General features: G+C 71.6%; 111 protein-coding genes and 4 pseudogenes (1 of these 115 only partly in view). 68 read left to right on the top strand and 47 right to left on the bottom strand.

Features of this window, described 5'->3' with window-relative positions; genetic code table 11:
* The 5 genes in view from HCJ94_RS02290 to HCJ94_RS02270 are tightly spaced (at most 38 nt apart) and all read left to right on the top strand, a layout consistent with a single transcriptional unit that may run on beyond the window.
* Positions 1–483: the 3' portion of a lysophospholipid acyltransferase family protein gene (locus tag HCJ94_RS02290; RefSeq protein ID WP_167999273.1), read on the top strand. The gene continues 252 nt to the left of window position 1, outside the view; 483 of the gene's 735 nt are visible here — the last part of the coding sequence; its start codon lies beyond the left edge, outside the window; the stop codon is at positions 481–483.
* The gene (locus HCJ94_RS02285; protein WP_167999272.1) at positions 480–1,499 is read left to right on the top strand and encodes an NAD(P)H-dependent glycerol-3-phosphate dehydrogenase; all 1,020 of its coding nucleotides are present in this window, start codon (positions 480–482) and stop codon (positions 1,497–1,499) included. The genes HCJ94_RS02290 and HCJ94_RS02285 overlap by 4 nt, the downstream gene beginning before the upstream one ends.
* A 5-nt stretch (positions 1,500–1,504) precedes the next feature.
* Positions 1,505–2,620: a cystathionine gamma-lyase gene (locus HCJ94_RS02280; protein ID WP_167999271.1), complete on the top strand. Its 1,116-nt coding sequence runs from the start codon at positions 1,505–1,507 to the stop codon at positions 2,618–2,620.
* On the top strand, positions 2,617–3,501 hold the full coding sequence (locus HCJ94_RS02275; RefSeq protein WP_167999270.1) for a putative protein N(5)-glutamine methyltransferase: 885 nt from the start codon (positions 2,617–2,619) through the stop codon (positions 3,499–3,501). The genes HCJ94_RS02280 and HCJ94_RS02275 overlap by 4 nt, the downstream gene beginning before the upstream one ends.
* 38 nt (positions 3,502–3,539) lie before the next feature.
* Positions 3,540–4,592, top strand: coding sequence for an ROK family protein (locus HCJ94_RS02270; protein WP_167999269.1), 1,053 nt, complete (start codon positions 3,540–3,542; stop codon positions 4,590–4,592).
* A gap of 171 nt (positions 4,593–4,763) precedes the next feature.
* Here HCJ94_RS02270 and HCJ94_RS02265 read toward each other — a convergent pair whose 3' ends face one another.
* Together HCJ94_RS02265 and HCJ94_RS02260 are read right to left on the bottom strand one after the other, a co-directional pair.
* Positions 4,764–4,964: a DUF397 domain-containing protein gene (locus HCJ94_RS02265; RefSeq protein WP_167999268.1), complete on the bottom strand. Its 201-nt coding sequence runs from the start codon at positions 4,962–4,964 to the stop codon at positions 4,764–4,766.
* Positions 4,965–4,968: 4 nt separating this feature from the next.
* Positions 4,969–5,814 (bottom strand): helix-turn-helix domain-containing protein, encoded by an 846-nt coding sequence (locus tag HCJ94_RS02260; protein ID WP_167999267.1) that lies wholly within the window; start codon positions 5,812–5,814, stop codon positions 4,969–4,971.
* Between the two features lie 229 nt (positions 5,815–6,043).
* On the opposite strand from HCJ94_RS02260, the gene HCJ94_RS02255 reads away from it, so the two are divergent.
* Positions 6,044–6,307: a hypothetical protein gene (locus HCJ94_RS02255; RefSeq protein ID WP_167999266.1), complete on the top strand. Its 264-nt coding sequence runs from the start codon at positions 6,044–6,046 to the stop codon at positions 6,305–6,307.
* A gap of 52 nt (positions 6,308–6,359) precedes the next feature.
* On the opposite strand, the gene HCJ94_RS02250 is transcribed toward HCJ94_RS02255, so the two are convergent.
* Positions 6,360–7,625: an ATP-binding protein gene (locus HCJ94_RS02250; RefSeq protein ID WP_167999265.1), complete on the bottom strand. Its 1,266-nt coding sequence runs from the start codon at positions 7,623–7,625 to the stop codon at positions 6,360–6,362.
* Positions 7,626–7,812: 187 nt separating this feature from the next.
* Here HCJ94_RS02250 and HCJ94_RS02245 point away from each other — a divergent pair, with 187 nt between their 5' ends.
* Entirely contained in the window at positions 7,813–8,919 is a 1,107-nt protein-coding gene (locus tag HCJ94_RS02245; protein ID WP_167999264.1) for a D-alanine--D-alanine ligase family protein, read from the top strand.
* A 113-nt stretch (positions 8,920–9,032) separates the two neighbouring features.
* On the opposite strand, the gene HCJ94_RS02240 is transcribed toward HCJ94_RS02245, so the two are convergent.
* Positions 9,033–9,671 (bottom strand): DUF3515 family protein, encoded by a 639-nt coding sequence (locus HCJ94_RS02240; protein WP_373684179.1) that lies wholly within the window; start codon positions 9,669–9,671, stop codon positions 9,033–9,035.
* Positions 9,672–9,905, bottom strand: coding sequence for an Lrp/AsnC ligand binding domain-containing protein (locus HCJ94_RS02235; RefSeq protein ID WP_155333652.1), 234 nt, complete (start codon positions 9,903–9,905; stop codon positions 9,672–9,674).
* 97 nt (positions 9,906–10,002) lie between these two features.
* Here HCJ94_RS02235 and HCJ94_RS02230 point away from each other — a divergent pair, with 97 nt between their 5' ends.
* Both HCJ94_RS02230 and HCJ94_RS02225 read left to right on the top strand, forming a co-directional pair.
* Positions 10,003–10,956, top strand: coding sequence for a thiamine-phosphate kinase (locus HCJ94_RS02230; RefSeq protein WP_167999262.1), 954 nt, complete (start codon positions 10,003–10,005; stop codon positions 10,954–10,956).
* A gap of 28 nt (positions 10,957–10,984) precedes the next feature.
* Complete coding sequence (locus HCJ94_RS02225; RefSeq protein ID WP_167999261.1) at positions 10,985–11,452, top strand: GNAT family N-acetyltransferase; 468 nt, start codon at positions 10,985–10,987, stop codon at positions 11,450–11,452.
* A gap of 248 nt (positions 11,453–11,700) precedes the next feature.
* Here the strand turns inward: HCJ94_RS02225 and rpmB are convergent, their stop codons facing one another.
* Positions 11,701–11,892, bottom strand: coding sequence for a 50S ribosomal protein L28 (gene rpmB / locus HCJ94_RS02220; protein ID WP_088963534.1), 192 nt, complete (start codon positions 11,890–11,892; stop codon positions 11,701–11,703).
* A 176-nt stretch (positions 11,893–12,068) separates the two neighbouring features.
* Between rpmB and fakA the strand changes: the two genes are divergently transcribed.
* Both fakA and recG read left to right on the top strand, forming a co-directional pair.
* Positions 12,069–13,703, top strand: coding sequence for a DAK2 domain-containing protein (gene fakA, locus HCJ94_RS02215; RefSeq protein WP_167999260.1), 1,635 nt, complete (start codon positions 12,069–12,071; stop codon positions 13,701–13,703).
* Positions 13,700–15,904 carry an ATP-dependent DNA helicase RecG gene (gene recG, locus HCJ94_RS02210; RefSeq protein ID WP_167999259.1) on the top strand — a complete coding sequence of 735 codons (2,205 nt, stop codon included), beginning with the start codon at positions 13,700–13,702 and terminating at the stop codon, positions 15,902–15,904. Before fakA ends, recG begins: the two co-directional genes overlap by 4 nt.
* Before the next feature lie 154 nt (positions 15,905–16,058).
* Here the strand turns inward: recG and HCJ94_RS02205 are convergent, their stop codons facing one another.
* Positions 16,059–17,027: an LPXTG cell wall anchor domain-containing protein gene (locus HCJ94_RS02205; protein WP_167999258.1), complete on the bottom strand. Its 969-nt coding sequence runs from the start codon at positions 17,025–17,027 to the stop codon at positions 16,059–16,061.
* Between the two features lie 372 nt (positions 17,028–17,399).
* On the opposite strand from HCJ94_RS02205, the gene rsmD reads away from it, so the two are divergent.
* The 9 genes from rsmD to HCJ94_RS02160 all read left to right on the top strand — a co-directional run bounded on the left by rsmD (position 17,400) and on the right by HCJ94_RS02160 (position 25,286).
* A complete protein-coding gene (gene rsmD, locus HCJ94_RS02200; protein WP_167999257.1) occupies positions 17,400–17,963 on the top strand; it encodes a 16S rRNA (guanine(966)-N(2))-methyltransferase RsmD in 564 nt (187 codons plus the stop codon).
* A complete protein-coding gene (coaD, locus tag HCJ94_RS02195; RefSeq protein WP_167999256.1) occupies positions 17,960–18,451 on the top strand; it encodes a pantetheine-phosphate adenylyltransferase in 492 nt (163 codons plus the stop codon). The genes rsmD and coaD overlap by 4 nt, the downstream gene beginning before the upstream one ends.
* A gap of 253 nt (positions 18,452–18,704) precedes the next feature.
* A complete protein-coding gene (locus tag HCJ94_RS02190) occupies positions 18,705–19,202 on the top strand; it encodes an SPFH domain-containing protein (protein WP_130322613.1) in 498 nt (165 codons plus the stop codon).
* 148 nt (positions 19,203–19,350) lie between these two features.
* Positions 19,351–19,914 carry a YceD family protein gene (locus tag HCJ94_RS02185; protein ID WP_167999255.1) on the top strand — a complete coding sequence of 188 codons (564 nt, stop codon included), beginning with the start codon at positions 19,351–19,353 and terminating at the stop codon, positions 19,912–19,914.
* A 5-nt stretch (positions 19,915–19,919) separates the two neighbouring features.
* The gene (rpmF, locus tag HCJ94_RS02180) at positions 19,920–20,093 is read left to right on the top strand and encodes a 50S ribosomal protein L32 (RefSeq protein WP_167999254.1); all 174 of its coding nucleotides are present in this window, start codon (positions 19,920–19,922) and stop codon (positions 20,091–20,093) included.
* 114 nt (positions 20,094–20,207) lie between these two features.
* Positions 20,208–21,203 carry a phosphate acyltransferase PlsX gene (locus tag HCJ94_RS02175; protein WP_167999253.1) on the top strand — a complete coding sequence of 332 codons (996 nt, stop codon included), beginning with the start codon at positions 20,208–20,210 and terminating at the stop codon, positions 21,201–21,203.
* A complete protein-coding gene (rnc, locus tag HCJ94_RS02170) occupies positions 21,200–22,006 on the top strand; it encodes a ribonuclease III (RefSeq protein WP_167999252.1) in 807 nt (268 codons plus the stop codon). Before HCJ94_RS02175 ends, rnc begins: the two co-directional genes overlap by 4 nt.
* A complete protein-coding gene (mutM, locus tag HCJ94_RS02165) occupies positions 21,999–22,856 on the top strand; it encodes a bifunctional DNA-formamidopyrimidine glycosylase/DNA-(apurinic or apyrimidinic site) lyase (RefSeq protein WP_167999251.1) in 858 nt (285 codons plus the stop codon). Before rnc ends, mutM begins: the two co-directional genes overlap by 8 nt.
* A gap of 210 nt (positions 22,857–23,066) precedes the next feature.
* Positions 23,067–25,286 carry an MMPL family transporter gene (locus HCJ94_RS02160; protein WP_167999250.1) on the top strand — a complete coding sequence of 740 codons (2,220 nt, stop codon included), beginning with the start codon at positions 23,067–23,069 and terminating at the stop codon, positions 25,284–25,286.
* A gap of 52 nt (positions 25,287–25,338) precedes the next feature.
* On the opposite strand, the gene HCJ94_RS02155 is transcribed toward HCJ94_RS02160, so the two are convergent.
* Entirely contained in the window at positions 25,339–26,181 is an 843-nt protein-coding gene (locus HCJ94_RS02155; RefSeq protein WP_167999249.1) for an endo alpha-1,4 polygalactosaminidase, read from the bottom strand.
* Positions 26,182–26,334: 153 nt separating this feature from the next.
* Positions 26,335–27,696: a CAP domain-containing protein gene (locus HCJ94_RS02150; protein ID WP_167999248.1), complete on the bottom strand. Its 1,362-nt coding sequence runs from the start codon at positions 27,694–27,696 to the stop codon at positions 26,335–26,337.
* A 372-nt stretch (positions 27,697–28,068) separates the two neighbouring features.
* Here HCJ94_RS02150 and HCJ94_RS02145 point away from each other — a divergent pair, with 372 nt between their 5' ends.
* The 3 genes from HCJ94_RS02145 to HCJ94_RS02135 all read left to right on the top strand — a co-directional run bounded on the left by HCJ94_RS02145 (position 28,069) and on the right by HCJ94_RS02135 (position 32,803).
* Positions 28,069–28,263 (top strand): hypothetical protein, encoded by a 195-nt coding sequence (locus tag HCJ94_RS02145; protein WP_130322629.1) that lies wholly within the window; start codon positions 28,069–28,071, stop codon positions 28,261–28,263.
* Positions 28,264–28,586: 323 nt separating this feature from the next.
* Positions 28,587–32,183 (top strand): chromosome segregation protein SMC, encoded by a 3,597-nt coding sequence (gene smc, locus HCJ94_RS02140; protein ID WP_167999247.1) that lies wholly within the window; start codon positions 28,587–28,589, stop codon positions 32,181–32,183.
* Positions 32,180–32,803: an HAD family hydrolase gene (locus HCJ94_RS02135; RefSeq protein WP_167999246.1), complete on the top strand. Its 624-nt coding sequence runs from the start codon at positions 32,180–32,182 to the stop codon at positions 32,801–32,803. Before smc ends, HCJ94_RS02135 begins: the two co-directional genes overlap by 4 nt.
* Positions 32,804–32,860: 57 nt before the next feature.
* Here HCJ94_RS02135 and HCJ94_RS02130 read toward each other — a convergent pair whose 3' ends face one another.
* The 3 genes from HCJ94_RS02130 to HCJ94_RS02120 form a co-directional block, all read right to left on the bottom strand.
* Complete coding sequence (locus HCJ94_RS02130) at positions 32,861–33,391, bottom strand: DinB family protein (RefSeq protein WP_167999245.1); 531 nt, start codon at positions 33,389–33,391, stop codon at positions 32,861–32,863.
* A gap of 123 nt (positions 33,392–33,514) precedes the next feature.
* Positions 33,515–33,955: a MarR family winged helix-turn-helix transcriptional regulator gene (locus HCJ94_RS02125; RefSeq protein ID WP_167999244.1), complete on the bottom strand. Its 441-nt coding sequence runs from the start codon at positions 33,953–33,955 to the stop codon at positions 33,515–33,517.
* 25 nt (positions 33,956–33,980) lie between these two features.
* The gene (locus HCJ94_RS02120) at positions 33,981–35,693 is read right to left on the bottom strand and encodes an alkaline phosphatase D family protein (protein ID WP_167999243.1); all 1,713 of its coding nucleotides are present in this window, start codon (positions 35,691–35,693) and stop codon (positions 33,981–33,983) included.
* 150 nt (positions 35,694–35,843) lie between these two features.
* Here HCJ94_RS02120 and ftsY point away from each other — a divergent pair, with 150 nt between their 5' ends.
* The 12 genes from ftsY (at position 35,844) to HCJ94_RS02060 (ending at position 51,880) form a co-directional block, all read left to right on the top strand.
* The gene (ftsY, locus tag HCJ94_RS02115) at positions 35,844–37,022 is read left to right on the top strand and encodes a signal recognition particle-docking protein FtsY (protein ID WP_167999242.1); all 1,179 of its coding nucleotides are present in this window, start codon (positions 35,844–35,846) and stop codon (positions 37,020–37,022) included.
* 7 nt (positions 37,023–37,029) lie between these two features.
* A complete protein-coding gene (locus HCJ94_RS02110; RefSeq protein WP_309227110.1) occupies positions 37,030–37,893 on the top strand; it encodes an aminoglycoside phosphotransferase family protein in 864 nt (287 codons plus the stop codon).
* 287 nt (positions 37,894–38,180) lie between these two features.
* Positions 38,181–39,581 carry an ammonium transporter gene (locus HCJ94_RS02105; protein ID WP_167999240.1) on the top strand — a complete coding sequence of 467 codons (1,401 nt, stop codon included), beginning with the start codon at positions 38,181–38,183 and terminating at the stop codon, positions 39,579–39,581.
* Positions 39,582–39,606: 25 nt separating this feature from the next.
* Positions 39,607–39,945, top strand: coding sequence for a P-II family nitrogen regulator (locus HCJ94_RS02100; protein ID WP_205800545.1), 339 nt, complete (start codon positions 39,607–39,609; stop codon positions 39,943–39,945).
* Between the two features lie 13 nt (positions 39,946–39,958).
* Positions 39,959–42,271 carry a [protein-PII] uridylyltransferase gene (locus tag HCJ94_RS02095; protein WP_167999238.1) on the top strand — a complete coding sequence of 771 codons (2,313 nt, stop codon included), beginning with the start codon at positions 39,959–39,961 and terminating at the stop codon, positions 42,269–42,271.
* A gap of 799 nt (positions 42,272–43,070) precedes the next feature.
* Positions 43,071–44,030, top strand: coding sequence for a glycosyltransferase family 4 protein (locus HCJ94_RS02090; RefSeq protein WP_167999237.1), 960 nt, complete (start codon positions 43,071–43,073; stop codon positions 44,028–44,030).
* Positions 44,027–45,142 carry a glycosyltransferase family 4 protein gene (locus tag HCJ94_RS31030; RefSeq protein ID WP_167999236.1) on the top strand — a complete coding sequence of 372 codons (1,116 nt, stop codon included), beginning with the start codon at positions 44,027–44,029 and terminating at the stop codon, positions 45,140–45,142. The genes HCJ94_RS02090 and HCJ94_RS31030 overlap by 4 nt, the downstream gene beginning before the upstream one ends.
* Positions 45,120–46,292: a glycosyltransferase gene (locus HCJ94_RS02080; RefSeq protein ID WP_167999235.1), complete on the top strand. Its 1,173-nt coding sequence runs from the start codon at positions 45,120–45,122 to the stop codon at positions 46,290–46,292. The genes HCJ94_RS31030 and HCJ94_RS02080 overlap by 23 nt, the downstream gene beginning before the upstream one ends.
* Positions 46,283–47,779 carry an MOP flippase family protein gene (locus HCJ94_RS02075; protein ID WP_167999234.1) on the top strand — a complete coding sequence of 499 codons (1,497 nt, stop codon included), beginning with the start codon at positions 46,283–46,285 and terminating at the stop codon, positions 47,777–47,779. The genes HCJ94_RS02080 and HCJ94_RS02075 overlap by 10 nt, the downstream gene beginning before the upstream one ends.
* A 391-nt stretch (positions 47,780–48,170) precedes the next feature.
* Positions 48,171–48,980, top strand: coding sequence for a glycosyltransferase family 4 protein (locus HCJ94_RS02070; protein ID WP_167999233.1), 810 nt, complete (start codon positions 48,171–48,173; stop codon positions 48,978–48,980).
* A 76-nt stretch (positions 48,981–49,056) separates the two neighbouring features.
* Entirely contained in the window at positions 49,057–50,457 is a 1,401-nt protein-coding gene (locus tag HCJ94_RS02065) for an O-antigen ligase family protein (RefSeq protein WP_167999232.1), read from the top strand.
* A 55-nt stretch (positions 50,458–50,512) separates the two neighbouring features.
* Positions 50,513–51,880, top strand: a complete 1,368-nt coding sequence (locus HCJ94_RS02060) for a tyrosine-protein kinase domain-containing protein (RefSeq protein ID WP_167999231.1) — start codon at positions 50,513–50,515, stop codon at positions 51,878–51,880.
* A gap of 115 nt (positions 51,881–51,995) precedes the next feature.
* On the opposite strand, the gene HCJ94_RS02055 is transcribed toward HCJ94_RS02060, so the two are convergent.
* Positions 51,996–52,562 carry an arsenate reductase/protein-tyrosine-phosphatase family protein gene (locus tag HCJ94_RS02055; RefSeq protein WP_255480867.1) on the bottom strand — a complete coding sequence of 189 codons (567 nt, stop codon included), beginning with the start codon at positions 52,560–52,562 and terminating at the stop codon, positions 51,996–51,998.
* 419 nt (positions 52,563–52,981) lie between these two features.
* Between HCJ94_RS02055 and HCJ94_RS02050 the strand changes: the two genes are divergently transcribed.
* Both HCJ94_RS02050 and ffh read left to right on the top strand, forming a co-directional pair.
* Positions 52,982–54,409 carry a sugar transferase gene (locus tag HCJ94_RS02050; RefSeq protein ID WP_309227109.1) on the top strand — a complete coding sequence of 476 codons (1,428 nt, stop codon included), beginning with the start codon at positions 52,982–52,984 and terminating at the stop codon, positions 54,407–54,409.
* Positions 54,410–54,575: 166 nt separating this feature from the next.
* The gene (ffh, locus tag HCJ94_RS02045; protein WP_167999229.1) at positions 54,576–56,126 is read left to right on the top strand and encodes a signal recognition particle protein; all 1,551 of its coding nucleotides are present in this window, start codon (positions 54,576–54,578) and stop codon (positions 56,124–56,126) included.
* An 89-nt stretch (positions 56,127–56,215) separates the two neighbouring features.
* Here the strand turns inward: ffh and HCJ94_RS02040 are convergent, their stop codons facing one another.
* Complete coding sequence (locus HCJ94_RS02040; RefSeq protein ID WP_167999180.1) at positions 56,216–56,404, bottom strand: hypothetical protein; 189 nt, start codon at positions 56,402–56,404, stop codon at positions 56,216–56,218.
* Between the two features lie 127 nt (positions 56,405–56,531).
* Here HCJ94_RS02040 and HCJ94_RS02035 point away from each other — a divergent pair, with 127 nt between their 5' ends.
* From HCJ94_RS02035 to HCJ94_RS02020, 4 genes are all read left to right on the top strand, one after another.
* Entirely contained in the window at positions 56,532–56,795 is a 264-nt protein-coding gene (locus HCJ94_RS02035; protein WP_167999446.1) for a hypothetical protein, read from the top strand.
* A 65-nt stretch (positions 56,796–56,860) separates the two neighbouring features.
* Entirely contained in the window at positions 56,861–57,397 is a 537-nt protein-coding gene (locus tag HCJ94_RS02030; RefSeq protein WP_309227108.1) for a Uma2 family endonuclease, read from the top strand.
* A gap of 59 nt (positions 57,398–57,456) precedes the next feature.
* Positions 57,457–58,674 (top strand): RNA-guided endonuclease InsQ/TnpB family protein, encoded by a 1,218-nt coding sequence (locus HCJ94_RS02025; protein ID WP_167999228.1) that lies wholly within the window; start codon positions 57,457–57,459, stop codon positions 58,672–58,674.
* Positions 58,675–58,741: 67 nt separating this feature from the next.
* Positions 58,742–59,821: an amidohydrolase family protein gene (locus HCJ94_RS02020; protein WP_167999227.1), complete on the top strand. Its 1,080-nt coding sequence runs from the start codon at positions 58,742–58,744 to the stop codon at positions 59,819–59,821.
* Between the two features lie 20 nt (positions 59,822–59,841).
* Here the strand turns inward: HCJ94_RS02020 and HCJ94_RS02015 are convergent, their stop codons facing one another.
* On the bottom strand, positions 59,842–60,438 hold the full coding sequence (locus HCJ94_RS02015; protein ID WP_167999226.1) for a TetR/AcrR family transcriptional regulator: 597 nt from the start codon (positions 60,436–60,438) through the stop codon (positions 59,842–59,844).
* A 235-nt stretch (positions 60,439–60,673) separates the two neighbouring features.
* Here HCJ94_RS02015 and proS point away from each other — a divergent pair, with 235 nt between their 5' ends.
* The 12 genes and pseudogenes from proS (at position 60,674) to HCJ94_RS01955 (ending at position 68,991) form a co-directional block, all read left to right on the top strand.
* Entirely contained in the window at positions 60,674–62,080 is a 1,407-nt protein-coding gene (proS, locus tag HCJ94_RS02010) for a proline--tRNA ligase (RefSeq protein WP_167999225.1), read from the top strand.
* Between the two features lie 49 nt (positions 62,081–62,129).
* Positions 62,130–62,750 (top strand): ribonuclease FAU-1 family protein, encoded by a 621-nt coding sequence (locus HCJ94_RS02005; protein ID WP_167999444.1) that lies wholly within the window; start codon positions 62,130–62,132, stop codon positions 62,748–62,750.
* Positions 62,751–62,997: 247 nt separating this feature from the next.
* The gene (gene rpsP / locus HCJ94_RS02000; RefSeq protein WP_167999224.1) at positions 62,998–63,459 is read left to right on the top strand and encodes a 30S ribosomal protein S16; all 462 of its coding nucleotides are present in this window, start codon (positions 62,998–63,000) and stop codon (positions 63,457–63,459) included.
* Positions 63,434–63,694, top strand: coding sequence for an RNA-binding protein (locus HCJ94_RS01995; protein WP_309227107.1), 261 nt, complete (start codon positions 63,434–63,436; stop codon positions 63,692–63,694). The genes rpsP and HCJ94_RS01995 overlap by 26 nt, the downstream gene beginning before the upstream one ends.
* Before the next feature lie 2 nt (positions 63,695–63,696).
* Positions 63,697–64,249: pseudogene (gene rimM, locus HCJ94_RS01990) on the top strand (ribosome maturation factor RimM).
* 73 nt (positions 64,250–64,322) lie between these two features.
* Positions 64,323–65,096 (top strand): tRNA (guanosine(37)-N1)-methyltransferase TrmD, encoded by a 774-nt coding sequence (trmD, locus tag HCJ94_RS01985; protein ID WP_167999223.1) that lies wholly within the window; start codon positions 64,323–64,325, stop codon positions 65,094–65,096.
* Between the two features lie 143 nt (positions 65,097–65,239).
* Positions 65,240–65,596 (top strand): 50S ribosomal protein L19, encoded by a 357-nt coding sequence (rplS, locus tag HCJ94_RS01980; RefSeq protein ID WP_167999222.1) that lies wholly within the window; start codon positions 65,240–65,242, stop codon positions 65,594–65,596.
* A 184-nt stretch (positions 65,597–65,780) separates the two neighbouring features.
* Positions 65,781–66,649 (top strand): annotated as a pseudogene (gene lepB / locus HCJ94_RS01975) (signal peptidase I).
* Positions 66,650–66,658: 9 nt separating this feature from the next.
* Positions 66,659–67,294 (top strand): signal peptidase I, encoded by a 636-nt coding sequence (gene lepB, locus HCJ94_RS01970; RefSeq protein WP_167999220.1) that lies wholly within the window; start codon positions 66,659–66,661, stop codon positions 67,292–67,294.
* A gap of 58 nt (positions 67,295–67,352) precedes the next feature.
* A complete protein-coding gene (locus HCJ94_RS01965; RefSeq protein WP_167999443.1) occupies positions 67,353–67,865 on the top strand; it encodes an NUDIX hydrolase in 513 nt (170 codons plus the stop codon).
* Positions 67,859–68,671 (top strand): ribonuclease HII, encoded by an 813-nt coding sequence (locus HCJ94_RS01960; RefSeq protein WP_167999219.1) that lies wholly within the window; start codon positions 67,859–67,861, stop codon positions 68,669–68,671. The genes HCJ94_RS01965 and HCJ94_RS01960 overlap by 7 nt, the downstream gene beginning before the upstream one ends.
* Entirely contained in the window at positions 68,668–68,991 is a 324-nt protein-coding gene (locus tag HCJ94_RS01955) for a DUF2469 domain-containing protein (RefSeq protein WP_007075222.1), read from the top strand. Before HCJ94_RS01960 ends, HCJ94_RS01955 begins: the two co-directional genes overlap by 4 nt.
* 64 nt (positions 68,992–69,055) lie before the next feature.
* Here the strand turns inward: HCJ94_RS01955 and HCJ94_RS30700 are convergent, their stop codons facing one another.
* Together HCJ94_RS30700 and HCJ94_RS01945 are read right to left on the bottom strand one after the other, a co-directional pair.
* Complete coding sequence (locus HCJ94_RS30700) at positions 69,056–69,178, bottom strand: hypothetical protein (RefSeq protein WP_255480865.1); 123 nt, start codon at positions 69,176–69,178, stop codon at positions 69,056–69,058.
* A gap of 202 nt (positions 69,179–69,380) precedes the next feature.
* On the bottom strand, positions 69,381–70,010 hold the full coding sequence (locus tag HCJ94_RS01945; RefSeq protein ID WP_167999218.1) for a methyltransferase domain-containing protein: 630 nt from the start codon (positions 70,008–70,010) through the stop codon (positions 69,381–69,383).
* 375 nt (positions 70,011–70,385) lie between these two features.
* On the opposite strand from HCJ94_RS01945, the gene HCJ94_RS01940 reads away from it, so the two are divergent.
* The gene (locus HCJ94_RS01940) at positions 70,386–70,952 is read left to right on the top strand and encodes a murein hydrolase activator EnvC family protein (protein ID WP_167999217.1); all 567 of its coding nucleotides are present in this window, start codon (positions 70,386–70,388) and stop codon (positions 70,950–70,952) included.
* Positions 70,953–70,989: 37 nt separating this feature from the next.
* On the opposite strand, the gene HCJ94_RS01935 is transcribed toward HCJ94_RS01940, so the two are convergent.
* Both HCJ94_RS01935 and HCJ94_RS01930 read right to left on the bottom strand, forming a co-directional pair.
* Positions 70,990–72,171 carry an aminotransferase class V-fold PLP-dependent enzyme gene (locus HCJ94_RS01935; RefSeq protein ID WP_167999216.1) on the bottom strand — a complete coding sequence of 394 codons (1,182 nt, stop codon included), beginning with the start codon at positions 72,169–72,171 and terminating at the stop codon, positions 70,990–70,992.
* Between the two features lie 62 nt (positions 72,172–72,233).
* Positions 72,234–73,145 (bottom strand): tyrosine recombinase XerC, encoded by a 912-nt coding sequence (locus tag HCJ94_RS01930; RefSeq protein WP_167999442.1) that lies wholly within the window; start codon positions 73,143–73,145, stop codon positions 72,234–72,236.
* Between the two features lie 246 nt (positions 73,146–73,391).
* Between HCJ94_RS01930 and HCJ94_RS01925 the strand changes: the two genes are divergently transcribed.
* A complete protein-coding gene (locus tag HCJ94_RS01925) occupies positions 73,392–73,727 on the top strand; it encodes a hypothetical protein (protein ID WP_167999215.1) in 336 nt (111 codons plus the stop codon).
* A gap of 12 nt (positions 73,728–73,739) precedes the next feature.
* Here the strand turns inward: HCJ94_RS01925 and HCJ94_RS01920 are convergent, their stop codons facing one another.
* Together HCJ94_RS01920 and HCJ94_RS01915 are read right to left on the bottom strand one after the other, a co-directional pair.
* Entirely contained in the window at positions 73,740–74,999 is a 1,260-nt protein-coding gene (locus HCJ94_RS01920; RefSeq protein WP_167999214.1) for a DNA-processing protein DprA, read from the bottom strand.
* 120 nt (positions 75,000–75,119) lie between these two features.
* Positions 75,120–75,998, bottom strand: coding sequence for an ATP-binding protein (locus HCJ94_RS01915; RefSeq protein ID WP_255480863.1), 879 nt, complete (start codon positions 75,996–75,998; stop codon positions 75,120–75,122).
* A gap of 6 nt (positions 75,999–76,004) precedes the next feature.
* On the opposite strand from HCJ94_RS01915, the gene HCJ94_RS01910 reads away from it, so the two are divergent.
* Complete coding sequence (locus HCJ94_RS01910; RefSeq protein WP_167999213.1) at positions 76,005–77,597, top strand: recombinase family protein; 1,593 nt, start codon at positions 76,005–76,007, stop codon at positions 77,595–77,597.
* 61 nt (positions 77,598–77,658) lie between these two features.
* Here the strand turns inward: HCJ94_RS01910 and HCJ94_RS01905 are convergent, their stop codons facing one another.
* Positions 77,659–77,847, bottom strand: a complete 189-nt coding sequence (locus HCJ94_RS01905) for a hypothetical protein (RefSeq protein WP_167999212.1) — start codon at positions 77,845–77,847, stop codon at positions 77,659–77,661.
* 580 nt (positions 77,848–78,427) lie between these two features.
* Positions 78,428–80,344, bottom strand: coding sequence for an Hsp70 family protein (locus HCJ94_RS01900; RefSeq protein ID WP_167999211.1), 1,917 nt, complete (start codon positions 80,342–80,344; stop codon positions 78,428–78,430).
* Between the two features lie 163 nt (positions 80,345–80,507).
* Here HCJ94_RS01900 and HCJ94_RS01895 point away from each other — a divergent pair, with 163 nt between their 5' ends.
* The gene (locus HCJ94_RS01895; RefSeq protein WP_167999210.1) at positions 80,508–83,273 is read left to right on the top strand and encodes an AfsR/SARP family transcriptional regulator; all 2,766 of its coding nucleotides are present in this window, start codon (positions 80,508–80,510) and stop codon (positions 83,271–83,273) included.
* 149 nt (positions 83,274–83,422) lie between these two features.
* Here HCJ94_RS01895 and HCJ94_RS01890 read toward each other — a convergent pair.
* The 13 genes and pseudogenes from HCJ94_RS01890 to HCJ94_RS01830 all read right to left on the bottom strand — a co-directional run bounded on the left by HCJ94_RS01890 (position 83,423) and on the right by HCJ94_RS01830 (position 92,857).
* Positions 83,423–83,952: pseudogene (locus HCJ94_RS01890) on the bottom strand (GNAT family N-acetyltransferase).
* Between the two features lie 512 nt (positions 83,953–84,464).
* Positions 84,465–84,812, bottom strand: a pseudogene (locus HCJ94_RS01885) (ADP-ribosylation/crystallin J1); the annotation flags it as partial.
* A 183-nt stretch (positions 84,813–84,995) separates the two neighbouring features.
* The gene (locus HCJ94_RS01880) at positions 84,996–86,012 is read right to left on the bottom strand and encodes a C40 family peptidase (RefSeq protein WP_167999209.1); all 1,017 of its coding nucleotides are present in this window, start codon (positions 86,010–86,012) and stop codon (positions 84,996–84,998) included.
* A gap of 65 nt (positions 86,013–86,077) precedes the next feature.
* A complete protein-coding gene (locus HCJ94_RS01875; protein ID WP_167999208.1) occupies positions 86,078–86,257 on the bottom strand; it encodes a hypothetical protein in 180 nt (59 codons plus the stop codon).
* Positions 86,258–86,493: 236 nt separating this feature from the next.
* Entirely contained in the window at positions 86,494–86,823 is a 330-nt protein-coding gene (locus HCJ94_RS01870; RefSeq protein ID WP_167999207.1) for a hypothetical protein, read from the bottom strand.
* A gap of 92 nt (positions 86,824–86,915) precedes the next feature.
* Positions 86,916–87,323: a hypothetical protein gene (locus HCJ94_RS01865; protein WP_167999206.1), complete on the bottom strand. Its 408-nt coding sequence runs from the start codon at positions 87,321–87,323 to the stop codon at positions 86,916–86,918.
* A 41-nt stretch (positions 87,324–87,364) separates the two neighbouring features.
* Positions 87,365–87,688 (bottom strand): hypothetical protein, encoded by a 324-nt coding sequence (locus HCJ94_RS01860; protein WP_240943809.1) that lies wholly within the window; start codon positions 87,686–87,688, stop codon positions 87,365–87,367.
* A 199-nt stretch (positions 87,689–87,887) separates the two neighbouring features.
* Positions 87,888–88,877 (bottom strand): DUF932 domain-containing protein, encoded by a 990-nt coding sequence (locus HCJ94_RS01855; protein ID WP_167999205.1) that lies wholly within the window; start codon positions 88,875–88,877, stop codon positions 87,888–87,890.
* Between the two features lie 72 nt (positions 88,878–88,949).
* Positions 88,950–89,210, bottom strand: a complete 261-nt coding sequence (locus HCJ94_RS01850) for a hypothetical protein (protein WP_167999204.1) — start codon at positions 89,208–89,210, stop codon at positions 88,950–88,952.
* Positions 89,211–89,284: 74 nt separating this feature from the next.
* Complete coding sequence (locus HCJ94_RS01845; protein WP_167999203.1) at positions 89,285–90,577, bottom strand: MarR family transcriptional regulator; 1,293 nt, start codon at positions 90,575–90,577, stop codon at positions 89,285–89,287.
* 157 nt (positions 90,578–90,734) lie between these two features.
* Entirely contained in the window at positions 90,735–91,328 is a 594-nt protein-coding gene (locus HCJ94_RS01840; RefSeq protein WP_167999202.1) for a hypothetical protein, read from the bottom strand.
* An 11-nt stretch (positions 91,329–91,339) separates the two neighbouring features.
* Entirely contained in the window at positions 91,340–92,068 is a 729-nt protein-coding gene (locus HCJ94_RS01835) for a hypothetical protein (RefSeq protein ID WP_167999201.1), read from the bottom strand.
* Positions 92,069–92,167: 99 nt separating this feature from the next.
* The gene (locus HCJ94_RS01830) at positions 92,168–92,857 is read right to left on the bottom strand and encodes a hypothetical protein (protein ID WP_167999200.1); all 690 of its coding nucleotides are present in this window, start codon (positions 92,855–92,857) and stop codon (positions 92,168–92,170) included.
* Between the two features lie 678 nt (positions 92,858–93,535).
* Here HCJ94_RS01830 and HCJ94_RS01825 point away from each other — a divergent pair.
* Entirely contained in the window at positions 93,536–94,057 is a 522-nt protein-coding gene (locus HCJ94_RS01825) for a toll/interleukin-1 receptor domain-containing protein (RefSeq protein WP_309227106.1), read from the top strand.
* 123 nt (positions 94,058–94,180) lie between these two features.
* Here the strand turns inward: HCJ94_RS01825 and HCJ94_RS30695 are convergent, their stop codons facing one another.
* The 9 genes from HCJ94_RS30695 to HCJ94_RS01785 all read right to left on the bottom strand — a co-directional run bounded on the left by HCJ94_RS30695 (position 94,181) and on the right by HCJ94_RS01785 (position 103,945).
* On the bottom strand, positions 94,181–94,309 hold the full coding sequence (locus HCJ94_RS30695) for a hypothetical protein (RefSeq protein WP_255480861.1): 129 nt from the start codon (positions 94,307–94,309) through the stop codon (positions 94,181–94,183).
* A 136-nt stretch (positions 94,310–94,445) separates the two neighbouring features.
* Positions 94,446–95,279: a hypothetical protein gene (locus tag HCJ94_RS01820; protein ID WP_167999198.1), complete on the bottom strand. Its 834-nt coding sequence runs from the start codon at positions 95,277–95,279 to the stop codon at positions 94,446–94,448.
* Between the two features lie 129 nt (positions 95,280–95,408).
* Positions 95,409–96,263: a replication-relaxation family protein gene (locus HCJ94_RS01815; protein ID WP_167999197.1), complete on the bottom strand. Its 855-nt coding sequence runs from the start codon at positions 96,261–96,263 to the stop codon at positions 95,409–95,411.
* Between the two features lie 218 nt (positions 96,264–96,481).
* On the bottom strand, positions 96,482–98,947 hold the full coding sequence (locus HCJ94_RS01810) for a type IV secretory system conjugative DNA transfer family protein (protein WP_167999196.1): 2,466 nt from the start codon (positions 98,945–98,947) through the stop codon (positions 96,482–96,484).
* Complete coding sequence (locus HCJ94_RS01805) at positions 98,944–100,695, bottom strand: VirB4 family type IV secretion system protein (protein WP_240943808.1); 1,752 nt, start codon at positions 100,693–100,695, stop codon at positions 98,944–98,946. The genes HCJ94_RS01810 and HCJ94_RS01805 overlap by 4 nt, the downstream gene beginning before the upstream one ends.
* Entirely contained in the window at positions 100,692–101,582 is an 891-nt protein-coding gene (locus HCJ94_RS01800; protein WP_167999195.1) for a PrgI family protein, read from the bottom strand. Before HCJ94_RS01800 ends, HCJ94_RS01805 begins: the two co-directional genes overlap by 4 nt.
* Positions 101,579–102,496 (bottom strand): conjugal transfer protein TrbL family protein, encoded by a 918-nt coding sequence (locus HCJ94_RS01795; protein WP_167999194.1) that lies wholly within the window; start codon positions 102,494–102,496, stop codon positions 101,579–101,581. The genes HCJ94_RS01800 and HCJ94_RS01795 overlap by 4 nt, the downstream gene beginning before the upstream one ends.
* A 10-nt stretch (positions 102,497–102,506) precedes the next feature.
* The gene (locus HCJ94_RS01790; protein ID WP_167999193.1) at positions 102,507–102,797 is read right to left on the bottom strand and encodes a pilin; all 291 of its coding nucleotides are present in this window, start codon (positions 102,795–102,797) and stop codon (positions 102,507–102,509) included.
* Positions 102,798–103,168: 371 nt separating this feature from the next.
* Positions 103,169–103,945 (bottom strand): hypothetical protein, encoded by a 777-nt coding sequence (locus HCJ94_RS01785; RefSeq protein WP_167999192.1) that lies wholly within the window; start codon positions 103,943–103,945, stop codon positions 103,169–103,171.
* Positions 103,946–104,211: 266 nt separating this feature from the next.
* Between HCJ94_RS01785 and HCJ94_RS01780 the strand changes: the two genes are divergently transcribed.
* From HCJ94_RS01780 to cutA, 10 genes are all read left to right on the top strand, one after another.
* Entirely contained in the window at positions 104,212–104,781 is a 570-nt protein-coding gene (locus tag HCJ94_RS01780; RefSeq protein WP_205800516.1) for a hypothetical protein, read from the top strand.
* Positions 104,774–105,619: a TRM11 family SAM-dependent methyltransferase gene (locus tag HCJ94_RS01775; RefSeq protein ID WP_167999191.1), complete on the top strand. Its 846-nt coding sequence runs from the start codon at positions 104,774–104,776 to the stop codon at positions 105,617–105,619. The genes HCJ94_RS01780 and HCJ94_RS01775 overlap by 8 nt, the downstream gene beginning before the upstream one ends.
* Positions 105,620–106,248: 629 nt before the next feature.
* The gene (locus HCJ94_RS01770) at positions 106,249–106,743 is read left to right on the top strand and encodes a hypothetical protein (protein ID WP_167999190.1); all 495 of its coding nucleotides are present in this window, start codon (positions 106,249–106,251) and stop codon (positions 106,741–106,743) included.
* A gap of 161 nt (positions 106,744–106,904) precedes the next feature.
* A complete protein-coding gene (locus tag HCJ94_RS01765) occupies positions 106,905–107,531 on the top strand; it encodes an RNA polymerase sigma factor (protein ID WP_167999189.1) in 627 nt (208 codons plus the stop codon).
* A complete protein-coding gene (locus tag HCJ94_RS01760) occupies positions 107,528–108,121 on the top strand; it encodes a hypothetical protein (protein ID WP_167999188.1) in 594 nt (197 codons plus the stop codon). The genes HCJ94_RS01765 and HCJ94_RS01760 overlap by 4 nt, the downstream gene beginning before the upstream one ends.
* An 18-nt stretch (positions 108,122–108,139) precedes the next feature.
* Positions 108,140–108,559, top strand: coding sequence for a hypothetical protein (locus HCJ94_RS01755; RefSeq protein WP_167999187.1), 420 nt, complete (start codon positions 108,140–108,142; stop codon positions 108,557–108,559).
* Positions 108,552–109,163 (top strand): hypothetical protein, encoded by a 612-nt coding sequence (locus tag HCJ94_RS01750; protein WP_167999186.1) that lies wholly within the window; start codon positions 108,552–108,554, stop codon positions 109,161–109,163. The genes HCJ94_RS01755 and HCJ94_RS01750 overlap by 8 nt, the downstream gene beginning before the upstream one ends.
* Positions 109,164–109,314: 151 nt before the next feature.
* Complete coding sequence (locus tag HCJ94_RS01745) at positions 109,315–110,016, top strand: GGDEF domain-containing protein (RefSeq protein WP_309227105.1); 702 nt, start codon at positions 109,315–109,317, stop codon at positions 110,014–110,016.
* Positions 110,013–111,308: a hypothetical protein gene (locus HCJ94_RS01740; RefSeq protein WP_167999184.1), complete on the top strand. Its 1,296-nt coding sequence runs from the start codon at positions 110,013–110,015 to the stop codon at positions 111,306–111,308. Before HCJ94_RS01745 ends, HCJ94_RS01740 begins: the two co-directional genes overlap by 4 nt.
* A gap of 189 nt (positions 111,309–111,497) precedes the next feature.
* On the top strand, positions 111,498–111,830 hold the full coding sequence (gene cutA / locus HCJ94_RS01735; protein ID WP_167999183.1) for a divalent-cation tolerance protein CutA: 333 nt from the start codon (positions 111,498–111,500) through the stop codon (positions 111,828–111,830).
* Here the strand turns inward: cutA and HCJ94_RS29495 are convergent.
* The gene (locus tag HCJ94_RS29495; RefSeq protein WP_240943830.1) at positions 111,827–113,254 is read right to left on the bottom strand and encodes an NsdA family TPR-like regulatory protein; all 1,428 of its coding nucleotides are present in this window, start codon (positions 113,252–113,254) and stop codon (positions 111,827–111,829) included. The two genes, cutA and HCJ94_RS29495, sit on opposite strands and share 4 nt — an antisense overlap.
* A 284-nt stretch (positions 113,255–113,538) precedes the next feature.
* Positions 113,539–113,736 carry a DUF397 domain-containing protein gene (locus HCJ94_RS01725; protein ID WP_167999182.1) on the bottom strand — a complete coding sequence of 66 codons (198 nt, stop codon included), beginning with the start codon at positions 113,734–113,736 and terminating at the stop codon, positions 113,539–113,541.
* Positions 113,737–113,868 lie beyond the last annotated feature (132 nt).

The following is a 113,868-nucleotide window of genomic DNA, read 5'->3' as shown; positions in this document are numbered from 1 at the left end:
CTGCACCGCTGCAAGCAAATCCCGGTCGAGCGCGGCACGGTCGACGCGGTGAAGTCGCTCGACGCCCTGGTCGCCGCCCTGCGCGAGGAGGGCAGCGTGGTGATCTACCCGGAGGGCACCACCACCCGCGAGCCGAACCTGTGGCCGATGAAGGGCAAGACCGGCGCGGCCCGGCTCGCCCTGGCCACCGGCGCGCCGGTCATCCCGCTGGCGATGTGGGGCCCGGAGCGTATCTTCGACCCGCGGACCAGCCGCCTGAACCCCCGCCCGCGCATCCCGGTGACCGTGGTGGCCGGACCCCCGGTCGACCTCAGCCGGTGGACCGGCGCCACCCCGACGAAGGCCGTACTCGAGGAGATGACGGACGCCATCATGCTGCGGCTGCGTGACCTGCTCGCCGAGATCCGGGACGAGACCCCACCCGCGCTGTGGGAACGCCCCGCCCGTCAAGGCCGCGCCGAGCGCCCGGGGGCCGCCGCGTGAGCGAGCGTGTCGAGCGAACCAGCGGGCACGTCGCGGTGCTGGGGGCCGGCTCGTGGGGGACGGCCTTCGCCAAGATCCTCGCCGACGCCGGCCGGGACGTCACCATCTGGGCCCGGCGGCAGCCGGTCGCGGACGTGATCCGCGCCGAGCGGCGCAACCCCGAGTACCTGCCGGGACTCGTGCTGCCCGACCGGGTCACCGCGACCGGCGACGCCCTGGAGGCGATCAAGGGTGCGGAGCTGGTCGTGCTCGCGGTGCCGTCGCAGACACTGCGCGGCAACCTCGCCGAGTGGGCGTCGCACCTGCACCCCGACGCCACGCTGGTGTCCCTGATGAAGGGCATCGAGCTGGGCACCACCAAGCGGATGAGCGAGGTCATCGTGGAGACCGCCGGGGTCGCGGCGGACCGGGTGGTGGTCGTCTCCGGTCCCAACCTGGCCCCCGAGATCGCCGCCGAGCAGCCGGCCGCCACCGTGGTCGCCTGCACCGACGTCGACCGGGCCACGCTGGTGCAGCGGGCCATCACCACGCCGTACTTCCGCCCGTACACCAACGACGACGTGATCGGCTGTGAGCTGGGCGGCGCGGTCAAGAACGTGATCGCCCTCGCGTACGGGATCGCCACCGCGATGGGCTTCGGCCACAACACCCGGGCCATGCTCGTGACCCGGGGACTGGCCGAGACCGCCCGGCTGGGCGTCGCGCTCGGCGCCGACCCGCTCACCTTCGCCGGCCTGGCCGGGATGGGCGACCTGGTCGCCTCCTGCTCGTCCCCGTCGGCCCGCAACCGCACCTTCGGCGAGCACCTCGGCCGGGGCGCGACCCTGGAAGAGGCGCGGATCGCCACCCGGCAGACCGCCGAGGGCGTCAAGAGCGCACTGGCCATCCGCGACCTGGCCCGGGCGCACGGTGTGGAGATGCCGATCACCGAGCAGGTCGAGCTGGTCTGCCACGAGGGGGTCGACCCCCGGCGGGCCGTCGAGGCGCTGATGAGCCGCACGACGAAACCGGAGTGAGGGGCATGGCGGACGACCACGACGGCACCCGCTGCGTCCACGCCGGGCTGCCGGAACCCGTGCCCGGAGAGCCGTTCCTGCCCGGGCCGGTGTTCGCCGCGCCGTACCACCTGGACCCCTGGGCGGGGCCGGCGACGGCGCCGAACGGCTACGGCCGGCCGGACAATCCCACCCGGCGGCACCTGGAGGCGGCGATCGGGGAGCTGGAGGGCGGCCAGTGCCGGGTCTTCGCCACCGGCCAGGCGGCGATCACCGGGCTGCTGCTGACCGTGCTGCGGCCCGGGGACACCGTGGTGCTCCCGACCGACGGCTACTTCCCGGTGCGGTCGTTCGCCACGGACACCCTGGCCGGCATCGGCGTACGGGTTCTCTTCGCCCCGACGGCCGGGCCGTACCCGGACCTCGACGGCGTACGCCTGGTGCTCGTGGAGACCCCGGCCAACCCCGGCCTGGACGTCGTCGACGTGCCCGCGCTGGCGGCCCGGGCGCACGCCGCCGGCGCCCTGGTCGCGGTGGACAACACCACCGCGACCCCGCTCGGGCAGTGCCCCCTGGACCTCGGCGCGGACCTGGTGGTGGCCTCCGGCACCAAGGCCCTCACCGGGCACTCGGACCTGCTGCTGGGGTACGTCGCGACCCGGTCGGCCGACCTGCTGGAGGCCGTGACGGGGTGGCGGACGATCACCGGGGCGGTCCCCGGGCCGTTCGACGCCTGGCTGGCGCACCGGTCGCTGGCCACCCTCGACCTGCGCCTGGCGCGGCAGACCGCGAACGCCGAGGCCCTCGCCCGGCTGCTGGTGGCCCGCCCGGACGTGACCGGCCTGCGCTGGCCGGGCCTGCCGGACGATCCGGCGTACGCGGTGGCGTCTGTCCAGATGCGACGGATGCCGGGGGTGCTCTCGTTCGACCTGGGCGACGCCGAGCGGGTCGCGCGGTTCCTCGACGCGGCCCGGCTGGTCGCGGCGGCCACCTCGTTCGGTGGCCTGCACACCACCGCCGACCGTCGGGCGCAGTGGGGCGACGACACCGCGCCCGGATTCGTCCGCCTCTCGTGCGGGGTGGAGGACACCGTCGACCTGGTCGCCGACGTGACCGCCGCGCTGGACACGGCGGGTCGATGACCGGGGCGGGCGACCGGGACGCCCTGGAGCCCGTACCGACGGCACCGCCCGGCCGCGCCGGGACACCCGACCAGGCCCTGGTCGAGCGGCTGCGCGCCGCCGGCTGCGTCTACGCCGAGGACGAGGCGGAGCTGCTGGTCGCCGCCGCGGGCACCCCCGACGCGCTGGCCGAGCTGGTCGCGCGCCGGGTCGCCGGGGAGCCGCTGGAGCACCTGCTCGGCTGGGTGGACTTCGGCGGTGTCCGGGTCGGCGTCGACCCCGGCGTCTTCGTGCCGCGTGCCCGCAGCCTGCTGCTGGTGTCGGCCGCGGTCGCGCTGACCGGCCCGGCACCGGCCGTGGTGGAGCTGTGCTGCGGCTCCGGTGCGTTGAGCGTGCTCCTCGCCGGGCGGCTCGCGCCCCGCTTCCACGCCGCGGTGGACGTCGACCCGGTGGCGGTGGCGTGCGCCCGGCGCAACCTGGCCGGGCGGGGCGTACCGGTGTACGCCGGCGACCTGTTCGACCCGCTGCCGGCGGAGTGGCGTGGCCGGCTGGACCTCGTCGTGGCGAACGCCCCGTACGTGCCGACGGAGGCGGTGGCGCTGATGCCGCCCGAGGCCCGGTTGCACGAGGCGCGGGTGGCGCTCGACGGCGGCCCGGACGGGCTCACGGTGCTGCGCCGCGTCGTGGCCGGCGCCGCGGAGTGGTTGGCGCCCGGCGGGCACCTGGTCGTCGAGGCCGGTGCGAGCCAGGTGGCGGTCCTGGAGGCGTTGCTCGGCGAGGTCGGGCTGGTACCGACGGTGGTCCGGGACGACGACCTCGGTGGCACGGCCGTCACCGGCACCCGCCCACCCGGACGGAGGTCCGGCTCCTCGGGCGTGGCGGGCCGCCGGGACGGGAACTAGCCTCACGTCAGATCACGACGGCGGGAGGGCGGAGTTTCGTGGGCAGCGCAGGGGTGCCGGTGGTCGTCGGCCTGGACAACGGCGGCACCAGCAACAACGCCACGGTTCTCACCGTGGACGGGCGGTTCCTCGTCGACGGGCTGATGGAGACCCCGAGCGAGGTGCAGGCCGGCCCGGAGGCGGCGATCGAGGCCCTCGCCCGGGCCTTCGACGGGGCGCTGGCCGCGACCGGCGTGCCCCGGGAGCTCGTCCGCGCCGTGGGACTGGACACGCCGGGGCCGGCCAGCGCGACCGGGGTCATCTCCTCCCGCGGCTCCACGAACTTCTCCCAGCCGGCCTGGCGGGGCTACGACGTGCGGGGCGCGCTGGAACGGCGGCTGGGCCTGCCGGTGGCGTACCTCAACGACGGCAACGCCGCCGCCCTGTACGCGCACCACACGTACTTCGGCGCCGACGCGATGCGCCGCTCGTCGGTCTCGGCCATCGTCGGCACCGGGCTGGGCGGTGGTGTGGTCGAGGGCGGCCGGGTGATCGCCGGGGCGGCCGGCATGGCGGGCGAGCTGGGGCACGTACACCTGCCGCTGGACGGGCTCCTCGGGCCCGGCCAGGCGCAGCCCACCTGCGCCTGCGGCTTCACCGGGGACGCGGAGAGCGTCGCTTCCCTGACCGGGATCGCGCGCAACCTGCTGCCGTACTGGCTGACCCGCTTTCCGGGGCACCCGCTGGCCGCCGAGCCGCCCGAGCGGGCCGCGAAGCTGGTTCGCGGGCTCGGCGAGCGGGGCGACCCGCTGGCCCGGGAGATCTTCACGCAGCAGGCGATGGCGATCGGCCGGCTCTTCACCCTCGCCGCCAACTTCACCGACCCCGACGCGTACTTCGTCGGGGGTGGCGTGGTGGAGGCGGCGCCGGAGTTCCGGGACTGGTTCCTGGCGACCGTACGGGAGCACACCGTGCTGCGGGAGGAACAGGCCGCCGTGGCCACCTTCGCCCTGGTGCCCGACCGGGACATGGCCGGTGCCCGCGGGGTGGCCATCGCGGCGCTGGAGGCGCTGCGGGCCGAGCCCGCGCCGCAGCCGCTGGTCGGCGGCTAGCCGGCGCCCAGCCGGGCCGGGACATCACCGCGCGGCCGGGCCGCACCTCGACGCCAGGCCCTGGCCGGGGCCTGGCGACGCGAGGTCCCGGCCGGACCGGGACGTCGACGCAGGCTCCTGGCCCGGCGACGCGGGCGGCGGAGGGACCGTCGCCGCCCGCGTCGGCGGGGGTCAGCGGCGGGGCGGTGCCGCGGCGAAGCTCTCCCAGGCCCGCGGGGCGAAGAGGAGCACCGGCCCACCCGGGTCCTTGGAGTCGCGGACGCCCACCACGCGGGGCAGCGTCGCGATCTCGACACACGCCCCCTCGTCGCCGCTGTGGCTGCTCTTGCGCCACCCGGCCCGGGCCAGCTCCGCGCTTGTCGTCGGGGTCATCGTCCTACCGTCCCTTCATGAGTTGCCGGAGCTGGTCGCGGCTGGCTGCCGGGCTCAGGGCCACGCTCCGCAGGTGCTCCATGATCTTGGTGCAGGTACGCAGGTCGCCCGGCCGGTCCAGCACCATCTGCCCGGCGACGGTCTCCACCGAGGCGATGATCGGGTCCTCCGGGTCGGCGAACTCCAGGATGTGCAGCGAGCCGCGGGTGCCCCGGTGGTAGCCGGCGGACAGCGGGATGACCTGGACCGTGACGTTGGGCAGCTCGCCCATCTTCAGCAGGTGCTGAAGCTGCGCCTCCATGACCGTGCGCTCGCCCACCGGCCGCAGCAGCGCGCCCTCGTCGATGATCGCGTCGAAGATCGGCGGGTTGTCGGCGACGAGCCGCTGCTGCCGGTCGAGCCGGAGCTGCACCCGCTGCTCGACCTGCTCGTCCCCGAGGGTGTGCGGGCCGCCCCGCATCACCCCGCGGATGTAGTCGGCGGTCTGGAGCAGGCCGGGCACCACCGAGGGTTCGAAGTTGGCGATGCCGGTGGCCTCGGCCTCCAGGGCGATGAAGTCGATGGTGCGCCGGTCCAGCAGGTACGAGTACGACACCCACCAGCCGGGCTTGCGCGCGTCCTTGGCGAGCTGCACGGCCGCGGCCACCTCGTCCGGCGCCACTCCGTAGAGCGTGAGAAGCGCGCGAACGGTGGCCGGGCTGACCAGCGTCTGCGCGTTCTCATAGCGGGACAGGGTGCTGCGGGTGCTGTTGATCTCGTCCGCCGCGGCCTCCAGGGTGAGCCCGGCAGCCTCCCGGTGCGTACGCAGGGCGATGCCCAGCCGGCGGGCGCGGGCGGTCTTGGGAGCCATGTATCGATCCTCGCACATCTCCGGGAAGCTGTACATGAGAGAACGCGGGTGAGAGTTGCATTCATGGCCGTCGTGATGCCACTCTGTCATCAAGTCCTCACCGGCGGTTGTCGTGGCGACGGCGGCGGTGAGTGACCGGAGGGGATGGGGCGCGCGGCGATCGGGTTTCTCCCCCGTACCCGATCGCCGCGTGCCACGCCCGGTGGCCCGCCAGCCGAAGGGACTCGACGTGCGTACTGCCCAGCAGCCCCGACCCGAGCGCGCCAACGGCGCGGCGCTGACCCGGTTCCTGGTCGTGCTCACCGACGTGCGTCCCGACGACGGCTACCGCGACGAGCGCAACAGCCCGGAGCGGCGGCGTCAGGTGGTGAGCGCGAGCAGCCGCGAGGCGGCCGACCGGATCGCGGGGGCCTTCATGGCGCTGGGCATGGTGCGGGCGGGCCGGCAGCGGGTCAAGGTGATCGCCATCGGCCGGCGGCACGCCCGCGGATAGACGGCGGCCCGGCGGGTTGCCGGAACCCGCCGGGCCGTCCCCACGGCGCCGCTCAGAGCATCTTGCGCTTCTTCAGGTACGCGACCAGGTCGTCGTAGACGCCACCCTCGTTCGCGAACATCGCCACGTTGCGGGCGGTCGCCATCCACGGCCGCGTCGACGGCCGGACCTCCTTGAGCGCCCGGTCCAGGTCGCGCTGCTCGATCATCCGCACCTCACCGGTCCGCACCGAGTCGGCCATCGCGAACTCGGCGGCCGTCTCGCAGAGGTGGGCGAGGTCGGCGCCGGAGAAGTCCTCCGTTGCGCCGACCACCTTGCGCAGGTCGATGCCGGCGATCGGGCGCTCCCGCAGGTGGTACTCCAGGATGGACCGCCGGGCCTCGGCGTCCGGCGGGAGCACCAGCACCACCCGGTCCAGCCGCCCGGGACGGCGCAGCGCCGGGTCCACGTCCCACGGCGTGTTGGTGGCGGCCAGCACGAAGACGCCCTCGTTGCTGCCCTCCATGCCGTCCAGCTCGGCCAGGAGCTGGTTGCCCAGCGTCCGCATGGAGCTGGAGCTGACCTGGGAGCGCTTGTGGCCGAGCGCGTCGACCTCGTCGAGGAAGAGCACGCAGGGGGCGTTGCGGCGGGCCGCCTCGAACAGCTCGTGCAGGTTGCGTTCCGAGTTGCCCATCCACATGTCGAGCACGTCCACGATGGACAGCGAGATGAACTTGGCGCCCATCTCACCGGCGACCGCCCGGGCGAGGAACGTCTTCCCGCAGCCGGGCGGCCCGTAGAGCATCAGGCCGCCGCGCAGGCTCTTGCCGTACATCCTGCGCAGCTGCGGGTTGCGCAGCGGGCCGAGGAAGGCCAGCTCCAGCCGCTCCTTGACCGCCGTCATGCCACCGACGTCGGCCAGCCGGATCCCGGAGACCTCCACGTCGTAGATCCGGTCGGCGTCCCCGGCCACCGGCTCCGGCTCGTCGCCCGCACGGGCGAAGCGCGGCGGCACCACGTCCGCCAGCTCCTGCTCGTAGGCCGCGAGCGGGTCCGCCGTCGCGCCGGCCGCGTCCCCGGCCCGCTGCGCCGGCGGCTGCGGGGCCGCCGGGGTCGGTGCCGGCGACGGGGGTACGGAGCCCGTGAGCGCCCGCTGCATGAGGGCCTGTGCCTCGTCGCTGCCCGGGTCGCGGGCCAGCGCCTGGCCGATCTGGGCGATCGCCTCACCGCTCCGGCCGGCGTCCAGCAGCAGCGTGGCGAGGTGCAGGCGGAGCGGCAGGTCCTCCGGGCGGGCGTCCAGGGCCGCCGAGAGCGAGTCGATGAGGGCGTCGGAGCTCATAGGACGAGCAGCGTAACGGGCGGACGCCGGCTCCGGTGGTCCCGCAGGTCCGATTACGCACCGTGTATCGCCGATCGACCGGTTGCTGACCCTGCCGACCTCTGCCCGGGTATCGGCCGCCGGCACTCGCCACGCACAGTAAGGTCAACCGGGTGAGCGCGAGTCGCGTACGAAGAGGTGAGGGCCGATGACCACCCCAGGCAGGACCCGCGTGGCGATCGTCTTCGGCGGCCGCAGTCCCGAGCACGGCATCTCCTGCGTCAGCGCGGGCAGCGTGCTCGCGGCGCTCGACCCCGACGAGTACGAGGTCGTGCCGGTGGGCATCACCCGTGCCGGCCAGTGGGTCCTGACCAGCGGCGACCCGGGCCAGCTCGCGATCAACGCCCGGCGGCTGCCGGAGATCACCGCGGAGTCCGGCACCGACATCGTGCTGCGCGCCGACCCGACCGGCAACGGGCTGATGGTGCTCGACCCGGCCGAGGGCCCCCGGGCGCTCGCCGACGTGGACGTGGTCTTCCCGGTGCTGCACGGCGCGTACGGCGAGGACGGAACCATCCAGGGGATGCTGGAGATGGCCGGCATCCCGTACGTCGGGGCGAACGTGTTCGCCTCCGCCGCCGCGATGGACAAGGAGTTCACCAAGAAGCTCTGCGCCGCCGAGGGCATCCCGGTCGGCCCGTACGTGGTGCTCCGCAGTGGCATGACGCTGAGCGAGGAGGACAAGCGGCACCTCGGCCTGCCTGTCTTCGTCAAGCCCTCGCGGGCCGGCTCGTCCTTCGGCATCACGAAGGTCAGCGACTGGGCGGAGCTGGACGACGCGGTCGCCACCGCCCGCCAGATCGACCCCAAGGTGCTCGTCGAGGGGGCGATCGTCGGCCGGGAGATCGAGTGCGGCGTGCTGGAGGGCGAGGCCGGTGGCGTACCGGAGGCGTCCGTGCTCGCCGAGGTCCGGGTGGTCGGCGACTACGACTTCTACGACTTCGAGGCGAAGTACGTCGACGCGGACGTCGCCTGCGAGTACGACATCCCGGCCGGCCTGCCGGAGCGGGTGACCCGCCAGATCCAGGAGTACGCGGTCCGCGCGTTCACCGCGATCGACTGTGCCGGCCTGGCCCGGGTGGACTTCTTCGTCACCCCGGAGCTCGACGTCTACCTCAACGAGATCAACACGATGCCCGGCTTCACGCCGTCGTCGATGTTCCCGCGCATGTGGGCGGCCTCCGGGCTGGAGTACCCGAAGCTCGTCAACCGCCTCATCCGCTCCGCCCTCCACCGCGGCGTCGGCCTGCACTGAGGCCGACCCGGGATCCGCGCACCTGCAGCGAAAGAGTGGCCCCCGCGACGCGGGAGCCACTCTTTCCGTGAATCTGCGCCCTTCGAGGGCGGGCGGCGCGACGAACGCGCGAGTCAGCCCTGGCAGCCCGTCGGGGCGGGGCCGGCCGACGGCACCGAGGCGACGATCGTGTCGGAGATGGGGGAGAGCCACTGCAGCGGCTGCTCGTACGCCCGCGGCACCCGGACCGTCACCGCGGTCTCCCGGTCCAGCGTGGTCAGCACGGTGGCGTCGCTCTCCTGCCGCCCGTGCCAGCAGACCTTGTTGACCAGCCAGACGTCGTCGGTGGCGCCCACGGTCGGCTCGGCGCCGCCGCAGGCGACGGTGAGCGCCGGGTCGCCGTACGCGGCGTTCTGCTCGGCGCCCGCGGTGACCGGACGCTGCGACAGGTCCTGGATGGTCGGCGGAAGCTGGGAGAGCAGAGCGCGGCAGACCGTGGCGGGCCGCTCGGCCAGGGGCGGGGCGGCCATCTCGACCGGCGCGGTGGACTGCGCCCGGGGTGCCGTCGCCGACGGGGTGGGCTCAGCCGCCGGCTCGTCCGGCGCGAGCTGGGCGAACGCCAGCGCGCCCACCAGCACGGTCACCGGGAGCGCGATCGCCGTCGCGATCAGGGCGGCGCCGCGGGTGGACCGGTCGCGGCCCGGAGTCGCGGCGGGCTCGCTCGTCTCGTCGCGGGTGGCGTCGGTCACGGAGGAGTCGGTCATCTTGTCCACTTACAGGCGCACCACCGAACACGTGAGGGTGCGGGTGATGCCGGGTACCATCTGCACCTTGCTGACGATGAGTTTGCCGAGCTCGTCGACGGTGTTCGCCTCGGTGAGGACCACCACGTCGTAGGGCCCGGTGACGGCGTCCACGCGTACCACGCCGGGGATGTCCGCGATCTCACCGGCCACGTCACGCGCCCGGCCGACCTCTGTCTGGATGAGGATGTATGCCTGAACCACGACTAGACCTCCGTCCGTCGCCGCTGCGTGAGCGGCCCGAAGGGAGAAAGTACCTTACGGACCAGGTCTGATCCCGATCGGTGGTCAAGGAGAAGCGGTGAGCGAGCACGGCACGAGCGTCGTGGGGGTGGGGGAGTTCGGTCTGATCGACCGGGTGACCGCCCGGTTGTCGTACGGATCGACGGTTCTGCTCGGTCCCGGGGACGACGCGGCGGTGGTGGCCGCCTCGGACGCCCGCGTCGTCGCCTCGACAGACGTGCTGGTGGAGGGGCGGCACTTCCGGCGGGACTGGTCCGGCGCGCGTGACATCGGCCACCGGGCGGCGGCGGCGAACCTGGCCGACGTGGCGGCCATGGGCGCGCGGCCCACCGCCCTGCTGGTCGCCCTCTGCATGCCGGCGGACCTCGCGATCGCGTGGGCGGAGGAACTGGCCGACGGGCTGGCCGCCGAGGCGGCCACGGTGGGCGCCAGCGTGGTGGGCGGCGACATGTCGTCGAGTCCGACTTTGACCATCGCGGTGACCGCGCTCGGCGATCTCGGCGGCCGGGCGCCGGTGACGCGGGCGGGGGCCCGGCCCGGGGACGTGGTGGCCCTCGCCGGCCGCACCGGGTACGCGGCGGCCGGGCTCACCGTGCTGTCCCGGGGCTTCCGGACCCCCCGGCTGCTGGTCGAGGCGTACCGGCGGCCGGAGGTGCCGTACGCGGCCGGTCCGCAGGCGGCCGACGCCGGGGCGACCGCCATGATCGACGTGTCGGACGGGCTGCTGGCCGACCTGGGGCACGTCGCCCGGGCGAGCGGGGTGGCCATGGACGTGCGCCGGGACGCGTTCGAGGTGCCCCGGCAGATGCGGGACGCCGCCCAGGCGCTCGGCGTCGACCCGTACACCTGGCTGCTGGCCGGTGGCGAGGACCACGCGCTGGCCGCGACCTTTCCCCCGGCGGTGCCGCTGCCCGAGGGCTGGCGGCCGGTCGGCGAGGTCACACCCGGCTCCGGCGTGACGGTGGACGGCCGGCCGTGGGAGGGCGCCGCCGGCTGGGACCACTTCCGGTAAGGGCTCACGCCGGTCGTACCCTTTACGTGTGCAGAACCTGGAGATCCACGTCGCCCGCTTCGACGCGCCCGAGTCGCAGGCGCTGATCCGGGCGGCCCTCGCCGACCTCGGCCAGCGGTACGGCGGCAGCGGCGACGACACCCCGGTGGACGCGGCCGAGTTCGAGCCGCCGGCCGGTACGTTCCTCATCGCCTTGCTCGACGGCCGACCGGTCGCCTGCGGCGGCTGGCGCAGCCACGGTGAGGACGGCGACATCGCCGAGCTGAAGCGGATGTACGTGGCCCCCGAGGCGCGGGGCCGGGGCGTGGCCCGGGCGGTGCTGGCGGCGGTGGAGCGGTCGGCGCGTGAGCAGGGCCGCAAGCGGGTCGTGCTGGAGTGCGGCGACCGGCAGCCCGAGGCGATCGCCCTCTACTCCTCGTCCGGCTACGAGCGCATCCCCAACTTCGGCTTCTACAAGGACGCCCCGGGCTGCATCTCCTTCGGCCGAACCCTCTGACCCTCCCCGCCCCGCGCCCCCCTCTCCCGCGATCTTGCACTTTGTGCCCCGGCGAAGCGGGTCGAAAGCCGCATATGGAGGGCCGAAAGTGCAAGATCGCGGGGGAGAGCGGGGGAGAGCGGGGAGAGCGGGGGAGAGCGGGGGAGAGCGGGGGAGAGCGGGGGAGAGCGGGGGATCCGGGCCGCGGACACGGCAAAGCCGGCGGGCCCCCCGAGGGGGCCCGCCGGCGATGACGAGCTGTTACCGCGTCAGGCGCGGGTGACCTTGCCGGCCTTGATGCAGGAGGTGCAGACCTGCATCTTCTTGGTGTTGCCACCACCGGCCGGGGTACGCACCGACTGGATGTTCGGGTTCCAGCGGCGGTTGGTCCGCCGGTGCGAGTGGGACACGTTGTGGCCGAAGCCCGGTCCCTTGCCACAGACGTCGCACACGCTAGCCACGGGATACTCCTGGGATTGATACGTTCATGAGGTCGCCGCCAGGCGCTGCCCGGGCAACCTGGCCAGGTTACCCGATACACCGGCCCGGCGACCAATCGCCCCCGGTGCGGCCGGACACGCCGGGCCTCGCCCGGCGACCCCGGCACGTGTCGGTGCGCGCCAGTAGGCTACTCGCCGTGCTGGACACCCTCGACGCCGCCGCGGTCCGCCGCTGGTGCGCGGGCGGGCTGGCCGCGCTGAAGCGGCACCAGGGCGAGATCGACGATCTCAACGTCTACCCGGTGCCCGACGGCGACACCGGCACCAACCTGGTGCTCACCCTCACCTCCGCGCAGCAGGCGCTGGCGATGGATCTGGACACGCTGCCCGGCGACGGGCCCACCCCGCACGGGCACGCGCTGCGGCTGATGGCCCGGGGCGCCCTGCTCGGCGCCCGGGGCAACTCCGGGGTGATCCTGTCGCAGATCCTGCGCGGCTTCGCCGACGCGGTGGCCGCCGCTCCCGCGGTGCGCGGTCGCGAGCTGGCCGCGGCGCTGGGTGACGCCGCCACCGCCGCGTACGCCGCCGTCGCCACCCCGGTGGAGGGGACGCTGCTCACGGTCGTGGCCGCCGCCGCCGTGGCGGCCGAGCGCGCGGACAGCGACGACCTGCCCACGGTGGCCCGCGCCGCGGCGGGCGAGGCGAGCCGCGCGCTGAGCCGTACCCCCGAGCAGCTTCCCGCGCTGGCCCGCGCCGGCGTGGTCGACGCCGGCGGCCGGGGCCTCTGCCTGCTGCTCGACGCCCTGGTCGAGGTCGTCACCGGCGAGCGCCCGGAACACCCGGTGTCCGCGCCGCGCCCGGTGGGCCCGCCGGCCACCAGCGTCCGCGAGGCCGGCTCCGAGGCGTACGCGTACGAGGTGCAGTACCTGCTCGACGCCGAGCCGGCGGCGGTGACCCGGCTGCGGGAGGAGCTGGCCGGCCTGGGCGACTCGCTGGTGGTGGTGGGCGATGGCGCCGCGTCCGCCGGCACGTGGAACGTGCACGTCCACGTCAACGACGTCGGCGCGGCGATCGAGGCGGGGGTCGTCGCCGGCCGCCCGCATCGGATCACCGTGACCCGCTTCGCCGACCAGGTCGCGCCGGCCCCGGCCGGCCCAGCGGACGAGGCGCCGACGGTCCCCGACGGCCGGGCCGCCGTGGTGGTGGCCGCCGGCGCCGGCATCGCGAAGCTGTTCGCCGGCGAGGGGGCGACCGTGGTGCCCGGCAACCCGTCCACCGGCGAACTGCTCGACGCGATCCGCGCGACCGGCGCCGCGTGGGTGGTGGTGCTGCCCAACGACCCGAACACGCAGGCGGTGGCGAGCAACGCGGCGAAGGAGGCGCACCGGCTCGGCGTGAAGGTCAGCGTGGTGCCGACCCGGTCGCCGGTGCAGGCCCTGGCCGCCCTCGCCGTCCGCGACCCCGGCCGGCGCTTCGAGGACGACGTCATCGCGATGGCCGAGGCCGCCGGCGCCTGCCGGTACGCGGAGGTCTGCCACGCCAGCCGGGAGGCGCTGACCGTCGCCGGCCCCTGCCGTCCGGGCGACGTGCTCGCCCTCGTCGACGGGGAGGTGCACCTCATCGGGTCGGACCTGCTGGCCACCTGCACCGCCGTGGTCGACCGGATGCTCGGTGGCGGCGGCGAGCTGGTCACGCTGCTGTCCGGGGCCGACGCCCCGGCCGGCCTGACCGACGCGGTGCGCGACCACGTCACCCGGGCCTGGCCGTTCGTCGAGGTGCACGCGTACCCGGGTGGCCAGCCGCACTACCCGCTCCTGGTGGGGGTCGAATGACGTCGGAGCAGGCCACGGGCGACACCCCGCTCAAGAAGCTGGTCGGTGAGAAGACGGCGAAGGCCCTCGCCAGCCACCTCGACCTGCACACTGCGGGGGACCTGCTGTACCACGTCCCCCGGCGGTACGACGAGCGCGGCGAGCACACCGACATCCGCTCGCTCGATGTCGGCGAGCAGGTCACCGTGCTCGCCCAGGTGCAGCGCACCGCCGTCCGACCGATGCGGCAGCGCCGGGGCAACCTGCTGGAGGTGACGGTCGGCGACGGCTCCGGCGGCACGCTCACCCTGACGTTCTTCGGCAACCAGGCCTGGCGCGAGCGGGACCTGCGCCCCGGCCGGTGGGGGCTGTTCGCCGGCAAGGTCACCGAGTTCCGGGGCAAGCGGCAGCTCAACGGCCCGGAGTACGTGCTGCTCGGCTCCGGCGGCGAGGGTGAGGCGGCGGCGAGCGAGGAGGTCGAGGAGTTCGCGGGCGCGCTGATCCCGGTCTACCCGGCCGCCGCGGCCGTGCCGACGTGGGTGATCGCCCGCTGCGTCCGGGTCGTGCTGGACACGGTCACCCCGCCGGACGACCCGCTGCCGGCCACCGTGCGGGCCACCCGCAACCTGGTCGGCCTCGACACCGCCCTGCGGGAGATCCACCGCCCGTCCAGCAAGGAGGCGCTCTACCGGGCCCGGCGTCGGCTCAAGTGGGACGAGGCGTTCGCGGTGCAGCTCACCCTGGTGCAGCGCAAGCACCGGGCCGCCGCCCGGCCGGCCCGACCCCGCCCCGCGGCACCCGGCGGTCTGCTCGACGCGTTCGACGCCCGCCTGCCGTACGAGCTGACCCGTGGGCAGCGCGACGTCGGCGCCGAGATCGCCACGGACCTGGCCACCGCCCACCCGATGCATCGGCTGCTCCAGGGCGAGGTCGGCTCCGGCAAGACGGTGGTCGCGCTGCGCGCGATGCTCCAGGTGGTCGACGCGGGCGGGCAGGCCGCCCTGCTCGCCCCGACCGAGGTGCTCGCCGCCCAGCACCACCGGGGCATCCTCGACCTGCTGGGGCCCCTTGGCCGGGCCGGTGAGCTGGACGCGGCCGACCACGCCACCCGCGTGGAGCTGGTCACCGGGTCGCTCGGCGCGGCGGCCCGCCGCCGGGCCCTCGGGGAGGTGCGCAGCGGCGCCGCCGGCATCGTTCTGGGCACGCACGCACTGCTGTACGAGGGTGTCGACTTCGCCGACCTCGGCCTGGTGGTGGTGGACGAGCAGCACCGCTTCGGCGTCGAGCAGCGGGACGCGCTGCGGGCCAAGGCCGAGCAGCCGCCGCACGTGCTGGTGATGACGGCCACGCCGATCCCGCGCACGGTCGCCATGACCGTCTACGGCGACCTGGAGGTGTCCACTCTCTCCCAGCTGCCCCGGGGCCGTTCGCCGATCGCGTCGCACGTCGTACCGGCGGCGGACAAGCCGGCCTTCCTGGACCGGGCCTGGCGCCGGCTGCGCGAGGAGGTGGCGGCCGGCCACCAGGCGTACGTGGTGTGCCCGCGGATCGGTGAGGGTCCGGTCTCGGATGAGGAGGCACCGCCGCCGGAGGACGACACCGGCCGGCGGCCTCCGCTCGCGGTGACCGAGGTGGCGCCGCTGCTCGCCGAGGGGCCCCTGCACGGGCTGCGCATCGGCGTGCTGCACGGCCGGCTGCCCGCCGACGAGAAGGACGCGGTGATGCGTTCCTTCGCCGGCGGCGACCTCGACGTGCTGGTGGCCACCACCGTCGTCGAGGTCGGTGTGGACGTACCCAACGCCACCGTGATGATCGTGCTGGACGCCGACCGGTTCGGCGTGTCCCAGCTGCACCAGTTGCGGGGTCGGGTCGGCCGGGGTGCCGCGCCGGGCCTCTGCCTGCTGGTCACCGAGGCGACCGAGGGCAGCCCCGCCCGCGAGCGGCTGGACGCCGTGGCGTCCACGACGGACGGTTTCAAGCTCGCCGAACTCGACCTGGAGCAGCGCCGGGAGGGCGACGTGCTCGGCGCGACCCAGTCCGGCCGCCGCTCGCACCTGCGGCTGCTGTCGCTGCTGCGCGACGCGGACCTGATCCGCGACGCCCGCGCGGAGGCGATCGCCCTGGTCGAAGAGGATCCGGACCTGAGCCGTCACCCGGCGCTGGCCGCCTCGGTGGCCGCCCTGGTCGACGCCGACCGCGCCGAGTACCTGGAAAAGGGCTGAGGCGGACGGCCGTCCCGCCCGGCCTCGAACCGCATCAGGCCCCCGGCCCCTCGCCGGTACCGGCGGTGACGGCCCGTTCGTGCGGCTGCCGGGAAACGCGGAGGGCGCGCCGACCAGGTGGTCGGCGCGCCCTCGTCGCTCAGGGTCGCTCGGCTCAGGCGGTGAACCGGAGCTTCCGGCGGCGGGCCATCACGAACAGGCCGGCGCCGACGGCCAGCAGGGCGGCGGCGCCACCCGCGATCGCCGCGGTGTTGTCGCCGGTCTTCGGCAGACCGCCGCCCTCGCCGCCGCACTCCTCGGGCTGGGCCCACTTCACGGCGTCGGCCGGGTCGGCCTCCTCACCCTCCAGGCTCGGGGTCACGGTGAGACCCGCGTACGCCTTGAAGATGACCTCGGTCTTCTTGCCCGGGACGAGCTCCAGCTTCTTGGTCTCCCCCTTCTCGGTGGTGAGCACCAGGGTGGCGGTGACGCCGTCCGCCGGGTTGTCGGCGGTGATCACCAGCTCGTCGCAGGTGTAGACGATCTCGAAGACCGGGGCGTTCGGCTCCTCCGGCACGAGCGGGCCGCCCGGCTCCTCCGGCTGCGTCGGGGTGGGCGCCGGGGTGGTCGGGGCCGGCGTGGTCGGGGCCGGGGTGGTGACGGTGGGGGTCGGGGCGGGGGTGGTCACGTCGGGCGACGGGGTGGGGGTCTGGGCCGGCGGCTCCGCCGTGCAGGTCTCGTCCACCGTCGCGGTGCCGAACGCCGTGTTGGTGACCGTACGCTCGCCGCGCTTCCACTCGGCGGTGATCTTCAGCTTGAGTTCGGCGCCCTTGGCGGTGTACTGCACGCCGACGACCTTTCCGTCGCCGGACTTCGGCAGCTCGCGGCCCACCGGGACGCCCACGACGTACGTGTCGGACGGGGTCCACACCTCGGTGATGGTGCCCGCGAGGTCGTCCTCGCTGTTCACGACCGTCCACTGGACGCGGTAGACGCCGTCCTCGGAGGTCTCGCAGGCGGTGCCGGTCACGGTGGTGTGGTGGGCGCTGGCGGGGGTGGCGAGGAAGGCGACGCCGGTGAGGCCGAGCAGCGCGCCGGCGGCGACGGCCGTGGCACGCCGGAGCGCGGGGTGGAGACGGTTCACGTCTGCTCCTGATGAGGGGGTACGGACGAGGAGCCGGGCGGGGCGGGAGGCAGCGGCGGTGTGTGGTCGCCGGCTCATCGACGCTCGCTCCGGCACGGTGTGCGTCCGTTGCGGTCGGACGCAGACGGTGACTGTACTGATCGGTCATGAATCGTGGGGGTCCGGATGAGGTCGTCCGGGTGATGTTGTAGATCCGTGATCATTGATGGACTTTCGGTCATGGCACGGTGACCCTCCGGTGTGGAACGCCGATGCGGCGCACGATCACCCGATGGCGCGGTAGTCCGACCGGACGGGCCGATCGGATTCCGGGCGGGGGCGGCCTCGGCCGGAAGCGGGGTGACGTAGCGTCATCCCCATGAGGAGCAGGCGGTGACCCGGATCGTGGCCGGGACCCTGGGCGGGCGGCGGATCGCCGCGCCGCCCGGCGCCGGCACCCGGCCGACGTCCGACCGCGTCCGCGAGGCGCTGTTCAGCGCGGTGCAGGCGGAGGTCGACCTCGACGGCGCCCGCTTCGCCGACCTGTACGCCGGGTCCGGGGCGGTCGGGCTGGAGGCGTTGTCCCGGGGGGCGGAGCACGTGCTGCTGGTCGAGTCCGACCCGCGCGCCGCCCGGGTGATCCGGGAGAACGTGGCCACCCTGCGGGCCGGGTCGGCCGTCCGGCTGGTCACCGGCAAGGTCGGGACCGTGCTCGCCGCCGGCCCGGACGGCGACCCGTACGACGTGGTCTTCGCCGACCCGCCGTACTCGGTGCCCGACGAGGAGGTGTCCGCGATGCTCCGCGCACTCGTCGATCACGGGTGGCTCGCCCCGGCCGCGCTGGTGGTCGTGGAGCGGTCGAGCCGCACCGGCGCGGTCGACTGGGTGCAGGGCGTCACCGCGGAGCGCAGTCGCCGCTACGGCGAGACGACCCTTTGGTACGGTCGCCGATCATGAGACGTGCGGTGTGTCCCGGCTCGTTCGATCCGGTCACCAACGGTCACCTCGACATCATCGGCCGGGCGAGCCGGCTGTTCGACGAGGTGATCGTCGGCGTGCTGGTCAACCAGTCGAAGACCGGCCTGTTCACCGTCGAGGAGCGCATCGACATGCTCCGCGAGGTGACCAAGTCGTACGACAACGTGCGGGTGGAGTCCTTCCGCGGTCTGCTGGTGGACTTCTGCCGCGCGCAGCAGGCGAGCGTGCTGATCAAGGGCCTGCGGGCGGTCAGCGACTTCGACTACGAGTTGCAGATGGCCCAGATGAACATCGGCCTGGCCGGCGTCGAGACGCTCTTCATGCCGACCAATCCGCTCTACTCCTTCCTCTCCTCCAGCCTCGTCAAGGACGTGGCGAAGTGGGGCGGCGACATCTCCGCCCACGTCCCCGACGTGGTCCGCGAAGCCCTGGAAACCCGCCTGAACCCCCCGACCGACCGCACCTGACCCGGGAAGCCGACCCCCCGGGTCCCCGCGATCTTGCAGTTACTGCCCCCCTTTCGCCCGGATTCGCGGCTTTCGTCCGGGCAGTAAGTGCAAGATCGGCGTGGGGAGAGGCGGAGGCCCGGGTGGGGCGACGCGCCGGGGTGGGGTGGATCGTGTGGACGTGGGCGGCACGCCTCATCATGTGTGGAGCGCCGAATCCGGGCCCAGCCCGCATCATTGAGATCGGCCGACGAACGACAGGAGTGAGGTGCCGGTGGACCCGCTCGATCGCATCGACGAACTGATCGCCATGGTGGAGCAGGCCCGCTCCGTCCCGATGTCACGCAACAACTGCATGGTCGACCGGGGCGAGATGATCGCCGCCCTCGACGAACTGCGCGCCGAGCTCCCCGCTGACCTGCGCCGGGCCGCCGCGCTGCTCGAGGAGCGCGACAAGATCATGGAGGCCGGCAAGCGCGAGGCCGACCGGATCATCAGCGAGGGTGAGGCGGAACACGCCCGGCTCGTGTCGGTGAACGAGATCACCGTGTCCGCCGAGCACGAGGGTGCCCGGATCATCGCGGAGGCGCGGGCCGAGGCCCAGCGGCTGCGCGAGGAGGTCGACGACTACGTCGACACCGCGCTCGCCAACTTCGAGCAGTTCCTCACCCGGGCCCTCGCCTCGATCGAGCGCGGCCGGGACAAGATGCACGCCCTGCGGGAGATCGGCACGTTCGCCGGGGACGAGGCCGAGCGCCCGCTACCCTTCTAGTGCCTGGTCGCGGTCCCGGCTCGACCGAGGACTTCGACCCAGGCCCCAGGGCCGACACCTCACCTGGGGGACGCCGCCCCCGATTCGACGCTATGGCGATCGCCCAGGTAACCTCGTTTGTCGGCCTCTCACCGGCCGGAGTCTGACTATGCCCAAACACACGCCTTCACCACTCGACCCCAGGTCGCCGCTGGTCCTCGACACGAGGGAGCTGCCGCGCCGACCTGGTGCGTTGCGTACGGTCAAGCGGGTGGTACCGGCACCGGCGGACCTCGGCGTGGAGTTGATCGGCGTGCCGGGGGGCGCGGATCTCGACCTCGACCTGAGGTTGGAGTCGGTGTCCGAGGGGGTGCTCGTCTCCGGGACCGTCAGCGGTCCCATCAAGGGCGAGTGCAGCCGCTGCCTGCGCGAGATCGACGACACCGTGGCCGTCCCGATCCAGGAGCTGTACGCGTACGAGAACAGCACCACGGACATGACGGCCGACGAGGACGAGGTGGGCCGGATGCAGGGCGATCTGATCGACCTGGAGCCGGCACTGCGGGACGCGGTGGTGCTCACGCTGCCGACCAACCCGCTCTGCCGGGAGGACTGCCCGGGCCTGTGCCCCGACTGCGGGGTGGCCTGGGACGAGCTGCCGGCCGATCACAGCCACCAGCAGGTCGACCCGCGTTGGGCGGCCCTGTCGCAACTGACCCGTAAAGAGGAGTAAGAACCGTGGCCGTCCCCAAGCGCAAGATGTCGCGCAGCAACACCCGGGCCCGTCGGGCGCAGTGGAAGACCGCGGCGGTCGCGACCGTGGCCTGCCCGCAGTGCAGGTCCCCGAAGCTGCCGCACGCCGCCTGCTCCGTCTGCGGCACCTACAACGGCCGCCAGGTCCTCGAGGTCTGACCTGGACGCCGAGTGACGCCCCCGACCCCGGGTCGGGCGGCGCGCGCACCCTGGCGAACGCCCGGTGCCCCGGTTCCCTCCGACGCCGGCCGGCCCACTCCGGCCGGCGTTCCGATGGAGCCGGGCACCGCGCGGATCGCCGTTGACCTCCTCGGCGGGGACGACGCTCCCGCCGTCGTGGTTGACGGCGCTCTGCGGGCCATGCGCGCCGATCCCGACCTGCATCTGCTGCTCGTCGGCCCGACCGAGGCCGCTGGCGAGCTGATCGGTGCCCTCGACCCGGAGCAGCGCGCCCGGGTCGCCGTCCGCCCGGTCGACGCCTCTGTCGGCATGGGCGACCATCCCGTCGCGGCCCGCGCCGACAGCACCGTCCGCGCCGCCGTGCACGCGGTCCGCGAGGGATCAGCGGACGCGCTGGTCTCCGCCGGCTCGACCGGTGCCACCGTCACCGCCGTCGCGCTCGGGCTCGGCCGCTGGCCGGACGTCCGTCGCCCGGCGCTGGTCGCCACGCTCCCCGCCGTCGACGGCCCGGTGGTCCTGCTGGACGTCGGCGGCTCGCTGGAACCCCGTCCGGCCACCCTCGCCCGCCACGCCGCTCTCGGTGTCGCCTACGCCGCCGTGACGCACGGCGTCGCGGCTCCCCGCGTCGGCCTGCTCTCCGTGGGCACCGAGGCCGGCAAGGGCGACCGTGCCCGCCGCCTCGCCGATTCCGCGCTCGCCGCCACCGCGCTGCCGTCCGGCGGTCGCTACGTGGGCCTCGTGGAGGGGTACGACGTCTCGCTCGGCACGCGCGCCGATGTGGTGGTCACCGACGGGTTCACCGGTAACGTGCTGCTCAAGGCGATCGAGGGCGCGTACGCGATGGCCGGTGGCCCCCCGGCCAGCGGTGGCGCCCCCCGGGCGGCCGCCCTGCTCGGCGTCGCCGGCACCGTGGTGGTGTGCCACGGCGCCGCCCGCGGCGACGATCTCGCCTCCGGCATCGCGCTGGCCGCGCACCTGTGGCGGCGCCGCGCCGCCGACCAGGTCCGCGCGCTGCTGAACGGCGCCGACGCGGGGGACCGCGCGGACCACACCGACCGTACGACCGACACCGAGGTACGCACATCATGAGCAACGACAAGCGCCGGCGACCGCCCGTCGGCCACCTGGAGGCGGCGTTCGGCGTGGCGCTGGACCCGGAGCTGCTGGAGCGTGCGCTGACCCACCGCTCGTACGCGTACGAGAACGGCGGCCTGCCCACCAACGAGCGCCTGGAGTTCCTCGGCGACTCGGTGCTCGGCGTGGTGATCACCACCGCGCTGTTCCACAACCACCCCGACCTGCCCGAGGGGCAGCTGGCCAAGCTGCGGGCCAGCGTGGTCAACATGCGGGCCCTCGCCGACGTGGCACGCGGGCTGGGCCCGGCGGGCCTCGGCGCGTACCTGCTGCTGGGCAAGGGGGAGGAGACGACCGGCGGCCGGGACAAGGCGAGCATCCTCGCCGACACCCTGGAGGCGCTGCTCGGCGCGATCTACCTCCAGTACGGGCTGGACACCGCGGCCATCGTCATCCACCGCCTCTTCGACCCGCTGATGGCCGAGTCGGCCGGGCGCGGTGCGGCGCTGGACTGGAAGACCAGCCTCCAGGAGTTGACCGCCGCGCAGGGTCTGGGGGTCCCGGAGTACCGCATCGAGGGCACCGGGCCGGACCACCTGAAGACCTTCACCGCCTGGGTGGTGGTCGCCGGCACCCGCTACGGGGGAGCCGAGGGGCGGAGCAAGAAGGAGGCCGAGCAGCGGGCCGCCGAGTCGGCCTGGCGGACGCTGACCGCGCAGGCGGAGCACGAGCAGGCCGGCGCCGCCGAGGGTGGGGCGGGAACCGCGGGGGAGGAAACCGTCGACGCCGGCGTCGCCGGTGAGGCCGGCCGTGCCTGAGCTGCCCGAGGTCGAGACCGTCCGGCAGGGGCTGGCCCAGTGGGTCATCGGGCGGCGGATCGCCGCCGTGGAGGTGCTCCACCCCCGGGCGGTACGCCGGCACACGGCCGGCGGCGGCCACTTCGCCGACGTGCTCGCCGACCGGACGATCCTGGACGTGCGGCGACGGGGCAAGTACCTGTGGCTCCCGCTGGACAGCGGCGACGCGGTGATCGGGCACCTGGGCATGTCCGGGCAGCTGCTCCTGCAACCGGCCGAGGCGCCCGACGAGACGCACCTGCGGGTCCGGTTCCGCTTCGCCGACACCGGCCCCGAGCTGCGCTTCGTCGACCAGCGGACGTTCGGCGGGCTGTCGGTCAGCGAGGGCGGCGCCGAGCTTCCGGCCGAGATCGCCCACATCGCCCGCGACCCGATGGACGCGGAGTTCTCCGACGCGGCCTTCGTCGCCGCCCTGCGCCGCCGCCGCACCGAGGTCAAGCGGGCGCTGCTGGACCAGACGCTGCTCTCCGGCGTGGGCAACATCTACGCCGACGAGGCGCTGTGGCGGGCGAAGCTGCACGGCGCCCGGCCCACCGACGCCCTGACCGGCCCGGCCGCGCTGCGCCTGCTCGGGCACGTCCGGGACGTGCTCGCCGAGGCCATCAAGGAGGGCGGGACGAGTTTCGACGCCCTGTACGTCAACGTCGACGGCGAGAGCGGCTACTTCGACCGTTCCCTGAACGTCTACGGGCGGGAGGGGCAGCCGTGCCGGCGGTGCGGTGCGCCGATCCGTCGCGAGTCGTTCATGAACCGGTCGTCGTTCAGTTGCCCGCGCTGTCAGCCGCGCCCCCGGGGAGCCGTCCGGGTCTGACCCTGAGACCTCTCGGGGCCGCCCCGGCGTGCCGTGCCCGGCCCGTCCGGGATGGATCAGGGGAACCGCCGGCCGGGCCTGCCCGGCGGCTCGCCCGTGCCGCTGCGACGGTTCCGGGACGGACCGGGGCGGTTCCCCGATGTCTCCGCCTCGTCACATCCCTAGCGTCGACATGGTTGACAGGGGTTTGACGTGACAGGGGGATCCGGCATGGGGGCGAGACCGGTGACGGTGCGGTTGGCACGGTGGAGTGCCGAACATCCGTGGCGGGCGATCGCGCTGTGGGTGGTGTTCGTGGCGGTGTGCTTCGTCGGCGGGAACGCGGCGGGCCTCAACGAGGCGAAGGACTCCGACCAGGCGGTCGGCGAGTCGGGCCGGGCGGTCGTCATCGTCGAGTCCGGGGACTTCGACGAGCCGGCCACCGAGAACGTCCTGATCACGCCGCGCGGCGGCACCTTGGACATGACGGCGGCCAAGGCGGCGGCCGACGACGCGGCGAGCCGGTTGCGGGCGGTGCAGGGGGTCGCCTCGGTCGGTGAGCCGGTTCCGGCCCGGGACGGCTCGGCGCTGCTGCTGCCGATCACCATGTCCGGCGACCCGGAGACCGCCGCCGACCGGGTGCAGCCGCTGCGCGACGCCACCGCCGGTGTGCAGGACGCGCACCCGGGGCTGCGGGTCGAGCAGGTCGGGGGACCGTCGATCAACAAGGCGCTGGACGACACCCTCGGCGAGGACTTCAAGCGGGCGGAACTGCTCAGCCTGCCGGTCACGCTGGCCATCCTGATCGTCGCGTTCGGGGCGCTGATCGCCGCCGGCGTGCCGGTGCTGCTGGCCCTGTCCTCGGTGGCCGCCGCGCTGGGTCTCTCCACCCTCGCGTCGCACCTGGTGCCGGCCACCGACACGACGGCGAGCGTCATCCTGCTGATCGGCATGGCGGTCGGCGTGGACTACTCGCTGTTCTACGTGCGCCGGGATCGCGAGGAGCGGGCGAAGGGCAGTTCGGGGCTGGACGCCGTGGAGATCGCCGCGGAGACCTCCGGGCACGCGGTGGTGGTGTCCGGCTTCGCCGTGATCATCTCGATGGCCGGGCTGCTGCTGGTCAACGACGCGGTCTTCTCGTCCCTCGCGGTCGGCTCGATCCTGGTGGTCGCGGTCGCGGTGATCGGTTCGCTGACCGTGCTGCCGGCGCTGCTGGCCAAGCTGGGTCGCTGGGTGGACCGGCCCCGGGTGCCGCTGCTGTGGCGGCTGACCGCGCCGCGGACCGGACGGCACGGCGCGCCCGCGAAGCCGCGGTTCTGGCCGGCGGTGCTGAAGCCGGCGCTGCGGGCGCCGGTGGCGACGCTGGTCGTCTCCGTCGGGCTGCTGCTCGCCCTCGCCGCGCCCGCGCTCGGCATGAAGCTGCAGTTCCCCGGCATGGAGGACCTGCCCCGCAGCACGCCGGCGATGCAGGCGTACGACCGGCTCACCGCGGCCTTCCCGAGCAACGGCACCAGCCACACGGTGGCGGTCCGGGCGTCGGCTTCCGAGGCCGGGCGGGTGACGGCGGCGCTGACCGACCTGGCCGCGCGCGCGTCCGCCGACCCGCTCTTCGCGCCGACCGAGGCGGACGGCCCGAAGATCCGCGTGTCGGCCGACGGGCGGGTGTCCGTGCTGCGGATCGCGACCCCGTTCGCCAACCGGGACGAGCGGTCGGCCCAGTCGCTGGAGAAGCTCCGCGAGGATCTGGCGCCGGCCGCACTCGGCGGGCTCCCCGGCGTCGAGTACGCCGTCGGCGGCGACGTCGCCGGCAGCGAGGACTACGAGCGGCACATCCGGCAGAAGCTGCCGCTCGTCATCGGCTTCGTGCTGGCGCTCACCTTCCTCGTGATGGTCTGGACGTTCCGCTCGGTGGTGATCGCGCTCAGCTCGATCCTGCTCAACCTGCTCTCCGCCGGCGCCGCGTACGGGTTGCTGGTGGTGGTCTTCCAGGGCACGTGGGCCGAGGACCTGCTCGGTTTCACCTCGATGGGCGCGATCGTCACCTGGCTGCCGCTGTTCCTCTTCGTGGTCCTCTTCGGGCTGTCGATGGACTACCACGTCTTCGTGGTCAGCCGGATCCGCGAGGGCATCCGGGCCGGCATGTCGAACCGGGAGGCCGTGGCGCACGGCATCACCTCCTCGGCCGGCGTGGTGAGCAGCGCGGCGATCGTGATGGTCGGGGTCTTCTCGATCTTCGCCACGCTCAGCACGATCGACTTCAAGCAGCTCGGCATCGGTCTGGCGGCGGCGATCCTGCTGGACGCCACGATCATCCGCGCGGTGGTGCTGCCGGCGCTGATGACCATGCTCGGCGACCGGAACTGGTGGGCACCCCGGTTCATGCGGGCCCGGTCCGTTCCGGCCCCGACCGACCCGCCGGCGCCCGCGCCGGAGCTGGTCGGCGCACACTGACCGTAGGAACCGTCCGGGGCCGGGCCGCCGCACGCGGCCCGGCCCCGACGCGTCAGGGGGCCGGGCAGGGCTGACGCCAGGCGTCGAGTGCCCGCTGCTTGCGGATGGAGGTGAACCCGTAGCCCACCGTCGTGACGCAGAAGTCCTCGGTGGAGCCGGCGTACTCGACGTGGAAGACCGGCTTGCCGGCCTCCACGAACGGCAGCAGCTTGCCGCACACCCCCAGCCGGACACATTCCTCGTTGACCGCGAAGTCGAAGTCCGGCGCCAGCGCCGCCACCTGCGGCACGGCGTTGACCAGGCCGGGGGACAGGTCGAGCGAGCGGGCCAGGTCGGCCAGCCGGCGGTTGAAGTGCAGCTGGTCGTCGAAGCCGAGCGGGAAGCCGGAGCGGTGCGCGTACGCGTCCGCGTCGGCGATCGCGACCGCCCCGAAGCCCTTGCCCCGGCAGAGCCGGAACCGGTCGGACAGCACCGGCCGCAAGGCGTCCCACTCCCGGACGTCCAGCCAGCGGCTCTGCGGCCGACGCCCGGGCGCGCCCTGCACGGTCGCCGGGAACCGGGTCGCGTCCGGATCGGTGGGCCGGACCGAGCCGACGTGCACCTGGCAGACCAGCCGCCGGTCGCGGGCGCGCAGCTCCTGGGTCTGCGCCGTGGTCGTGGCGACCGGGTCGAGCAGGAAGACGTCCGCGGGCACCGCCGGGTCGAGCACCCCGCTGAGCTGCCACTGCCACTGCCACCGGCGAGCCGCGTCCGACGGCCAGGTGGTCGCCGCGTCCGGTCGGGCCACCTCCACGCGGCACGCGTACACCGGGGTCAGGAGCAGCAACGCGACCGTTGCCGGCAGCGCCCGGCGCAGGCCGCGCCCGACGGCGCGCGTCGGCGGCCGGATCCGCATCGGCAGCTCCGCAGGTCGCGGGCGGCCGGTCGCCGCCCGGGCGGGTGCGCCACCGCGGCGCACCTCACCCGGTCAAACGAGGACGGCCCGACGACGACTCGCGTCCGGTACGCGTCGACGTCCCGGCGTCGCGCCGGGACGTCGACATCCGGCTCAGCGCGGGGCGGCGAAGACCTGCGTCCAGTACGGGCCGTTGCTGCTCGCGATGCCGACGCCGATCTCGGTGAAGGCGCAGTTCAGGATGTTCGCCCGGTGGCCGGGGCTGTTCATCCAGGCGTCCATCACGGCGGCCGGCGTCTTCTGGTTCCAGGCGACGTTCTCGCCGTACGTGCGCCACTCGTAGCCGACCCGGTCGATCCGGTCACCCGGGTCGCTGCCGTCGCTGCCGGTGTGCGACATGTTCTGGTGGTCGGCCTGGTCCTGGCTGTGCCGCTGGGCGGCGGTCATGAGCTTGTCGTCGATGCTCAACGCGCCGCAGCCCGCCTTCGCGCGCTCGGCGTTGGCCAGGTTCACGACCTCGCGGGCCTGGGCGCTGACTCCGCTGCCGGTGGAGCTGCTCGGGGCCGTGCTGCGCTCGGGGCTCCGGCGCGACGGCGCGGTGGTCCGCGACGGCGCGGGCGTCGGCTTGCGGCTCGCCGTGACCGAGGGGGAGGGCTTCGCGGTCGTCGGCGACGCGCTCGGGCTGCCGGTCGGGGCGAGGGCGTCGGCCGGCGTCTCGCCGGTCCCGGGCAGGGCCGGGGCCGCCGCGACGGTGTCGTCCGCCACCGAGGCGGGGCTGGCGTCGTCCCCGCCCGAGAACGCGACGGCACCGGCGCCCAGGCTGACCACCAGCGTGGCCGCCGCGGCGGCGCCGCCGATCAGCAGCGGACGCCGCAGGCGCCGTCGCCCGCCGTCGGCCGGGGACTCGTCGGCTCCGACCGCCGGCAGCGTGCCGGTCGCCTGCTCACCGGCGTACGGCCCGGAGGGCGTGGCCGACCAGCCGCCGGTCGGCTCCTCGTGCTGCCATCCACCGGTGGCCTCGGCGCCGTGCCACCCCGCGGTGACACCGTGCTGCTGCCAACCCGCGGCGGTCTCCTCGCGCTGCCAGGCCGGGGCGGTCTCCTCCTGCTGCCAGCCCGCGGCCGGCTCGTCGTGCCGCCAGCCGCTCGACGCCTCGTCGCGCTGCCAGGTCGTGGTGGGCTCGCCCTGCCACGTCGCGGGGTCGTCCTGCCGCCAGCCGCCCGTGGGCTCCTCGCGCTGCCAGGTCGGGGCGGGGTCCCAGCGCTGCGCGGGCTCGTCCCGGTACGTGGCGTCGGCCGGCTGCCAGGGCTGTGCGTCGTGGCGGGCGGGCTCGGGCTGCCAGCGCGCGGTCGGCTGCTCGCGCTGCCACTCGTCCGCCGGCCGGTTCGGGTCGTCGCCGAACAGGTAGGCCGAGCGTGGCTCGGGCCGCTCGGTCAGCCAGGCCGGTTCGTCGTCCGCCGGCTCGGGTCGCCGGGCGGCGCCGTCTGGGTCGATCGGGTCGTTCCAGCCGTACACGCCTCTAGCCTCCACGGGTCGGTTGCGGGCCGGGGTGACGCTACGTGTCGGCCGCGACCTGCGGCAACGTGGCTAAGAAAGAGTTAAGGGGAACCGGGACGGCGAGGTAGGGACTTCCGGAGATCCGGGGCGTACAGTAAAGGTGTCCGGACAGAGCGTGTCCGCGCCGTATGGCAGCCCCCCGACAAGTGGACAGGTCGACGTAGAGATGATCTACGGCCTGCGGGAACTTGACGAAGGAGGGGGTTTCGGCTCAATATATAGGTGTCGCCAGTCGCGCCCGCTCATGCCCAGAATCGCCTGGGTTGACAGCCGCGTACGAATGGGCGCGCGTTGGCCGGCCATTCCGGCAGCGCATATCAAGGAGTCAGCATGGCGAAGGCCCTGTACGGCCACGTAGGTGCGGCGCCCGACCGGCGCCTGCTCGACGAGGTCACCCGACTGCGTGCCACGGTTCAGGCACTGGAGTTCGAGATCACGCGGCTGCGTGCCGAGAACGATCGGCTCGCGGCGGCTGCGGCTGAGGCGGACGACCTGCTCCGTATCGCCGAGCCCGCGCTGACCTGATCCACCGGGTACGCAAAAACTGAATCGCACCACGCGAAAAGGCGCGCCGACACGAATGTGCCGGCGCGCAGCTCTGTGCGCACCATTTTCGTCCGCCCGGTCGAAGCGGTGACTGCGGACGCCGGCCCCCGTTCCCGGCCGCAACCACGCGCGTACGGCGGAAATCGTCGGTTGCGCATCCGAAACGTGAACGGGCACGGCCGGCCGGCGCGGCTCCAGGCGGGTCGAGTGCGGGATGGTCACCGCTGGCGGGTTAGTCTGCGGGTTCACCAGGTCCGCGCAGCCGGCGACGGTACGGCGGCCACCGGACGAGGATCGAGAAGGTGCATCTCAAGAGCCTGACGGTGAAGGGCTTCAAATCCTTCGCCTCCGCGACGACGCTGAAGCTGGAACCGGGCATCACCTGCGTGGTGGGTCCGAACGGTTCCGGCAAGTCCAACGTCGTCGACGCCATCGCCTGGGTCCTCGGTGAGCAGGGCGCGAAGGCGCTGCGCGGCGGCAAGATGGAGGACGTCATCTTCGCCGGCACCGCCGGCCGGGCGCCGCTCGGCCGCGCCGAGGTGACCCTCACGATCGACAACACCGACGGCGCGCTCCCGATCGAGTACACCGAGGTGTCGATCACCCGCCGGATGTTCCGCTCCGGCGAGAGCGAGTACGAGATCAACGGCGACTCCTGCCGGCTGCTCGACATCCAGGAACTGCTGAGCGACTCCGGCATCGGCCGGGAGATGCACATCATCGTCGGGCAGGGCCGCCTCGACGGCATGCTGCACGCCAAGCCGGAGGACCGGCGCGCGTTCATCGAGGAGGCCGCGGGCGTCCTCAAGCACCGCAAGCGCAAGGAGAAGGCGCTGCGGAAGCTCGACGCGATGCAGACCAACCTGAACCGGCTCACCGACCTCACCGCCGAGCTGCGCCGCCAGCTCAAGCCGCTGGGCCGGCAGGCGGAGGTGGCCCGCCGCGCCGCGGTGATCCAGGCCAACCTGCGGGACGCCCGTCTCCGGTTGCTCGCCGACGACCTCGCCACACTGCGCGCGACCCTCGACAAGGAGATCGCCGACGAGACCGCGCTGCGCGAGCGGCGCGAGCAGGTCGAGGCCGAGCACACCGAGGTGCAGGCCCGCCTCGGTGAGCTGGAGGCCGCCCTCGCCGAGGACGCGCCGCTGCTCGCCGCCGCCCAGGACACCTGGTACAAGCTGTCCGCCCTCCAGGAGCGGTTCCGCTCGATCGAGCAGCTCGCCCGCGAGCGGCTGCGCCACCTCAGCGCCACGCCGGACGACGAGCGGCCCGGCCGCGACCCGGACCAGCTGGAGGCGGAGGCGGAGCGCGTCCGCGAGCAGGAGGAGGAGCTGCGCGCCGCGCTCACCGACGACCAGATCCGGCTGGCCGAGGCGGTGGAGCACCGCCAGGAGCTGGAGCGCCAGTTGGCCGCCGCCGAGCGGGAGCTGGTCGCGGCGGCCAAGGCCATCGCCGACCGGCGGGAAGGGCTGGCCCGGTTGACCGGGCAGGTGAACTCCGCCCGGGCGCGCACCGCCACCGCCGGGGAGGAGATCGGACGCCTGGCCGCCGCGCACGCCGACGCCCTCGCGCGGTCCGAGCGGGCGCAGGCCGAGCTGGACGCCGTCGCCGAACAGTCCACCGAGGCGGACCGGGACAACGCCGACCTGGACGCCCGGCACGCGGAGGCGGTCGCCGTCCAGGAGAAGGCGCAGGCGACGGTCCGGTCCCTGAGCGACGCCGAGCGGGCGGCCGAGAAGGACGCCGCCACCTGGAAGGCGCGTGAGGAGGCACTGGCCCTCGGCCTGCGCCGCAAGGACGGCGCCGGGGCGCTGCTGGCCCGCGCGGACGAGGTGCCGGGGTTGCTCGGCAGCCTCGCCGGGCTGCTCACCGTCGCGCCCGGCAACGAGGCCGCGCTCGCCGCCGCGCTGGGCGGTCTCGCCGACGCGGTCGCGGTCAGCGGGGTCGACGAGGCCGTCGAGGCGATGCGCATGCTGAAGATCGCCGACGCGGGCCGGGCGGGCCTGCTGGTCGGCAGCCCCGCCGGGCCCGGGATGGCCGGTTCCGCCGACACGCTGCGTCCCAAGCTGCCGGACGGGGCCCGTTGGGCACCCGACCTGGTGGAGTGCGCGGCCGAGATCCGGCCCGCCGTGCACCGGGCCCTGCGCGACGTCGTCCTCGTCGACGACCTCGCCGCCGCCGCGGAGGTCGTCGCCGGCAACCCGGAGCTGCGGGCGGTCACGCCGGAGGGTGACGTGCTCGGGGCGTACGCGGCGGCCGGCGGGTCGGCCAAGGCGCCCAGCTACATCGAGGTGCAGGCCGCCGTCGAGGAGGCCCGGACCAACCGCGCCTCCGCCGAGCGCACCGCCGCCGAGCTGCGGGAGCAGCTGGTCGAGGCGCGCGCCGAGGTGGCGGCCGCCAAGGAGGCGGTGCAGCACGCCGCCGCCGCGAAGCGGGAGGCGGAGAGCCACCGCAACGCGGCCGCCCGCCGGCTCGCCGAGCTGGGCGCCGCCGCACGGTCGGCCAAGGGCGAGACCGAGCGCCTCGGCGAGTCCCGGGCCCGCGCCGAGGCGGCGCGCGAACGGGACCTCGCCGCCCTCGCCGAGCTGGAGGAGCGGCTGCGGCTGGCCGAGGCCACGCCGATCGACGCCGAACCGTCGACCGAGGAGCGTGACCAGCTCGCCGCCATGGTGCCCCGGGCCCGGCAGAACGAGATGGAGGTGCGCCTCGCGGTGCGTACCGCCGAGGAGCGGGTCTCCTCGATCGCCGGCCGGGCCGACTCGCTGCGCCGGCAGGCGACGGCCGAGCGCGCCGCGCGGGAGCGCGCGGCGGCGCGGCGGGCGGCGCGAACCCGCGGCGCCGCGATCGCGCGGGCCGTCGCCGGCGGGGCCCGCGAAGCGCTGACCCGGCTCACCACCTCGATCGCGCAGGCCGAGGAGCACCGCGACGCCGTGGCGCGCGAACGCGCCGCGCGGGAGGCCGAGCTGTCCGAGGTACGCGGGGCCGCGAAGCGCCTCGGCGCCGAACTGGAACGGCTCACCAGCCAGGTGCACCGGGACGAGGTGGCCCGTGCCGAGCAGCGGCTGCGGATCGAGCAGTTGGAGGCGAAGGCCGCCGAGGACTTCGGGCTCGACGTGGCGACGCTGGTCGCCGAGTACGGCCCGAACCAGCCGGTCCCGCCGACCGACGCCGACGTGGCGGCGGCGGAACGCGACGGCGTGCCGGTGCCCGAGCCGGTCCCGTACGAGCGGGCGGTGCAGGAGAAGCGCGCCGCCAAGGCGGAACGGGAGCTAGCCCTGCTCGGCAAGGTGAACCCGCTGGCGCTGGAGGAGTTCGCGGCGCTGGAGGAGCGGTACAAGTTCCTCTCCGAGCAGCTGGAGGACCTGAAGGCCACGCGGCGCGACCTGCTCACCGTGGTGAAGGACGTGGACGACCGGATCCTGGAGGTCTTCGCGAGCGCCTTCGCCGACACCGCCCGGGAGTTCGAGCAGGTCTTCAGCGTGCTGTTCCCCGGCGGCGAGGGGCGGCTCGTGCTCACCGACCCGGACGACCTGCTCACCACCGGCGTCGAGGTGGAGGCCCGGCCGCCCGGCAAGAAGATCAAGCGGTTGTCGCTGCTCTCCGGCGGTGAGCGGTCGCTGACGGCCGTGGCGATGCTCGTGGCGATCTTCCGCGCGCGGCCCAGCCCGTTCTACATCATGGACGAGGTGGAGGCGGCGCTCGACGACGTGAACCTGGGCCGACTGATCACGCTGCTGGCGCAGCTGCGGGAGAAGAGCCAGCTGATCGTCATCACGCACCAGAAGCGGACGATGGAGGTCGCCGACGCCCTCTACGGCGTGACCATGCGCAACGGGGTCACCCAGGTGATCAGCCAGCGGCTCAACCGGGCCGACGACGGGCAGGAGAACAACGAGTGAGTCGGGAACGCGCCACGGCGCTCCTGGTGGACTTCGACGGCGTACTGCGCCGCTGGGACCCGGCGGTGGTCGCCGGCGTCGAGCGGGAGTACGGGCTCACCGAGGGTGTGCTCGGGGAGATCGCCATGTCGTGGGGTCTGCTCCAGCCGGTGCTGACCGGCAAGGTCAGCCACGCCGACTGGATGGCCAGCGTGGCCGACGCGCTGACGCCGTCGGTCGGTGCGGAGCGGGCGCGGGCGGCGGTCGACGAGTGGCAGCGCTACCGGGGCGAGGTCGACCCCGACGTGCTGGCGTTCATCCGCGAGGTGCGGGCCGACGGGATCCGGGTCGGGTTGGGCACCAACGCCACCGACGTGCTCGACGCCGACCTCGCCGCGCTCGGGCTCACCGGCGAGCTGGACGTGGTGGTCAACTCCTCGGTCGTCGGCGTGCACAAGCCCGCGAAGGAGTACTTCCAGGTGGCCTGCGAGGCCCTGGAGACCCCGCCGTCCCGGGTGCTGTTCGTCGACGACGAGGACCGGGCGGTCGCCGGTGCCCGGGTGGCCGGGTTGTCGGCGCACCGCTGGAGCGGCCCCGGCGACCTGCGCTACCTGCGCGCCGCCCTGGCACCGGCGGAGTGACCTGTTCGAGATCCTGGACGGTCCCGAAGCCGTCCAGGATCTCGCCGGATCGGTGAATCAGTCGCCGGTCGCGCCGTCGACGCGTTCGCGGATCAGGTCGGCGTGGCCGTTGTGCCGCGCGTACTCCTCGATCATGTGGACGTAGATCCAGCGCAGGTTCATCCGGTGCTCGCTGCCGTCGCGGCGGCGCAGGGTGAACTCCTCGTCGAGGTCGTGGCCGGCGGCCGCCGCGTCGGCGGCCTCGATCTCGGCCCGGAAAGCGGCGAAGTCGGCCTCCGGGTCGGCGGTGGCCACGGTGGTGAACTCGGCGTCCGGATCGGCCGCCCAGTCGTGCAGCTCGGGCAGGCTCTCGCCGGCGAAGCGCTGCCGGAACCACGCCCGCTCCACGACGGTCATGTGCCGGACCAGCCCGAGCAGACTGAGGGCGGACGGCTCGACGCTCGCGGTGCGCAGTTGCTCGGCGGTCAGCCCCGCGCACTTGTGGAGCAAGGTGTCTCGGTGGTAGTTGAGCCAGCCCTCCAGCATGGTGCGCTCGTCACCGAGGAAGGGCTCGTGCCGGCGGTCGATCTCGGGTGCTCTCCAGGTCATGCCGGCCATCCTCGCGTCCGGGTCCGACACGCGGCGACCCGATTACCGCCTCGCGCGGTGTTCGGCGTTAGGAAGGGACCCTTTTACAACGCCAGGCGTTTACAAGGGGCCCTTCCTTTCACCTCAGAAGTACGTCTCGTTGAAGCGGTTGAGCAGGCGGGCGAAGGTCTCCACGTCCTGCCCGGACCAGGTGCTCAGCGTCTCGCGGAACCGTTCCAGGCGGGCGGCCGAGGCCGTGTCGAAGCGGCGCTGCCCCTCCTCGGTGAGGCTGAGCTGGGAGGCGCGCCGGTCGGTCGGGTCGGGGTCGCGCCGGACCAGCCCGATGGTCTCCAGCCCGTTGATCTGCCGGCTGAGGGTGCCCTTGCCGATCCCGAGCCGCCCGGCCAGGTCGGTGAGCCGGATCGAGCCGGATCGGCGCAGCCACAGCAGCAGCCCGTACGCGTTCGGCTCCAGGTTCGGGTGGACCTCCCGGGCGATATCCCAGGACACCGCGCGGCTGCGGCGCAGGAGGGCGGTCAGTTCGTGCTCGACCGCCCGTACGGTCTCCGGGGGGTGCTCGTCCACGGTGATAGAGCGTACGGCGGTCGCCTCACCGGTCGCCGGTCAGGCGGTGGTGCATCACCGGACGCAGGTGACCGTCGCTGGTGGTGCCCTCGATGGTCACCTGAGCCGTGCGGCCGTCGTGCACGAGGGTGGCCACCGCGTTGCCGAAGTACGGGCCGGCCAGCTTCTTCCAGCGCACCGACGGGCGGCGCACCCCGGCGGTCCGGGCCAGCGCCCGGGTGGCCCCGGCCGGGCCCGGCGACCAGCCGAGCCGCATCAGCGGGCGCAGCCCCGCCGGCACCTGGTTGTGGATGGGGGAGCAGGTGAGCTGGTGGACCGGGGTGACCACGTCCGGGTCGGCGAAGCGGGCCCGGGCCACGTACGAGTGGTGCACGTCCCCGCCGAGCACACTGATCGAGGCCGGTGGCGCGTACGCGGGGCCGGCACCGACCCGTGCGCCGGGCTCGGCCGGTGTGCCGCTGCCGATCCGGGCGAACAGCGCGCCGAGCGCCTCGAACGACCGGCGGAACGCCGCCCAGTGCTCCAGGTCGAGGCCGCGACGCAGCTTCTCGGCGAGGGGCGCCACCCAGCCCCGGCGCGAGTCGGCGAGCTTCTCGTTCCACGACTCCACGTGGTGGATGCCCGGGGGGAGCAGCCAGGGCAGCGAGGACCCCACCACCAGGTGGTCGTACGTCCCGTGGGCCTGGTCGACGAACCACGACCACTCGCCCGGCGGCAGCATCGCCCGCTGGCCCCGGTCCAGCACGCGGCTGCACCGGTTGTCGAGCATGACCAGCCGCGTCCGCCCCAGGTCGAGCGCGTAGCTCCACTGGTACTGCACGGCCCGCCACCGCTCGGTGTCGTGCGCGAGGTCGGACTCCTGGTCGACCCGGTGACCGAACTCGCGCAGCACGCCGGTGGCGTCCTCGGCGGCGGTCACCTTCGCGTACACCGGGTCGTTGGCGATCTCGTCCGGGGAGAGGTTGCCGAGGTGCTGGTAGACCCAGTACGACGCGAGCCCGCTGCCGATCCGCTCCGCCCACCACGGTTGGGCGCGCGCGTCGGCCCGCCAGGTGGCGGACGTGTTCCAGTCGTCGATGATCTCGTGGTCGTCGAAGATCATCACACTGGGCACGGTCGAGAGGAGCCAGCGGATCTCCGGGTCGCGCCACGACTCCAGATAGAGCTTGGTGTACTCGTCGAAGCTCACCACCTGGTCGGCGGGCGCCCCCTTCGGCCGGCGCCGGCGTCGCTTGAGCAGCCGCTTCACGGTCGGCGAGGTCTCGTCGGCGTACACCTGGTCGCCGAGGAGCACCAGCAGGTCCGGCAGGGCCGCCGGGTCGAAGTCGGCGGCCAGCCGGCGGGCGTACGCGTCGAGCGCGTCCGGCGGCAGCCGCCGCGCGGTGGCGTGCTGCGTGGTCTCCCGGCAGGAGCCGAAGATCAGGCGGACCGGCTGGTCGTGGTCGTCGGCGGCGCGGGTGCGGATCACGCTGGGCGGGAAGTGGCCGCGCGGCTCCGGCCAGGCGAGCTCGCCGTCGATCAGCACCTCGTAGGTGGTGGCGGCGGCCGGCGTGAGACCGGACACCACGACCAGCGCGTAGTGGTGGTCGTACGCCGAGAAGGTGGGTGCGGTGCCGGTGGCGCCGTCGGCCGTGCGGACGGTGACCACGGCGGGCCCGCTGGTCTCCACCCAGATCGTGGCCCGCGTGTCGACGACCCGCCGCAGCAGCGGACCGACGAGCAGATGTGCGGCGGGCATGGCGGACCTCCGAGGTGAGCGAGCTTCATCCTTACTACCCGGCCGGCGGTCGCACCACTGCAGGCTGCCACCGAGCGTACCGCCGGATCCGAGCGCGCCGGGGGGTGCGGTGGTGAAGACGCCGTGGCCGTCGTCTGACAGGATTTCGGCATGACGGAATACCTCCTCATCGCACTCGCTCTGCTCGGTGTACTGATCCTCGGTGCCCTCGGGCTGGTGGTGCCGAAGCTGCGCCGGCGTCCCGAGCCGCCGCTGCCGCGGGAGGTCGAGACCCGCGCCGAGGAGGATCTCGCCGGGCCGCCCGTCCTGGCGCCGGAGGCGGAGGTGTCCACCGGCATCCTGGTCGAGCCGCCGGTGATCGAGGCGCCCCCGCTGGAGGTGCCCGAACCGACCGCCGGCCGGCTGGTCCGGCTGCGGTCCCGGCTGTCCCGCTCGCAGAACGTCTTCGGCAAGGGCCTGCTCGGTCTGCTCAGCCGCGACCACCTCGACGAGGACACCTGGGAGGAGATCGAGGACAGCCTGATCACCGCCGACGTCGGCATCGACGCCACCCGGGACATCGTCGACCGGCTGCGGGAGCGGACCCGGGTGCTCGGCACCCGGTCCGCCGGCGAGCTGCGCGCGTTGCTCGCCGCCGAGCTGGTGAACGCCCTGGACCCGAGCCTGGACCGGTCCCTGAACACCGCGCCCAAGGACGGGGTGCCCGCCGTGCTGCTGGTGGTCGGCGTCAACGGCGCCGGCAAGACCACCACCTGCGGCAAGATCGCCCGGGTGCTGGTGGCGGACGGTCGCAGCGTGATCCTCGGCGCGGCCGACACGTTCCGCGCCGCCGCCGCCGACCAGCTGGAGACCTGGGCCGGTCGGGTCGGTGCCGAGACCGTCCGCGGCCCGGAGGGGGCCGACCCGGCCAGCGTGGCCTTCGACGCGGTCAAGCGCGGCATCGAGACCGGCGTCGACACCGTCCTGATCGACACCGCCGGCCGCCTGCAGAACAAGGTCGGCCTGATGGACGAGCTGGGCAAGGTCAAGCGGGTGGTGGAGAAGCACGGCCCCATCGACGAGACGCTGCTGATCCTCGACGCCACCACCGGCCAGAACGGGCTGGAGCAGGCGCGGGTCTTCACCGAGGCGGTCAACGTGACGGGTGTCGCGCTGACCAAGCTCGACGGCACCGCCAAGGGCGGCATCGTGATCGCCGTGCAGCGCAAGCTGGGCATCCCGGTGAAGCTCGTCGGGCTCGGCGAGGGCAAGGACGACCTGGCGCCGTTCGACGCCGTGCAGTTCGTCGACGCGCTGTTGGGCACCGAGGCCCCCGGACGGGACGCGTAATCTCGCAGTGACGACCGACGATCGCGCCTACGTCGGGTGGCGCGACCCCGACCACCCGGCACCCCGCCTCGGGAGACCGTACGTGACTTCGCAGGAGATCCCGCTGCACGGCGGGAACGTCAGCACCGTGGTCCGGGTCGGGGACACGGTACGGCGCAACGCCGGCCCGTGGACCCCCTCGGTGCACGCCCTGCTGCGGCACCTGGAGTACGTGGGGTTCACCGGTGCCCCCCGCGCGCTCGGCATGGACGAGCGCAACCGGGAGGTGCTGTCGTACCTGGAGGGGGAGTGCGGGGAGTACCCGCTGGCCCCGCACTGGGTCACCGACGAGGCGCTGGTGACGGTGGCCACGATGCTGCGCATGTTCCACGACGCGCAGTACGGCTTCGTTCCCCCGCCGGGAGCGGTGTGGCGCTCGTTCGGGCCCCCGCCGCCGGACACCGAGGTGATCTGCCACCACGACGCCGCCCCGCACAACGTCATCTGGCGTCCCGACGGCACCCTCGGGCTGATCGACTTCGACCTCGCCTCGCCCGGCGCGCGCATCTACGACGTGGCGTACGCGGCCTGGACCTGGGTACCGATCTTCTCCGACCGGGACTCGATCACCCTCGGCTGGAAGCGCCCCGACCGGCCGCGCCGCCTGCGACTCTTCGCCGACGCGTACGGGCTCATCCCGCGCGACCGGCACCGGCTGATCCGCACCATCCGGAAGCGGATCGTCGACCACGTGGAGGGCATCCGGCGGATGGCCGCCGCCGGTGAGCCGGCGTTCGTGCGGATCGTGCACAAGGGCCACCTGCGCCGGCCGATGCGGGACCTGCGGCTGCTCGACTACGAGCGGCAGGCCCTGGAGTCCGCCCTGCACTAGCGGCCTGGCTCACAGGGCCATGCCCGGCTGCGCCGGCCCCGGCGCGCGACCGGCGGCGCCGCACGGGCGGACAGCCATCGACGCCCGTCCGGGCAGCCGATCCACCCCCGTCCGTACCGGCGGTTGTGCGGGTTTCGTCACACGTCCGAAACAAGCCGTCACCGACTGGAAACCGGTCGGGGGCCTTGGGCGAAACAGCCGGGGACGAAGCTTCCGCGCAACCGGCTGACGGGCGATGCTGCCAGGTCTCAGTCGGAGGGAGGACTTCCACACCGAGAGGAGGCAGCGTGGAGATCAACACCGGCAACACCGCCTGGTTGCTCTTGTCGTCTGCGCTCGTGCTGCTCATGACGCCGGGTCTGGCCCTGTTCTACGGCGGTCTGAACCGGTCCAAGGGCGTGCTCAACATGATGATGATGAGCTTCTCCGCGATCGGGCTCATCTCTGTTCTTTGGGTCATCTACGGCTTCACCCTCGCGTTCGGCGTCAACGACAACGCCGGCCTGAACAACGTGATCGGCAGCTTCACCCAGTACCTCGGCACCGAGACCAGCTTCATCGGCGAGGAGTGGCTCTTCCTCGGTGCGAGCACCGGCATCCCGACGTACGTCTTCATGGTCTTCCAGATGATGTTCGCCGTCATCACGGTGGCCCTGATCAGCGGCGCGGTCTCCGACCGGTTGAAGTTCTCCGGGTGGCTGCTCTTCGCGTTCGCCTGGTTCACCCTGGTCTACATCCCGGTGGCGCACTGGGTGTGGGGTGGCGGCTTCATCGGTGCCAAGATCAAGGCCCTCGACTTCGCGGGCGGCACGGCGGTGCACATCAACGCCGGTGCGGCCGCGCTCGGCCTGGTCCTGGTGCTCGGCAAGCGGATCGGCTGGCCGAAGGAGAGCTTCAAGCCGCACAACGTGCCGCTGGTGGCGCTCGGCGCCGGCCTGCTCTGGTTCGGCTGGTTCGGTTTCAACGCCGGCAGCGAGCTGACCGTCGACGGCACCACGGCGGTGGCCTTCGTCAACACCCAGGTGGCCACGGCCGCGGGCGTGCTCGGCTGGATCGTGGTGGAGTGGCTGCGCAACGGGAAGCCGACGCTGGTCGGCGCCTCCTCCGGTGCGATCGCCGGCCTGGTCGCCATCACTCCCGCCTGCGGCTTCATCGCCCCGCTGCCGGCGGTGCTGCTCGGCCTGATCGCCGGTGCGGTCTGCGCCTGGGCGGTGAGCCTCAAGTACAAGCTCGGCTTCGACGACTCCCTCGACGTGGTGGGCGTGCACTTCGTGGCCGGCTGGATCGGGTCGCTCTCCATCGGCTTCTTCGCCACCCTCCAGGTGAACTCGGCGATCGAGGGTCTCGGCGGCAGTGAGGGCCTGTTCTACGGGGGCGGGCTGACCCAGCTCGGGCGGCAGGCGCTGGCCAGCGGCATCGTGTCGGTCTACTCGTTCGCCGTGGCGGCGCTCATCGCCCTCGCGGTCAAGGCGATCATCGGCCTGCGTGCCGACGCCGAGGACGAGGTCGCTGGCATCGACGTCGCCGAGCACGCGGAGAGCGCGTACGACCTCTCGCCGACCACGGGCAGCAGCTCCGGCGGGGCGTTCGCGATGGCGGGGCTCACCCCGGGCGGCAAGGCGGTGGACGAGCCGGCGGCGCCGGCCGAGTCCGGCGCCGGGCCGGTCAACGAGAAGGTCGCCGGTTAACGTTCCTGGGATGGAGGGGTTGGACATGAAGCTGGTGACCGCGGTCATCAAGCCGTACCAGCTGGACGCGGTGAAGGAGGCCCTGCACGCCCTGGGCGTTGCCGGCCTGACCGTCAGCGAGGTCCAGGGTTACGGCCGGCAGAAGGGGCACACCGAGGTCTACCGGGGTGCCGAGTACACGGTCGAGTTCCTGCCCAAGATCAAGGTGGAGGTGCTCACCGACGAGATGGACGTCGAGAAGATCGTCGACGCCATCGTGGCCGCCGCCCGGACCGGCAAGATCGGTGACGGCAAGGTGTGGGTCACCGCGGTCGAGGAGGTCGTCCGGGTCCGCACCGGCGAGCGCGGCCTCGACGCCCTGTAGGAGACACCGCTCGATGAGCTCGTCGACCACGACCACCGCGTCAGGACACCCCGGCAACGGCGACGCGGACGGTGTGGTCGGCGGGGTCGTCGGCGTCCCCGGCGGGATCGGGGCTGCGGCCCGGGCCGCCCGCGCCGACGCGTTCGACGCCTGGCTGCGGGGACTGCTGCCGGCCCGCGAGGGCGTCGCCCTCGTCGCCGTCGGCGGGCTCGGGCGGCGGCAGTGCGCCCCGTACGGGGATCTCGACCTGCTGCTGCTCCACGCCGGGGTGCCCGGCGTGGACGACCTGGCCGCCGGCATCTGGTACCCGGTCTGGGACGCCGGGCTGCGGCTCGACCACTCGGTGCGGACGGTCGCCGAGGCGCTCTCGGTGGCCCAGGACGACGTCAAGGTGGCCCTCGGGCTGCTCGACGCCCGGTACGTCGCCGGCGACGAGGCGCTCGCCGAGCAGCTGACCCGTACGGCCACCGACCACTGGCGGCGCACCGCCGTACGGCAGCTCCCCGGGCTGCGGGAGATCGCCGCCGCCCGCTGGGAGACGCACGGTGAGCTGGCCTTCCTCCTCGAAGGCGACCTCAAGGAGGCCGCCGGTGGCCTGCGGGACGTGGGCATCCTGCGTGCCATCGCCATCGCGGGCATCACCGACGCGCTGCGCCCCGCGGTCCGGGCCGCCCACCTGCGGCTGCTCGACACGCGGGACGCCCTGCACACCCAGGTCGGCCGCCGGGTGGACCGGCTCCTCGCCCAGGAACGCGACGGCGTCGCCGCCCTGCTCGGGTTGCGCCAGCTCCAGGCCGACGCGGGGCCGAAAGCGGTCGACGACGGCGACGCGCTGCTGCGCCGGGTCGCGAGCGACGCCCGGACGGTCAGCCACGCCGTGGACGACGCCTTCCGGGCCACCGACCGCCTCCGCGCCGGCCGTCGCCGGGGTGCCGACGGCCGCCCGCTCCGCCGCCCCGTCGCCCGGGACGTGGTGGAGCACGACGGCGAGCTGGTGCTCGCGCGGACCGCGATCGGGGCGCGCCCGGACCCGAGCCTGTCGCTGCGGGTCGCCGCCGCGGCGGCCACCACCCGGCTGCCGATCGCCCGGGCCACCTGCGAGTGGCTGGCCGCGTACTGCCCGCCGCTGCCGGCACCCTGGCCGCTCGACGCACGCGCCGCGCTGATCACCCTGCTCGGCGCCGGCCCCGGCCTGGTGCCGGCCTGGGAGACCTGCGACCGGTACGGGCTGGTCGACGGCTGGCTGCCCGAGTGGACCCGGATGCGCAGCCTGCCGCAGCACAACCCCGTGCACCGGTTCACGCTCGACCGGCACCTGGTGCAGACCGCGTACGAGGCCAGCCGGCACACCCGCGAGGTGGACCGGCCGGATCTGCTGCTGCTCGGTGCCCTGCTGCACGACGCGGGCAAAGGACTCCCCGGGGACCACAGCACGGTGGGCGCGCCGCTCGCCGAGGCGGTGGCCACGCGGATCGGGTTGCCGGAGCACGAGGTGGCGTTGATCGGCACGCTGGTCCGGCTGCACCTGCTCCTGCCGGACGTGGCGACCCGCCGTGACCTCGCCGACCCGAAGACGATCGCCGGGGTGGCCGGAAAGGTCGGCGACACGACCACCCTCGACCTGCTGCACGCCCTGGTCCGTGCCGACGCGGCGGCGACCGGGCCGGCCGCCTGGTCGGACTGGAAGGGGCGGCTGGTCGCCGAGCTGGTCGCCCGGGTGCGCACCACGCTGGACACGGGTGTGCTGCCCGAGCCGCCCGCTCCCGACCCGGTGCTGCTGGCCGGCCCGCTGCCGGTCGTACAGGTGACGGGGGACCGGGTGGCGGTGGCCGCGGCGGACCGGCGGGGCCTGCTCGCGACGGTGGCCGGCTGCCTGGCCCTGCACCGGCTCGAGGTGATCTCCGCCGACGCCTCCACGGTCGACGGGCGGGCGCTGGTCGAGTGCCGCGTCCAGCCCCGGTACGGCCTCGCGCCCGACCCGATCGCGCTGACCGCCGACCTGCGCCGGGCGGTGACCGGCGACGTGTCGGTGACCCAGCGCCTGCGGGGAAGGGCTCTCGCCGCCCGCGGTGCCGGTGCGGCGCCCCGGGTCGTGTGGCACCGGGAGGCGGCCACCGACGCGGTCGTGCTGGAGCTGCGGGCCGCCGACGCCGCCGGCCTGCTCTACCGGGTCACCTGCGCCTTGGACGAGGCGGGCGCCCAGGTCCGCGCCGCCCGGATCTCCACCCTCGGCGCGGACGTCGTGGACGCCTTCTACCTCGTCGGCGGGTGGCCCGACGACGCCACCCGGGCCCGGGTGGAGGCGGCGGTCCTCGCCGCCGTCTGACGACGTCCCGGGTACGCCGGAAGCCGCCCGCCGGCCGACACGTCCGAGCTGGACGGGTACGTTTTCGACGCGCTGTGGAACGGCGAGTGGCTTCCGCACGGCGGACGGCTCCCAAGCGTCGAACCCGGTCCTGAGCCGATCCATGAGCATGCCCGACCTTTGGGTTGGCGGAACGACCCGAATGCCTTTCGTGAACAGCCGATCGGGTAGGTGGCCGCGACGTCCATATTGGGCTTCCGAAACTCAATAGAAGCAAGTAAAACGGACATCACATATACCGTTCTGTCCTTCTTCGCCCGTTCTATGCCTTCGATGTAACATTCCGCGCCTGTTGACAGGCGCACCGCGATGCGGTGTATTGGCTCGGTCCATCAATGGTGATCATGCGTGACGGCGGTCGCTGGGCGTCTTCTGCGCACGAACTGCCAGTTGTCAGGGCGCGTGCTCCCGGTTCCGGAACCGGGAGGCGTCGTGCACACCGTCACGCTGCCCGACGGGCGGGTCACCGGGCCGGCGGGCTGTGACAACATGGCGTGCGCAACGCCAGCCGGGTGCGCGGGGCGAACGGGAACGGGGGGATCGATCATGATGGCGCGCGCCGTGCCGCACCACTGGCCACCGACCGCGAACCCTCTCGCCAGCAAGATCGTCGGCCTCGTCCCATGGTGCCCGCGGAAGCAGCACCGGGGTGCGTTGTGAAGGCGCTGGTCTGCGAGCCCGCACGTCGCGTGTGCGTCTGGTCTTCCCTCCGGGACCCGGTCTTCTGCGGCGACCAGGCCAACGGAAGTGGATGTGACTGGTGATCGCAATTGACACGCGGTGGATCGGGGCCCACGGCATCGGCCGATACGCGGCCGAGGTCATCGGCCGCCTCCGCGTCGAGTGGGAGGCCCTTGACGCCAAGGGCAACCCGGCCTCCCCGATCGGTGTCCTGAAGCGTCCGACGACGCGATCCGGAAAGGGCATCGGCCTTCTCTACTCCCCCGGGTACATGGGCTTCCGTGGGGTGACGCAGCAGATCGTCACCGTCCATGACCTGATTCATCTTCAGACGCGTTGGCCCCAGCGCGCCAGGTACCTCGCCTATTACGAGCAGTTCCTGAAGCCTCTGATCAGACGTAACGGCATCGTGCTCACCGTGTCGGAGACGTCGAGGGACGCGATCCGGGAGTGGATCGGAGACCCGGACGTCGACATCGTGAACACGGGAAACGGCCTGTCCGAGGCATTCACCGTCGATGGGCCCGCCTCCGCCGAGGGAAAGCCCTATTTCCTCTACGTCGGGAACCTCAAGGGCCACAAAAATGTGGAGGTGGTCCTCCGTGCGCTCGCGTTCATCGACGACTTCTCGATGGTCATGGTGTGCGGCGACTCGGACGGGGCGCGCGAGCTGACCGCGCGGCTGGGTGTCGCCGACCGGGTCACCCACGTGTCCGGTGTCGATGACGCGACACTCGCCCAGCTCTACCGGGGTGCCTCGGCGACCGTCGTTCCGTCCCTCATCGAAGGCTTCGGTCTGCCGGCCCTCGAGAGCCTTGCCTGTGGCACCCAGGTCGTCTACTGGAAGGGCTGCCCGAGTGTCGCCGAGATATGCGGTCCCCACGGCATCTCGGTGTCCGGAGCGGACGACGCCCAGGAGTGGGCGTTCGCGATGACGAACGCGGCCGGCCTCCCGGCCCCGAACTACGACTCCAGTCCCTATTCGTGGCCGGCGGTCGCCGCGCGCGTCAACGACGTTCTCGAGGGTCGGCAAGCGTGAAGATCCTTTTCGTGGACCACACCGGTCGGCCCGGTGGGGCCGAGCTGGGCCTGAAGCGGTACTTCGAGCAGCCGAGCAAGTACGAGAGAGAGCTGCTCCTCTTCCAGGGCGGTGCTCTCGACGGCTGGGCGGAGGCAGCCGGCGTCCCCGTCAGCGTTCTGGGATGGAACGGTCACAACCGGAGCGTGACCCTCGTCCTGGCGATGTTGCGCGCCTGGTGGGTCTTCCTCAGATCCCGCAGCGACGTCGTCATCGCCAACAGCCTGAATGCAGCGATTCTGACCGCGTTCCTCCCGAAGCGCAGACGGCAATTCATCTACTATCTCCGGGAGGATCTGTCCCCGGAATGGCTCAGTGGGCGGAAGCGGTCACTCGTCGTTCGCTGGATTCTTCCCCGATTCGACGGCTTCCTCGCGAACAGTCAGTGGACGGCCTCGACGATCCCGCAGCAGCTCTCGCAGAAGCCCATGCGGGTCGTCTACACGATGAGCGGCATCAGCGATTCGTCGCTCGCCGCACGCAGGGCCGCTCGGGGCGGTGCCCTGAGGATCCTGTCGTTGAGCCGCCTGACCCACTGGAAGGGCGTGCATGTGCTCCTCCAGGCGCTCGCCGTTCTGAGGGACCGGGGCCTCGGCGGCAGGGTGAGCGTGACCGTCGCGGGCGACGACCTGTTCGAGGACGCCGGCCGTTACGTCGCCGAACTCCGGACGCTCGCCGCCGGGCTGGGCAACGACGTCACGTTCGTCGGGCACGTCGATGACGTCGACCACCTGCTCGCCTCGCATGACGTCCTGGTCAGTGGCTCCCTGAACGCCGAGCCGTTCGGCCAGGTCGTCGTGCAGGGAATGTCGGCAGGGCTGGTTGTCATCGCCACCGAGATGGGCGGACCGCAGGAGGTCATCGACAGCGGAACCACCGGGATCCTGGTCCCGCCGGGGGACCCCGACGCCCTCGCCCGGGCGATCGAATCCGTCTTGCTCGACCCGTCGCTGAGCGAGACGATCGGCAACGCAGCCGTTCCGGCCGGCCTCCGGTACGCCGATGCCCCCATGGCCGCGCTGCTCGAGTCGAGCATCCACGATCTCGTCGATGGAAGTGGTAGCAGTGTCTGATCGCCCCACCGTCGCCATCTGGAAAAGCATGCTCCTGCCCGGCTCGGAGACCTTCGTCCGGAACCAGGCCGACGCCCTGATCGGCTACGATCCGGCCTTCCTGGGCGCGGTCAAGGTGCAGTCAGCCGTCGCCGCGGACACCGACACGATCGCCTACTCGAGCCTGCCGAGGGATCAGGTCCGTTTCCGCCTGTTCCGACTCACCGGGAGATCCCGCCGGGTCACGAACCTGCTCGCTGCGATGAAGCCCGCCCTGGTGCACGCGCATTTCGGTCCTGAAGGCTGGTTGATCAGTGGGGCTGCGGCCAGTATCGGCGTCCCGTTGGTCGTGACCCTCCATGGGCACGACGTGACCGCCGCGCCGAGCACTCCCGGGCTTCGTGGCGCCCGGGCCCGCTGGCAACTTCGACAGGCGTTCGACCGGGCCGCGGTCGTCATCGCGGTCTCGGACTTCATCCGCCAACGGGCGATCGACCTCGGTGCCGACCCGCAGAAGGTGCTCGTCCACTACATCGGGGTCCCGATTCCGCCGAAACAACCACCGACGCCGAAGGAGTGGGACGTCGTATTCGTCGGCCGGTTCACGGAAAAGAAGGGCATCGAGGATCTGATCGAGGCACTGGCGATGGTGGGGACCGCCCGTAGGCCGCGGTGTGTCTTCATCGGCGCCGGACCGTTGGATCAGCAGGTCCGGGACCGCGCCGTTCGCCTCGGCGTCGACGCGACGTTTGCGGGGATGCAGCCGCCGGACGCCGTGAAGCGGTACATGGCTGCCTCGAAGATGCTGGCCGCTCCGTCCCGGACGGCGCCCAACGGTGACTCTGAGGGGCTGGGGATGACACTCCTCGAGTCAGCAGCCTTGAGCGTGCCGAGCGTGGCGACCCGTCACGGCGGGATCCCCGACGCGGTCGTCCACGGGGAGACCGGTCTCCTGTCCGACGAGGGAGACGTGGCAGCGCTGGCGGGAAACATCCGCCGGCTCCTCGACGACGATGCACTGCGGGTCCGTCTCGGGGACCAGGCTCGGCAGCGCGTCGAGCTCAGATTCGACATCACCAAGCAGTCGGCGGCTCTTGAGGACATCTACGACATGGCTGCTCGCCGGAGCCACGTGTCGACCGGACCTGCACGGGAAGCGACGTGGGACTGAAGCGGCAGGTTCTGTCGGGAGCACGCTGGATCGGCACATCGGTTGCGGTGACCTCCGTCCTGCAACTGCTCCAACTGACCTACATCGCCCGGGTTCTCGATGCCAGAAGCGTCGGCGCGGTCGCGGTCATCACGATGGTCGTGGGTCTCGCCGACATCCTGACGAACGTCGGTCTGTCGAACTCCCTGATCCAGCGCAAGGAGATCACGCAGGACGAGATCAGTTCTCTCTACTGGTTGAACGCCGCATTGGGCGCATCGATCGCGCTGATTCTTTTTGCTTCCGGTCCCGCGCTGGAGGCTTTCTTCCGCATTCCCGACCTGGCGGGCCTCATCGCGCTCGTCGCGGTAGCGTTTGCGATCACGCCGCACGGCCAGATCTTTCGCGGCCTTCTCGAGAAGAACCTCATGTTCGCCCCGGCGGCGCTCGCCGACATACTGTGGGCGACGTCGACGCTCGGCTTCTGCATTGGTCTTACCGCTGTCGGCCTGGGCGCAGCAGGCGTCGTCGCCGCGATGGTGCTCGGATTTGCCGTGAAGACCATCGTCCTCGCCGTGGGTGCGCGGCGACTGTTTGCGGTCAAAGCGCACTTTCGGTTCGACGAAACGCGCCGCTTCCTGTCGTTCAGCGTCTTCCAGGTTCTGGATGCCATCGTCGGGTTCGTGGGGAACAACGCCGGAGCCATCGCGGTTGGCCGGATCCTCTCGGCATCCGATCTGGGCGGCTACAACGTAGCCTACAGTTACGCCGTCACGACTCCGGCGAAGCTGAATCCCGTCGTCACCCGCGTCATGTTTCCGGCGCTGTCCAGGATCCAGGACGACCGGCGGCGGGTTGCCGAACACACCATGAGTCTCCTGGCGGTGACCGGCCTCATCAACGTGGCCCCACTCGTGGGCCTCGCACTGCTGGCGGACGATTTCGTCGACCTTGTCCTCGGCAGTAAGTGGTCCTGGGTCGCGCCCACCCTGCAGTTGCTGAGCGTGGTGGGGATACTTCGCGCATTCGGCAACCCCATGGGCGTCGTACTCATGGCCCTCGACCGCATGAAGCTCGGGTTTGTGATCAACGTGGCCAAGGCTGCCGTGACGATCGCCGCGGTAACCGTCGGAGCAATGGTCGACGGCATGCGCGGAACGGCGACAGCCCTGGTCGGCGTTTCTTTGCTGAGCCTCGTGGTGAACTATCTCCTGCTTCGGCGGCTGCTGGGCGTGACATTCCTGCAATACGCGGCTCCGCACTGGCTTGCCGTCCGTCTCGCACTACCGATGGTCATCGTCTTAGCCGGCATGACGTTGATGGGTGGCGGCCTGGAAGGTAGCCTCGCGTGGTTTGTCGCCAAGGTCGTGGTGGGCGGGGGCACATATCTCGCGACGCTCGCCCTGACCCGCAGCCCACTGGTGGCGGACCTTCGGGGACTTGCCGTCGGAGTCAACAAGGGGGGTGAACGCCATGACCATGAACGGTCACGCGAACTCTCGGTATAGGGTCGCCGTGCTGTTGGCCGCGGAGGAGCGGTTCGACGGACGCGGCGGGGCGGTAGCCACCTGGGTTCGAGACGTCTACTCGCGGCTCGATCGCTCATCCGTCGTGTATTGCGTGTCGTCGAGCAGGACATATGCCGAGTCGTTGGCCGTGGCTGGCAGCGTCTGGTACCGGGCGTACGACCGCGCTGCCGCCTGGGCAGCGAGAATCGTCGGCCCGCTTGTCCGGCGCCCGTGGTGGGGTGTCCATAACCGACTGCTGTTCGGCGGGAAGCTATGGGTGTTGGCAAACTCTCGAGCTCTCCGCCGGGAACAGGTCGTGCATATCCACAATCGGCCCCGGTACGCCGTCTGGCTCCGGAGGAGTGGCTACCGCGGCGAGATCGTGCTCCACATGCACAACGACCTGTCCGCCTATGTAGGCCAAGCTGAGTTTCCGGCGCTCAAGGCTGCGGTCGATTCCTTTGCCTACTGCAGTCGGTACCTGATGCAGAAAGCGGCTCGCGACTTCGGGCCGCACCCGGGAGTTGTGTTGTACAACTGTGTCGACACCTCCCACTCGTTCCGCCCGGCAGCGGGAGCACGCCATCCGAAGTCCCTCGCGTTCGTCGGCAGGTTGGTCCCGGAGAAGGGCGTGCTCGAGGCCATCCGCGTCTGCCAGGCGCTGAACGCCGCTGATCCAGAAGCTGACTGGACTCTTGACACCTACGGCGGCGCGGCTCCCGGGGTTTCGTCCTACGAGACCGACTACATGAGGCAGGTCGGTGCGCTCTCCGCAGCGGTGAACCGGGAGGCCGGGAAGGACGTGGTCCGACTTCGAGGACATGTCGGCCATGAACGACTGGCCGAGTCGCTGGCGAGGAGCACGTTCTTCCTGTATCCGTGCCAGTGGGATGAGCCCTTCGGCATGGTCCTCATCGAGGCGATGGCACTCGGCCTGATTCCCGTGGCCAGCCGCAAGGGTGGCATCGGTGAGATCGTCGATCACGGAGTCAGCGGAATCCTGATCGACGAAGCGGGCGACGAGCAGCGTTTCGCGTCAGAAATCCTCCGGTTGTCGGGAAACCCGGAAGCTCTGGACGCCCTGCGCCGCGCGGCACTCGACCGCGCCCGCCGCTTTTCGCCCGAGAACGCGGCTCAAGATCTGCGTGCCCTGCTCGAACGGCTGCACGTCAGTGCCGTGACCGTTGGCGGCTCCGCATGACTTCCGGCTCCAGCTGCGGCCGTGGGGACGCGCCGGTTTCGGACAGACGGCAACCCGGTGATCTCGAGGCCGACGGATGATCCTTCTAGCTGCCGCAGCAGGCTTCGGGATCGCGTTCGCGCTGCTGGCGCGTTTCGAGACCCGCGCGATATGGATAGTCGGGCTCTCCGTCCCGCAGCTGTTTCTCCTCAGCCCGGAGATCATCACCTTCTCAGCCGTCGTCACTCTCACCTCGGCTCTCGGTTTCGTGTCCGACAGGCCGAGCTGGGACCGACGCTACGGGCGTTTTCTGGTCGCCTTCATCGCGCTTGCGGTACTGGCCATTCTCTGGTCGCCGGATGTGACGAGGGCTGTTGCGTGGATTATTGGCATGCTGCAGCTGCTGATCGTTTTCATCTACGTGAAGACGTTGCGCCAGCGGCTGCCACAACGACTGCCCAGGGTTTTCGACGTCCTCGGGGTTGCCGTGGTTATCGAGGCAGGTCTGACAGCCGTCTTCAGGGTCTCCCCCGAATTGGAGAGCCGGTTCCTCCACTCGTACTGGGCGGTACTCGTGAATGGGCCGGGCAAAATGGCCGCGTACTTCACCACGAGCCCGGACAACGTCCGCGACGTCGAGAAGGCCGGCGGGCTGTACCTCAACGGCAATACTGCTTCGCTCTACCTCGGAATGGCCAGTTTCCTCTTCCTCTGCGCCTTCACCTTGTACAAACGGAGGAGGTACGTCCTCGTCGCGCTGGCGGCGTACCTGGGAGTGTTCTCCACGGGGTCCAAGACGGCGATGATCCTGGGGCTACTTCTACCGGTGTTCGTGGTCTCACTCATCCGCCTCGCCAAGTCCCCTTCGTATCTCCTGCCGATCCTGGTGGCACTGCCCGCGGTTGCCTATCTTGCGTTCAGCCAGGTCACCCGACTCTTCCCGACCTTTGCCGCCGACTCCGATTTCACGTTCGGTATCCGGGAGATGCTCTGGCGGGCCGCCGCGGACATGTTCTCTGAGCACCCAATGCTCGGACTTGGTTTCGGTGGTTGGTTCATCGAGATCGCGAAGTACTCGAATTCCCTGGTCGCGGAGCGGTACCCCCCGCACAACATATTCATCCAGATATGGAGCGACATGGGCCTGGGCGCCGCCCTGCTCCTGGTGGCTTTCGTGGTCGTTGTCGTGCTGGACCACTACCGCCTGCTGAGTACGCGACCAGGTGCTCGCGTCACGGCTGCCGTGAGTCTCGGCGCCTTCGCCTGGCTGATCCTCCACGGGATGGCCGACACAATCAATTTCTGGGGCGACAACCGAATTGCCGTACTCCTCGCCTTCTTCCTCGGCCTGCTCGCCGCCGAGCTGGAGCGCGCCGTTGATGTTGACGACCAGGTTCAACCGGCCGCTACAGGTTCGCATGCGAAGCGGTCTCAGGTATACTGGCGCGACTCACCCCGCTTGACTAGTCGTACGGTGTGGCAGTCGGGTGCATCGTGATCCCAGTTTGCGTAGTGGCCACAACGGCCGTGGTAATCCTCACTCAAGGAAATCGATGACTGTACTGCAGTACCTGCGTGCAATCCGGAACCGATGGTATTTGGTTGTGCCGGTTGCCGTCGTCGGTCTAGGTCTTGCCGCCATTTTCTCGTTCGCGCAGACGCCGGTGTACAGCGCGAGCGTGCAAATGTTCGTTTCCACCGGCGGGGCCGGCGATGCAGGTCAGCTGAACCAGGCGGGGAATTTCACCCAACAGCGCGTCAGGTCCTATGTGGGGATTGTCAACAGTCCCGAGGTTGCCCGGGCTGTCATCGATCGGCTCGATCTTCCCTACGCTCCTGAGGAGCTGAGCGAGAACATCGAGGCGTCGTCGCCGGTGGACACGGTGCTCCTCGACATCGAGGTGACGGACACGTCGGCAGAACGCGCTCGCGATATCGCCAACCAGCTTGCGGAGGAATTTCCTCGGCTGGTCGCCCAGCTGGAGACCCCGGGGGGTGGGGGCGCATCGCCGGTAAGGCTCACGGTTACGCGACGGGCGGTCACGCCGGAGGCGCCGGTTTCGCCGAACACGAAGCTCAACCTTGCGCTCGGATTGGTCCTCGGCCTGGCGGCCGGTGTCGGAGCAGCCGTCCTCCGGGACAGCCTCGACCGTACGATCCGCAACAAGAACGACGCCGTCAAGGCCGCCGCGGGCACTCCGGTACTCGGCTCGGTGCCCGACATGCCGAAGACCAAGGGTGGCCCTCTCATCGCGGACGACCAGGCAACTGCCCGCGCCGAGGCGTACCGCCAGCTGCGCACGAACGTCCGGTTCCTGTCGGTGGACCGGCGGCTCACCAGCTTCGTCGTCACGGGATCGATCCCGGCCGAGGGCAAGACGACGACCGCAGCGAACTTCGCCATCGCCATGGCGCAGGCCGGACAGACCGTTGTGCTGATCGATGCCGATCTGCGCCGGCCCACCGTCGCCGACCTCTTCGCCCTCTCCAACGGCGTCGGGCTGACGAACGTCCTACTCGGCGACATGCCCGTCAACCATGCTCTTCAGCAATGGCGTGGTGACCTGCCGCTCTACATCCTCGCGGCCGGGCCTCGGCCGCCGAACCCGAGCGAGTTGCTGGGGTCCGCCCGGTTGGGGAAGGTCGTCGCTTCCCTCGAGGCATCCGGCATGACGGTCATCTTCGACTCCCCACCGCTCCTTCCCGTGACGGATGCGGCTGTCATCGCTCGCTCCACCGGTGGCGCCATCGTCGTCACTCGTGTCGGTTACACCCGGACGGACCAGCTCGCCGAGGCCACGGAATCGTTGCGGAAGGTCGGCGCGAATGTGCTGGGACTCGTGGCCAACCGGGTGAAGGGAAAGATGGAGTCGACGTACTACGACGTTCCCGAGCAGCGGCGGACCCGAACGAAACGGTGACCGGGCCAGCCTCTGACCGTCGGCGGTTGCCGCGAAGGTTGGTCGACGGCTTGCGTAAGAGGCGGGGGCGACTCCGACAAGGGGTCGCCCCGCCTGAGCACACCGGAAGCGGGAGCTAGACCACGCCGAGGATGGTTTCGACCGCCTCTTCGATCTGGTCGGCCGCCACACGGTAGTCCTGTCTGGTGCCACCCATGGGGTCGGCGATGTCGAACTGTTCCGGGGGTAGTGGCTGCAGGTAACCGCGGCGCTGCTTCGCGACCCGGGCCAGGTTGGCCGCCCGTTCCACCGCGTAGCTTCCGGGCACCTCGTCCGGTTTGAGGCCCCGCACCAGCCACGCCAGCTCCCGCCAGGTGAAGGTGAAATGGAGGGCCTGGGGTACCTGGGCGACGATCTGGTCCCGGTGCTCGCGGGTGGCGGTGAGGACGAGGTGTGCTCGTGCCACCGCGTCGAGGTCGAGCACCTGCGAGACGAAGTCGTGCGCGGACACACCCCGGCGTTCCAGCTCGGCGATGGCGAAGGGCTGCATGGGCCGGCCCGGCGGGCCCTGGGTGCCGCCGCTCGTCACGAAGACGGAGTCGGCAGCCGGGCCGTACCGGTCTCGAAGGCCCTCCTCCATCAGCCGGTGGGCCATCGGTGACCGGGCCTGGTTCCCGGTGCACACATGTATGACGCCCCCCATTGGTCTTTCCCCCATCGCCACGCCACAGCAGGGAGAAGGATACCTACCGTTCGGGCCTGCGCCCGCCGGGGAGTGATCCGGACTGGCACACGGAGATCACGAACGTGTTCCCAGAAGAACAGCTGCTCACGGGCTGCATCCCCGGCCCATTTCCAGATTCGCCACTCGGCGGATAGCCGGGTCCACCGAACAGCTCATCGGTGAGCACTTTCGCTGCTCGGGCCCCTCCTTCCGTCCCGGCAGTCCTCCGGGCGGTCTCAAGACAAACATTCGCATCAGAGGTAACACGAACCTCTGGAGCGGCGCTCATCACACGGGCGCGGGGCTTCTGCCCCGTCGATTGACGTGCCATTCACGGGGAGAAGCGCACGGTGACTTCTGGGCAGCAAGATGTGTTGGCGACTGCCGTCATCCCTCGGGTGCAGGCCAGCGATGGCCCGGCCGACGCGGAGACGGTCGAACGACGAGGAGACGGCGCCACGCCTCCACCCGCCGTCGCTCCTGGTCGAGCGTCGATCGGCTACCTCAGGGCCTGGATGCTCCTGCTGCCCGTGGACATCGTGGCGCTGCTGGCTCCGGTGCCCTTCAACGCCGATCACTGGCGTGGCCTGACGGTGATGGGCCTCCTGACCGTCGTCCTGCTGGCCGCCGGCGGTCTCTACCGGTCGCGCCTGCACCTGGCGATCCTCGACGAGGCGCCGGTCATCGTCAGCCGCTTCCTCATGTCGGCGGCCATCGTCGCCTTCATCGCGGCCCTCCGGCACGAGAGCTTCGCGAACTTCGGCAGCCTGCTCCGGGCGGCCGCCCTCATGCTCGTCATGCTGCTGGTGGGACGGGGCCTCGCGATGTGGACGATCATGATCGGTCGGCGCCGGCGCATCGTCGGTCACCCGACCATCCTCGTGGGCAGCGGAGTCGTGGCGGCCGAGCTGGCCCACGTCCTGGCCCGCTACCCGCAGTACGGGCTGCGGGTTGTCGGTTTCGTCGACAACCCGCACCGCGCCGATCAAGCCGTCGACGGCCTGACGCACCTGGGGGACCTGGACCACCTCACGACGGCGATGGCGGGCGCCAAGGCCGACGTGCTGCTCATCGCCGATCCGGACATCACCGACAGTCGTTTCGCCGGACTCCTGCGCGAGGCGATGTCCACGACCTACGACATTCTCGTCGTGCCGCGGATGCACCAGTTCCAGACCCAGACAACCAGGCCGGACCACGTGGGGGCGATCCCGGTCATGCGTATCCGTCCGCCCCGGTTGAGCGGCTGGCGGTGGGCCCTCAAGCGATCGGTCGATGTCGTGTTCAGCGCCCTCGCGATCGTCGCGCTCGCTCCCGTCCTTGCCGCCTGTGCGTTGGCGGTGCGCATCGAGGGCGGGCCGGACGTCCTCTTCCGTCAGCAGCGGGTCGGCCGGCACGGCACCCTCTTCGAGGTCCTGAAGTTCCGTTCCCTCCGTCCAGCCAGCGAAGCCGAGTCGCAGACCACGTGGTCGGTGGCGAACGACAGCCGGGTCGGGCCGGTCGGGCGTTTCCTGCGTCGCACGTCCCTCGACGAGTTGCCCCAACTGTGGAACATCCTGCGGGGCGACATGACGCTGGTCGGTCCCCGTCCGGAGCGGCCCCACTTCGTGGAGCTCTTCTCCGCCGAACACACCCACTACTCGTGGCGGCATCGGGTTCCCGCCGGTCTCACCGGCCTGGCTCAGGTCAGCGGACTGCGCGGTGACACCCCCATCGCCGATCGGGCGCGCTTCGACAACTACTACATCGAGAACTGGTCGCTGTGGTTGGACTTCAAGATCGTCCTCAGGACGATCCGCGAGGTCCTGGTCGGCGGTGGCCGCTGACGGCGGTCCGCGGGGAGTTCCCGGTGGGCCCGGCGCCGCACGACGGCCGGCGGGCTGAGGCCGGCCCGGAGCAGCCGTGCGGCAGGCCGGTTACCCTTGCGGGTGGCCGGATCTCTCTCCTGGCCGTGTTCGTGCCCGCCGGAACACTGACAAACGGGATGTTCGTGTGTTTGACACCTTGAGTGACCGCCTGTCCGGGATCTTCACCAAGCTCCGCGGCAAGGGTCGGCTCACCGACGCCGACATCGACGCCACCGCGCGCGAGATCCGCCTCGCGCTGCTGGAGGCGGACGTCGCGCTGCCGGTGGTCAAGGGCTTCATCGCGAACGTCAAGGAGCGGGCGCGCGGCGCCGAGGTCTCCCAGGCGCTCAACCCGGCCCAGCAGATCATCAAGATCGTCAACGAGGAGCTGATCAACGTCCTCGGTGGCGAGGGGCGGCGGCTCCAGTTCGCCAAGCAGCCGCCGACGGTGATCATGCTCGCCGGCCTCCAGGGTTCCGGTAAGACCACGCTCGCCGGCAAGCTGGCCCGCTGGCTCAAGACCCAGGGCCACCAGCCGCTGCTGGTCGCCGCCGACCTCCAGCGCCCCAACGCCGTCGGGCAGCTCCAGGTGCTCGGTGGCCGCGCCGGCGTCGAGGTGTACGCCCCGGAGCCCGGCAACGGCGTCGGCGACCCGGTGCAGGTCGCGCGGGCCTCGATCGAGCACGCGAAGCGGGCCGCCCGCGACATCGTCATCGTCGACACGGCCGGCCGCCTCGGTATCGACGCCGAGATGATGCAGCAGGCCGCCGACATCCGCGACGCGGTCGACCCGGACGAGGTCATCTTCGTCATCGACGCGATGGTCGGTCAGGACGCGGTCCGCACCGCCGAGGCGTTCCGCGACGGCGTGGGCATCACCGGCGTGGTCCTCTCCAAGCTCGACGGCGACGCCCGTGGTGGTGCCGCGCTGTCGGTCCGGGAGGTCACCGGGCAGCCGATCCTCTTCGCCTCCACCGGCGAGAAGCTGGAGGACTTCGACGTCTTCCACCCCGACCGGATGGCCAGCCGGATTCTCGGCATGGGCGACGTCCTCACTCTGATCGAGCAGGCCGAACAGGCCTTTGACGCCGATCAGAAGGAGAAGATGACCGCCAAGCTGATGGGCGGCGAGCAGTTCACCCTGGAGGACTTCCTCGACCAGCTCATCGCCGTCCGGCGGATGGGCCCGATCGCCAACGTGCTGGCCATGATGCCCGGCATGGGGCAGATGAAGGACCAGCTCGCCGAGCTGGACGACAAGCACTTCGACCGGGTGACCGCGATCATCCGGTCGATGACCCCGGGCGAGCGCACCAACCCGAAGATCATCAACGGCTCGCGCCGGGCCCGGATCGCCAACGGTTCCGGCGTCACCGTGATGGACGTCAACCAGCTGCTCAACCGCTTCGCCGACGCGCAGAAGATGATGAAGCAGATGGGCGGCATGATGGGCCTGCCGGGTGGCCGCCGGAAGGCGACCAAGTCGCCGAAGAACAAGCGCAAGGGCACGAAGGGCGGCGGTGGCGGCCGGCCGCGTACCGGCGCCGGGATGCCGGGCGGCTTCCCGGGCGGCATGCCGCAGCTTCCCCCGGGCATGGGTCCGGACGACCTGGCCGGCCAGGGCCTGCCGCCGGGCTTCAAGCTCCCGAAGATCGACTTCAACAAGCTCGGCAAGGGGGACAAGCGCCCCCGCTGAGCGCCTCGCCAGCGCAGCCCGCCCCGCCACCGCAGGGCGGGCTGCCGGTCAACTGACCGCACCGACGTCCGGCTCAGGCGCGGCTCTCCTCAGTCTTCCGCCAAGTCTGGCCGGTGCTGCCGAATCCACTTCTCTACGTCGGACTTCCGCCACACCTTTCCCATGGCCAACACGGCGATCGGCTCCGGGAAGTTCCGTTGATTGGCAATGACGGAGGCGCGTTGCCGGGACACACCACCGAGCATTTCCCGAATCTCTGACACGCCGACAAGCTCCACGGGTTGACGATGGCAGCGACACAAGGCCGTGACGTCGACAACTACGGAATGCGTTGACACAGACAACGGATGGCGTAACTATGAAGGGGTGACCACGCCCGATGCGTTGCCCGTCCATGACCAGCCGCTGGGAACCTTCGATCCGGTGCACCAACACTTACCCAGGCGGCCTCTGTGGCTCTGCCGGGTGTGCACGGCTGCTTGGCCGTGCCCTACCGCCCAGATGCTGCTTCGGACCCAATACGAGGGCAACCGGGTAGCGCTGTCGGTCTACATGTCGGGCCAGTTGTTCGACGCCACGGCCGACTTGACCAAGCTGTACCCGAACTCCGCGTCGTCTCCCGGAGCCCTGTTCGACAGATTCCTGGCCTGGACCGCACGGCGTACCTGAGTCCTGCCGTGGCGGACCGTCGTTGGAAAGGACTGTATGGCGTGCTGCCCCACGGCCTGAGCTCTGTGACCGACCTGCTTCACCTGCCCGATGAATCCCGGTACGAGCTGATCGCCGGTCGCCTGGTCATGCTGGACTGGACTCCGGTGCACCAAGACTTGTGCCTGAACCTCCTCCTAGCCGTCAGCGAGTACTGCCCCGGAAATCTTCTGCCGAGTCTGCATGTCTCGGTGGCGGTCGACCGACGCCATGAATTCCGGCCCGACGTCCTGGTCATGCGCACCAGCTGCGCGGACGTGTCACCGCTCCCGGTCACGGAGGTCGTGCTCGCCGTCGAGGTGCTCGCCTCGCACGACCGGTTCCACGACCTCTACGACAAGGCGAAGGTCTACGCAAAGGCCGGGGTCGGGTCGTACTGGGTGATTGATCCGCTCCAGGAGCGCATAATGCTGACCGAGTACGCGCTGGGCAGCGGGCGGGAGCACGAGCAGGTCGCCCACACCGAGGATTTGTTCGTCACCGAGCGGCCGTGGAAGGTCTCCGTCGACCTGCCGGCGCTGACCGCCCGGCGGAACGACCTACTCGCCACCGACGCGGAGTGACCGAATGCTTTGCACGCAGCCCACGTGAAGCGGTACATGGAGCAGCAGAGGGCCGCTGAATGCTGACCGGCCGCCGCTACCTGCTGGCGTTTACCGAGGAACAAGCCGCCTACGCCGAACGCGTCGGCTCCATCTGCCGGGCCGTGTGGAACACGGCGTTGGAGCAGCGGCGGGATTACCGCCGGCGCGGGGCGTCCATCTCCTATGTGGAGCAGGCAAGGCAGGTGGCCGAGGCGAAGAAGGATCCGGCGTGCGTGTGGCTGGCTGACGCCCCGTCCCACACATTGCAGCAGACCTTGCGGGACTTGGACCGGGCGTGCCGGACGCACGGCACGTGGAAGGTGCGGTGGCGGTCCAAGGTGCGCAACGCACCGTCTTTCCGGTTCCCCGATCCGAACCACATCGTGGTGCGCCGGCTCAACCGCCGCTGGGGCGAGGTCCGTTTGCCGAAGTTTGGCCCGGTGCGATTTCGGTGGACCCGTCCGCTCGGCGGCGTCATTCGTAACGCCACCGTCAGCCGGGACGCCGGCCGTTGGCACATCTCGTTCTGCGTCGAGGATGGCATCGCCTCGGCTGCCCCGAGCGGCAAACCCCCGATCGGGGTGGACCGGGGTGTTGCGGTGGCCGTCGCCACATCGGACGGCGAGCTGCGTGACCGGGCCTTCGCCACCCCTGGCGAGCAGCAGCGGATCCGGAGGTTGCAGCAGCGGCTAGCCCGGTCGCGGCAGGTGCATGGCCATAACCGTCGATCCCGGCGCCGCGACGCTGCGCGCGCCCAACTCGCCCGTCTGCACGCCCGTATCCGGGCACGCCGGGTGGACTTCGCCGCGCAGACCGCCGTGCGGCTGGTCCGCAGCCATGGCTTGGTCGCTGTCGAGGACTTGCCGATCAAGAGGATGACTGCTAGCGCGAAGGGCACCGTCGAGAGGCCCGGCCGCAAGGTGGCAGCCAAGGCGGGACTCAACCGGGCCATTCTGTCCAAGGGATGGGGTGAGTTCCTGCTCCGGCTCGAACACTCGGCGCGTTACCACGGCGCGACCGTGGTCAAGGTCAACCCCGCGTACACGTCGCAGACTTGCCACGCCTGTGGGCACGTCGCTCCGGACTCCCGCGAGAGCCAAGCGGTGTTCCGGTGCGTCGCCTGCGGGCACCAGGCGCACGCCGACGTGAACGCGGCCAAGAACATCCTGGCCGCAGGGCGTGCGGTCGCAGGGCGTGGAGACCTCGCCGTTGGGCGGTCTGTGAAGCGCCAACCCCCCGAACGGCTGACGGCATGAACGTGCCTCAGCCACGGGAGTCCCCCCGCTTCACGGGGGGAGGAAGTCAACCGGTAGGACTGAGCGCATGGCTCTGCATGTGCGCGGTGTGCTCCTCCCCGACGACGAGGTCCGGGATCTGTGGCTGGTCGGCGACCGGGTCACCTTCGACCCGGTGCCCGGAGCGGAGACCGTCGTCGACGGCGGCTACGTGCTGCCCGGCCTGACCGACGCGCACTGCCACATCGGCATCGCCCGTGGCGGCGCCCCGATCACCTCGCTCGACCAGGCCCGCGAGCTGGCCCGCACCGACCGCGACGCCGGGGTGCTCGCCATCCGGGACGCCGGCTCGCCGTACCCGTACCCGGAGCTGGAGGACGAGCCGGACCTGCCGCGACTGGCCCGCGCCGGCCGGCACATCGCGCCTCCGAAGCGGTACCTGCGCGACATCGGTGTGGAGGTCGGCGCGGCGGAGGTGGCCGCGACGGTCGCCGAGCAGGCGCGGGCCGGCAACGGCTGGGTCAAGCTGGTCGGCGACTGGATCGACCGCGGGGTGGGTGACCTCGCGCCGGCCTGGGACGCGGACACCATGACCGCGGCGGTCCAGGCCGCACACGCCGCCGGGGTACGCGCCGCGGTGCACACGTTCTCCGAGACGGCCGTCGAGATCATGGTGCGGGCCGGGGTGGACTCGGTCGAGCACGGCACCGGCCTCAGCCTCGACCTGATCGACCTGATGGCCCGGCAGGGCACCGCGCTCGTGCCCACGATGATCAACATTCAGACCTTCGGCGGTATCGCCGAGCAGGCCCGCGCGAAGTTCCCCGGGTACGCCGACCACATGCTCGCCCTGCGGGACCGCTTCCCCGAGGTGGTGCGCGCCGCGTACGAGGCGGGGGTGCCCGTCTACGTCGGCACGGACGCCGGCGGCGGCATCGACCACGGCCTCGCCGCCGAGGAGATGCTGCTGCTGCACGAGCGGGCCGGCATGTCCGCGGTGGACGTCCTCGCCGCCGCCTCCTGGCGCGCCCGCGAGTGGCTCGGGTTCCCCGGTCTCGTCGAGGGCGGCCTGGCGGACCTGGTCGTCTACCCCGAGGACCCGCGGCGCGACCTGCGCGTCGTCCGTACGCCCGCGCGGATCGTCCTCCGCGGCCGCGTGGTGCGTTGACCCGAGGCGGACCTCGGGTGTCAGGACGCCGGTGCGACGGCGGCGCCGAACAGGCGGACGGCGAGGCGGGTGAGCGCCTCGGCGGTGTCGTCCACCGGCGCCTGGGGAAGCACGATGTGGCTGATCACGAGCCGCACGACGGAGTCGGCGGCGAAGGCCAGGGCCGCCGGGTCGGCGCCGGGAAGGTGCCGCTCGGCCCACTCGATCAGCGCGGCGGACGCCTCGGCCAGCACCAGGTCGCTGCGGGTGGTGAGGTACGGCAGCAACTCCTCCGAGCCGCCCCGCGAGCTCGTGAGGATCGCCTTGACCAGCGGGTTGTCCGCCGCGGAGGCGAGCGTGTGCCGGATCGCCGCGTACGTGGCGGCACGCAGGTCGTCGCCGTGCTCGGTCAACGCCGCACGGACCTCGGAGACGAACCGGTCCACCTCGCGCCGGGCCAGCGCCTCGGCGAGCCCCGCCTTGGTGCCGAACTCGTTGTAGACGGTCTGCCGGCTCACGCCGGCGGTGGCGGCGACAGCGCCCATCCGCACGCCGTCCCAGCCGGTCGCGATCGTCAGCGCCCGCGCCGCGTCGACGATGCCGTCGCGCAACCGCGTGGCCTCCCTCAACTCACCCATGATGGTCGAAGTCTAGGGCGTGTTTCAGGAGACTCGCCTGGCCCGAGACTCGCCTTTCCTGAGACTCGCCCTTTCTTGAGACTTTCTTGAGACTCGCCTCTCCGGAGAGCGGCCCACTCGGGCACGGCCTCCTGACACAGGCCCCGGGGCCTTGCGGCAGCCGGGCGGCGACGCGCGGCTGCCGCGGGCCGCCCGATGGCGGTGACCGGCCCGACGGCGCATAGGATGTGCGGTCATGGCACGCGTGCTCACTCCCCGTGCGGAGGACTTCCCCCGCTGGTACCAGGACCTGATCGCCAAGGCGAAGCTGGCCGACAACGGCCCGGTCCGGGGCACCATGGTGATCCGACCGGCCGGCTACGCCATCTGGGAGCGGATGCAGGCCGAGATGGACGCCCGCATCAAGGCGGCCGGCGCGGAGAACGCGTACTTCCCGCTCTTCATCCCGGAGAGCTACCTCAAGCGCGAGGCCGAGCACGTCGAGGGCTTCTCGCCCGAGCTCGCCGTGGTCACCCACGGTGGCGGCAAGCAGCTCGCCGAGCCGGTCGTGGTGCGCCCCACCAGCGAGACGGTCATCGGCGAGTTCATGGCCAAGTGGATCGACTCGTACCGGGACCTGCCGCTGCTGCTCAACCAGTGGGCGAACGTCGTCCGCTGGGAGCTGCGCCCGCGGGTCTTCCTGCGGACCAGCGAGTTCCTCTGGCAGGAGGGCCACACGGCGCACGCGACCCGCGAGGACGCCCGGGCCTACGCCCGGCGGATCCTGCACGAGGCGTACGAGGACCTGATGGTCAACGTCCTCGCCATCCCGGTGCAGGTGGGTCTGAAGACCGCGCGGGAGCGGTTCGCCGGCGCCACCGCGACGTACACGCTCGAGGGCATGATGGGCGACGGCAAGGCGCTCCAGCTGGGCACCAGCCACGAGCTGGGGCAGAACTTCGCCAAGGCGTTCGACATCAGCTACTCCTCGGCCGAGGGCGGCCGGGAGCACGCGTGGACCACGTCGTGGGGCACGTCGACCCGCATGCTCGGCGGCCTGATCATGTGCCACGGCGACGACAACGGCCTGCGGGTGCCGCCGAAGCTCGCGCCGGTCCAGGCGTACGTGATGGTCGTCAAGGACGGCGAGGGGGTCGGCGAGGCGGCGGCCAAGCTGCGCGACGGCCTCCGCGACGCCGGTGTCCGGGTCGCGCTCGACGACCGCACCGACACCCCGTTCGGCCGCCGGGCCGTCGACGCCGAGCTGCGCGGCTATCCGGTACGCGTCGAGGTCGGCCCCCGCGACCTGGCCGCCGGCAACGCGGTCGTGGTGCGGCGTACGGACGGTTCGAAGTCCCCGGTGCCGGTGGCGGACGTGGTCGGCGCGGTGCTCGCGGCCCTCGACGCCGACCAGAAGGCGCTCCACGACCAGGCGCTCGCCAACCGGGAGACCCGCACCCGGGAGGTGTCGACGCTCGGCGAGGCGATCGAGGCGGCCGCCAGCGGGTGGGCCCGGGTGCCGTGGTCGGCGGTCGGCGCGCAGGGCGAGGCCGAGGCGAACGCCCAGGGCGTCACCGTCCGCTGCCTGGTCCGGGCGGACGGCTCGGTGCCGGACTCGGAGGACGAGGCGGACCTGGTCGCGATCCTGGCCCGCGCGTACTGAGGTGCGGCCGGGCGGTCCGGTCGGCCGGTTCGCGCCGGGCCGGCTGATCATGCACCGGAACGTGCGGCACGGCCGGATCGGTTGGGTCCGGCCGGCCCGCGTGGTCCTCGACGACGACCGGGGCCTGCTGCTCTGGGTCGCCCGCGACACCCCGGTGGCGCACGAGGTGACCGAGGCGGGGCTGGGCCTGCGGGCGGTGCCCTTCGCCGAGTGGATCACCTCGTCCTACCGCCTGGCCCGTGGGCGCTGGAACGGGCCGCCGGTGCTGAAGTTCCTGCCCACCGGGGCGGCCCACTCGGTCTGGTGGTTCCGGGACGCGCAGGACCGCTTCGCCAGCTGGTACGTCAACCTGGAGGAGCCCGCCGTCCGCTGGGACGACGGCGCCGTGGCCGGGGTCGACATGGTCGACCAGGACCTCGACGTGGTGGTCCACCCGGACCTGACCTGGGAGTGGAAGGACGAGGACGAGTTCCTCGAACGCCTCGCCTTCCCCGACCACTACTGGGTGACCGACGAGAAGGCGGTCCGGGCCGAGGGCGAACGGGTGATCCGGCAGGCCGAGGCGGGGGAGTTCCCGTTCGACGGCACCTGGTGCGACTTCGTGCCCCCGGCGGAGTGGACGCCCCCGCGGGACCTGCCGCCCGGCTGGGACCGGCCACCGGCGCGCTGAGGCCGCTGACGTGTTTCCGGTCACTTTCGGGTGGCGGCGGGTGACCCGGGCCGGTCCGGTGTGAGAGTTCCCGACCCGATCTGGCAGAATGGCTGGCTGGTATCCGGCGTGTGTCCGGCGCCCTCTACCCCGGGCACCACGCCAGTCCACCGAGCAGTCTCCGGCCCAAACCCCACTGTGCCGGTCGGCGCTCACCCGTGCACCGCCCGTTCCGGGCCGGTGAGATCGCAACAGGAGCGAAAGAACTGTGGCCGTAAAGATCCGGCTCCTGCGGATGGGCAAGATCCGCAACCCGCAGTACCGCATCGTCGTCGCCGACTCGCGCACCAAGCGCGACGGCCGGGCGATCGAGTTCGTCGGGATCTACCAGCCGAAGGAGCACCCTTCGGTGATCGAGGTCAAGTCGGACCGGGTGCAGTACTGGCTCTCCGTGGGCGCGCAGCCGAGCGAGGCGGTGCAGCGCCTGCTGGAGAAGACCGGTGACTGGCAGAAGTTCAAGGGCCTGCCGGCCCCCGAGCCGCTGAAGGTCGCCCCCGAGCGGGCCGACCGCAAGGCGGCGTACGAGGCCGAGGCGAAGGCCGCCGCCGGTCTGGCGGAGGCGCCGGCCAAGCCGGCCAAGAAGGCCGCCGCCAAGGTCGAGGCTCCGGCCGAGGCCGAGGCTCCGAAGACCGAGGAGCAGGCCGGTGGCGACTCCGGCGAGCAGGCCTGACGTGGCTCTGCGTCCGGCGCTGGAGCACCTGGTCAAGGGCATCGTCGACCACCCTGACGACGTCCGGGTCCGGCTGGTCGACTCCCGTCGGGGCAAGCGGCTCGAGGTCCGCGTGCACCCGGAGGATCTCGGCACGGTGATCGGGCGGTCCGGGCGGACCGCCAAGGCGCTGCGCCAGGTGATCGGCTCCATCGGCGGCCGCGGCGTACGCGTCGACATCGTCGACTCGTACTGATGCTGCTCATCGTCGGCAGGATCGGCAAACCGCACGGGATCCGCGGTGAGGTCACCGTGGAGGTGCGGACCGACGAGCCCGAGGCACGGTTCGCGCCGGGCTGTGCCCCCGAATGGCGTGCTGGGCGCCGAACCCGGCGCGAACGAGCCCACCGAGCCCGGCGCCTACCAGGTGCCCGAGGAGTTGACCGTCGAAGCCGCCCGCTGGCACCAGGGACGGCTGCTGGTCGCGTTCGAGGGCGTGCTGGACCGCAACGTCGCCGAGGCGCTCCGCGGGATCCTGCTCAGCGTGGACAGCGCCGACGTCGCCCCTCCGGAGGACCCGGAGGAGTTCCACGACCACCAGCTGGTCGGTCTGGCCGTGGTCACCCCGGCCGGTGAGCGGCTGGGCGAGGTCGCGCGGATCGACCACGCGCCCGCGTCCGACCTGCTGGTGCTGCGCCGCCCCGGCGGCCGGGACGCGCTGATCCCGTTCGTCAAGGCGATCGTCCCCGAGGTCGACCTCGCCGGCGGTCGCGTCGTCGTCGACCCGCCCGGCGGCCTGCTCGACCTCTGAGGAGGGGCCACCGGCCCGGGTTCCGGGCCGGCCGCGCAGGCCGTCCGGCCCGGAAGCTGTTGGAGCATGCCGCATGCGTGTCGACATCGTGTCGATCTTCCCGGAGTACTTCGCTCCGCTGGACCTGTCGCTCATCGGCAAGGCCCGGGCCAACGGCACCCTGCGGCTGGCCGTACACGATTTGCGGACCTGGACCCACGACGTGCACCGCACGGTCGACGACACGCCCTACGGCGGCGGGCCGGGCATGGTCATGCGGCCGGAGCCCTGGGGTGAGGCGCTGGACGCGCTGGCCCCGCCGGAGGTCCACCCGCCCCGGCTGCTGGTGCCCGCGCCGACCGGTGCGCGGTTCACCCAGGCGATGGCCCACGAACTGGCCGCCGAGCCGCACCTGCTCTTCGCCTGCGGCCGGTACGAGGGCATCGACCAGCGGGTGCTCGACCACGCCGCCACCCGGATGCCGGTGACCGAGGTCTCCCTCGGCGACTACGTGCTCTTCGGCGGCGAGGTCGCGGTGCTGGTGATCATGGAGGCGGTCACCCGGCTGCTGCCGGGGGTGCTCGGCAACGTGAGCTCGCTGGACGAGGAGTCGCACGCCCACGGGCTGCTGGAAGCCCCGATGTACACCAAGCCGGCGACCTGGCGGGGCCTGGACGTGCCGGAGGTGCTCCGCTCCGGCGACCACGGGCGGATCGCCCGCTGGCGGCGCGACGAGGCGTTGACCCGTACCGCCGACCGGCGACCCGACATGCTGGCCTCCCTCGACCCGGCGACCCTCGACAAGCGGGACCTCGCCGCGCTGGAGCGGGCCGGATTTCAGCCCCCGCCGGGGGATGTGGCAAAGTAGAGGGGTTGCCGCAGTCGGCCGCGCCGCGGGCGGCTGCGAGGGTCCTCGACCGGGGTCGGCGCCACCGGCCACCACCCGGGGATCAGAATCACCCATTCGCGCACCGACTGACGGTGCGCCGTGAGCCTCACGAGGACGCAGCGATGAACATCCTGGACGCCCTTGACGCAGCGTCGAAGCGCGTTGACATCCCCGACTTCCGGGCCGGTGACACCGTCAAGGTGCACGCGCGGGTCGTCGAGGGTAACCGGTCCCGGGTCCAGATCTTCCAGGGCGTCGTCATCCGCCGCCAGGGTGACGGTCTGCGGGAGACCTTCTCGGTCCGCAAGGTCAGCTTCGGTGTGGGTGTCGAGCGCACCTACCCGGTCAACAGCCCGGCCATCGACCGCATCGAGGTCGTGACCCGCGGTGACGTCCGGCGTGCCAAGCTCTACTACCTGCGTGAGCTGCGCGGCAAGAAGGCCAAGATCAAGGAGAAGCGCGAGAAGCAGCCCAGCTGACGTCGCGCTGCGCCACGCCGCCCGAGCTGCGCGTATGTCGTACCGACCAGACGGCACTACCCTGGTCGTACGGGCGCAGCAGGGCGGCCTCCCGCCTCACGGCGGGGAAGACGTCCACTGCCGCCCGGGGAGCCTCGACGAGGTTCCCGGGCGGTAGTGTCGTTTCTGCGGACCGGGGAGTGGCGTGGTGCGGACGCTCAGCGAGGACGGCGCGGTCGATCCGTGGCGTCGACGGACCCGCCGCACCCGCCGGCAGATGCCGCTCTGGCAGGAACTGCCGCTGCTGCTGATCGTCGCGTTCTGCCTCGCGGTGCTGATCCGCACCTTCCTGCTCCAGGCCTTCTTCATCCCGTCCGGCTCGATGGAGGACACGCTCCTCGTCGGTGACCGGGTGCTGGTCAACAAGGTCGTCTACGACGTACGGGACCCGGCCCGCGGCGAGGTGGTCGTCTTCCGGGGCACCGACCGCTGGGCCCCGCAGGTCGACGGGCAGCCCGAGCCCGGCTTCGTGGGCAAGCTCGGCGCCACGATCGGCGACCTGGTGGGGGTGAGCCGGCCCGGCGAGAAGGACTTCATCAAGCGCGTCATCGGCCTGCCCGGCGACCGGGTGAGCTGCTGCGACGCGCAGGGCCGGGTGCTGGTCAACGGCACGCCGCTGGACGAGCCGTACGTCGTCCGTGACTCGCCGCTGGACGTCCCGCCGAACCCGCGCGAGTGCCGCTCCCGCCGCTTCCGGGAGATCGTGGTCCCGCCCGGGCAGATCTTCGTCATGGGTGACCACCGCCTCGTCTCCCAGGACGCCCGCTGCCAGGGGCCGGTGCCGATCGACAACGTGGTCGGCCGGGCCTTCGGCGTGGTGTGGCCGTCGTCGCGGTGGAGTTCGCTGTCCGTTCCCGAGACCTTCGCGAACGTCCCCGGTCCGGCCAGCGTGTCGACCGGCCGGGCACCCGTCCGGCCCACCCCGGACGGTGGTGTGGTGCTGCTGCTCCCGCTCTTGGCGGCTCTGCTCCGTCTCGCGCGTTCCGGACGGTGCCGTTCAGCCGGGCAACGTAGGCTCCTTGCGTGATTGACGAGCAGACCGACAAGTCCCGCAGCTCCTTCTGGAAGGAGCTGCCGATTCTCCTGGGCGTGGCGATCCTGGTCGCGGTGCTGGTGCGAGCGTTCGTGCTGCAGACCTTCTTCATCCCCTCGCCGTCGATGGAGAACACCCTGCAGATCGACGATCGGGTGCTGGTCAACAAACTGGTGTACGACTTCCGGTCGCCGCACCGGGGCGAGGTGATCGTCTTCAAGGCGCCCACCGCGTGGAGCGGCAACCCGGACGGCGAGGACTTCATCAAGCGCGTCATCGGCGTCGGCGGGGACCGGGTGGTCTGCTGCGACGAGCAGGGGCGGATCACGATCAACGGCACGCCGCTGGACGAGCCGTACCTGTTCTCCTCGGACGGCGAGCGGGACAGGCCCGCCGACCAGGACTTCGACGTCACCGTCCCGGAGGGGCGGCTCTGGGTCATGGGTGACCACCGGTCCGCGTCGGGGGACTCGTTGCAGCACTGGCAGCAGTCCGGGCAGGACATCAACGAGGCGACCATTCCCGAGGACGAGGTCGTGGGCCGCGCGTTCACCGTGTTCTGGCCGCTCGACCGGGCGGGCTGGCTGAGCGTGCCGGAGCAGTTCGAAGCCATCCCCGGTTCCTGACCTGGCCGGCGACCGTGGGGGCGTGGGCGTTGTCGGTGACGTCTGGCAGGCTGGGGCGGTGACCGTCTACACCCCTCGTCGCGCGGCCCGGGTGCTGCTCGTGAACGGGGCCGGGCGCATCCTGCTGTTCCACGGCAGCGACCCGGCCCGGCCCGGGCACCGGTACTGGTTCACCCCCGGTGGCGGGCTCGACCCGGGGGAGAGCCCCGCGGCCGGCGCCGCCCGCGAGCTGGCCGAGGAGACGGGCCTGCGGCTCGCGCCGGACGAGCTGGGCGAGCCGGTCTGGTCGGAGACGGTCGAGTTCCCGTTCGACGGCGTCTGGTACCGGCAGGAGCAGGAGTTCTTCCTGGTCCGGGTGGCCGCGTGGGAGGTCGACACGGGAGGTTTCGACGCCGTCGAGCGGGCCAGCGTCGTCGGGCACCGCTGGTGGTCTCCGGAGGATCTGGCGGCCAGCGGCGAGCGCTACTATCCGCCGGACCTGCCGGCCGTGCTGACCCGGGCGTTGGCCACCGCCCCCGGTGCGTCGACCGTCCCCGGTGCGGCTGGCCTGGACGGCGGTGGGTCGTGCTGACGCCCCCGCGCACCGTCGTGCGCCGGGAGGGCGGGCTGTACGCCCTGGAGCGCGCCCTGCAGCGGCGCGGCTTCCGGCACGTGGCCGGCGCGGACGAGGCCGGCCGTGGCGCCTGCGCCGGTCCGCTGGTGGCGGCGGCCGCGATCCTGCCCGAGGGGCGGCGCGGCGAGATCGAGGGTCTCGCCGACTCCAAGCTGCTCACCCCGGCCAGCCGGGAGCGGGTGTACGAGGAGGTGGTCGCGCGCGCCCTGGCGTACTCCGTGGTGGTGATCCCGGCGACGGAGGTGGACGCCCGCGGTCTGCACGTGTGCAACCTCGCCGCGATGCGCCGGGCGTTGGCCTCGCTCCCGACCCCGCCGGAGTACGTGCTCACCGACGGCTTCGGCGTGGACGGCCTGGACGTGCCGGGCCTGGCGGTGTGGAAGGGTGACCAGGTGGCGGCCTGCGTGGCGGCGGCGAGCGTGCTGGCCAAGGTCACCCGGGACCGGATCATGGTCGAGCTGGACGGGACGTTCCCCGGCTACGGCTTCGCGGAGCACAAGGGTTACATCACTCCCGAGCACTCGGCGGCGCTGCGCGAGCGCGGCCCCTGCCCGGAGCACCGGTTCTCGTACGTGAACGTCGCGGCGGTGTCCGGCCGGCACGACGCCCCGCCCCGGGCACGTCGACCAATGGGCGCAAGGCCGGACGAGCCGATGGAGCGCTCGGGCGCGCCAGGGGGTACCGTCGGCGTGGCGTTGGGCGAGCGGCCTCGGCCCTCGGCGCCGGTGGGGGAAGATGTGGTCATGGAAGGCGGAGAGGGATGAGCGCGGAAGATCTCGAAAAGTACGAGACAGAGATGGAGCTGCAGCTCTACCGGGAGTACCGCGACATTGTCCGCCAGTTCTCCTACGTGGTGGAGACCGAACGCCGCTTCTACCTGGCGAACCAGGTCGACCTCCACGTACGCAACTCGGACGGCGAGGTCTACTTCGAGGTCGAGATGCACGACGCCTGGGTGTGGGACATGTACCGCCCTGCCCGGTTCGTCAAGAATGTCCGGGTGATGACGTTCAAGGACGTCAACGTGGAGGAGCTGGAGAAGCCCGACATCTCGCTGCCCGCCGACTCCGGCTTCGGCGGCTGACCCGTCCCGGTTCCGGCGGCGCCCCCGCCGGCCGACGCACCACGGCCCCCCACCGCCGTGCCCGTCATCCCTCCACCACCACGACCTCGACCCGCTGGACGAGGTTGTTCGCGAACCCGCCCCGGTTCCACGGCTGCTCCACCGGCTGGGTCCGGCCGGAGGCGTCGGTGGCGCGGGCGCTCAGCACGTACCGCCCCGGAGCCGCCGTCCACTCGTGGCCAGCCGCGAGGGCCGGCTGACGTCGTCCACAGTGGTCATCTGCTCTCCCCGGCCCCGGACGGCGGCGGTCCCGCCGTGACGCGGATCAAGCCTAGGCCCTGTCCGGCCGGTCGTTCGCCGGCCGGACGGGCCCTTGAGCCCCGGCGGCGCAGGTCGGGTCGCACGGGGTGCTACCGGTCGAACGCGAACATCGTCACCCCGGCCGGCAGGGGGCGCGGTGCCGTCCGCAGTCGGTGCACGCCCACGCCGACGCCGTCCGCCGGTTCGCTCACCGCCACCTGCTCGAACCCGGACGCCGCGAACCAGTCGCAGATCGCCGGCACCAGGTCCGGGTCGCGCCGGTGCCGCGTCCAGATGACCGTGCCGCCGGTCGCGCAGAGGGCGGCGCAGTGCCCGACCGTCGCCCGGATGTCGGCCTCCGGGATGTTGCCGAAGACGCCGCAGACCAGGACCAGGTCGGCGGGCGCCAGATCGGCGTACGCGTCGGTGCGCGCCGCGTCGCCGACGACCACCTCGACCGTCGCGAGCCCGGCCGTCGCGACGGCGGACCGGGCGACCTCGGCGTTGCGGGCGTCCAGCTCGACCAGCCGGGCGGTCACGTCCGACCCACGGGGGTGTTCCGCGAGCACGGGGATGAGGTCCCGGCCCTGGCCGGCGCAGAGGCTGATCGCGCGCAGCGGGCCGGGCGGGGCCTGGTCGAGCGCGTCCACGACCCGGCGGCGCACCTCGGTGAGCCGGCGGGACAGGGGCGAGTCGGGATCGCCGTAGTCGTCGTGCCACGCGTACCAGTCCTCGGTCACCGGTCCAGCCTAGGTGCGGAGGCGGTGGCCTGGTGATCCCGGTGGCGCATAGCAGATCAGGTCCCTAAGCGGGGGCTGTCCACAGTGGGAGCACTGTCCACAGGTGGCTCGCGGCGGGGTGGCGACGTGGCGGACCGCTCGGGAAGGGTGCCTCCCATGGGACCTCCGTCGCGGCTCGTCGCCCCGCTGCGCCTCGGCCTGCTGTGTGTCGTCCTGCTGGCGGTCGTACCGTCCGCCCCGGCGGCACGTGGCTCGGCGCCGGCTCGCGTGGGTGGGCCGTTCGTGCCCACTGCCATGCATGCATGCCACGCCGGGCCGGGCAACGTACTACCCCGGGTGTGGGTCGGTGTGACGCATCAACGAGATCCTGTCGGGATGTCGGAAGGTTCCGGCCCTTCCGGGGACCGGACTCTTTCTGCTGCCGACGCCTGTGCCGCGCTCACCCCGCTCGCCGTTGTGAGGCCCGTCGGGGTCGTGGCCGCTGCTCCGGCCCGGCCGGACGTCGCCGCGCCGGCGGTCGGGTCGTTCCGTTGGCCGCTGCCCGGGCCGCCCCTCGTGGTGCGGCACTTCGACCCGCCGCCGCAGCCGTGGCTGTCCGGCCACCGGGGTGTGGACCTGGCCGCCACCCCCGGCGCCCTCGTGCGGGCCGCCGGTGCCGGCATGGTCACCTTCGCCGGGGCGGTCGCCGGCCGACCGGTCGTCACCGTGACGCACGCCGACGGACTGCGGACCACCTACGAGCCCGTGCGGCCGGCCGTCGAGGTCGGCGCCCCGGTGCCGGCCGGAGGCCCCATCGGTCACCTGCTGGCCGGGCACCCCGGCTGTCCGGTCGCGTCGTGCCTGCACTGGGGCCTGCGCCGGGGCGACGTGTACCTCGATCCGCTGGCCCTGGTCGGGCGTGGACCGGTCCGGCTGCTGCCGCTCGACCCCGCTGCCTCGTGAACCGTCGCGTGCGGGGTGTCAGGTGCCGCCGGAGGGCTCAGCGTTGCGCGAGCAGCGGGGGGAGTGACACGGCGAGCCGCTCGTACTCCGGCGCCGAGTTGTACACCTGCCCGCACACCCGCAGCCAGCCCCGCCCGTCCCAGGCGTTCACGGCGACCTCGACGGCGAGCCGTTCGGCGATCCGGGCCCGCAGGTCCCGCGCCGCGTCCAGGGTCGTGGCGATCCCCGGGGGCAGTGGGACGATCCGCATGGCGACCCCCGGTCCGCCGGGGTCCGGCAGGTCGGCCGGGCGCACCCCGAGCGCGTCCCCCAGCACCCGTTGGCCGTACGCGGCCAGCGCGGCGTTGTGCCCGCGGACCCGGTCGAGGCCGAGGCTGCGCAGCGTGAACACGCCCACGGGCGCGGCCAGCCACGGGGTGTAGTCCATCGTCGCCTGCCACTCCACCCGACTCGGGAAGCCGGACTCCTGCTCCCAGGAGACGACCAGCGGCTCGATGCGGTCCCGCCACGGCGGGGCCACCACCAGCACGGCTGTGCCGCGCGGCGCGTACGCCCACTTGTGCAGGTTGCCCACCCAGAAGTCCGCCCCGATGCCCTGCACGGTGGCGGGCAGCATTCCGGGCGCGTGGGCGGCGTCGACCAGGATCGGCACGCCGTTCTCGCGGGCGACCCCCGCGATGGCGGCGACCGGGAGCAGCCGTGCGGTGGGGGAGGTGAGCTGGTCCACCACGAACAGTCGGGTCCGGCCGGGGCGTAGGCCGGTGCGGACGATCTGGAGAATCTCCTCGTCGGTGGCCTCCAGCGGTACCCGCAGCGCCCGGGTGACAGCCCCGCTCCGGCGGCACTCCCGGGCGATCGACAGTGCGACCGCGCCGTACCCGTGGTCCGTGGTCAGCACCTCGTCGCCGGGCTTCAGGGCGAGCGACTGGAGCACCACCGCCACGCCGGTCGTGGCGTTCGGCACCAACGCGGTGCCGTCCGGGTCCGCCCCGAGGAAGGCAGCCAGGTGCCGGCGGGTGTGGGTGATGCGGTCGACGAGCCCGGCGGTGAAGAACCGCAGGGGATTCGCCTCCATCTCGTCGCGCAGCCGCTGCTGGGCCCGCTGCACCCCGATCGGCACGGCACCGAACGAGCCGTGGTTGAGGTGGCTGACCGCCGGGTCGAGGGAGAAGAGCAGGCGCGCTCCCGGGATCGGTTCGGGCGGCTGCACAACGCTCACCCGATGATCGTAACCGTCGGTGTATCTCCGCCTGCCCGGTCGACCGGGATGTCGGGACTCCGTCAAGCGCGGGGATGGGCCTGCCGGTAGGCGGCCCGTAGCCGCTCGACCGACACGTGGGTGTAGATCTGCGTACTGGCCAGGGAGGAGTGACCGAGCAGTTCCTGCACCGCCCGCAGGTCCGCGCCGCCCTCGAGCAGGTGGGTCGCGGCGGAGTGCCGCAGCCCGTGCGGACTGATCCGGGGCAACCCGGCGGCCTCCGCGTACCCGCTCACGATGCGGCGCGCGGTCGTCGCGTTGAGCCGGCCACCTCGGGCACCGAGCAGCAGCGCGTTCCGTGAGTGCGGCCCCACCAGCCTCGGACGGCCGTGACGCAGCCACCCGTCGAGCGCCCGCTGCGCCGGGACCCCGTACGGCACGCTGCGCTCCCGGCCGCCCTTGCCCAGCACGCGGATGACGCGCCGGCCCTGGTCGACGTCCGCCACGTCCAGTCCGCACACCTCGCTCACCCGGACCCCGGTGGCATAGAGCAGCTCCAGCAGCAGCAGATCGCGCAGCCGGACCGGATCGGGGTCATCGGCGACCGGCCCGGCGACCTGGGAAACGCCGGCCTCGACGAGGGCCGCGGCCTGGTCGGCGCGGAGCACCGTGGGCAGTTCCCGGTGCGCCCGGGGGCTGGCCAGCGGTGCGGCCACGTCGGTCGGCAGCAGCCCGCGGCGGTGCGCCCAGGCGCTGAACGTCCGGGCCGCCGCCGCCCGCCGGGCGAGCGTGGACCGGGCGGCCCCCATCGTCCGCTGCCGCGCCAGCCAACTGCGGACGACGGCGAGGTCGAGGTCGGCGGGACTGCTGCCACCGCCGCGTACGGCGTGGTCGAGCAGCGAGACCAGGTCCGTGACGTACGCCCGAACCGTGTGGGCGGAGCGGTTGCGAACCTGCGCCAGGTGGGTGGCGAACTCGTCCACCGCCTCGCGCATGGCTGGCGGCAGCGCCGCGTGCAGGGCACGTGTCGCGCGGCTGTCCCGCCGGCTCACGTGCCGGCCCTGATGGGACTGCTTGTCCGCGCGCACCCGTTCAGCTTACGGTCGCTGCATCCGCCGCCGACGGTGCCGGCGGTCACCGGTGGACGCACGTCAGGCGACAGGTGTGTCCACCCGGGACCGTGCGGGCAGGCGTGCCGCGCGGTCCGCCACGGCTTCGGACGCGACGGACGGAGGCACCGGGTGGGGCTGGATGTCGTTCTCTACCGGGCCCTGCCCGCGGGTAACCGACGCGTCTCGTACGTCCCGGTGCGCGTGGTGCCGGACAACGACGACACGCTGCTGGGACTGCTGGACCGGATCCGGGGTGCCGGCCGGACACCCCTGCTGGACCGGTTGGACCCGGTCGGCGACCAGGCCTTCGACGCGCGGTCGGTGCCGACCCTCCTCGAGGAGTTGCGCTTCCTGGCGAACGTGGCGGGCACCGAGGTCGAGGCGGCCCGTGTCCGCAGTGTCGTCGCGCTGGCCCGGCGCTGCCTGCGTGAGCCCGGCACCGAGATCCGCTTCGAGGGCGACTGAGCCCGGCAACGGTCATGTCTCGCCGGCTCCGCTGGTCGCCGTTCGGGCGGGCGCGGAACCGCGCGGCGGTGGTGCGACGATCACGTACCCGCCGTCACGGCGCACGACCAGCCCCAGTTCCTCCAGCAGGGCCAGCTTGCGCAACGCCGTCCGCACCGCCACGCCGGACCGGGCGACCACCGTGTCGACACTGGTCACGCCTCGCCGGGGCAGCGACTCCAGCACGGCGGTCGCCTCGTCGTCGAGCTGGTCCCTCGGCCGCTCGGGCCCCCGGGCGGGCGGGGCGAGGTCGCTGCCGATCCGGCCCACCTCCTCGAGCACGTGCGCGACGCCGGTGACCAACCGCGCGTGCGGTTCGTCCCGCAGCAGCTCGTGCGCCCCGACCGACATGACGGAGGTCACCGGGCCGGGCACCACCATGGTCCGGCGGCCGATCGCCAACGCCCGGCGGGCGGTCTGCGTGGCACCGCTGCGCGCCGACGCCTCCACGAGGACACTGCCGCGCGTCGCGGCGGCGATGACCCGGTTGCGGATCAGGAACCGGGGCCGCAGCGGTTCCGCCCCGGGTGGCCATTCGCTGATCAGCAGCCCGGTTTCGGCGATGCGGTCGAAGAGGGCGGCGTTGCCCACCGGGTACGGGCGATCCAGGCCGCACGCCAGTACGCCGACGGTCAGCCCACCGGCGCTCAGGGCGCCCCGGTGCGCCGCGGCGTCGATACCGAACGCTCCGCCGGAGACCACCGTCCAGCCCCGCTCGGCCAGCCCGTACGCCAGCTCGGTGCCCACGTGGACGCCGTACCCGGTGGCGGCGCGCGCCCCCACCACCGCGACCGACCGGTCCAGGGCCTCGCCCAGCGGCCAGGCGCCACGGACCCAGAAGCAGAGCGGCGGTGCGGTCTCCCGGTCGACCTTGCGGGTCGCCCCCACCAGCACGAGGTGGCGCAGATCGCCCACCGGTGCCGGCCACTCCTCGTCGGACGGTGTCACCAGGCGGGCGCCGAGCCGGTCCGCCCGCCCGAGCGCCTCGGTGGCGACCGTCACTGGGTCACCGGCCGCGAGGCGGGCAGCCACTGTGTCCCGCAGCGCCTGCTCCGGCGCGGCCCCGTCCAGCAGCAGGGCGAGCGTGGCGACCGCGCCCTGCTGCTCCACCAGGCGGAACACCGACCGGGTGCCCGGCTCGGTGAGCCAGGTCAGCGCCACCCGGGCGAGCCGGTCCGCCTCTGCACCGCCAGCCGTCGGAGGTACGCCGCGCGGCGCGGGGTGGATCGTCATGTCACCTCTCCTGTCCTCGTGTAGCGGCTCGGTGCGGCCGCCATAGCCAGGGCCGCCGAGCCTTTGGGCCGCTCGACTTCCTTTGTGGCGGTGGTGTGGTGTCGTGGCGTGCACCGGTGCTCACAGCGCCTCCCCGGTGCGCAGCCCGATCGCCTCGCGGACGTCGTCGGCGTCCGGGCGGTCCCGGCCGTCCAGGTCGGCGATGGTCCAGGCGAGCCGGAGCACCCGGTCGAAACCCCGGGCCGAGAGCGAGCCGGCGTCGAGGCGGGCACGCAGCTCCCGGGTGTCCCGGGCCGGCAGGCACCACGGCGCGCGACGCAGCACCGGGCCGGGCAGCTCCGCGTTGATCCGCCGGCCGAGACCCGACCAGCGGGCTGCTGCCGCCGCCCGGGCCGCCGCCACCCGGGCCGCCACGGCTGCCGAGCACTCGCCGGCACCGGCGACCTCCGTCAGCTCTGCCGCGCGGATGGGCTGCACGGTGACCTGGACGTCGATCCGGTCGAGCAGCGGGCCGGAGAGACGCCCCAGGTAACGCCGGCGGGTCAGGGGCGAGCACTCGCAGGTGACGACCCCGGACGGTTTCGCGCAGGGGCACGGGTTGGCGGCCAGGACGAGCTGCACGCGGGCCGGGTACTCGGCGGCGCCCCGGGACCGCGCCAACCGGACCAGGCCGTGTTCCAGAGGTTGCCGCAGTGCGTCCAGCGCACCCTTGCCGAACTCGGGAGCTTCGTCCAGGAAGAGAACGCCGCGGTGGGCCAGCGAGACCGCGCCCGGACGCGCGAGGCCGGAGCCCCCGCCCACCAGAGCCGGGACGGTCGCGGTGTGGTGCGGCGCCTGGAAGGGCGGCCGACGGATCAACTGCCCACCGGGTGGCATCAGGCCCGCGATCGAGTGCAGCGCGCTCACCTCCATCGCGGCGTCGTCGTCCAGCTCGGGAAGGACCGACGGGAGCCGTTCGGCGAGCATCGTCTTGCCGGACACCGGGTTATGACACATCATTTAGCCATGGCCAATGCCGTACGACGCCGGGCGATCTTGCTAGCGCGTCTGTCTGACAACAGGGAAGACGTGGACCTCACCGATGAAGGCATCCCTCTAGGACTCGATGATCAGCTACGCCGTATGCACGGCAAGGCTGACGAACTTGGGTGGGACGTGTGGAAGGTGATCAAGAACCCGCGTCTGTCCGCCTACAAGCGACGCAAGATCACGCTTCCGGACGGGCGGCGGGAGTACCGCGTGTTCCGGCCTGATTTGCGGGAGGCGTTGGCGGATCTCGCCGCAGGCCGCGCGAACGCTTTGCTGTGTTTGGATCTGGATCGGGCGTTTCGTGATCCGAAGGACTTGCAGGACTTGATCGATGTGGTGGACCACTCACCGCACGACATCGTGGTGGAGTCGGTCACCGGGTCGTTGCACATGGAGAAGGGCCGGGACAACTTCGACGCGGAGATTCGGGTGCTGGTGGCCAACAAGGCGTCGCGGGACACCGCACGGCGGGTCGCCGCGGCGAGAGAGCGCCAGGCCCTCAACGGCCAGTACGGCGGCGGTAAGCGGCCGTTCGGGTTCTGCTCCGGACCGCCGAAGATCGTCCCGGACGGTGGACGGTTGGACGAGGCGGTGTGCGCGTGGCACGGCGGCCGGGACTGCCGCTCCGGGATCACCCCGATCAAGAGCGAGACGGACGTGATCGCGGACTGCTCACGCCGGCTTTTGCAGGGGGTGAGCCTGCGAGCGCTGGCCGCCGAACTGCGGGAGAAGGACGTACCGACGGTGACCGGTGCGAAATGGTCGGCGGAGACGTTGCGCGATGTGCTGCTGCGCCCGCGTAACGCCGGGCTGATCGTCTACCGAGGTGAGATCCTTGACGGGGTGAGCGCGCCGTGGGAACCGATCGTGCAGCCGGAGACGTTCGAGGCGGTGCGCGCCCTGCTGACGGATCCGGCGCGGCAGACCGCACGGGGCGCGCCGCCGCGTTGGGTAGGCACGGGCATCTACCGGTGCGGGCGGTGTACTCCGCCGGGCACCGAGACGACGCAGCCTGCGACCTGTCACGTGACCCGGGGCGGGACGAACCCTCGGTACACGTGCCGGGAGTACAACCACGTGGCCCGCAACGCCCACCGGACCGATGAGGTGGTCTTCGCCCACGTCATGTACGCGATCACTCATCCTCGCGCGTACGAGTTGTTGGCTCCGGCCGCGCCCGAGGTGGACGCCGGTGCCCTGCGGACGGAGAAGGCGACGCTGCGCCAGACACTGGCGCGGATGGCCGAGGACGAGGTGATGGGGTTGCGGACTCGGGAACAGGTTGCCGTTGCGACCCGCCGCGCCAACATCCGCATTAACGAGATCGACGAACTGCTCAACGTGACGGTGACCGACGACCCGTTGGCGGAGGTGGTCAACGCTCATGACCCGGTGAAGGCGTGGAAGAACATGCCGGTGGCGGACAAGCGGGTCATCGTGGACCGGCTGTGCACCGTGACGATCCTGTCCGCCCGCCCTGGCCGCCGCTTCGACATCGCCTCGGTCCGGGTTGACCCGAAACACTCGCTCGGCAGCACTCCGCCTCAGTTTCAGGCCGACACGCGGTAGGTCCGGAATCAGCGCAGATGGGGGAGCCCTGAAGTGGGGCTCCCCCATGGGTGTGCAGGCGTTAACGGCTCGGCGGCGGCCATAGCGACGCGATGGTGTCTCGTTGCTCCTCGGTCAGCGGCGGCCACCGGTCCACGTTGGCTGTCACATGGGCCATCAGCGACTCATCGCGCAGCACGGCCCGCAGCGCGGCCAGTTCCGCATCGTCGGAGTCCCGAGGCGCGGCCATCGCGGCAAGCCGTACTCGCATCAGCGCCCGCACCTTCGCCGGCTCTCCGGCTGGCTCGATCCGCTCGCCGAGCGGTGGCGAGTCAGGGTGGGATTCGATCAGAGCTGGGTCCGGAAAGCGGAGCGGATGAACGGCCGGCGGTAACGTCTCCTTAGATTCGCGCTGGCCAGGCGGCGTTTCGGCGAGGGGGGTGTCGCATCGCGGTGTTGTTCGCTGACTGCTCGCGTCTCTAATCCGGGCAGTGCGGGACGGGCGTTGTCTTATTGGCTCTCGAGGGCAGTCTGTCGCTCGCGTACCCGGTGTTCGGCGCTGCGGATCAGCCATAGGCAGCCAGTCGCACTACGAGGATAATCGTAAGGGTGAAAGTGGTGTTCATCGCTGACCTCCTTGGATAGGCGAAAGCGGATGGCCCGCAGAGCGCGCACTCTGCGGGCCATCCGCTCGTCGTAGTACGACGACACGGGTGTGTGGGAAGCCCCCACCGAGGACGCAGAACCCGGTGGGGCCTCCCGGCCGTTTACGCATGGGCGACAGCTACTCCCTCGTGCGTTCGGCTCTTCGATGACGCCGGTCACACCGGTCGGCTGCGCGGTGGGACTCGTCAGTCGCTTCGACCGTCGGTCAGGCGGCGCAGCGCCGCACCTGCGGCGGGGAACGCGAGGCGGAGCGTGTGTCCGGCCAGCCGTATTGACCACCAGGTGACGGCGATGAGGTAGCCGACGGTGAGTGCGCCGCTGGTGTTGCTGGTGAAGACGATGGCGTAGCCGATGGCGAGGCCGGGTGCGGTGATGGTGCGGATGGTGCGGCTTCGGGTGGCGGTCATGGCGGTGGCGATGCCGAGGAGGGCTGCTCCGGTGCTGCCGATGAGGCCGGGCATGCCGGTCCAGTCGACGGGTGGCGTGATGGTGAGGGCTGCGCGCATGAGGTAGATGCCGGCGGTGGCGATGGCGGCGTGTAGGACTGCGGGTCTGGTGTGTTTGAGCCAGGTGGGCAGGTCGGTGGCGGGGATGCGGGGTGCGGTGGCGGCGATGACGGTGGCGCACACAGCGAGTGGTAGGGCGGAGCCGAGGGTCCATCTGAGGTAGGGGCTGTAGTCGTATCCGACGGAGGTGCCGGTGGCGAGGCCGTAGAGGGCGGCGGCAATGGCACCGCCGACGGCGGCGGCGAGGTATCCGCGTCGGATGAGGCTGCCGGTGGCGGGTTCGGGTGTTGGCGTGGTGGGTGTTCCGGCGAGCCAGGTGGTGGGGGCGAGGTGTGCTACGGCGAATGCGGTGAGCATGGCGAGCGCGCCGGCGGTGCCGAGTTGGGGTAGGGAGGTGCGCACGCCGATGATCCGGTACTCGACGGTCGTGATGTCGGCGGTGAGGACTGCTTGCAGGAGTAGGGCGAGTGAGCAGGCGGTGAGCACGGTGGCGCTGGTCAGGTCCCGGACGCGTAGTCGCACGCGCGGCAGGTGACTGTCAGCGGCGGTGCGTGCGTCATGGTGTGGTGCGGTGAGGGCGAGGGCGCCGTCAGCGAGGACGTGGGACTGGTCGCGCAGGACGGCGGGGGCGAGGCCGGTCGCGGTGGTGAGCCGGTCGTGCAGGCCGGGTATCGGTTCGGTTTCGCGGAGGATGACGCCGGCGAGGTGCTGGGGGTTGATGTCGGCGGTGTCGAGGGTGTCGCGGACCGCGTCGTGCACCGTGTCGAGAAGGGGCTGCGTGGCGGTCGCGACGTCGTCGCGGGTGATGACCGTGGGTGTGCGGGGCGCGGGGAGCAGGACCGGGGCGCGGTCCTGTGTGGCGAGGAGTTGTCGGGCCTGGCGGACGGATTCCAGCAGGACTCGGCCGTCCTGAGTCTGGTCGGCGATGTCGACGCGTAGTGGGTCGTCGTGGGCGGTGGCGGCCTCGACGATCCGCTGGGCGAGAACCTGGTTCAGGTCGCCCGGTGGGTCGATCGCTCGGGTGGCCAGCTCTCGGTATCCGTCGCTGTTGACCTGGAGGACGGTCAGGGTGACCGGGTGGCGGCCGGCCTGGCAGATCAGCAGGCACGATCCGTCCGGGGCGGTGAGCCCGTGAGCTTGGGCGTGGGCGGCGAGGGCTGCTGGTGCGGTGACCATGGTGGGGGCCGATATTCCGGCGCGGGACGCCGCTTCGATGAGCTGGTCGCGTCGGCGTGGTCCCCAGCTGGACGGGATGGTCAGGGTGAGCGTGACGATCGGTTCACCGACCTGTTTGGCGGCCTGGCCGGTGACGTGTCGCAGCAGTGTGGCGAGCACCTCGACGGCGTCGACGGGGCGGCTGGTGTCTGTGGTGCCGAGCAGGTCCAGCGGGTCGGGTACGAACTGGTGGCCCGGCGGCGGGGTGTTGGCTGAGGGCACGCCGAGGTAGAGATTGCCGGCGGGGTCGAGGGCGACGCCGCGCGGCATGGCGAGCCGGCCGTCGAGCATGACGGGAATCCGCGCGCCGTGACGGTCGACGGTCGCGGCGATGGCCGGCGAGCTGAGGTCGATCGACAGTCGTGCGCCCCCGCTTGGCATGTGCGGCAGTCTCACCCGAGTAGCCGTTGGACCGTCAACCACCGTCCCGCGCAGTGATCCTTTGTGCGCGCATGGTGAGAATCCTTCTCCACGGGATGGTCATCGACGTGCATCCTCGTGTATGCGGAAGGAACGTCACCATCGGGCAGGCGGGGGAGGCAGAGTGCCACAGGAGTCCCCGGACAAGGCTCGCCGGCTGGCTGAGTACGGCGCGCGGCCCACCGTCTACACCCCACCCGAGACGGCCCGTCGCCCTCGGGCCGGCCGGTCGGCGGCCCGGCTGGTCCGGGCTGTCGTGGGTGCGGTGGTGTTTCTGGCCGGGGTGCCCGTGTTGTTGTGGGTGGTCGGTGGTGATCCGCTGCGGCGGCTGCCGTCGTGGTCGCAGGTCGCCGTCTGGTTCGACCAGCCGAGTGGACGCTTCACCCCGACCGTCCTCGCAGGCATGGCCGTGTGGGCGCTGTGGCTGCTCTGGGCCGTGTTCGCCCTGCTCCTCGTGACCGAACTGGTCGCGGTGGTGACGCGGTGGCGGGTCCCGGCACTGCGGCTTCCCGCTCCGCTGCACCGGCTCGTGTTCGGCCTGGCCGGCACCGCCGCGATCGCCGTCACCTCCACCGGCCCAGTCCACGCCGCCGTCGGCAGCGACCAGCCGACGGCCGTCGCTGCCACTGACAGCGGCGCCGTGATACCTCGGCAGGCCGTCGCACGAGGACCCGTACTGATCCGCGTCGCCGACACCCGCTACCTGTACACCGTCGAGCGCCACGACACCCTCTCCAAGATCGCGAAGGAGTGGCTCGGTGACGCGGACCGGTGGCCGGAGATCTGCCGGCTGAACAAGCACCGTCACTTCCCCCGAACCGGCGGCACCCTGCGCGACTGTGACCTCATCTACCCCGGCTGGGACCTGCGGCTCCCTGCCGACGCCCGCCCGCCGACGAGTGCCGCACCGGCGACGCCGCCCGCAGCGCCCACGCCACCACCCGCGACCACGCCCCCGTCGGCATCGCCGAGTCCCACACCTGACGCGCCGAGCCCCACCGTGCCGCCCCCCACACCTGATCACAACGCAGCAGCGAACCCCAGCGGCGCACCGTCGACAGCTCCGAGTGCGCCACAACCCACCTCGCCCACCCCACCTGCGACGCCCAGCCCCAGCGCGTCAGCGACGCCCTCCGGTGGGCCGGATATCAGTGACACGCGCAGCCCGACCGTGGCCACCGACGAGCACGGTGTGCAGCTATCCCCGTCGGACTGGCTGCCCTGGTCACTCGCCGCCGCGATCAGCGCTGCCGCTGCGCTGGTCTGGGCACAACGCCGCCGCCGATACACCGGCGAGCCCGACGCCGACCCACCCACGCAGCCGCCACCGCCGGTGCTCCACCTGCGCCGCGCCGTCGCCCGCAACCCCAAACTGCCGAATCCCGAGAGCCACGACACCGAGCCGCCCGCACCCGTGCCCGACCTCGCGCCGCTGCCGGCTGGCGGAACCGGCATCGTCGGAGACGGCGCGCACGCCGCCGCCCGCGCCACCCTCGTCGCGGTCCTGGCATCCGGGGGCCCGCACCAGCCTCACGCCCTCGGCGAAGTCATCATTGACGCCGCCACCCTGGAACAACTGCTCGGCCCCGACGCGGCGGCCCTGAACCCGTGGCCACGGCTGCACGTCGTCGACAGCATCGATGACGCGCTCACCGTGATCGAGGCCAAACTCCTGCACCGCAGCCGCATCCTCGACGAGCACGCCCTCACGGACCTGGACACCCTCCGGCAGCAGGCCCCCGACGAGGAAGCGCTGCCACCAGCGGTGCTCATCACCCACACCCCACCCGCGGAAGCCCGCATGCGGGCCAAGGCCGCTCTCGCCCTCGGCGGCGACCTGGACGTGTCCGCACTCCTGCTCGGCGAATGGGCCCACGGCGCCACCATCGACGTCGCCCCGGACGGCCACACCACCCTCGTGTCCGGGCAAACGGCCGAACCGGTGCCACCGCGCCTGCCCGTACTCGAGCACACCACGGCGATCCAGATCCTCACGACCCTGCGCGAGGCGCAGACCGGTGAACCGTGCGCCGTCGCGTCACCCGCTGCACCGGTCACGGTCGTCCCCCTGCACGCCAGCCGAACCGACTCCAAGCCCACCGGCCAGCCCGCCCCGCCCACCACGCCGGCTGCTGATGCGAGCACTGGTAAGGCTCAGCTGCGGGTGCTCGGACAGCCGCGGATCGACAACATCACCCAACCCGGCCGGCCGCTGCGAGCCAAAGCCCTCGAACTCGCAGTGTTCCTCGCCTGCCACCCCGACGGAGCCACCACCCGCGACATCGGCGAATATCTCGAACCCGACGCCCGCATCAGCCAAGCCGACCAACGCGTCCACACCAACGCCAGCAACCTGCGACACGTCCTGGGCCGCGCCGGCACGGCGGACACGAGGAGCGCCTACGTCATCAAGACCGCCGGACGCTACCGACTCGACCCAGCAACCGTCGACGTCGACGTCTGGACGCTTCGCGACCTGTTGCGCACGGCCACCATCGCCACCGGCCCACGCCGCCGGGAACTGCTCACCGCCGCCTGCGACCTCTACACCGCCCCACTGGCAGACGGCCAAGACTACGAATGGCTCCAGCCACACCGCGAGACCGTCCGTCGCTGGGGCACCGAAGCGCACCTCCTGCTCGCCGACGATCTCATCGACTCTGACCCGCAGAGCGCATCGGACCTGCTCGACAAGGCCATCGGCCTCGACCGCTATAACGAAGCGCTCTACACCCGCGCCATGCACGCCCGCCACGCCCTCGGCGACGCCGACGGCATCCGCACCGTCCTGCGCGCCCTGACCAAAGCCCTCGCCGACCTCGACGCCGAACCCCAGGAAGCGACCGTCTCGCTCGCCCACCGGCTTCGGAGCAACCTTGCCGACAGGTGATCACCACCCCGGCGCACAGCCGCCTGAGACTGACGCCGCCTGCCGAGGCATCCAGAGCCATTGCTGGGGATGGCCGGCGCCCGGACATGCCGATGTGCGGATGTGTGGCGGTGGCGAGCGGCGGAGACGGTCGTGGCGATCTTCGCCGATCAGCTGGCCAGCTTCTCAAAGAGTTCGTTCGGCGTGTCATAGTACCTCGTCGTCCGGCCGAAGTGCGTCATGCCGAGCCGCCGGCAGACGGCCTGGGAGGCACGGTTGTCCGGATCCGTGACCGCGATGACCCTCGCCAGACCTCGGCTGAACGCGTCGTCCAGGACCGCCGCCGCTGCTTCGGTGGCGTAGCCGTGCCCCCGGCGTCCGGATGCAGGTGCCAGCCGATCTCGACATCGGTCGGCCCGCCGGCCGGTTCCCCGGCCGACAGGGGAATCGGCTTGAGCAGGAGGTTTCCCACCAGGCGGCCGTCCGCCGCTGTGGTGATGGCCCAGACCCCGTGGATCGGATCGTCGATGGCGCATCGGCGTGCGATCGAGGCGAGGGCATCCTCGCGGCTGTTAATGATCGTGGGCTGCGCGCCCAAGAACCGCACGACCTCCCAGCGCGACTCCAGATCCAGAAGGAAGTCGGCGTCCTCATCGCGCCAGGGGCGCAGCAGGAGGCGGTCGCTCGCGACGGTGCGCATGCGACCTAATCTAGCCAGCGCCGAGCAACGCGCCTCAACCCGATTTCCTTCGCACGCATCTGGCCGCGACGTGCGTGTTCGACCGCTCGCCGATGTCGCTAATCCCCGAAGTCGAACGCGAAGGTGCCCGCCTCGATGCGGCCGATGAGCTCGCCGACACTATCGGCTTGCCGGATGGCGCTGTCCCATCCGCTGCTGGTGATGTCGACCAGCAGCACCGGTGCGGGGTCGCTGCGCAGATCGAGCACGAGCTGTTCACCGGATCCGTCTCCGCCGATGACCGCGATGCCGGGGTGCGCGTCGGTGCTCTCGTCCCATGCGTGGTGCAGCTCAAGCATCTCGCGTGGCGTGTTGAGCCAAACATGGGCTCCACCTGTTATCCACCCTCGCCGGAACCACGACGCACCTTGCAGGTAGGCCCGCCACGTGGCCGGTAGCGCTCTGCCGAGCGCGTGGTGGGCGTCGGTGAACTCCTGGTCGCCCACAGGACCATGGTACTCAGCTTCCTCGATGATTGCGCCGACGATGTGGGCGTTGAAGTCGGCAAGCTCCTCTGCGGGGATCCAGTACTCCAGCACGTCGCGGCCACCGACCTGATGAACCTCGTAACGGTCCAGGTATGCACGTTGGACCTCGAACCGGGTCACGTAGCCAACGCCACCGGCAGGGACGTTCCACTCGCGGGCGATCTTTGTGGCGTACCAGCTGTTGAGTACCGGGTAGAAGATCGGCTGGTTCGGCAGGCGTGGTGGCCAAGCCCGCCATCCGGACGCCGCGACAAGGTCGAGTTCGGCCTGGCTGGTGGGCCGCCACAGGGTGATCGTGTCGGAGGCGTCGATCGGTCTGCCCCCTGCAAACATGGTTATCGCGTGATCGTGGCGAGCCGCGCCTGCACCCTTTTGATGCTGTCGGCCCCGACGTTACAGCGGCCGGTCGGTCAGGTCGATGACACATGGAACCCAGGTGCACGGATCTAGCCGCGATCCGCTCAGCGAGATCGGCGGGAAAGAGCACCAAGCGGGATTGAGGCTGGAACCGACGGGTCACAGAACCCGTCTGATGGCAGCGATCTGGCCGAACCAGTTGCTGAGCGGCGAGATTTTGACCATGTCGCCGGTTCTTGGCGCTTGGATGATCAAGTCCTGTCCGACGTACATGCCGACGTGGCGGGGGTTGGCCATGGTGCCTTGGCTGCCGGGGATGAAGACGAGGTCGCCGGGCAGCAAAAACGCTGGGTCGGCCACCGGCTTTCCGGCGTTGACCTGGTCGGTGGTGACGCGCGGGATGGCGATGCCGGCTGCCCGGTACGCCGACTGCATAAGCGAGGAGCAGTCGCATTGTTTGTCGGGGTCGCCGGAGTGCGGGTCGGTGCAGGAGCCGCCGAAGTGGTACGGCGTGCCGAGCTGGTTCACGGTCCAGGCGATGGCGGTGGCCACGGCGGGCGGCGTGTTAGCGGGTAGCGCGAACCCGGCGGGAAGCGCGTCAAGCGCGCCGGCGCCGCAGTCGGCGTGGGTACTGGTCAGCTGCTCCACGAGGTGGATGGCGTCGTCGGTCCATTTGGCGTAGGCGTCGGGAAAGGCGGATACCTGGACGGCTTGCGCGGCCTGGGTGAGCGGCATCGTCTGCCAGCCGGGCACGGTCTGGAGCCTGTCGAAGAACGTGCTGGCCTGGTAGGCGGGCTGGGTCAGTTGCGCGATGGTGCCCCAGCCTTGGCTGGGGCGTTGCTGGAAGACGCCGATGGAGTCGTGGTCGTTGTTCTCGCCGAGGTGGGGCAGGTTGCGCAGCCCGGATTCCTGCATGGCGGTGGCGATGGCGACGATCCAGCCCCAGCGGGGTACGCCTTTGGCGACCCCGACGTCGATGATCGTCGCGGCGATGTCGAGTTGCTCGGTGTCCCATCGGCCGGCGCCGGGCGGTTGCCCGGAGGGGCGCACGGCGGGTGCGACGGCGGCGGCGCATCCGCCGGGTCCACCGCCGGTGACGGAGGACAGCAGCAGGAGGGGCAGGCCGAAGCAGGCGATGACGACGACGGCGACGATGCCGATGATGATCTTTGTCATGGTGATGGCCTCTCGAGATAGCGAAAAAGAGCCGGTCTACGTGCGGCTGCACGGGCGGCGTGGGTCTAGAGGCGGTAGAGAAGAGGGAGCAGCCTGGCGTGGGTCTCGCGGAGGAAGTCGGCGAGCAGGGTGCTGGCCGGGAACAGCGGGTGGCCCATGTCGACGCAGGTGGCGTAGCGCCAGTCCCAGTGGCCGGGCTCCAGGCTGGGCACGTACCAGAGGGCCCCGGTGATGTCGAGGAACACGGCGCCGTTGATCTGTGGGCGAGCAGGGTCATGGGTTGGCTGGCGCAGGCGGCCCGGCAGTGGCAGTCGGGGTTGTTGTAGATGGAGCGCGGTTGGCCGTGGTGGATTGGGCAGCGGCAGTCGCAGGCGCGCTCGCGGGCGTTGCGGTAGGTGCGGTGCATAGATGTCTCCCTTGGTCGTGAAGCACGACAAGGCCGTGGGCCGCCCACGTGGGCGGCCCACCCTGAGCGGTCGGGTCAGTCGACGGGCGTGCCGAGGACGGTGGCGGCCTGGCGTAGTAGGTGTTCGATGACGAGGCCGGTGTCGTGGACGTCGGCGCGGGCGTCGATCTCGGCAGCGCGGTCCCAGTCCCAAATGCCGTTGGCCATGGCGGGGACGTGCCAGAGGTCGCCGCCCTGGTCGAGGAACAGCGCGCTACCCCACTGGTGGGCCAGCAGCGTGATGGGTTGGGTGGCGCAGGTGATGCTGCAGGCGCAGCCGGGCTCGTTGTAAGTGGTGCGCGGCAGGCGGTGGTGCACGATGCAGTGGCAGTCGCAGGCCCTGCGCCACGGTGGCGTGTAGGTCACGGGCTCCTCCCGGGGGTCGATGCGCGTACGCCTCGGTCGCCGCCGGCGTAAGGGGCGGCTTCCGAGGCGTACGCGGTGGGAGCGGGGTGGTGTCAGGCCGATGGGTTCGACGGCGGGATGGTGGAGGTGTCGCGTGGTCCGAGGAGCACGATGTCCTGGATCTGGCGGGTCTCCTGCACGGTGAGCAGGTAGGCCGGCAGCCGCGGTATGTGCTCGCGCCAGGCGCGGTAGAGGCGGTGGGTCCCGTCGATGAGCAGCGGGCCGGGCGGCGCTGCGTTGACGCTGAGCTGGCCCACGATCAGCGGTTGGGTGAGGTCGGTGGTCATGGCGTAGGTGCGGTTGAGGGCGGTGCTGGTCGGGCCGATGAAGTTGGTGGCCCACGGGTTGGGGTTGTCGAGGTGGGCGAGGCCGTACGCGGTGGCCCACGCCGGCACGTCCAGGGGTCGGGTGTCGCGGGGTGAGGCTGCGATCAGCGCCTGCGCGGCGTCGATCGAGAACACCCACGGCCCGAAGTGGAACTACTGGGGTAGTCGGGGTTCGGTCACTGGTGGTCCTTCTTAGCGGTGACGCGGGTGTAGATCGCGACGCACCGGCGGATCAGTTCGTGTGACGGCAGCGTCAGCAGCCGTTGCCGCTTGTCGTCGCGGAGTTGGTCCCAGATGAGGACGGTGACGCTGGCTGACCACAAGTCGACGAGGACACCGTCGATCTTGGCGTGCTGCCGGCTGGCGACGATACGCCGCAGTGTGTCGAGGAGGGTGGGATCTCCGGGTGGGTGGTCGTCGTCGGGCCGTTGCGCTTCGGGGAGCTGGGTGTAGCAGTCCTCGCAGGTGGACTCAATGCGCGGCGGTGCTCGGTCTCCCACCTCTGGATGTCGGCGGCGGGCAGGCCGCACACCGACTGGCGGAGGTCTCGCGGGTGGCGGATGTGGCGGATCATCGGCGGGCCGCCGTCCCGTGTGATCTGCGTCGCCTGGTGCTTGGGGGTGCCATGGATGGTGTCCCGTTCTCTGTGGGCCGGGGCAGCGGTCTGCGAACCGCTGCCCCGGGCGGGTCGAGGTGCGGTCAGACCTTCAGCAGGTCGAAGGCGGCCACCTTCAGCTCGCCGGCGTTGCCGGTGAGCACCCGGTTGGCGCGGGCGATCTGGTTCTTAGCGGGCTGGTAGTGGTCGAGGTATTCGGTGATGGCCTGGTATCCGGCCCACCGGCTCCCGGCGATGGCCTTCTGGGTGTCGGCCTCGCGGATCAGGTACTTCAGCGTGCCGAGGCGCTGCTTGGCGTTGTTCTTGGTTTGCTCGGAGGCAGTGTCCTTGACCGGCCACACCTGGCCGACGACCTTCTCGAACTCGCGCATCGTCAGCTCGGTCTGGAGCATCCGCTCGGCGGCCTTCTCGAAGGTTTCCATGTACTTCCACATCAGCCCGAGGGCTTCGCGGGCCTGGCTGATCTGGGAGTTGACGTTTGAGGTGTGCCGGAACGTGTAGTGCCCGACCGAGGTCGCGAAGGCGGCGCGTTGCGTGTTCGCACACACCACCCGGATCGGGCTGGCGTCCACCCGCAGCGCGGCGGTGCCGTCGTGCGAGGTGGTGCCGATCAGGTAGAGGTCCAGGCGGTCCACCCCGGCGATCTCCATCGCCGTGGGCAACTTCATGGTCACGAAAACGCTCTTGCCGCGGCGGAGGCTGCCGGCGGTCTCGAAGTGGGCGCCGCCGACCTGGTCGACGAGGCGGTCGAGCATTTCGGCGCATTGCTCGTTCTGCACCACGGTGTAGTCGGTGCCGACGATGCCGAGGTACTCGGTGGCGCCGGTGACGGGGTTGCAGCGTACGGTCATCCGCTTGTCGTCGGCGGGGATCTGCACTTCGACGCCGTCGACGATGTCGACGCCGACGGTGCGGATGGTTCGCACGCCCCAGTCGCCGAGCCGGGCGGCGGCCATGATCTCCTCGGCGCGCATGGTGTCCTGGGTGACGGTGCCGAGCTGGTGCCAGGCCGACAGGCGGGCGCTGGCGAAGGCGGTCGTTCCGTCGGCGAACGTCTCGAGTTCGTGCGGCACAGGTTACTCCTTCTCGATATGCCGCGGGGGCCGAGCGCGGTGCGCTCGGCCCCCGCGAGAGGTTGGTGCGGGTCAGGACTGTTCGGTGTGGCCTTCGCCGGTCGTGATCGGACCGGTGGGGTAGGCGAACGCCATCGGCATCTCGGTGACCTGGACGAGGTGACCGGTGGCGGCGGCGCGCAGGCAACGGTTGGTGACGGCGCTGGCGCCGACGTGGCGGCCGTCGAGGGCGGCGTTGATGCCGCGGGTGATCTCGTGGGGCTTCAACGGATGGCCTGGTCTCTCGGCCAGGTAGTCCAACACCAGGTCGGACAGTGGCCGGACATCGGGCATGGGCGCTTCTCCAGGTGAGCGGGTTCCCGGGGGTCGGGCGGTGGCCCGACCCCCGTGACGTCGGCCGTGCCGGGTCAGGACTGCGGGGTGCCGTCGCTCGCCTGCCCGGAGCCGTCCGTGCCGTCCGCGTTGGCTGTGGCGGTGGGGCCGGTGTCGGCCGGAGCGGGGTAGGCGAAGGTCAGCGGCGCGTCGGAGACCAGGAGGATGCGGCCGGCGGCGGCGGCTTTGGTGCAGTTGTTGCGTACCGCTCCGGAGCTGACCGCGCGACCGAGCTGTCCGCTGATGGCGGTGGCGATGTCCTGCGGGCTCATCGTCCGGCCCGGGTTCGCGGCCAGGACGTCGAGGGTGAGCTTCTCCAGCTCGCCCCGGCCGAACGGCTGGCTGCCGTCGGCGTTGGCGGTCGCGTCGCTGCGGCGGCCCACGCTCGCGGTGATGCCCGGCGCTCGCGGGGGCGTGCGACGGGGCAGGGTGACGATGTGGGTCTCGCCGTCCGGCGCGACGACGTGCAGCGTGCCGTCCGGCCGGATCAGGGGCAGCACCGCCGCCGTGGCGCTCGGCGCGGTCGCCAGGCCGCGGATGACCTGGTAGCACAGCGGGCAGCGGGGCGGCTCCGGGTTCGGGTCGACCTCGCTGGCCTTGGTCGGGCCCGGGATCCACCGTTGCGGCTGGCCGGGCAGCCGGCGGGCGGCGTCGGCCTGCTCCATCGCGGTCAGCAGCCGGGAGGCGGTCGGGTGACTGATACCGCTCTCGGCCACGATCACGTCCAAGGTCGCGCCGCCGTCGCCGTAGTCGGCCAGGACACCCTTGATGGCCATGACCTTGCGGTCACCAGGGCGAGCGGGCTGCACGGCGGTGACCGTCGGTGCCTGCTCGTCCTCGCCGCTGTCGGCGTCGACGTCGGATGCGTCGTCGGGGTCGGTCGGGCCGTCGCTGTCGATCTCGCTGCCCGGCTGGCCGATTGCCTCGCTTGACGGCGTGTCGTCGCTGCCGTCGTCCAGTCGGTCGTTCTCGGCGACGCCGTGGTCGGGGTCGGTGGGCTGGTGGCCCATCTCCATGTCCGGCTGGTCGGCCGAGTTGTCGGCGTCCGGGCCGCCGATATCGGTCTCGTCGGCGGCCTCAGCGGTCGGCAGGGCGTCGGCGTCGCTGGGCGTGGCGAGGGTCCACCGGGTGGGGGTGCCCTCGGTGGGGTCGGCGCCGGTGTCCACCGCGACGATGACACCGACGTCGGCCAGGGTCTTGATCGCCTTGTCGGTGGTCGAGCGGGCCTTGCCCGCCTTGTCGGCCAGCTCGTGGACGTTGCCCTGGCCGAGGTCGGTCAGGGCGTCGAGGACGGCCTGCGTGGCAGGCGTCAGGGACAGGTGTTTCATCAGGTGTTCCTCCTCGGGAACTGGTGGGGACGCCCGGCACGGTGGTGTGCCGGGCGGTGGTGCGCCGGGTCGCGGGCAGCGGTCAGCGCGGCAGGCGCGTGAGGCGGGTGCGCTGCCGAGGTTGCGGCCCGGTGGCTGGGATGGCGTGATGCGGGAGTCAGCAGCCGGCGTCGGTGGTTTCGTTGTCGGCGGGCTGCAGGATGTAGAGGCGGTCCTCGGTCGGGTCGCGGTAGATCCCGGCGTCGGCGTGGGACAGCCGCGCCGGGTTGACGCTGCCGGGCGGGCGGATCCTGGCGTCGGAGGTGCCGACCTTGATGTGGGTGGCGTGTCCAGCGAGGTTCTGTCTGCGGCAGGAGTCGGTGTGCGGCAGGACGACCAGGACGGTGTCGCCGGGGTTGACGTAGCGCCGCCGCACCGACCGGCCCGGGTGCGCCTGCGCGTACGCGGCCCGCGCCTCGTCGCCGATGAGGGTGTCGATCCAGTTGCGGGCGTAGCGGTACTCGCGGGCCAGCTCCCTGATGGTCTCCACCGGGCCGGCGACCGTGCTGGTCGAACCGTTCAGGTCGTCTTCGTTGATCAGCAGGGTGCGTAGCCGGTCGACCGCGAGCAGCAGCTCGGTGCGCGTGTGCCGCAGGTTGCTGGCGGCCTGAGGAAGGTGCGCGGCGGCGGGGACGGGGTCGGCGGCGTGCTGGTCGAGGGTGCGGCCGGTGGCTGCGGTGATCCAGCGGTCGATGACGTTGAGGTGCAGCATCAGGTGCCTCCTCAGGTGGTGAGGTGGACGAGTTCGGCGGGGGTGAGCTGGGCGGGGGTGCGGCTTCGCCAGGTGTCGGAGTGGCGCAGGTGCCACCAGCGCAGCAGCGACCGGCAGGCCGAGGCGAGGTCGCCGCACGCGGGCAGCGGATACACCGTGGCCAGCGGCGCGGGATGCGGCCGGGCGATGTACGCGGTCGGTGCCCATCCGCGCTCGGTCTCGGTGACCTCGCCGACGACCCGATCCGGGTAGGGGACCTCGAAAGCGGTAGTGGCCTCGGCGTCGGGCGTCACCTGCCAGGTGTGCGGGTCTGTGCGCCGCAGCGTCGCGACGCCGCGCGACGGGTCGCAGCGCCGCAGGAGGAGGTGCCGCTCGTCGCCGTCGATGAGGGGCCGGTGGTTGCGCCAGGCGTGGTAGCAGGTGACGAGCGCGGCTCCGAGGACGATGTGCCGTTCGCGGGCAGCGAGCGCGTCGACGAGGGTCTGGTGGTAGCCGGCGATGTGCAGGTCGGCGCGGGCGGCCAGCCCGTGCCGGGCCGTCTCGGCGAGCACATCCACCCGGGCGAGGGCCTGGTTGAGGGTGGTGGTGCTGTCGGTGAAGTCGCGGGCGGTCTTGTGCAGGAGGCGGGCGAGGTCGCCGAGCGGTTCGGGGGTGGCGGTGTCGTGGCGCCACAGGTGCTCGGGCAGGACGTCGTTGGTGTCGGCGGCGATACGCCGCAGCGCGGGATCGGTCAGGAACACCGGAAATCTCCTTCCTCAGGTGAGGGTGTGTGGGCATGGCGAAGGCCGGTCGCAGCAGGGCTGCGACCGGTCCTCGGGCGTTTTCGGTTGGTTGGGGCGTTAGGCGATGGCGACGGCGCAGAGCCGCGCGGTGGAGCGCAGGCCGCGCAGGTAGGCGCAGGCTTCGTTGAGGAAGCGGAACCGGTCGGCGACGGAGTCACTGGCCGGGGTGAGCAGGCGGCCGTCGGTGGTGATCAGCGCGTCGCCGATCAGGGCGATGCGCCAGTGCAGACCGGTGTAGGTGGCTTCGCCGGCCTGATAGACCGGCAGCTCGTAGGGGTCGAAGTGGTGGGCGAGCATCGCCAGGACGCGGGGCTGCTGCTCGAAGCGGCGGCGGGCCTCGGCCAGGCTCACCTTGCTCGGATCAGCGTGGTGGTGGGCCAGGTAGTCCTCGAAGGGTCGGGCCGGACGGGTGGTCGCGGCGATGTGGGTGTTCCAGGCACGCCAGCGCAGCGCGGCGTGGTGGGCGGCTTTGGCGGCGGTGCCGGTCAGGTCGAGGCGACTCTTGCGGCCTCCGGCGGCCATGGTGACCGCGCCGAAGCGGCGGGCGGCGTCGAGCAGGTAGTAGCCGATGAAGCGGGTCAGCCAGCCGATGAGGCGGCGGTGGCGGACGTGGAAGCGGCGGGCCGGGGTGCCGTTGGCGTGCAGAAGGTCGTTGACCTTCTCGGAGGCGGCGAACCAGTCGGCGTCCTCGCCGGGGGCGAAGCAGACGGTGACCACCGAAACGGTGGACGGGGTGGGCGTGGGCATGACGAGGTGCTCCCTTCGCGAAGGAGTGGGCATGGGATTGCCGTGCGGTGGTGCCACCGGAGCGCGGCGTCTGGACCGGGAAAGCTGCCGCGGAAGGCGCGGGGCGTGGATCACGAGCCGACCGAGGAGGTGGGCTATGGGCGATCCCGCTGGCGCGGGCAGATCCAGGAGGAACAGACGGGCGGCGGTGCGAGCAGATAGAAGAAACTGCACCGTAGCCTCGTGACCTGACAGCGCCAGCGTTGTCAGGAACCGCGATCATGCCTGTTAGCTGCGCTGACAGGTATGGTTGCCCGGCTGCCAGGGCCTGTCAGAGGCTGCTTCGGGAGGCTATGTCCGTTGTGGGTAGGCCTGTGGATTGGTGATACTGCTCGCCTGGGCTACGCGGGTGACGGTGGCGGGGCGAGGGTGAATGAGCCGGGTTCGGGTCCGGTGAGGATCTACCATGTGGTTATGAGTTTGTGTACGGCTCCGGTCCGGGGCCATCGGACCGCCAGCGCAGCCGCGGCGTGCCCTGCGTGCCGGCGCGGCGGCCGAGGCTATGGGTACTCACCGCCCCGGCCCTACTACCCGCAGCCGGATTACACGCCGCGGAGCAGTAGCGGGGGCGGCGCGAGCAGTGGGGGCGGGGCCATCAGCGGCAGAACGCGGCCGCGTTGGTCGCCGAGCACGTCCTCCGTGACTTACACGCCTGCCGAGGTGCGGGCGCTGACTCCCGTTCGCCGCACCGTCGAGGTGCGCGCGCGTCAGGAGCCAGACCTTTGCGATGTCTTCCTCTGCCACGCGTGGGATGACCGGCGGGGTGCTGCTACGGAGTTGCACGACCTGCTGGTAGCCGAGGGCGTGTCGGTCTGGTTCAGCGAGAAGGACATTGTGCTCGGCCAACCGTTCATGCGGGAAATCGACAGAGGCCTGGCGAAATCGCGTACGGGTCTCGTCCTGGTCACCCCTGCGCTACTGAAACGCGTCGACCGCCGGGGCGTCTCTGACAAGGAGCTTTCGGAGCTCCTTGCGCGTGACCTGCTGATCCCTGTCGTGCACGAGACGACCTACGACGAGCTCCGGAGGGTAAGCCCCTTGCTTGCCTCGCGAAACGGGTTGAACACGGCGGATGATTCGATGGCAGACATTGCCACCAAGATTGCCGAGCTGGTCGCCGTCGAAGACGACCTGACCGCGCCGCTCACATCGGCGAACTAGGCGTCCGGCGGTGTGCCCAGGGCGTCGCTCCACGTCGCCAGCGACGCTGGACCTGGGTGCCGGTTGGTCGGAACGGTGGTCCGCAACGTCGGGAGCGCACCTCGACCGCGATGGGGATCTAGACTAGTCAGTCAGTATCAGCAGGACGTTTCTGGGATTCGGGCGCTGGACGAGACCACGACGCTCAAGCTCCTTCACTGCGGCCGTACGGACGCCCTTAACCTCGCGGATGCTCAGATCGAACTCCTCCATCAGCCAAGGGTAGAGAGGTTCACGGCAGACTCGGCGTCCATCCTCGACAGTGGCGTGCGCTTGAACGAACCGATAAACGGCATCCGCGTATCCAGATACCTCAACCATGGCAAACCTCCGGGAGCGAAAGGCGGCGTCAGCGCAAACGCCGTGAGATAAGGTCCCGTGCGGTATCGGAGAGCTGGGTCGCGACGAAGGTGTTGAGGCGCTCGGGGTCAGGCTCGATGCGGCGAGCCTCCTCGCGCTCCTCCCACGTGTCGTAGTCAGCGGGATCGGCGGCGGTGACGACGCCGATGCCGTGCGCTCGCGCGGCCTCGGCAACGTCAGCGACGTCGTCCTCCAGATTGCCGGCTTGGTCCGCTGGGACGTGCAGAAGCACGTATGAGTGAGTAGCGGCGCGGCGGTGCGCAAGCGCCTCGTAAACGGCTTGGACGTTGATAGCGTTGGCGGCCTTGACCTCGAAGGTGGCGACTTCGAGGTATTTGCCGGGCACGTAGGCGAAGGTGCGGACCTCCACGCTAACGATGTCGGGGCGCGACCAGATTCCCCCGGTCGCTCGCCGCCCCTGCAGCGCGGTGATCTCCACAGCCAGAGGCTCACGGCGGTGATCTTTGGCCCAGTCATGGGCGATCACCTTCCGCATCGGCTCGTAGAGGGCGAGCTCGTTCTTGATAGCCGCCTCGACGGTCGCGGCGGTCGTAAGCGCGTCAGCGCCAGCGTCGACGACCACCGCGACGGTGCGTTCCTCGACCACCGTCTCGGGCAGCAGCCGCCTGACCACGCCCCCACGGCCGCGACCGCGCACGACCAAGCCCATGTCGACCAACCCGTCACGCGCCCGGAAGTAGCGGTCGGAGTCCCAACCAAGCCGACGCTGCAGGTTCGGGTTGCTCATCGTCGTGCCGTCCGCCGGCAACGCCGCGAACATCGCCTGATGATCGCCGTGCAAGGCAGCAGGGTCAACAGCCATGCCGCTGATGCTAGGGGTCAATGCCACCTGCGGGACACACCGAAGCCGCACCAAGCGATGCCATGCTGAGTGGCTGGGTGCCAGCTACGGCTCGCAAGTGTCAACTATCGCTCGTAGTCACACGCCCTCTCAGAGTACGAAGACGCCGTCGTCGTCGAAGTTGGGGTTGTCGGCCACCGGCTGGCCGTGGTCGGTGGGCAGTTCGGCGAGCCCGACGCGGCCGGTGGCGCCGACCGGCAGCCACACCGCTTCGGCCGGGTGGGTGTCATGGGTCGCGGTGGCGACGGTGACCTCACCGCGCCGGCCGCGAAGGAGCCGGTGCAGGTGTTCCTCCCGCTGGGCGCTGCCGAGCCAGAACAGCACCGGGTACCGGACACCGACCCGCCGGATCAGGTTGGCGTAGCGGTCGAGCTTGGCGGCCAGCTTGCCCAGCGGCTCGGTGCCGGTGTCGGCCTCCAGCCAGAATCCCACGGTGGTGTCGGCGGTGCTCCACAGGCCGTGGCCGTCGGCGGTGATGGTGCGGAACTGCTTGGTGGTCGTGCTCTCCGACCACCACCGGTCCAGGCGTGCCTCGGGATACCAGCGCGTGTACGCCGACAGCCGCACGAAGAACTCGTTGACCGTGACCAGGTGTGTCAGGTTCGGACTGGCCGACAGCCGCTGGACGGTCTGCCGGGTCGACCGGGGTGTGGGCTCCGGTCGTTCGTGGGCGGCGGCCTGGAACCGGTGCCCGTTGTGGCCGAGGGTCCAGTGCCAGGGCTGGCTGCCGCCGCCGGTACGGGCGAACCGGAACCGGTCCAGCAGTCCCAGCCCGTACAGCTCACCGAGGCGGATCTGGCAGGTACGCCGAGCCAGGAAGAACAGGTGGTGGATCTGATCGGTGGTGAGGACGTGATGGTCGTCGAGCAGTTGGAGGAGTTGACGGTCACGACCGGTGACATGCGGGTAGATGGCCAGCAGGCCAGCAGAGCGCGACAGCGGCATAGGTGATCACCCCTGGAGAGAGAGTCCCGGTAGGGAGTCTGGATGAGCCGATCTTGCTAATGGGTTGGTGATCGTCCGGGTTTCGGCAGGTCAGGGACCTGACAGGCCGACGGGAGGGGGGCTCGCCTGGGGTCTCGTGTCGCGGACACCCCCAAGCGAGCCCCCAATGCCGCACCCGGACGAGGCCCGAAACGAGCGGCGCAGACCGGTGGTGTGGATCAACGGTCGCGTCGGTCCATGCGGCGCTTCATCGCCGTGCGGGCGAGCTGCTGCATCGGCGGCTCGCCGTCGGCGCGGCGGTGCGCGGCGGCGCACTCCTGCCGGATAGCGGTCGCCTCACCGACGATGTCGGCTGGCGGGTTGGTGGTGAACGTGAACGCCGGCAGTTCCCGGTTGCCGACCAGCAGCCGGGCGGCGGCGGTGTAGACGTCGAGGTGGGCGAGGTCGTGCTCGTCCAGCTCCGGCTTGGTGTGCCTCGACAGCTCCCGGGCGTCGGCAGGGTCGACGGTGAAGAACAGCTTCGACCGGGCGTTGGCTGACACCGCCGCGGCGACGTCCTTGGGCAGTTGGGCGAGGTCCTGGTGCGCCAGCACCAGACCCAGCCGGAACCCGCGCGCCTCGGCCAGCATGTCCCCAACAGAGCCGGGCAGGGTCAGGAAGTTCTGACACTCGTCCGCATACAACACGGCGTCTTTTCGCTGGTCTTCGGGAATGCTGGCCCGCGCGATGGCGGCCTGCCAGACGCGGGCGACGATGAGCGAGCCCAGGATGCGGGTCGTCTCCTCGCCGAGGATGCCCTTGGGCAGCCGGCACAGCAGGACCCCGCCGTCGAGGATCCGGCTCATGTCGAACGAGCTGTGCGCGTTACCGATGACCGACTTGACGAAGTCGCGCAGCAGGAACGCCCGCAGCCGCGCGAGGACGGGGGCGATGACCTGCCCGCGGAACTGCTCGTTGATGCCGTCGTACCAGACCCAGAACCCGCCCAGGCCGTCCGGATCGTCCAGGCCGTGGGTGAACCGTGCCCGGAACTCCTTGTCCTGCAACAGGCTCGGCACGAGACTCAGGGTCGGCTTGGCGTGGCGCATCAGCGTCAGGCACGCCACCCGCATCGTGTCGTCCATACGCGGACCCCACTGACCCTGGAAGATCTTCGCGAAGATCCCCACCAGGTTGTCGACGGCCAGGTGCGGGTCGCCCCGGTCGTCGAGGGGGTTGAAGCAGCCGGGATTCTCCTGGTCCGGGTCGATGATCACGATCTTCTTGGCGTACGACGCCGGGAGCCGGTCGAGGATGTCGGTGATCAGGTCCCCGCGCGGGTCGATGACCACCGTGCCGCGTCCGGCTTTGATGTCGCCGAGGATCATGTTCAGCAGCAGCGTGGACTTGCCGACGCCGGTCTTGCCCACCACGTGCACGTGCTGCCGGGCGTCGGTCACCTTCAGGCCGACGCTGTGTTGGCCGATCTGCGACCGGCCCAGCACCTTCACGCCCCGCCCACCCGAGGGCACCTGCACCGGCGCCGGCACGGCCTTGGCCCGCGCCCGGTCCAGGCCCGGCACCGCGAGGTCTTGCGGCAGCGCGGCGAGGGCCGCGAGTTCCGGCACGGTGGCCAGAAACCCCCGGCGCAGCCTTCGTCCGGCGAGAGTGGCCACCGGTTGGGGCATCTTCATGCGCCGCAGCCGGTTCGGGCCGGTGTAGGCGGCGGCGGCCGAAGCGATCGTGTGTCCCAGGCCGACGAGCCGCTGCCGGATCTGCTTGGCCCGCTCGGCATCCGGTGGCGTCTTGTCGACCTCGGCGGCGACGGCGAACCGCACCGCGATCTCGAAGTGCGGCACCCGCACCGCCTTGTCCACGACCGTTCGGGCCTCCGCGCTGGCCACAGGGTCCCGCTCGGCCACCCGCCGCGCCGTGGCCAGTGTGCGCGGCGGCCGGGACGGGCCGGGGGTGAACACCTCGAGCAGCCACAGCAGCGGCTCGATGGCCAGCCGCGCCGACCCCGACACCGCGCGGGCGGCCAGGTCGGGTCGCCAGTGGGGATGGGTGCTGGTGGCCGCCGCCGCCCGGCGGGCGGCGCGGACGCGGCGGGCGGGTGCCGGGCGGGCGAGGATCTGCACGCACGCGTGTTCGCGGTGGCGGACCTCGGCCCCGGCGGCCAGCAACGCCCGCAGCGGGTCGGCGTCGTGCTCGACGCGCAGCGGCAGCACGTCGGTGTGCTGCGGCCAGTGCGCCCCGCCCACCTCATCGCCAACCTGCGCCGGGATCGGCGCGGCGGCGTCGGCGGTGGTGAGGGTGGCGGCGGGCCATGCCGCGCGCACGGCGGCCTCGACCGCGCCGGGCGGCACCGTGCCGGGCACCCACACCCGGATGGTCAGGGCGCGACCGGTCCAGGTGTACTCCCACCCGACGTGCGGGTAGCCGAACACCCTGCGCCGCCACACCGACGGCGTCAACACACCCATGAGGGTGGTCCAGAACGCGGCGGCGGCCTCGGCAGTGACCTCCGGCGGGGCGGCGATGGTCAACCACCGCGCCCCGGCCGCGAACCGGCGGTGCCGCCAGGCTAGAAGCTGGTCGTGACCGAACACGGCGGCGACGATCGCGGCGGCGGCGAGGAAGCCGAGCCACGGTCGGGCGACGATCCAGTGCCCGACCTCTGCCGACCAGGTCGAAGTGGTTGTCATTCGGCCTCCCCGATACCCGTGACAGCGATCGTGTGCTCTGCGGCCGACCCGACGCTGCGAAAGGGAATTCGCGACCGCCCCGCGACAAGCAGTCCCTCGCCCCTGGTCGCCGAGAGCAGCAGCCGCGATTCCCCAGCGGTCAGGCTGAACGCCTCGGCCACCGCGTCGATGGACTGCGTGCTCTGCCGCATCAGCACCTGCGTCGCGGCGTTGGACACCACGGCGAGGCCGAGGTCGGTCGACAGCACGTCGGCAGCGTCCTGGGTGATGACGCATAGCCCGGCCGCGCGCTTGCGGGCGGCCTTGGCCATCCGGAACAAGAACCGGCTGCCTTCGCCGTCGCGCATGAGCAGCCAGGCTTCGTCCACCACGACGAGCTGCCGCCGCCGGCGGGCGCCATTGGCAGGTGTGTCGATGCCCGACCAGATCGAGTCCAACGCCAGCAGCGTGCCGACAGTGCGCAGCTCGTCGGGCAGGTGCCGCAGCGACCACACCACCAGGTGCCCGCGCGGGATGGTGGTGGTCGGCCCGTCGAACAGGCTGGCGAAGTTCCCGACTGTCCAGGGGGCGAGCCGGGCGGCGAGTTGCCCGGCGGCCGGGTCGCTGTCGGCGGCCAGCACCTCGGCCAGGTCCCGCAGCAAAGGTGCGGGTTTGCTCCAGGTGGCGGGGTCGCCGGTGATTCCGGCGCGGGCGTAGGTGGCGGTGATCGCCCGGTCCAGGGCGGCCCGTTCGGCGGGCGGCGGGGTCGCGGCGAGCATGACCGAGATCAGCGTGTGCAGGTACAGGCCGCGCCGGGTCAGCGTGTCGGGCCGGTTGTCGGCGGGCAGATCGAGAGGGTTGATGCGGACGCCCGGCTGGCCGAGCTGCACGACGGTGCCGCCGACGTGTTCGGCCAGGGGCGCGTACTCGTCCTCGGGGTCGATGACCGACACCGTGCTGCCCTGGTAGAGGTTGCGGAGGACTTCGAGCTTGATGAAGTAGCTCTTGCCCGCCCCGGACCGGGCCAGGACGACCGAGTTGTGGTTGTCCTGCGCCCACCGGTTCCACAGCAGCACGCCGTTGCTGGTGGTGTTGACCCCGTAGAGCACGCCCTCGGGCGGGGCGACGGTGCCCGGGACGGGGGCGGCCAGGTCCGCCGACGCGAGCGGAAACGCCGCTGCCAGGGCGGTGGTGTCGAGGATGCGCCGCATCCGCAGCGGGTCCACCCCGACCGGCAGCGTGGAGATCCAACCCTGCTGGTGGCGGAACGTCGCCGGCTGCAGGTCCAGCAGGACGCTGGCGGCGGCGGACTTCACGCCCGCGCTGATCGTGGTGAGTTCGTCGAGGGTGCGGGCGTGGATAGTGACGTAGATGCCGACGTCGAACAGCTTCGCCGCGCCGCGGGCGACCCGCTCGGCGAGGTCGGCGGCGTCGGCGGCTGCCGCCTCGACCATCGGGTCACCGAGGCGGCCCTGGTCGGCGTCGAGCCGGCGGGAGGATTCCAGGCGGGCGCGCTGGCGTTTGAGCATCGGCGCGGCAAGTTGCGGCAGCACCGGCTCCACATGCACGGCGACGTCGACCCGTGCGGGGTAGGACAGCAGCGGGTCGAGCCAGGCGGGGCCGACCTCGGCAGGGTAGCCGCACACCGCATAGGTGGCGGCGTACCCGTCGCCGACCCGCACGTGCCAGGGGGTGACCGACAACGCGGCCGGGGAGGGCATGCTCTCCCCGGCCGCAATGCTCTTCGTCGTGTGCTTCAGCAGCTTCATGATGTGCTCCGTAGGGTGATCGGGGTGCCGGGCACCGCTCGCGGGCCGGGCACCGGTGGACAGAAGGGGTCGACCGCGCTGGCGAGGGCGGATGCGACGGCTGGCCCGTCCAGGGCCGTGGCTTCGACGCCGAGCCCGGACAGGGCACGCACGGCGGCATCCGCCGCGTGCTCCCCGCTGACGACCGTGAGGACCTGTCGGCGCAGCGGATCACGCTCGGCGTCGAGGTCGAGCAGGAACTCGGCGTAGTCGTCGGCGGCGGCCTGCAATGCCGGATGCGGCAGGCGAGGCGCGTGGTCGACGATGGCCTGCGCGTAGGCGGTGAGGTCGTGCCGCTGTGCGGTCACGACGATCTGCGCCGGGCCGGTCAGGCTGTTGAGGAACCGGCCGAACCCGTCCAGCAGCGCGCCCTGCTCGCTACCAGTGCGCAGGTGAATGTTGGTGGTGCCGCAGGCGATGAGCATCTTGTCGCGGCCCTCGCTCGTCAGGACGCCGGTCGCGCTGAGCGCCGTGACCGGGGAGCGCAGCGGCGCCGGAAGGCTCGGTTTGCCGGCGGCCACCGCGACCGTGCTGGCCCGCGCCGTACCCGGGGTCAGCGTGCGCGGGCCGCGGCTGAGCGCGAAACCGTGCCGCAGCCACACGTCTAGGGGCAGGCCGTCACGGCGGCCGAGCGCCACCACAATCGCGACGGCGAATACGATGACCCCGGCGACGATCCACACCACCGGCGGCAGCAGGTGCCCGAACGTGCGGTAGCAACCGAATCCGGCCAGGCCGGTACTGCCGACGATGCCGAGCTGCCGGAACGTCAGACCGAACGCGATGCGATCGGGCTCATTGACGTTCGCCGGAACCACGGCGCGCGGGGTGTTGTCGTCGTTGCTCATCGTCCACCTCGCATCGCGGTGCGCCCGAAGCGGCCGAGCGGCAGGTTGCGGGTGAGGCCCTGGATGAGCACCGCGCGCAGCAGGAACCCGCCGATGTTCGGTGATCCCTTGCGCGTGACGTAGCGGCGCATCATGGCGGGGATCTTGATCGTGACCCAGAGGACGACGATGACGAGCATCAGGTTCAACGTGTCCGAGCCGGGCAGGCCGAGCAGGATCGGCAGGTTCGACTCCGGGTCGATCAGCAGGTTGATACCCGCCGAGAACGCGACCGCCTGCAGCGTCGGTGTGGCCAGACAGCCCAGCAGGGTGCGCCACCACAGGTCGGCGGCACCCTGCGTCCACGGGGTGGCGTAGCACGCGAGGGCCACCGGCGCGACGCCGGCCAGGACGACCAGCACGCTGATCCGCACGAGCCAACTACCGACGAGCATGAACACCAATACGACGATGAGCAGTCCGATGATGGCCATCAGCAGGGCGGCGCTCTCGTCGGTCATCGCCGAGCGGATGCGGACGGTGGAGAAGTTGACCGCCTCGGTCGTCGGCGCGGATGCGCCGGCGAGCGCCACCGTCAGGGCGTTGGCGATGTCGATGACGGCGGCCGTCAGCGGGACCGCGAACGCGGACAGGACGAACCCGACGACGAGCCGGGGAACCAGCTGCTTGATGTTGTAGCGGGTCTCGACCGAGTCGCCGAGCATCGTGGCGACGCCGGCGGCGATGATGGCGAGGATGAAGCAGGCGTTGACGACCAGCGCGCTCTTGCCGGCGATCGACTGCACCTGCGGCAGGACAGTGACGTCCGGTGACAGGAAGATCGAGGATGTCAGGAAGGCCAACAGGCCGCCGAGAAGGTCGACGACCCTCTCGGCGAGCCAGTTGACCAGACCGTTCATCAGCCAGATGACCATGACAGCCGCCTCAGCCGCCGATGATGTCCTGCAGCACCTGCAGGACCACCGGGGACAGCACCGCGAGGGCGTAGCCGATCAGGGCGGACTTGAAGTTGCCCTTGGCCTGCTCGACCTGCGCCGGGTCACCTCCGGCGGCCATGTAGCGCAGTCCGCCGATGACCAGGAACATCGTTGCGACCAACGCGATGATGCCCATGATCCAACCGGTGATGTTCGAGATGACCTGGTTGATGCTGTTGGCCGCCATCGGCTGCGGCGCGGCGGCAAGATCGGACAGAATTGACAGGGTCGTGTGCATGACAGGGCTCCACAAAGGAATCTGTGGGCCGCCGCGGTGGGGACCAAGCCGAGAGGCCGCTTGCGGTCCGGTGGGGGCGCTCCTCCTCGCGGATAAGCGAAGGGCTGCGGTGTCAGTACGCCGCGCCAGCCGTGCCGGACCGTGGGCCTCGCCGGTAGGAGTGGTCCCCACCGGGCGGGCATGCCGTGGATGACATGCACCGCCCAGATCCCGGCTGTCAGGCCGATCGAACCCGCCGGACACCTGTCACGTCCTTACCAGACCCGTCAACCGCCGGGAGCACGGTCAAGCGGCAGCACAGGTGCGCGCGCAGAAGACCGCCCCAGGGCGAACCCTGAGGCGGTCGTGGTCCGGTAGGGGCTGGCGTGCGGTCAGGCCGCCAGGGCGGCCTCCCGGTTGCCGGGCGAGCGGACCGCGCCGGAGAGGTCCCCTCGGGCGACGGCGGCGGCCACGACTCGCTCAGCGCGGCGGCGACGCATCCGCAGAGCCGAGGCGGTGACGCCCTGCTCGGCGGCCAGGTGCTCGATCAGCGCGTCGCCGAACCGGGTGGCGCTGATCAGCTCGGCGGCGTCGGCCGTGATGAGGCCGGCGGCGGCTGCCCGGCCGAGCAGCAGGTCCGGATGCCCGTAGGGCATCCTCGGCGACCGTGAGCCGGTGGACAGATCCAGCGGCAGTTCCTCGCCCTCGTCGGCCTTGACGACCGCGACTCCGGCTCGCCACGCCGCCCAGCACAACCGAAGCCACAGCCGGGGCGGAGCCAGGTTCGCCGTGCGTAGCGCGTGCAGGAACCCGGCCAGGACTTCGGAGTCGACGTCGTCGGCGTGCCGGGCGAAACCGCGGCTGATCTTCGCCGCGAGGTGCGTCAGCGCGGGCAGCGCCACACCGATCGCACCGACGACCCAGGCCGGTCCCCATTCGCGGGCGTGGTGGGCCAGCTGCCGCCACAGCTCGTCGGTGGTGTCGCTGTCGTAGCGCTCGAACATGAGCAGTGTGCGTAGCTGGTCCAGCGGCATCGTCGCATCAGGCAGGCCCGGCACGGGGCGGGCGTCGAACACCAGCGGCGCCGGTTCGCAGATCAGCAGCTCGAACGCCTTCTCGGCGGTGGTCAGCGCCGTGTCGGCCGTCCTGGTGCGGGTGGTTGCTCCCATGGATCCCCCTCGACGCGGAGCGCTTCGCCCAGTGCGAAAGCTCCGAGCCATCGATTGGGACAGCCCGACCTGACACCACGACCGTTTGTTAGACCCGGACAGGTGGTGCCAGGTTCGCCGCCGTCGGGATCGTCCCCGCGCCCGCTGACCGGCTGTCAGGCGGCCGGGCTGACCGGTCCTGTCAGGTCGGGGGCGGGTTCGATCCACCTGTCAGCGGCGCACTGGGAATCGTCAGTACGCCCGCCGGTCCGGGGGCCACCGTGCCCATGACCAACACAAACCCGCGCCGCGCACCGGTCCCCGTGGGGGACGTGGTGTCCGGTGACCTGCCCGTGCCGCTCAACCTTTGGCCGATCCCCGCCCCACAGGAGGGCGAGACCATGTCCAACGAGATGGGCGTGCGGCTGGTCCACAACTACACCCACCCGTCCGACCTCATCATCGACCTGGCCGACGGACCGCAACTGGCCAGCGCGATCATCGCCGCACGCCGCCGCAGCCACCTGCACGCGCCCCGCTCGACCGGGTGGGGCCGGGAGGCGGCGACGCTGATCGTCACCGGCTGGCCGCTCGACGACGCCTCACCGGCCGAGTTCTTCGCACACTGCCGCGCCAGCCTCGTGCCGGGCGGCAGCGTGGCGGTGCTGCTACCACACGGCGACGTCACCCTGCCCGTCGACGTCGTCATTGCCGCCAAGCAGGCCGGGCTGGCATACCTGCAACACAACCTAGCGGCCGACCGACTGCCGGTACCCGGCCAGCAGACACGTCTGGCCATCCACACCGACGTGCTGATCCTGACTCGCAGCGCGCGAGGCGGAGGCGCCGATGGTTGAGACCCTGCCGATCTCCGAGGTGTGGTTGACTTGTCAGATACCCGCCCGGGACCAGCGACGGGGTCGCTACGTCCCGGGCACCTCCAGCCATCCGGCCAAAATGCTGCCCCACCTGGCCGCACGTGCGATCAGCTCGTACAGCGACCCAGGCGAGCTGGTGTTCGACCCGATGTGCGGAGCGGGCACCACCCTCGTCGAGGCCATGCATCTCGGCCGCTACGGCATCGGCGTCGACATCGAGCCCCGGTTCTCCGCCCTAGCACAGGCCAACATCGAACTGGCCTCGTCACAGAAGGCGGCTGGCGCAGCGACCGTACACACCGGCGACGCGAGGTACCTGCTCGACCTAGTGCCCGCGTCCGCGATCGGAAGGGTGGGCCTCGTACTCACCTCACCGCCGTACGGGCGCGGGACCCACGGCCTCGTCCGGACGACGAGTGCCGGGGTACGCAAGCGGGACCATCACTATGGGGACCGGGAACGAGGCAACCTCGCCTATGCGGGATGGTCCCGTTTGTTTGACGGATTCGCCGCGATCCTGGCCGCCAGCTACCACCTGCTGCGTCCGGGCGGGACCGTAGTAATCACATGCCGCCCGGTACGCCGGCAGCGAGACGACCTGATCGACCTGCCCGGCGAGCTGCTGACCGTCGCCCGGTCGGTGGGGCTGGAGCCGATGGAGCGGACGGCGGCGATGCTCGCCGCCGTCCGTGACGACGGACAGATCGTGCACCGGGCCAGCATGTTCAACCTGATGGCGGTCCGCCGCGCCCGCGACGACGGCATCCCGGTGCACCTCACGGTGCACGAGGATGTGCTCATCCTGCGCCGCTTCTGATGCCTGCCCGGGTGTTCCGGCTTCCGGGACATCCGGGCAGGTCATGTGCCGGGCCGGCGTGGTCGAGCCGCGCCGGCACAACATATCTTGCCCGCGTCGAAGACGGGCCCAGGCAGGGAATCCCGCTGGCCGCCGAGTCTATGCGCGTTCAGGTCGGGTCCCGGCTCACCGGCCTCGGCTGCCAGCCCAGTCATCGAAGGGTGATCCCGATCCGCCCGTGGGAGCGGGACAGGCGCGCAGGCCAGCGGGATCAGTCCCGCTGGCCGGTACCGCTTCATCGGCCGGGCGACCGGGACCCGCCGGCTTTCAGGATCAGCCAGAGGAGACCGAGGTCCCGTCGGGTCCCGCTCGATGAGCAAACCTGACAGGAGTGCGGCCTTTGCCGGTCTGTCAGGTTCCGCCAGACGGCCGAACCTGACAGACCGGCCGCCGCGCCATCGGGCGCGGCTAACCTGAGGGTTCTCCCTATTTTTTGTGCCTCTGATCTGATGCCGCGCGCGACGGCATCGCGCCCACCGTCTCCGGTCGGCCGCCGCCGCCAGCCTCGGATCCGGCACCCGCACATCCCACGTCCCTCGCCTTCGCGATCGGGACGCGGCATCCCCATCCCTTCAGGCGGCCACCGCTCGGTGGCCGCCTTCCTGCTGTCCCGGGAGGACGACATGCTCAAGCCCCACTGGTATCTGACTGACGCCGACTGGTTCGGCCAGCTCCCCGACGCGCCGCGTCTCGACGACGACGAGCACGCCGTCATCGACCAGCTCGCTGCGCTGCTGCACGGCGAGACGCACTTCGACCCGGCCAAGACCGTCGCCGTGACCCGCGTGATCCTGCTGGCGGTCGAGCACCTCGGCGACACCATGACCTACGCCGCCGGAATCCACGACCTGACCGAGCTGGCCCGGCTGCTGTGCGGGCTCAACCTCATCCAGGCCCACCTGACCCAAACCGTCCAGCGCATCGCCGAGCACGTCAACGGCCGCACCTTCACCGGCCTCGCCCACGCGCCCGCCGCGGGCGTGCAGGCCCTCACCGACAGCCTCAGCACCGCCGGCGCCAACGGTGAGATGTTCGCCGGCCACCTCAAGGAGGCCCACCTGATCCTGCGGGCCCTGACCACGTAGGCCCCAGCCCACCGAGAGGTGGCGCTCCGGTAACGGACGCCACCTCTCCTTGCACCGCATCACCCGGCCGATGCCCGGCCGAGCCGCGCGGAACCGCGCACCATCCGGGCACGGCCGACTGGCGTGCCCGGATTCCACCCACCCACAGATGGAGGAATCCCATGCCACACAACGGCCTTGCCCCGCCTCGCCCGCGCCGCGCCGCGTCTCCACGCCGCCGGCACCCGGACATCGCGCCGCACATCCTCGTGCTCCTTGACCGCGCGCAGCACGGCGACCGCGACGCCTTCGCAGACCTGTACGCGACCTTCCGTGAGCCGGTCACCCGCTACGTCTGCGCCCGTATGCGGGACCGCGACCGCAACGCCATACCCGACCTCGTGCAGGAGACGTTCACCGGCGCCCTGGCCGAGCTGCCCACCGCGCTGCTCGACGTCCGCGGCTGGTTCATCATCCAGGCCGCCAAGGCATGCAACCGGCACGACTGGTCCCGCCGCCGCTACATGCGCGCCGCCTACGCCGTACGCGACCACTGCAGCAAGGACACCGCCGCACCGGCCGTCAGCAACCCGCCCGGCCGGATCACCTTCGTCCACGCGATGGCACGGCTGACCGCCGACCAGCGCCGCGCGATCCAGCTGCGCTACCTCGACGGCTACCCCCGCGACGCCGCCGCCCGCCTCATGGACCGCAGCGCCGAAGCGGTCCGCTGCCTGGAACGGCGCGCGATCCGGCGGATGCGCCACTTCCTCGTCAGCCCGCCGCACACCTCGGCGGTGACCCCATGACCGCACCCGAGGTTCCCGCCATCCCGGTACACCTGGCCCGCCGGCCCGTCATCGGCGGCCTCGTCGTCCCGTGGATCACCGCCCGCACACCCGACGGCCGGTACCGCTTCGGCAACGTCGACTACCAGCGGCAGGTCCAGGCGCTGCATGACCGGCTCTGCCAGACCTGCGGTGACCCACTCGAACCCGCGCGGATCGTCTTCGCGATGCGCGACAGCGACCTACGGGTGTTCATCAGCCACGAGCCGGGCATGCACCCCGTCTGCGCCGCGTACTCCGCGACCGGCTGTCCCATGCTCGCCGGACGAATGAGCCAGCACCGCGCGACCCCGCTCGCCGCGCAGCTGGCCGACCTCGGCGTCACCAGCCACGGCGACCCCACCGGCACCCGCCCGGCCGCACCCGCCGAGCGCTGGCACCTCGTGTGGGCCACCGGATACCGGCCCACCACACACCCGCTCACCGGCCAGCCCGCCGCGATGGTGCTGCCCGAGCAGATCCTGCGCACCCGGCCGATCGGCCCACCCGCACCGCCGAGCCCCGGCGACCGCGGCCGGGACACCGCGATCGAGCCGGAATCCCACACCTGACCCGAACGGACTTCTGCTATGACCCTGCATGTCATCGCCGTCTACCACAACACCGAGAGCCGGTTCTTCCCGTACGAGCCCGGCCACGCGCTCGCCCAGGTCATCTCCCACTGGCGGCACCTGCCCACCACTGCCACCCCGGAGCAGACCGCCAACTGGATCTACGGCCTGTTCAACGTCGACCTCGACCACCTGGAGACCGAACGCGCGACGCCGCATGGGGAGGCCGACTTCCTCATCGCCTGCACGTACCGGCTGCTGCGGCTGCGCTCCCTGTCGACCGGAGACGTCATCGCCGTCACCGCCGACGGCCACACCACCTGGCTGGCGTGCGACTTCATCGGCTGGCGGCGCATCGACACCCCGACCAACCTCACCGGCCGACCGCTGACCGCCGAGACCGTCTACCAGCACCTGCGGCGAGGCCGCCATGCGTGACCATCCGTGCCAGCAGCACCGACCCGGCCACCACACCGACGCCTGCCTGACCGGCCCCTGCGGGTACTGCGGCACCAGCCTGCACACCATCGCCTCCGGCGAATGCCGGTCCTGCCTGCGCATCGTGTGCGAAGCCTGCGACGCCGGATACCACCCCGACCTCGGCCCCATCTGCCGGCCTTGCACCCAGCCCGGCAGCGGCGCCGGCCCGGCCAGCCCGACCCCGCCTGACGACCAGGAACTGCACCGGCTGTGCGTGTTCGAGCTGGCCCTGAACTGCGGCCACCTCGTCACCATGGCCCTGACCGGCTGGTACCCGGTCTCGGTGGCCTGCTGCGAACGGCTCGGCGGCACCATCCTGCACGGCATCTACGTGCCGTACTCCTCCCAGGTCGACGGCACCCGCCTTGTGTCCGAGCGGTACGAGTACCGGCCCAAGGGCACCCCGAGCGAGCCCGACCGGCTCGTCGACCGGCGGCCCCGCACCGACGAGCCCTACCAGTCGCCGCGTCCGGGCGGCCCGACCCACGCCGGGCGCTACCCGGCCCGTGTCGGCGCGGCCTGGAGCCTCGACGGCTCGGTCCCGCCGGCCGCCACCCACTGATCCCCTCGACCGCCTCATCGAGGACGCCGCCGCACGGCGGCACAAACAGAAAGAACGGCCCGCCGAAGGCGGGCCGTCGTCGTTTAGGACCCGGGACGCCGCGCCTAGGAAACGTATGCGTCCCGGGTTCTCCAAGGGATGGAGGAACCCAGTGTCCACCACACTCCTCGTGATCGCCACCGTGGCGGCCATGTTCGGGGCCGCTGGCGGTTACCTGGCCGCCAGGCCGACCATCAACCGGCTGCGCGCCGCGCTGGCCGACGCCGCCTGGCAGCTGACCCACGACCCGCTCACCGGCCTGCTCAACCGCGCCGGCCTGCGGACCGTTCACACCGCCATCGCCGCATCCGGCGGGCCGCAGCCGAACATCGTCATGCTCATCGACCTCGACCAGTTCAAAGAGGTCAACGACACCCACGGCCACGACGCCGGTGACGACCTGCTCATGGAGGTCGCCGACCGGCTCGGCCAACTCGCCGACGCCTACGGCGCAAGCGTCGCACGGCTGTCCGGTGACGAGTTCGCCGCCATCCTGCCGATACGCGGCCACGGCATCAGCCGGCTGGCCGACCTGTTCACCACGGTCATCGCCGCGCCGGTCACGGTGCAGGCCGACAGCGGCCCGGTCACGGTCACCGTCACCGCCAGCGTCGGCATCGCGAGCGTGGCCAGCACCGACTCACTGGAGGACGTTGCGCTACATCGCGCGGACATCGCGATGTATCACGCCAAGCAGCAGGGCGGCGACCGGCACGTCCTCTACACGCCCGGCATGACCATGCCCGACCGCAAGCGCCGCCGGGGGCCGCGCCTGCGCGACCTGCGCCGTGACCAGCGTGGGAGCGTCGAATGAACCTGGCGACCCTCACCGCCTGCGCGACCTGCCACCAGGCCCTCACCGAGCACCAAGACGGAGAAACCATCGTCTACCGGCATCCCGTCACCGACGACCGACACGACGTCGTCCCCATCGACGCGGGCCAGATCCAGCAGGTCTTCCACCGGTGCCACACCTGCACCGTCGGGCTGCCGGTCTGGAACTACCGCACCGGCCTCATCCAGATCGGGGACCTCGCGGCCGGCGTCGTCGCGACCTACACCGACCGGTGGCACGTCTGCTACCGGTGCACCCAGTTCATCGAGGCCGACGACTCCGAAGCCCTCACCGCCCACTGCGCCGCCGCCATGCTGTGGTCGCCCCGCAGCGACGAGTACACGATCCTGCGCACGCTACACCGCGGCATCATTCTCGGCCGCGAAGGCCGAACGCTGCTCACCACCACCGACTGGCCACCAGCCCGGCTCACCGCCGACATGCTGCCGAAGATCCGCGACCGGCTCACCGGGCTCCTACGCGGCCCCGCGAACCTGCCCGCGCCCATCAACAACCCCGGCCAGCGGCGGGCCCTAGCCAATCAGCTCGACCTCGTACCCATGTACTGGATCAACCAAGAGTTCACCGACCTGGTCAACGAAGTCAGCGCCGACCAACCCCCGGCAACGGCCACCGACGACGTCGCCCCTACACCAGCCGGACTGCTCGCCTGGCCCGAACCCGTCGGCAGCCCCCGGCACCTCGCCGCCGTCTCCTGGACACCCCACGCCCACGGCTGGCACGTCATCGGCTACCGCAGCGTCGGCAGCGCCCTGGACGACGACCTGATGCCCGCGCTGCGACACGAGATCGGCTGGCTCGTACCGATCCACGCCGAATTCATCGCCAGCGGCACCACGCTCGACGGCCACCACCCGCTCGGCCCCCTCATCACCACCTGGCTTCTGATCAACCAGCAGACGGCCGAGGCCATACCGGCGAAACTGCCCAAGGGCACCATCAAGGCGTACCAGCGCAACCAGCGCCCCGCCCCCGACGTCCGGATCGTGCGCATCAAACCCCGCAGCACCCCGCCGCCGAAACGGACCCAACCCGCCAGCCCCCGCACGCGAGCCAAGCCCGACCACCGATTCTGGGTATCCGGCCACAAACGCCAACAGCCCTACGGCCCCGGCCGAAGCCTCCGCCGAACGATCGACATCCAGCCATTCCTCAAGGGCGACGAGGACCTGCCGATCAAGATGAGCACCACCGTACGCGTACTCGGCAGCCGAGCCACCGACACGGACCGAAGCACCGAAAACGGCTAGACGCCAACGTGCGTGGTGGTGGGCTCGTCCCACCACCACGCACGAACAATGGCCCTTTTCGCGTTTCGGGGCCCGGTCCGACCGCTCGCATAACAGGAGCGCTGCCCTACGAGTGCAGTCTCCGTGGCGGCGCCCGCTCTCAATGCGCGAAGATGGACTTCGCCCACCCGCTTGCCATGGAGGTATTACGTGACCGACTACCAGCACGCCCAAGCGGTGACGACGACCGACTCCCGCGAGGCTGCCGAGGCGCTGGCACACAGCGCGGTCGAGGCGCGGGTGGCTGCCTGTGCGCAGGTGTCCGGCCCGATCAAGAGCACGTACTGGTGGGAGGGCAAGGTGGAGAGCGCTGAGGAATGGTACGTCACCTTCAAGACGACGGCAGAGCGCTATCCCGAACTGGAGCAGCACATTCGCGAGCATCACAGTTATGACGTCCCGGAGGTTGTGCTGCTGCCTATCCTGGCCGGGAACCCTGCCTATCTCTCGTGGGTCAGCGAGGAGACGACGCCCAAGAGCTAGACGATGTGCGCGAGTAGACGGTCATCCAGCTCCGCTAGATCGGCGTCATCACGCTTGTCCTGAATCATCAGATGAAGGTCGTGGAGGCGCTGCCGGCCAAGGCTGGCCTCCTGGCTCAGTGTTTGCTCAAGTGCCTGGTGTCCCAGCTGCGCACCTCGGTCGTGCCTGCCACGCTGGATGGCGGCCGTCGCAACGTCCGCCAAGATGACGGCCTTGACTTTCGCATCGCTGGGCGGCAACGAGGCCACGACGGCCTCTGCGGTGGCGTCTAGGTCGGCGTGGTCAAGCCGGGCGTAGGTCGTGACAGTCATACTGCCAAGGCGGCTCGGTGTGAAGAAGCCTGTCCAAGAGCGCTCGCGGTGCGGGTGGGCGTAGTCGTAGGCGGTCATCGCTCGGTCGAGCGCCCGTAGCGCTGGCATGGGTTTAGCAAGGGCCGCATCTACCTCCGCCTCGCGCGCAGCAAGCCAAGCGCGGGTGGCGGCGCTGTGCTCGCCGCGCACGAATTTCTGCGCCGCTATGAGGAGCTGGCGAGCGTGCACCAGGTTCCCGGCTGCCTCCGCGCCGTAGCTCTGATAAGCCAGCACGCAGGCGTACAACGGGCCGTCACCAGCCTCGTCGGCGGCGCGGAGTGCGCGGGCATAAAGGTCGCGTGCGGTCTGGTGCCGTTTGCTGTCCCATGCCACCCAACCGGCAAGGGCTAGGGCTTCGCCGGTGGTCATGAGCACTCGGCGCTCGAACGGAGCAGGTACCCGACCCACCAACCGCTCCAGCCGTCGCACGTGAGCGTCCAAGTGCGCGGCGAGCTGACGGGCTGGCAAGTGTTCCTCCCGCCGGAACAGCTCGGCGGTGTGCCCTTCCAACTGCTCGAGGGTCGGCCCGTCGAGCTGTTGTGGGTGCTCAAGCATGTAGGCCAAGCGGTTCCATGGCTCAGACGGCATCGAGGCGGCGAGCAGCGATAAAGCTGGTAGAGCGAAGGCAGTGCGGCGTTTCACATCATCCACGGTATCGGCCCGGTCGTCGGCCGACCACGGCTCGCCTGGGTAGATAGAGCTTGTGCTGTCCCAGGTGCCAGCCACTTGACCTTGGAGTCCGCGGAACTCGGCGACCCAGCTCTCTCTGGAAGGCTGGGTGGCCCCTGACGGCATCGCGTCATGCAGCAGAGCCGAGCTGTGGCGGGTTCCTGACCGATCCTCACCATCGCGCTCAGAGGGGCGATCGATGTAGAACCCGAGCGAGTCTTCATCTCTGTTGAGGACTGTGCACAGCGCTCTGCGATAGTCGCGGTTAGGCCATCGGATCTCGCCTCGTTCCAAGGCGCCAATGGTCCTGTCCGTCAGGCCAGCCCAGCGTTGCCCGCTTCCCATCGCCTCGCACATTCTGGCCAGCTCAAGATTGCAGGCATCAGCTAGCTCCTGCCGGGACATGGGGCGGCCAGAGCCAGACGGCGACAACAGAGCTTTGCGGGCAGCCTTGAGTTGGCTATTCGGGATGATCTCCCTTCCCATTGACTGTCCCCCGATCGATGCCGTTCGCTGTCCTAAAGAATGTCAGCGCGCCAGGGAGGGTTTCAAGCATGGGCGACACCCTTCCTGCCGGCGTTCGGCGTCTGCGGAGACCCGCCAAACCGGCCGTTCAGACTCAATGTTCGAGCTGGCGCACCGGAATGCCCGATGCGCAGGCCCAGGGTGATCGGAGTGTGGGCCGTTTCTCAGCTACCGGACTCACCAACAATCTCAGCAACGAAACCCGCCCACGCAGCGGAGCCGAACTCCAGGATGCCGCCGGTAGGGTCCTTGGAGTCGCGCACGCCGACTGTACCGTCAGCTGCGATGGCCACCTCGACGCAGTTGTCTCCGCCGCTGCTTCGCGTGGACTTGTACCAGCGGGTGAACTTGCTGTCATCCATGCTGAGATCCTTTTCTGTTCTCCTCGCCCACCGCGGCGAGGAAGTCAAGGCTGTCGGCTGGCGTCAACGCGGCGCTCTTTATCTTGGCGTAGAGGTCAAGGTATCGGCTGACGTCAGCCTCGCGAGTGAGGA

The organism is Micromonospora thermarum (assembly GCF_012034245.1).
GTDB lineage: Bacteria > Actinomycetota > Actinomycetes > Mycobacteriales > Micromonosporaceae > Micromonospora > Micromonospora thermarum.
The sequence above is the reverse complement of the archived record's forward strand: the minus strand, read 5'-3'. Positions and strand labels throughout refer to the sequence as shown.

Coding starts and splice junctions, on each gene's coding strand:
- HCJ94_RS02070 (WP_167999233.1), top strand. CDS start 48,171: ATGCACAACGACCTGTCCGCCTATGTAGGCCAAGCTGAGTTTCCGGCG.
- HCJ94_RS01790 (WP_167999193.1), bottom strand. CDS start 102,797: ATGCACACGACCCTGTCAATTCTGTCCGATCTTGCCGCCGCGCCGCAG.
- HCJ94_RS01765 (WP_167999189.1), top strand. CDS start 106,905: ATGCCACACAACGGCCTTGCCCCGCCTCGCCCGCGCCGCGCCGCGTCT.
- HCJ94_RS01800 (WP_167999195.1), bottom strand. CDS start 101,582: ATGAGCAACGACGACAACACCCCGCGCGCCGTGGTTCCGGCGAACGTC.
- HCJ94_RS01910 (WP_167999213.1), top strand. CDS start 76,005: ATGGCCAATGCCGTACGACGCCGGGCGATCTTGCTAGCGCGTCTGTCT.
- rplS (WP_167999222.1), top strand. CDS start 65,240: ATGAACATCCTGGACGCCCTTGACGCAGCGTCGAAGCGCGTTGACATC.
- HCJ94_RS02260 (WP_167999267.1), bottom strand. CDS start 5,814: ATGGCTCCCAAGACCGCCCGCGCCCGCCGGCTGGGCATCGCCCTGCGT.
- HCJ94_RS30695 (WP_255480861.1), bottom strand. CDS start 94,309: ATGGAGGAGTTCGATCTGAGCATCCGCGAGGTTAAGGGCGTCCGTACG.
- HCJ94_RS02005 (WP_167999444.1), top strand. CDS start 62,130: ATGCACCGGAACGTGCGGCACGGCCGGATCGGTTGGGTCCGGCCGGCC.
- HCJ94_RS02280 (WP_167999271.1), top strand. CDS start 1,505: ATGGCGGACGACCACGACGGCACCCGCTGCGTCCACGCCGGGCTGCCG.
- HCJ94_RS01795 (WP_167999194.1), bottom strand. CDS start 102,496: ATGGTCATCTGGCTGATGAACGGTCTGGTCAACTGGCTCGCCGAGAGG.
- HCJ94_RS01940 (WP_167999217.1), top strand. CDS start 70,386: ATGTCGGAAGGTTCCGGCCCTTCCGGGGACCGGACTCTTTCTGCTGCC.
- HCJ94_RS01725 (WP_167999182.1), bottom strand. CDS start 113,736: ATGGATGACAGCAAGTTCACCCGCTGGTACAAGTCCACGCGAAGCAGC.
- HCJ94_RS01930 (WP_167999442.1), bottom strand. CDS start 73,145: ATGCGCGAGGCGGTGGACGAGTTCGCCACCCACCTGGCGCAGGTTCGC.
- HCJ94_RS02060 (WP_167999231.1), top strand. CDS start 50,513: ATGACTGTACTGCAGTACCTGCGTGCAATCCGGAACCGATGGTATTTG.
- recG (WP_167999259.1), top strand. CDS start 13,700: ATGACGTCGGAGCAGGCCACGGGCGACACCCCGCTCAAGAAGCTGGTC.
- HCJ94_RS02015 (WP_167999226.1), bottom strand. CDS start 60,438: ATGGGTGAGTTGAGGGAGGCCACGCGGTTGCGCGACGGCATCGTCGAC.
- HCJ94_RS01905 (WP_167999212.1), bottom strand. CDS start 77,847: ATGCGAGTACGGCTTGCCGCGATGGCCGCGCCTCGGGACTCCGACGAT.
- HCJ94_RS01750 (WP_167999186.1), top strand. CDS start 108,552: ATGCGTGACCATCCGTGCCAGCAGCACCGACCCGGCCACCACACCGAC.
- trmD (WP_167999223.1), top strand. CDS start 64,323: ATGCGTGTCGACATCGTGTCGATCTTCCCGGAGTACTTCGCTCCGCTG.
- HCJ94_RS01740 (WP_167999184.1), top strand. CDS start 110,013: ATGAACCTGGCGACCCTCACCGCCTGCGCGACCTGCCACCAGGCCCTC.
- HCJ94_RS01845 (WP_167999203.1), bottom strand. CDS start 90,577: ATGAAACACCTGTCCCTGACGCCTGCCACGCAGGCCGTCCTCGACGCC.
- HCJ94_RS02275 (WP_167999270.1), top strand. CDS start 2,617: ATGACCGGGGCGGGCGACCGGGACGCCCTGGAGCCCGTACCGACGGCA.
- HCJ94_RS02080 (WP_167999235.1), top strand. CDS start 45,120: ATGGAAGTGGTAGCAGTGTCTGATCGCCCCACCGTCGCCATCTGGAAA.
- HCJ94_RS01805 (WP_240943808.1), bottom strand. CDS start 100,695: ATGAAGCTGCTGAAGCACACGACGAAGAGCATTGCGGCCGGGGAGAGC.
- HCJ94_RS01815 (WP_167999197.1), bottom strand. CDS start 96,263: ATGCCGCTGTCGCGCTCTGCTGGCCTGCTGGCCATCTACCCGCATGTC.
- HCJ94_RS02130 (WP_167999245.1), bottom strand. CDS start 33,391: ATGACCTGGAGAGCACCCGAGATCGACCGCCGGCACGAGCCCTTCCTC.
- HCJ94_RS01830 (WP_167999200.1), bottom strand. CDS start 92,857: ATGCCCACGCCCACCCCGTCCACCGTTTCGGTGGTCACCGTCTGCTTC.
- HCJ94_RS02100 (WP_205800545.1), top strand. CDS start 39,607: ATGAAGCTGGTGACCGCGGTCATCAAGCCGTACCAGCTGGACGCGGTG.
- HCJ94_RS02245 (WP_167999264.1), top strand. CDS start 7,813: ATGACCACCCCAGGCAGGACCCGCGTGGCGATCGTCTTCGGCGGCCGC.
- HCJ94_RS01850 (WP_167999204.1), bottom strand. CDS start 89,210: ATGCCCGATGTCCGGCCACTGTCCGACCTGGTGTTGGACTACCTGGCC.
- HCJ94_RS01820 (WP_167999198.1), bottom strand. CDS start 95,279: ATGGCTGTTGACCCTGCTGCCTTGCACGGCGATCATCAGGCGATGTTC.
- HCJ94_RS02020 (WP_167999227.1), top strand. CDS start 58,742: ATGGCTCTGCATGTGCGCGGTGTGCTCCTCCCCGACGACGAGGTCCGG.
- HCJ94_RS01900 (WP_167999211.1), bottom strand. CDS start 80,344: ATGCCAAGCGGGGGCGCACGACTGTCGATCGACCTCAGCTCGCCGGCC.
- HCJ94_RS01810 (WP_167999196.1), bottom strand. CDS start 98,947: ATGACAACCACTTCGACCTGGTCGGCAGAGGTCGGGCACTGGATCGTC.
- HCJ94_RS01840 (WP_167999202.1), bottom strand. CDS start 91,328: ATGCTGCACCTCAACGTCATCGACCGCTGGATCACCGCAGCCACCGGC.
- rnc (WP_167999252.1), top strand. CDS start 21,200: ATGAGCAACGACAAGCGCCGGCGACCGCCCGTCGGCCACCTGGAGGCG.
- HCJ94_RS29495 (WP_240943830.1), bottom strand. CDS start 113,254: ATGTCCCGGCAGGAGCTAGCTGATGCCTGCAATCTTGAGCTGGCCAGA.
- HCJ94_RS02065 (WP_167999232.1), top strand. CDS start 49,057: ATGATCCTTCTAGCTGCCGCAGCAGGCTTCGGGATCGCGTTCGCGCTG.
- HCJ94_RS02055 (WP_255480867.1), bottom strand. CDS start 52,562: ATGGGGGGCGTCATACATGTGTGCACCGGGAACCAGGCCCGGTCACCG.
- HCJ94_RS02145 (WP_130322629.1), top strand. CDS start 28,069: ATGGCGAAGGCCCTGTACGGCCACGTAGGTGCGGCGCCCGACCGGCGC.
- HCJ94_RS01755 (WP_167999187.1), top strand. CDS start 108,140: ATGACCCTGCATGTCATCGCCGTCTACCACAACACCGAGAGCCGGTTC.
- HCJ94_RS01760 (WP_167999188.1), top strand. CDS start 107,528: ATGACCGCACCCGAGGTTCCCGCCATCCCGGTACACCTGGCCCGCCGG.
- HCJ94_RS01955 (WP_007075222.1), top strand. CDS start 68,668: ATGAGCGCGGAAGATCTCGAAAAGTACGAGACAGAGATGGAGCTGCAG.
- coaD (WP_167999256.1), top strand. CDS start 17,960: ATGAGACGTGCGGTGTGTCCCGGCTCGTTCGATCCGGTCACCAACGGT.
- HCJ94_RS02095 (WP_167999238.1), top strand. CDS start 39,959: ATGAGCTCGTCGACCACGACCACCGCGTCAGGACACCCCGGCAACGGC.
- HCJ94_RS02175 (WP_167999253.1), top strand. CDS start 20,208: ATGGAGCCGGGCACCGCGCGGATCGCCGTTGACCTCCTCGGCGGGGAC.
- HCJ94_RS01775 (WP_167999191.1), top strand. CDS start 104,774: ATGGTTGAGACCCTGCCGATCTCCGAGGTGTGGTTGACTTGTCAGATA.
- HCJ94_RS02185 (WP_167999255.1), top strand. CDS start 19,351: ATGCCCAAACACACGCCTTCACCACTCGACCCCAGGTCGCCGCTGGTC.
- HCJ94_RS02155 (WP_167999249.1), bottom strand. CDS start 26,181: ATGCGGATCCGGCCGCCGACGCGCGCCGTCGGGCGCGGCCTGCGCCGG.
- HCJ94_RS02250 (WP_167999265.1), bottom strand. CDS start 7,625: ATGAGCTCCGACGCCCTCATCGACTCGCTCTCGGCGGCCCTGGACGCC.
- HCJ94_RS02265 (WP_167999268.1), bottom strand. CDS start 4,964: ATGACCCCGACGACAAGCGCGGAGCTGGCCCGGGCCGGGTGGCGCAAG.
- proS (WP_167999225.1), top strand. CDS start 60,674: ATGGCACGCGTGCTCACTCCCCGTGCGGAGGACTTCCCCCGCTGGTAC.
- HCJ94_RS02160 (WP_167999250.1), top strand. CDS start 23,067: ATGGGGGCGAGACCGGTGACGGTGCGGTTGGCACGGTGGAGTGCCGAA.
- HCJ94_RS01785 (WP_167999192.1), bottom strand. CDS start 103,945: ATGGGAGCAACCACCCGCACCAGGACGGCCGACACGGCGCTGACCACC.
- HCJ94_RS01915 (WP_255480863.1), bottom strand. CDS start 75,998: ATGATGTGTCATAACCCGGTGTCCGGCAAGACGATGCTCGCCGAACGG.
- HCJ94_RS01880 (WP_167999209.1), bottom strand. CDS start 86,012: ATGACAAAGATCATCATCGGCATCGTCGCCGTCGTCGTCATCGCCTGC.
- HCJ94_RS01920 (WP_167999214.1), bottom strand. CDS start 74,999: ATGACGATCCACCCCGCGCCGCGCGGCGTACCTCCGACGGCTGGCGGT.
- HCJ94_RS01780 (WP_205800516.1), top strand. CDS start 104,212: ATGACCAACACAAACCCGCGCCGCGCACCGGTCCCCGTGGGGGACGTG.
- HCJ94_RS02025 (WP_167999228.1), top strand. CDS start 57,457: ATGCTGACCGGCCGCCGCTACCTGCTGGCGTTTACCGAGGAACAAGCC.
- HCJ94_RS02120 (WP_167999243.1), bottom strand. CDS start 35,693: ATGCCCGCCGCACATCTGCTCGTCGGTCCGCTGCTGCGGCGGGTCGTC.
- ftsY (WP_167999242.1), top strand. CDS start 35,844: ATGACGGAATACCTCCTCATCGCACTCGCTCTGCTCGGTGTACTGATC.